Origin of the sequence: Rhodosalinus sp. K401, from assembly GCF_041365735.1 — a bacterium.
Classification (GTDB): Bacteria; Pseudomonadota; Alphaproteobacteria; order Rhodobacterales; family Rhodobacteraceae; genus Rhodosalinus.
In genome coordinates, this window is the sequence record NZ_JBGFSI010000007.1 from 1 (window position 1) to 108,661 (window position 108,661).

Annotated in this window: 114 protein-coding genes and 2 tRNA genes (1 of these 116 cut by a window edge); 55 read left to right on the forward strand and 61 right to left on the reverse strand. The window is 68.9% G+C overall.

Annotated features, from left to right (window positions below; translation table 11 throughout):
* Positions 1-97 precede the first annotated feature (97 nt).
* Entirely contained in the window at positions 98-946 is an 849-nt protein-coding gene (locus AB6A66_RS09415) for a sigma-70 family RNA polymerase sigma factor (protein ID WP_371039133.1), read from the reverse strand.
* A 108-nt stretch (positions 947-1,054) separates the two neighbouring features.
* Between AB6A66_RS09415 and AB6A66_RS09420 the strand changes: the two genes are divergently transcribed.
* From AB6A66_RS09420 to AB6A66_RS09430, 3 genes are read left to right on the forward strand one after another with little or no spacing between them, the layout of a single operon-like run.
* Positions 1,055-1,660, forward strand: a complete 606-nt coding sequence (locus tag AB6A66_RS09420) for a MarR family winged helix-turn-helix transcriptional regulator (RefSeq protein WP_371055674.1) — start codon at positions 1,055-1,057, stop codon at positions 1,658-1,660.
* Complete coding sequence (locus tag AB6A66_RS09425) at positions 1,657-2,877, forward strand: P-loop NTPase (protein ID WP_371055675.1); 1,221 nt, start codon at positions 1,657-1,659, stop codon at positions 2,875-2,877. Before AB6A66_RS09420 ends, AB6A66_RS09425 begins: the two co-directional genes overlap by 4 nt.
* Complete coding sequence (locus tag AB6A66_RS09430) at positions 2,870-4,126, forward strand: DUF6522 family protein (protein ID WP_371055676.1); 1,257 nt, start codon at positions 2,870-2,872, stop codon at positions 4,124-4,126. Before AB6A66_RS09425 ends, AB6A66_RS09430 begins: the two co-directional genes overlap by 8 nt.
* Before the next feature lie 22 nt (positions 4,127-4,148).
* Here AB6A66_RS09430 and AB6A66_RS09435 read toward each other — a convergent pair whose 3' ends face one another.
* The 5 genes from AB6A66_RS09435 to AB6A66_RS09455 form a co-directional block, all read right to left on the reverse strand.
* Positions 4,149-5,114 carry an ABC transporter ATP-binding protein gene (locus tag AB6A66_RS09435; protein ID WP_371055677.1) on the reverse strand — a complete coding sequence of 322 codons (966 nt, stop codon included), beginning with the start codon at positions 5,112-5,114 and terminating at the stop codon, positions 4,149-4,151.
* A complete protein-coding gene (locus AB6A66_RS09440; RefSeq protein WP_371055678.1) occupies positions 5,111-6,139 on the reverse strand; it encodes an ABC transporter ATP-binding protein in 1,029 nt (342 codons plus the stop codon). Before AB6A66_RS09440 ends, AB6A66_RS09435 begins: the two co-directional genes overlap by 4 nt.
* Positions 6,136-7,092 (reverse strand): ABC transporter permease, encoded by a 957-nt coding sequence (locus tag AB6A66_RS09445; protein ID WP_371055679.1) that lies wholly within the window; start codon positions 7,090-7,092, stop codon positions 6,136-6,138. The genes AB6A66_RS09440 and AB6A66_RS09445 overlap by 4 nt, the downstream gene beginning before the upstream one ends.
* Positions 7,089-8,078 (reverse strand): ABC transporter permease, encoded by a 990-nt coding sequence (locus AB6A66_RS09450; protein WP_371039140.1) that lies wholly within the window; start codon positions 8,076-8,078, stop codon positions 7,089-7,091. Before AB6A66_RS09450 ends, AB6A66_RS09445 begins: the two co-directional genes overlap by 4 nt.
* Before the next feature lie 226 nt (positions 8,079-8,304).
* Complete coding sequence (locus AB6A66_RS09455) at positions 8,305-9,882, reverse strand: ABC transporter substrate-binding protein (protein ID WP_371055680.1); 1,578 nt, start codon at positions 9,880-9,882, stop codon at positions 8,305-8,307.
* A gap of 257 nt (positions 9,883-10,139) precedes the next feature.
* Between AB6A66_RS09455 and AB6A66_RS09460 the strand changes: the two genes are divergently transcribed.
* Positions 10,140-10,787, forward strand: coding sequence for a cupin domain-containing protein (locus AB6A66_RS09460; protein ID WP_371039142.1), 648 nt, complete (start codon positions 10,140-10,142; stop codon positions 10,785-10,787).
* A 96-nt stretch (positions 10,788-10,883) separates the two neighbouring features.
* Here AB6A66_RS09460 and AB6A66_RS09465 read toward each other — a convergent pair.
* Positions 10,884-10,959: transfer RNA gene (locus AB6A66_RS09465), tRNA-Thr, on the reverse strand.
* Positions 10,960-11,064: 105 nt separating this feature from the next.
* On the opposite strand from AB6A66_RS09465, the gene AB6A66_RS09470 reads away from it, so the two are divergent.
* Positions 11,065-11,946, forward strand: coding sequence for a hypothetical protein (locus tag AB6A66_RS09470; protein WP_371055681.1), 882 nt, complete (start codon positions 11,065-11,067; stop codon positions 11,944-11,946).
* Here the strand turns inward: AB6A66_RS09470 and nagA are convergent.
* Complete coding sequence (gene nagA, locus AB6A66_RS09475; RefSeq protein ID WP_371055825.1) at positions 11,933-13,090, reverse strand: N-acetylglucosamine-6-phosphate deacetylase; 1,158 nt, start codon at positions 13,088-13,090, stop codon at positions 11,933-11,935. The two genes, AB6A66_RS09470 and nagA, sit on opposite strands and share 14 nt — an antisense overlap.
* Positions 13,069-13,350 (reverse strand): DUF2312 domain-containing protein, encoded by a 282-nt coding sequence (locus tag AB6A66_RS09480; RefSeq protein WP_371039144.1) that lies wholly within the window; start codon positions 13,348-13,350, stop codon positions 13,069-13,071. The genes nagA and AB6A66_RS09480 overlap by 22 nt, the downstream gene beginning before the upstream one ends.
* 126 nt (positions 13,351-13,476) lie before the next feature.
* On the opposite strand from AB6A66_RS09480, the gene AB6A66_RS09485 reads away from it, so the two are divergent.
* A complete protein-coding gene (locus AB6A66_RS09485; RefSeq protein ID WP_371039145.1) occupies positions 13,477-13,692 on the forward strand; it encodes a hypothetical protein in 216 nt (71 codons plus the stop codon).
* Positions 13,693-13,702: 10 nt separating this feature from the next.
* Here the strand turns inward: AB6A66_RS09485 and AB6A66_RS09490 are convergent, their stop codons facing one another.
* Both AB6A66_RS09490 and AB6A66_RS09495 read right to left on the reverse strand, forming a co-directional pair.
* On the reverse strand, positions 13,703-13,915 hold the full coding sequence (locus tag AB6A66_RS09490; protein WP_371039146.1) for a hypothetical protein: 213 nt from the start codon (positions 13,913-13,915) through the stop codon (positions 13,703-13,705).
* Between the two features lie 17 nt (positions 13,916-13,932).
* On the reverse strand, positions 13,933-14,262 hold the full coding sequence (locus AB6A66_RS09495; protein ID WP_371055682.1) for a TraR/DksA family transcriptional regulator: 330 nt from the start codon (positions 14,260-14,262) through the stop codon (positions 13,933-13,935).
* 151 nt (positions 14,263-14,413) lie between these two features.
* On the opposite strand from AB6A66_RS09495, the gene AB6A66_RS09500 reads away from it, so the two are divergent.
* The 4 genes from AB6A66_RS09500 to AB6A66_RS09515 all read left to right on the forward strand — a co-directional run bounded on the left by AB6A66_RS09500 (position 14,414) and on the right by AB6A66_RS09515 (position 16,664).
* Positions 14,414-15,277, forward strand: a complete 864-nt coding sequence (locus tag AB6A66_RS09500) for an MBL fold metallo-hydrolase (RefSeq protein WP_371055683.1) — start codon at positions 14,414-14,416, stop codon at positions 15,275-15,277.
* 87 nt (positions 15,278-15,364) lie between these two features.
* Positions 15,365-15,790, forward strand: coding sequence for a YeeE/YedE family protein (locus AB6A66_RS09505; RefSeq protein ID WP_371039149.1), 426 nt, complete (start codon positions 15,365-15,367; stop codon positions 15,788-15,790).
* The gene (locus AB6A66_RS09510) at positions 15,790-16,224 is read left to right on the forward strand and encodes a DUF6691 family protein (protein ID WP_371055684.1); all 435 of its coding nucleotides are present in this window, start codon (positions 15,790-15,792) and stop codon (positions 16,222-16,224) included. Before AB6A66_RS09505 ends, AB6A66_RS09510 begins: the two co-directional genes overlap by 1 nt.
* 11 nt (positions 16,225-16,235) lie before the next feature.
* Positions 16,236-16,664: a TIGR01244 family sulfur transferase gene (locus AB6A66_RS09515; protein WP_371055685.1), complete on the forward strand. Its 429-nt coding sequence runs from the start codon at positions 16,236-16,238 to the stop codon at positions 16,662-16,664.
* Between the two features lie 18 nt (positions 16,665-16,682).
* On the opposite strand, the gene AB6A66_RS09520 is transcribed toward AB6A66_RS09515, so the two are convergent.
* From AB6A66_RS09520 to AB6A66_RS09540, 5 genes are all read right to left on the reverse strand, one after another.
* A complete protein-coding gene (locus AB6A66_RS09520) occupies positions 16,683-17,846 on the reverse strand; it encodes a hypothetical protein (protein ID WP_371055686.1) in 1,164 nt (387 codons plus the stop codon).
* A 76-nt stretch (positions 17,847-17,922) separates the two neighbouring features.
* Positions 17,923-20,619 (reverse strand): ATP-binding protein, encoded by a 2,697-nt coding sequence (locus tag AB6A66_RS09525; RefSeq protein WP_371055687.1) that lies wholly within the window; start codon positions 20,617-20,619, stop codon positions 17,923-17,925.
* On the reverse strand, positions 20,619-20,888 hold the full coding sequence (locus AB6A66_RS09530) for a hypothetical protein (protein ID WP_371039154.1): 270 nt from the start codon (positions 20,886-20,888) through the stop codon (positions 20,619-20,621). Before AB6A66_RS09530 ends, AB6A66_RS09525 begins: the two co-directional genes overlap by 1 nt.
* A complete protein-coding gene (locus AB6A66_RS09535) occupies positions 20,885-21,253 on the reverse strand; it encodes a response regulator transcription factor (protein WP_371055688.1) in 369 nt (122 codons plus the stop codon). Before AB6A66_RS09535 ends, AB6A66_RS09530 begins: the two co-directional genes overlap by 4 nt.
* A 77-nt stretch (positions 21,254-21,330) precedes the next feature.
* Positions 21,331-22,638 carry a helix-turn-helix domain-containing protein gene (locus AB6A66_RS09540; RefSeq protein ID WP_371039156.1) on the reverse strand — a complete coding sequence of 436 codons (1,308 nt, stop codon included), beginning with the start codon at positions 22,636-22,638 and terminating at the stop codon, positions 21,331-21,333.
* 215 nt (positions 22,639-22,853) lie between these two features.
* Here AB6A66_RS09540 and AB6A66_RS09545 point away from each other — a divergent pair, with 215 nt between their 5' ends.
* The 11 genes from AB6A66_RS09545 to aat all read left to right on the forward strand — a co-directional run bounded on the left by AB6A66_RS09545 (position 22,854) and on the right by aat (position 33,650).
* Positions 22,854-24,200, forward strand: coding sequence for a substrate-binding protein (locus tag AB6A66_RS09545; RefSeq protein WP_371039157.1), 1,347 nt, complete (start codon positions 22,854-22,856; stop codon positions 24,198-24,200).
* A 91-nt stretch (positions 24,201-24,291) separates the two neighbouring features.
* Entirely contained in the window at positions 24,292-25,323 is a 1,032-nt protein-coding gene (locus AB6A66_RS09550) for a branched-chain amino acid ABC transporter permease (RefSeq protein ID WP_371039158.1), read from the forward strand.
* A 4-nt stretch (positions 25,324-25,327) separates the two neighbouring features.
* Positions 25,328-26,551: a branched-chain amino acid ABC transporter permease gene (locus AB6A66_RS09555; protein WP_371055689.1), complete on the forward strand. Its 1,224-nt coding sequence runs from the start codon at positions 25,328-25,330 to the stop codon at positions 26,549-26,551.
* A gap of 12 nt (positions 26,552-26,563) precedes the next feature.
* The gene (locus AB6A66_RS09560; protein WP_371039160.1) at positions 26,564-27,319 is read left to right on the forward strand and encodes an ABC transporter ATP-binding protein; all 756 of its coding nucleotides are present in this window, start codon (positions 26,564-26,566) and stop codon (positions 27,317-27,319) included.
* A 12-nt stretch (positions 27,320-27,331) separates the two neighbouring features.
* Complete coding sequence (locus AB6A66_RS09565) at positions 27,332-28,090, forward strand: ABC transporter ATP-binding protein (protein WP_371055690.1); 759 nt, start codon at positions 27,332-27,334, stop codon at positions 28,088-28,090.
* 67 nt (positions 28,091-28,157) lie between these two features.
* Positions 28,158-30,107: an acetate--CoA ligase gene (gene acs, locus AB6A66_RS09570; RefSeq protein ID WP_371055691.1), complete on the forward strand. Its 1,950-nt coding sequence runs from the start codon at positions 28,158-28,160 to the stop codon at positions 30,105-30,107.
* A gap of 101 nt (positions 30,108-30,208) precedes the next feature.
* Positions 30,209-30,481: a glycine zipper 2TM domain-containing protein gene (locus AB6A66_RS09575; protein ID WP_371055692.1), complete on the forward strand. Its 273-nt coding sequence runs from the start codon at positions 30,209-30,211 to the stop codon at positions 30,479-30,481.
* Positions 30,482-30,563: 82 nt separating this feature from the next.
* Positions 30,564-31,019: a hypothetical protein gene (locus AB6A66_RS09580; RefSeq protein ID WP_371055693.1), complete on the forward strand. Its 456-nt coding sequence runs from the start codon at positions 30,564-30,566 to the stop codon at positions 31,017-31,019.
* 108 nt (positions 31,020-31,127) lie between these two features.
* Positions 31,128-31,613 (forward strand): acetyl-CoA carboxylase biotin carboxyl carrier protein, encoded by a 486-nt coding sequence (accB, locus tag AB6A66_RS09585; RefSeq protein ID WP_371055694.1) that lies wholly within the window; start codon positions 31,128-31,130, stop codon positions 31,611-31,613.
* 8 nt (positions 31,614-31,621) lie between these two features.
* On the forward strand, positions 31,622-32,971 hold the full coding sequence (gene accC, locus AB6A66_RS09590) for an acetyl-CoA carboxylase biotin carboxylase subunit (RefSeq protein ID WP_371055695.1): 1,350 nt from the start codon (positions 31,622-31,624) through the stop codon (positions 32,969-32,971).
* A gap of 13 nt (positions 32,972-32,984) precedes the next feature.
* Positions 32,985-33,650: a leucyl/phenylalanyl-tRNA--protein transferase gene (gene aat / locus AB6A66_RS09595; protein WP_371055696.1), complete on the forward strand. Its 666-nt coding sequence runs from the start codon at positions 32,985-32,987 to the stop codon at positions 33,648-33,650.
* On the opposite strand, the gene AB6A66_RS09600 is transcribed toward aat, so the two are convergent.
* From AB6A66_RS09600 to AB6A66_RS09620, 5 genes are all read right to left on the reverse strand, one after another.
* A complete protein-coding gene (locus AB6A66_RS09600; protein WP_371055697.1) occupies positions 33,614-33,958 on the reverse strand; it encodes a DUF2155 domain-containing protein in 345 nt (114 codons plus the stop codon). The genes aat and AB6A66_RS09600 overlap by 37 nt on opposite strands.
* 17 nt (positions 33,959-33,975) lie before the next feature.
* On the reverse strand, positions 33,976-34,422 hold the full coding sequence (gene mlaD / locus AB6A66_RS09605) for an outer membrane lipid asymmetry maintenance protein MlaD (protein ID WP_371055698.1): 447 nt from the start codon (positions 34,420-34,422) through the stop codon (positions 33,976-33,978).
* Between the two features lie 5 nt (positions 34,423-34,427).
* Entirely contained in the window at positions 34,428-34,811 is a 384-nt protein-coding gene (locus AB6A66_RS09610; protein WP_371039170.1) for an NADH:ubiquinone oxidoreductase subunit NDUFA12, read from the reverse strand.
* A 259-nt stretch (positions 34,812-35,070) separates the two neighbouring features.
* The gene (gene clpX / locus AB6A66_RS09615) at positions 35,071-36,336 is read right to left on the reverse strand and encodes an ATP-dependent Clp protease ATP-binding subunit ClpX (protein WP_371055699.1); all 1,266 of its coding nucleotides are present in this window, start codon (positions 36,334-36,336) and stop codon (positions 35,071-35,073) included.
* Between the two features lie 149 nt (positions 36,337-36,485).
* A complete protein-coding gene (locus AB6A66_RS09620; RefSeq protein ID WP_371039172.1) occupies positions 36,486-37,115 on the reverse strand; it encodes an ATP-dependent Clp protease proteolytic subunit in 630 nt (209 codons plus the stop codon).
* 163 nt (positions 37,116-37,278) lie between these two features.
* Between AB6A66_RS09620 and AB6A66_RS09625 the strand changes: the two genes are divergently transcribed.
* Positions 37,279-38,472, forward strand: coding sequence for an FAD-binding domain-containing protein (locus AB6A66_RS09625; RefSeq protein ID WP_371055700.1), 1,194 nt, complete (start codon positions 37,279-37,281; stop codon positions 38,470-38,472).
* Between the two features lie 52 nt (positions 38,473-38,524).
* On the opposite strand, the gene AB6A66_RS09630 is transcribed toward AB6A66_RS09625, so the two are convergent.
* The 11 genes from AB6A66_RS09630 to AB6A66_RS09680 all read right to left on the reverse strand — a co-directional run bounded on the left by AB6A66_RS09630 (position 38,525) and on the right by AB6A66_RS09680 (position 48,603).
* A complete protein-coding gene (locus tag AB6A66_RS09630; RefSeq protein WP_371055701.1) occupies positions 38,525-39,787 on the reverse strand; it encodes an FCSD flavin-binding domain-containing protein in 1,263 nt (420 codons plus the stop codon).
* Between the two features lie 33 nt (positions 39,788-39,820).
* Positions 39,821-40,543, reverse strand: coding sequence for a c-type cytochrome (locus tag AB6A66_RS09635; protein WP_371039175.1), 723 nt, complete (start codon positions 40,541-40,543; stop codon positions 39,821-39,823).
* A complete protein-coding gene (locus tag AB6A66_RS09640; RefSeq protein WP_371055702.1) occupies positions 40,543-41,760 on the reverse strand; it encodes a c-type cytochrome in 1,218 nt (405 codons plus the stop codon). Before AB6A66_RS09640 ends, AB6A66_RS09635 begins: the two co-directional genes overlap by 1 nt.
* Complete coding sequence (gene soxC, locus AB6A66_RS09645) at positions 41,744-43,027, reverse strand: sulfite dehydrogenase (protein ID WP_371055703.1); 1,284 nt, start codon at positions 43,025-43,027, stop codon at positions 41,744-41,746. The genes AB6A66_RS09640 and soxC overlap by 17 nt, the downstream gene beginning before the upstream one ends.
* 84 nt (positions 43,028-43,111) lie before the next feature.
* Entirely contained in the window at positions 43,112-44,809 is a 1,698-nt protein-coding gene (gene soxB / locus AB6A66_RS09650; protein WP_371055704.1) for a thiosulfohydrolase SoxB, read from the reverse strand.
* A 99-nt stretch (positions 44,810-44,908) separates the two neighbouring features.
* On the reverse strand, positions 44,909-45,757 hold the full coding sequence (gene soxA, locus AB6A66_RS09655) for a sulfur oxidation c-type cytochrome SoxA (RefSeq protein WP_371039179.1): 849 nt from the start codon (positions 45,755-45,757) through the stop codon (positions 44,909-44,911).
* 62 nt (positions 45,758-45,819) lie between these two features.
* On the reverse strand, positions 45,820-46,149 hold the full coding sequence (soxZ, locus tag AB6A66_RS09660) for a thiosulfate oxidation carrier complex protein SoxZ (protein WP_371039180.1): 330 nt from the start codon (positions 46,147-46,149) through the stop codon (positions 45,820-45,822).
* 20 nt (positions 46,150-46,169) lie between these two features.
* Positions 46,170-46,589 (reverse strand): thiosulfate oxidation carrier protein SoxY, encoded by a 420-nt coding sequence (gene soxY / locus AB6A66_RS09665; protein WP_371039181.1) that lies wholly within the window; start codon positions 46,587-46,589, stop codon positions 46,170-46,172.
* A gap of 35 nt (positions 46,590-46,624) precedes the next feature.
* Positions 46,625-47,092 (reverse strand): sulfur oxidation c-type cytochrome SoxX, encoded by a 468-nt coding sequence (soxX, locus tag AB6A66_RS09670; RefSeq protein ID WP_371039182.1) that lies wholly within the window; start codon positions 47,090-47,092, stop codon positions 46,625-46,627.
* Between the two features lie 142 nt (positions 47,093-47,234).
* Positions 47,235-47,801, reverse strand: a complete 567-nt coding sequence (locus tag AB6A66_RS09675) for a thioredoxin family protein (RefSeq protein WP_371039222.1) — start codon at positions 47,799-47,801, stop codon at positions 47,235-47,237.
* A gap of 64 nt (positions 47,802-47,865) precedes the next feature.
* The gene (locus AB6A66_RS09680) at positions 47,866-48,603 is read right to left on the reverse strand and encodes a cytochrome c biogenesis CcdA family protein (RefSeq protein WP_371055705.1); all 738 of its coding nucleotides are present in this window, start codon (positions 48,601-48,603) and stop codon (positions 47,866-47,868) included.
* 70 nt (positions 48,604-48,673) lie between these two features.
* On the opposite strand from AB6A66_RS09680, the gene AB6A66_RS09685 reads away from it, so the two are divergent.
* The 5 genes from AB6A66_RS09685 (at position 48,674) to AB6A66_RS09705 (ending at position 51,611) form a co-directional block, all read left to right on the forward strand.
* Entirely contained in the window at positions 48,674-49,054 is a 381-nt protein-coding gene (locus AB6A66_RS09685; RefSeq protein WP_371055706.1) for a thioredoxin family protein, read from the forward strand.
* Positions 49,051-49,548 carry a heme-binding protein gene (locus AB6A66_RS09690; RefSeq protein WP_371039185.1) on the forward strand — a complete coding sequence of 166 codons (498 nt, stop codon included), beginning with the start codon at positions 49,051-49,053 and terminating at the stop codon, positions 49,546-49,548. Before AB6A66_RS09685 ends, AB6A66_RS09690 begins: the two co-directional genes overlap by 4 nt.
* Before the next feature lie 70 nt (positions 49,549-49,618).
* Positions 49,619-49,930 carry an ArsR/SmtB family transcription factor gene (locus AB6A66_RS09695; protein WP_371039223.1) on the forward strand — a complete coding sequence of 104 codons (312 nt, stop codon included), beginning with the start codon at positions 49,619-49,621 and terminating at the stop codon, positions 49,928-49,930.
* 78 nt (positions 49,931-50,008) lie between these two features.
* Positions 50,009-51,064 (forward strand): YeeE/YedE family protein, encoded by a 1,056-nt coding sequence (locus AB6A66_RS09700; protein ID WP_371055707.1) that lies wholly within the window; start codon positions 50,009-50,011, stop codon positions 51,062-51,064.
* Positions 51,065-51,176: 112 nt separating this feature from the next.
* Positions 51,177-51,611, forward strand: a complete 435-nt coding sequence (locus AB6A66_RS09705) for a hypothetical protein (RefSeq protein WP_371055708.1) — start codon at positions 51,177-51,179, stop codon at positions 51,609-51,611.
* 4 nt (positions 51,612-51,615) lie between these two features.
* Here the strand turns inward: AB6A66_RS09705 and AB6A66_RS09710 are convergent, their stop codons facing one another.
* Both AB6A66_RS09710 and AB6A66_RS09715 read right to left on the reverse strand, forming a co-directional pair.
* Positions 51,616-52,296 carry a DUF4386 domain-containing protein gene (locus AB6A66_RS09710; protein WP_371055709.1) on the reverse strand — a complete coding sequence of 227 codons (681 nt, stop codon included), beginning with the start codon at positions 52,294-52,296 and terminating at the stop codon, positions 51,616-51,618.
* A gap of 73 nt (positions 52,297-52,369) precedes the next feature.
* Positions 52,370-52,957 carry a riboflavin synthase gene (locus AB6A66_RS09715; RefSeq protein ID WP_371055710.1) on the reverse strand — a complete coding sequence of 196 codons (588 nt, stop codon included), beginning with the start codon at positions 52,955-52,957 and terminating at the stop codon, positions 52,370-52,372.
* An 85-nt stretch (positions 52,958-53,042) separates the two neighbouring features.
* On the opposite strand from AB6A66_RS09715, the gene AB6A66_RS09720 reads away from it, so the two are divergent.
* From AB6A66_RS09720 to AB6A66_RS09730, 3 genes are all read left to right on the forward strand, one after another.
* Entirely contained in the window at positions 53,043-54,341 is a 1,299-nt protein-coding gene (locus AB6A66_RS09720; protein ID WP_371055711.1) for a capsule biosynthesis protein, read from the forward strand.
* A gap of 87 nt (positions 54,342-54,428) precedes the next feature.
* Positions 54,429-55,574: a polysaccharide biosynthesis/export family protein gene (locus tag AB6A66_RS09725; RefSeq protein ID WP_371055712.1), complete on the forward strand. Its 1,146-nt coding sequence runs from the start codon at positions 54,429-54,431 to the stop codon at positions 55,572-55,574.
* A gap of 8 nt (positions 55,575-55,582) precedes the next feature.
* Positions 55,583-57,622, forward strand: coding sequence for a capsular polysaccharide biosynthesis protein (locus tag AB6A66_RS09730; RefSeq protein WP_371055713.1), 2,040 nt, complete (start codon positions 55,583-55,585; stop codon positions 57,620-57,622).
* 33 nt (positions 57,623-57,655) lie between these two features.
* Here AB6A66_RS09730 and ribD read toward each other — a convergent pair whose 3' ends face one another.
* The 10 genes from ribD to AB6A66_RS09780 form a co-directional block, all read right to left on the reverse strand.
* Complete coding sequence (gene ribD, locus AB6A66_RS09735; protein ID WP_371055714.1) at positions 57,656-58,750, reverse strand: bifunctional diaminohydroxyphosphoribosylaminopyrimidine deaminase/5-amino-6-(5-phosphoribosylamino)uracil reductase RibD; 1,095 nt, start codon at positions 58,748-58,750, stop codon at positions 57,656-57,658.
* Complete coding sequence (gene nrdR / locus AB6A66_RS09740) at positions 58,747-59,226, reverse strand: transcriptional regulator NrdR (RefSeq protein WP_371039194.1); 480 nt, start codon at positions 59,224-59,226, stop codon at positions 58,747-58,749. Before nrdR ends, ribD begins: the two co-directional genes overlap by 4 nt.
* Positions 59,227-59,717: 491 nt before the next feature.
* A complete protein-coding gene (locus tag AB6A66_RS09745; RefSeq protein WP_371055715.1) occupies positions 59,718-60,008 on the reverse strand; it encodes an HlyU family transcriptional regulator in 291 nt (96 codons plus the stop codon).
* Between the two features lies 1 nt (position 60,009).
* Complete coding sequence (rpoD, locus tag AB6A66_RS09750) at positions 60,010-62,016, reverse strand: RNA polymerase sigma factor RpoD (protein ID WP_371055716.1); 2,007 nt, start codon at positions 62,014-62,016, stop codon at positions 60,010-60,012.
* 111 nt (positions 62,017-62,127) lie between these two features.
* A complete protein-coding gene (gene dnaG / locus AB6A66_RS09755; protein ID WP_371055717.1) occupies positions 62,128-64,074 on the reverse strand; it encodes a DNA primase in 1,947 nt (648 codons plus the stop codon).
* Between the two features lie 79 nt (positions 64,075-64,153).
* The gene (locus AB6A66_RS09760) at positions 64,154-64,453 is read right to left on the reverse strand and encodes a hypothetical protein (RefSeq protein ID WP_371055718.1); all 300 of its coding nucleotides are present in this window, start codon (positions 64,451-64,453) and stop codon (positions 64,154-64,156) included.
* A gap of 53 nt (positions 64,454-64,506) precedes the next feature.
* Positions 64,507-65,058 carry a sarcosine oxidase subunit gamma gene (locus AB6A66_RS09765; RefSeq protein ID WP_371055719.1) on the reverse strand — a complete coding sequence of 184 codons (552 nt, stop codon included), beginning with the start codon at positions 65,056-65,058 and terminating at the stop codon, positions 64,507-64,509.
* On the reverse strand, positions 65,051-67,990 hold the full coding sequence (locus AB6A66_RS09770) for a sarcosine oxidase subunit alpha family protein (protein WP_371055720.1): 2,940 nt from the start codon (positions 67,988-67,990) through the stop codon (positions 65,051-65,053). Before AB6A66_RS09770 ends, AB6A66_RS09765 begins: the two co-directional genes overlap by 8 nt.
* Positions 67,987-68,265, reverse strand: a complete 279-nt coding sequence (locus tag AB6A66_RS09775) for a sarcosine oxidase subunit delta (protein ID WP_371039201.1) — start codon at positions 68,263-68,265, stop codon at positions 67,987-67,989. Before AB6A66_RS09775 ends, AB6A66_RS09770 begins: the two co-directional genes overlap by 4 nt.
* 96 nt (positions 68,266-68,361) lie before the next feature.
* Positions 68,362-69,615 carry a sarcosine oxidase subunit beta family protein gene (locus AB6A66_RS09780; RefSeq protein WP_371055721.1) on the reverse strand — a complete coding sequence of 418 codons (1,254 nt, stop codon included), beginning with the start codon at positions 69,613-69,615 and terminating at the stop codon, positions 68,362-68,364.
* A 199-nt stretch (positions 69,616-69,814) separates the two neighbouring features.
* Between AB6A66_RS09780 and AB6A66_RS09785 the strand changes: the two genes are divergently transcribed.
* Positions 69,815-70,291, forward strand: coding sequence for a hypothetical protein (locus tag AB6A66_RS09785; RefSeq protein ID WP_371055722.1), 477 nt, complete (start codon positions 69,815-69,817; stop codon positions 70,289-70,291).
* Between the two features lie 12 nt (positions 70,292-70,303).
* Here the strand turns inward: AB6A66_RS09785 and AB6A66_RS09790 are convergent, their stop codons facing one another.
* Positions 70,304-71,737, reverse strand: a complete 1,434-nt coding sequence (locus AB6A66_RS09790; protein WP_371039204.1) for a Glu/Leu/Phe/Val dehydrogenase — start codon at positions 71,735-71,737, stop codon at positions 70,304-70,306.
* A 456-nt stretch (positions 71,738-72,193) separates the two neighbouring features.
* Between AB6A66_RS09790 and AB6A66_RS09795 the strand changes: the two genes are divergently transcribed.
* From AB6A66_RS09795 to AB6A66_RS09805, 3 genes are read left to right on the forward strand one after another with little or no spacing between them, the layout of a single operon-like run.
* Positions 72,194-73,855: a pilus assembly protein TadG-related protein gene (locus AB6A66_RS09795; RefSeq protein WP_371039205.1), complete on the forward strand. Its 1,662-nt coding sequence runs from the start codon at positions 72,194-72,196 to the stop codon at positions 73,853-73,855.
* Between the two features lie 50 nt (positions 73,856-73,905).
* Positions 73,906-74,382, forward strand: coding sequence for a TadE/TadG family type IV pilus assembly protein (locus tag AB6A66_RS09800; protein ID WP_371039206.1), 477 nt, complete (start codon positions 73,906-73,908; stop codon positions 74,380-74,382).
* A 13-nt stretch (positions 74,383-74,395) separates the two neighbouring features.
* The gene (locus AB6A66_RS09805; protein ID WP_371055723.1) at positions 74,396-74,950 is read left to right on the forward strand and encodes a TadE/TadG family type IV pilus assembly protein; all 555 of its coding nucleotides are present in this window, start codon (positions 74,396-74,398) and stop codon (positions 74,948-74,950) included.
* Between the two features lie 6 nt (positions 74,951-74,956).
* Here AB6A66_RS09805 and AB6A66_RS09810 read toward each other — a convergent pair whose 3' ends face one another.
* Positions 74,957-75,451 (reverse strand): hypothetical protein, encoded by a 495-nt coding sequence (locus AB6A66_RS09810; protein ID WP_371055724.1) that lies wholly within the window; start codon positions 75,449-75,451, stop codon positions 74,957-74,959.
* Positions 75,452-75,618: 167 nt separating this feature from the next.
* On the opposite strand from AB6A66_RS09810, the gene AB6A66_RS09815 reads away from it, so the two are divergent.
* Positions 75,619-76,527, forward strand: coding sequence for a pirin family protein (locus AB6A66_RS09815; protein ID WP_371055725.1), 909 nt, complete (start codon positions 75,619-75,621; stop codon positions 76,525-76,527).
* A gap of 45 nt (positions 76,528-76,572) precedes the next feature.
* Here AB6A66_RS09815 and AB6A66_RS09820 read toward each other — a convergent pair whose 3' ends face one another.
* Entirely contained in the window at positions 76,573-77,163 is a 591-nt protein-coding gene (locus AB6A66_RS09820; protein ID WP_371055726.1) for a TetR/AcrR family transcriptional regulator, read from the reverse strand.
* A 104-nt stretch (positions 77,164-77,267) separates the two neighbouring features.
* Here AB6A66_RS09820 and AB6A66_RS09825 point away from each other — a divergent pair, with 104 nt between their 5' ends.
* Together AB6A66_RS09825 and AB6A66_RS09830 are read left to right on the forward strand one after the other, a co-directional pair.
* The gene (locus tag AB6A66_RS09825; protein WP_371055727.1) at positions 77,268-77,570 is read left to right on the forward strand and encodes a hypothetical protein; all 303 of its coding nucleotides are present in this window, start codon (positions 77,268-77,270) and stop codon (positions 77,568-77,570) included.
* A gap of 103 nt (positions 77,571-77,673) precedes the next feature.
* Positions 77,674-78,960, forward strand: a complete 1,287-nt coding sequence (locus AB6A66_RS09830; RefSeq protein WP_371055728.1) for a homoserine dehydrogenase — start codon at positions 77,674-77,676, stop codon at positions 78,958-78,960.
* Between the two features lie 11 nt (positions 78,961-78,971).
* On the opposite strand, the gene modC is transcribed toward AB6A66_RS09830, so the two are convergent.
* The 4 genes from modC to AB6A66_RS09850 all read right to left on the reverse strand — a co-directional run bounded on the left by modC (position 78,972) and on the right by AB6A66_RS09850 (position 82,168).
* Positions 78,972-80,057 carry a molybdenum ABC transporter ATP-binding protein gene (gene modC / locus AB6A66_RS09835; RefSeq protein ID WP_371055729.1) on the reverse strand — a complete coding sequence of 362 codons (1,086 nt, stop codon included), beginning with the start codon at positions 80,055-80,057 and terminating at the stop codon, positions 78,972-78,974.
* Positions 80,057-80,749, reverse strand: a complete 693-nt coding sequence (modB, locus tag AB6A66_RS09840; RefSeq protein WP_371055826.1) for a molybdate ABC transporter permease subunit — start codon at positions 80,747-80,749, stop codon at positions 80,057-80,059. Before modB ends, modC begins: the two co-directional genes overlap by 1 nt.
* Before the next feature lie 6 nt (positions 80,750-80,755).
* The gene (gene modA, locus AB6A66_RS09845) at positions 80,756-81,481 is read right to left on the reverse strand and encodes a molybdate ABC transporter substrate-binding protein (RefSeq protein ID WP_371055730.1); all 726 of its coding nucleotides are present in this window, start codon (positions 81,479-81,481) and stop codon (positions 80,756-80,758) included.
* A gap of 132 nt (positions 81,482-81,613) precedes the next feature.
* A complete protein-coding gene (locus tag AB6A66_RS09850) occupies positions 81,614-82,168 on the reverse strand; it encodes a winged helix-turn-helix domain-containing protein (RefSeq protein ID WP_371055731.1) in 555 nt (184 codons plus the stop codon).
* A gap of 20 nt (positions 82,169-82,188) precedes the next feature.
* On the opposite strand from AB6A66_RS09850, the gene AB6A66_RS09855 reads away from it, so the two are divergent.
* From AB6A66_RS09855 to AB6A66_RS09865, 3 genes are all read left to right on the forward strand, one after another.
* Entirely contained in the window at positions 82,189-82,884 is a 696-nt protein-coding gene (locus tag AB6A66_RS09855) for a helix-turn-helix domain-containing protein (protein ID WP_371055732.1), read from the forward strand.
* Between the two features lie 165 nt (positions 82,885-83,049).
* On the forward strand, positions 83,050-83,574 hold the full coding sequence (locus AB6A66_RS09860) for a DNA packaging protein (RefSeq protein WP_371055733.1): 525 nt from the start codon (positions 83,050-83,052) through the stop codon (positions 83,572-83,574).
* Positions 83,564-85,342 (forward strand): phage terminase large subunit family protein, encoded by a 1,779-nt coding sequence (locus AB6A66_RS09865; RefSeq protein WP_371055734.1) that lies wholly within the window; start codon positions 83,564-83,566, stop codon positions 85,340-85,342. Before AB6A66_RS09860 ends, AB6A66_RS09865 begins: the two co-directional genes overlap by 11 nt.
* A 377-nt stretch (positions 85,343-85,719) precedes the next feature.
* Here AB6A66_RS09865 and AB6A66_RS09870 read toward each other — a convergent pair whose 3' ends face one another.
* Entirely contained in the window at positions 85,720-85,953 is a 234-nt protein-coding gene (locus AB6A66_RS09870; protein ID WP_371055735.1) for a multiprotein-bridging factor 1 family protein, read from the reverse strand.
* 72 nt (positions 85,954-86,025) lie between these two features.
* Between AB6A66_RS09870 and AB6A66_RS09875 the strand changes: the two genes are divergently transcribed.
* The 9 genes from AB6A66_RS09875 to xerC are packed head-to-tail and all read left to right on the forward strand — an operon-like array spanning position 86,026 to position 92,153.
* Positions 86,026-86,451 (forward strand): hypothetical protein, encoded by a 426-nt coding sequence (locus tag AB6A66_RS09875; protein WP_371055736.1) that lies wholly within the window; start codon positions 86,026-86,028, stop codon positions 86,449-86,451.
* Positions 86,452-86,483: 32 nt separating this feature from the next.
* A complete protein-coding gene (locus AB6A66_RS09880; RefSeq protein ID WP_371055737.1) occupies positions 86,484-86,984 on the forward strand; it encodes a hypothetical protein in 501 nt (166 codons plus the stop codon).
* Positions 86,981-88,315, forward strand: coding sequence for a phage portal protein (locus tag AB6A66_RS09885; protein ID WP_371055738.1), 1,335 nt, complete (start codon positions 86,981-86,983; stop codon positions 88,313-88,315). Before AB6A66_RS09880 ends, AB6A66_RS09885 begins: the two co-directional genes overlap by 4 nt.
* Entirely contained in the window at positions 88,312-90,078 is a 1,767-nt protein-coding gene (locus tag AB6A66_RS09890; RefSeq protein ID WP_371055739.1) for a prohead protease/major capsid protein fusion protein, read from the forward strand. Before AB6A66_RS09885 ends, AB6A66_RS09890 begins: the two co-directional genes overlap by 4 nt.
* Positions 90,078-90,284 carry a phage head-tail joining protein gene (locus tag AB6A66_RS09895; protein ID WP_371055740.1) on the forward strand — a complete coding sequence of 69 codons (207 nt, stop codon included), beginning with the start codon at positions 90,078-90,080 and terminating at the stop codon, positions 90,282-90,284. The genes AB6A66_RS09890 and AB6A66_RS09895 overlap by 1 nt, the downstream gene beginning before the upstream one ends.
* A gap of 3 nt (positions 90,285-90,287) precedes the next feature.
* Positions 90,288-90,608, forward strand: coding sequence for a DUF2190 family protein (locus AB6A66_RS09900; RefSeq protein ID WP_371055741.1), 321 nt, complete (start codon positions 90,288-90,290; stop codon positions 90,606-90,608).
* 21 nt (positions 90,609-90,629) lie between these two features.
* Complete coding sequence (locus tag AB6A66_RS09905) at positions 90,630-90,872, forward strand: hypothetical protein (RefSeq protein ID WP_371055742.1); 243 nt, start codon at positions 90,630-90,632, stop codon at positions 90,870-90,872.
* A 1-nt stretch (position 90,873) separates the two neighbouring features.
* Positions 90,874-91,050, forward strand: coding sequence for a hypothetical protein (locus AB6A66_RS09910; RefSeq protein ID WP_371055743.1), 177 nt, complete (start codon positions 90,874-90,876; stop codon positions 91,048-91,050).
* The gene (gene xerC, locus AB6A66_RS09915) at positions 91,047-92,153 is read left to right on the forward strand and encodes a tyrosine recombinase XerC (RefSeq protein ID WP_371055744.1); all 1,107 of its coding nucleotides are present in this window, start codon (positions 91,047-91,049) and stop codon (positions 92,151-92,153) included. Before AB6A66_RS09910 ends, xerC begins: the two co-directional genes overlap by 4 nt.
* A 7-nt stretch (positions 92,154-92,160) precedes the next feature.
* On the opposite strand, the gene AB6A66_RS09920 is transcribed toward xerC, so the two are convergent.
* Together AB6A66_RS09920 and AB6A66_RS09925 are read right to left on the reverse strand one after the other, a co-directional pair.
* Positions 92,161-92,237 (reverse strand) — tRNA-Arg (locus AB6A66_RS09920).
* Between the two features lie 43 nt (positions 92,238-92,280).
* Positions 92,281-92,592: an ETC complex I subunit gene (locus AB6A66_RS09925; RefSeq protein ID WP_371039218.1), complete on the reverse strand. Its 312-nt coding sequence runs from the start codon at positions 92,590-92,592 to the stop codon at positions 92,281-92,283.
* A 276-nt stretch (positions 92,593-92,868) separates the two neighbouring features.
* Here AB6A66_RS09925 and uvrB point away from each other — a divergent pair, with 276 nt between their 5' ends.
* The 4 genes from uvrB to AB6A66_RS09945 all read left to right on the forward strand — a co-directional run bounded on the left by uvrB (position 92,869) and on the right by AB6A66_RS09945 (position 97,605).
* A complete protein-coding gene (uvrB, locus tag AB6A66_RS09930) occupies positions 92,869-95,082 on the forward strand; it encodes an excinuclease ABC subunit UvrB (protein WP_371055745.1) in 2,214 nt (737 codons plus the stop codon).
* 46 nt (positions 95,083-95,128) lie between these two features.
* The gene (locus tag AB6A66_RS09935) at positions 95,129-95,977 is read left to right on the forward strand and encodes a serine protease (RefSeq protein WP_371055746.1); all 849 of its coding nucleotides are present in this window, start codon (positions 95,129-95,131) and stop codon (positions 95,975-95,977) included.
* A gap of 346 nt (positions 95,978-96,323) precedes the next feature.
* Complete coding sequence (locus AB6A66_RS09940) at positions 96,324-96,752, forward strand: hypothetical protein (RefSeq protein ID WP_371055747.1); 429 nt, start codon at positions 96,324-96,326, stop codon at positions 96,750-96,752.
* A gap of 67 nt (positions 96,753-96,819) precedes the next feature.
* Positions 96,820-97,605, forward strand: a complete 786-nt coding sequence (locus AB6A66_RS09945; protein ID WP_371055748.1) for a DUF6782 family putative metallopeptidase — start codon at positions 96,820-96,822, stop codon at positions 97,603-97,605.
* Positions 97,606-98,276: 671 nt separating this feature from the next.
* Here the strand turns inward: AB6A66_RS09945 and AB6A66_RS09950 are convergent.
* From AB6A66_RS09950 to AB6A66_RS09960, 3 genes are all read right to left on the reverse strand, one after another.
* Positions 98,277-99,902: a hypothetical protein gene (locus AB6A66_RS09950; RefSeq protein WP_371055749.1), complete on the reverse strand. Its 1,626-nt coding sequence runs from the start codon at positions 99,900-99,902 to the stop codon at positions 98,277-98,279.
* An 85-nt stretch (positions 99,903-99,987) separates the two neighbouring features.
* On the reverse strand, positions 99,988-100,665 hold the full coding sequence (locus AB6A66_RS09955) for a hypothetical protein (protein ID WP_371055750.1): 678 nt from the start codon (positions 100,663-100,665) through the stop codon (positions 99,988-99,990).
* A gap of 128 nt (positions 100,666-100,793) precedes the next feature.
* Positions 100,794-101,375, reverse strand: coding sequence for a hypothetical protein (locus AB6A66_RS09960; RefSeq protein WP_371036823.1), 582 nt, complete (start codon positions 101,373-101,375; stop codon positions 100,794-100,796).
* A gap of 614 nt (positions 101,376-101,989) precedes the next feature.
* Between AB6A66_RS09960 and AB6A66_RS09965 the strand changes: the two genes are divergently transcribed.
* A complete protein-coding gene (locus AB6A66_RS09965; protein WP_371036824.1) occupies positions 101,990-103,678 on the forward strand; it encodes a secretin and TonB N-terminal domain-containing protein in 1,689 nt (562 codons plus the stop codon).
* Positions 103,679-103,692: 14 nt separating this feature from the next.
* Positions 103,693-104,025, forward strand: coding sequence for a hypothetical protein (locus AB6A66_RS09970; RefSeq protein WP_371036825.1), 333 nt, complete (start codon positions 103,693-103,695; stop codon positions 104,023-104,025).
* A 33-nt stretch (positions 104,026-104,058) separates the two neighbouring features.
* Here the strand turns inward: AB6A66_RS09970 and AB6A66_RS09975 are convergent, their stop codons facing one another.
* The 4 genes from AB6A66_RS09975 to AB6A66_RS09990 form a co-directional block, all read right to left on the reverse strand.
* Positions 104,059-104,352, reverse strand: a complete 294-nt coding sequence (locus AB6A66_RS09975) for a cytochrome c (protein ID WP_371036826.1) — start codon at positions 104,350-104,352, stop codon at positions 104,059-104,061.
* A 99-nt stretch (positions 104,353-104,451) separates the two neighbouring features.
* Positions 104,452-106,512: a PhoX family phosphatase gene (locus AB6A66_RS09980; RefSeq protein WP_371055751.1), complete on the reverse strand. Its 2,061-nt coding sequence runs from the start codon at positions 106,510-106,512 to the stop codon at positions 104,452-104,454.
* A gap of 648 nt (positions 106,513-107,160) precedes the next feature.
* Positions 107,161-108,237: a chemotaxis response regulator protein-glutamate methylesterase gene (locus AB6A66_RS09985; RefSeq protein ID WP_371055752.1), complete on the reverse strand. Its 1,077-nt coding sequence runs from the start codon at positions 108,235-108,237 to the stop codon at positions 107,161-107,163.
* A protein-coding gene (locus AB6A66_RS09990; RefSeq protein ID WP_371055827.1) for a protein-glutamate O-methyltransferase CheR crosses the window boundary here: on the reverse strand, positions 108,237-108,661 show its 3' portion. The gene runs 463 nt beyond the window's last position; 425 of the gene's 888 nt are visible here — the last part of the coding sequence; its start codon lies off the right edge, out of view; it ends in the stop codon at positions 108,237-108,239. The genes AB6A66_RS09985 and AB6A66_RS09990 overlap by 1 nt, the downstream gene beginning before the upstream one ends.

Here is a 108,661-nt window from a genome sequence, read left to right on the forward strand (position 1 = left end):
ATCACAACACACCTCCGCAAGCCCTTTTTTCGTGAAACCGACACATTCCTGTGGAAAACTTCGATGCTCTTGGCCGCGGGTCTGCTCCTCAGGAGTGCTAGGCCGCCGCGGCCGCCCGCGCGAAGGCCTCGCGCAACCGCTCCAGCCCGCGCTCGCGCAATTGGCGCACGCGCTCCCGGGAGATGCCGTAGGTCTCGCCGAGGTCCGCCAGGGTCTGGGGCGGGTCCTGCACGTAGCTCGCGATGACGATCTCGCGCTCGCGGTCGGGCAGCGCCGACATGTGTCCCGCCATCTGCCGCCAGAAGGCGCGCCGATCGAGGCGCGCGCCCACCAGCGCCTCCGAATCGCCCGACGGATCCTCGATCAGATCCTGGATGTCGCTGCCGTCCTCGCCTGCCGCAGGCCGGTTGAGCGAGCCGTCCCGCGCCGCCAGCCGCTGGCGCATCGCCGCGACGGTCGTCTCGTCGACCTCGAGCTCGCGGGCGATCGCGGCGTCCAGCTCCTCGGGGCGCACCTCCCCGGAGAAGGCGAGCCGCGCCTCGACCCGGCGCAGGTTGAAGAAGAGGCGCCGTAGAGCGGGCGAATTGCCCAGACGCACCAGAGACCAGCTGCGCAGGCGGTAATCCTGGATCTCGGCGCGGATCCACCAGGCCGCGTAGGTCGAAAACCGGAAACCACGGTCCGGGTCGAACCGCTCCGCGGCCTTGAGAAGGCCGATATTGGCTTGCTGGACGATATCCTCGTCGGGCGCGCGCCCTGCCCCGCCGGCGCGCCGCGCCACCGAAACCGCCAGCGCGCGATGGGCCGTCACCAGGCGGTTGCGCGCGTCGGTGTCGCCCTCGTCGCGCCAGGCCCGCGCGAGCGCCAGCTCCGTCTCGGCGTCGAGGAATTCCGCCGGACGGTCGAGCTTGCTTCGGGAGCGGGACGGGGTGAATGGCTTGTTCATCGGGATCCGAGCAGCAGGGACGCCTTCAAGGGCGCAATCGTTTCGAAACGAAACTATGTTCCTGCGCGGCGGCTTGTCAATATGGTATCGGAACGCTACTTTCAGTCCATGACATCGCGCAGCGCCGACCCAAGCCACACGCCTGACGAGATCGCCGAGATGCTGGTCCATCTCGGACGCGCGGCGCGCGGCGAGGATGCCGCCGCGCGGCTGACGCCCGCGCAGTGGACCGGCCTTCGGTTTTTCGCCCGCGCCAACCGCGCCTCGCGCACACCATCCGCCTTCGCCAGCTTTCACGCCACGACGCGGGGGACCGCGTCGCAAACCGTGAAATCGCTCGAACAGAAGGGGCTGCTGACCCGCAGCCGCTCGGACGAGGATCGCCGCTCCGTGAGGTTCGAGTTGACGAGCCATGGCCGCACGATGCTTCGCGCCGATCCGCTGCGTCATCTGGCCCACGCGATCGAGCGCCTGCCGGACCGGCAGCGCGCGGCGCTGTCCGCGGCGCTTCCGGCCGTCGCGACGGACCTCGCGACGATGCGCGGCGCGAGCGCCTTCGGCACCTGCGGCGACTGCCGGCATTTCGCCGGGCGCGACGGCGGCGGATACTGCGCCTGCGTCGCGGCCGAACTCACGCCCGCCGAAATCGGACAGCTCTGCGCGAATTTCGCCGCCGATACCACGCACACCACGGATCCAGAGGAGACGACGTGACCTCCACACCCCCCGATCTCGGCCGACGAGAGGCCCCCGAGCCCTCGAACGGCCTGTCCCACCTTGGCCGCATCATCGCCGTGGCGAGCGGCAAGGGGGGCGTCGGCAAGTCCACCGTGACCACCAATCTCGCGCTGGCGCTGGCCGGGCGCGGGTTGCGCGTGGGTGTGGTGGACGCCGATCTTTACGGCCCCTCGATCCCGGGGATGCTCGGCGTGCCCACAGATGAGCCGCCCCTGCTCGACGCGGCGCGAAAGGTCATCCCGGCCGACGCGCACGGGGTGAAGGTGATCTCGATGGGGATGCTCACCGGCGACGACAAGCCCGCGATCCTGCGCGGCCCCATGGTGGCCAAGTATCTGCGCATGTTCGTCACAGAGGTTGCGTGGGGAGAGCTCGACGTGCTGCTGCTCGACCTGCCGCCCGGCACGGGCGACGTGCAGCTTACGCTGGCGCAGGCCTTCCCGCTCTCGGGCGCGGTCATCGTGACGACGCCGCAGGACGTGAGCCTGAAGATCGCGCGGCGCGGCCTGCGCATGATGGAGCAGGTGAAGGTGCCGATCCTCGGCATCGTCGAGAACATGAGCGGGTTCACCTGTCCCGACTGCGGCTCGGTCACCCACATCTTCCACCGCGGCGGCGGCGAGCGGATCGCCGCGGATCTGGGCGTGCCCTTCCTCGGCGCCGTGCCGCTCGACCCGGCCGTGGTCGATTGCGGCGACGCGGGCAAGCCGCTCGTGGTGGCCTACCCGGACACGCCCGCCGCCGAAGCCTACCGCCGGATCGCCCACGAGGTGGCCGGAGAGGTCGAGGGCGGCGGCGGTCTTGCCCTGCCCTTCGACTGGGACTGGCAGAGCGGCGAGGGCAAGCCGCGCGGCGCGCCCGAGGCCGCGCGGCCCGGCGGCATGCCCGAACGGCCCGTCGCGGTGGAAAGCCCGGATGCGCGGACGCTGGGGATCGTCTGGGCCGACGGCCATCGCAGCCGCCACGACGTGCGCGACCTGCGTCTGGCCTGCCGCTGCGCGCAATGCGTCGACGAGATGAGCGGCCGGGCGCTTCTCGATCCGGCGAGCGTGCCGCTCGACATCGAACCGCGCCGCATCTGGTCGCTGGGCAACTACGCCATCGGCATCGCCTTCAGCGACGGCCACCAGAGCGGGATCTACCCCTTCTCGACCCTGCGCGCCATGCAGCCTGCGGAGGTGGAAGATGTCTGAGAGACTGCGTATCCGCGCCGAACGCGCCGCGAGCGACCCAGACACCATGCGCTTCGTGTTGGAGCGCGCGGTGCAGGAGGGCGCGAGCTGTTCGGCGGACGGGGAGGACGCGGGCGACGCCCCCCTGCCCCGCGCGATCCTCGGCCTCGACGGCGTGCGGACGCTTCATGTCTCGGGGCCGGCAGTCACCGTGACGAAGGCGCCCGGGGCCGATTGGGAGGCGCTGAAGCCCTCGGTCGCCACCGCGATCCGTGAGGTGCTGGCGACGACCGACGCCCCCCTCGGCGCCGGCGCGAAAGCCCCCGGCGCGGCGCGGTCCGACGCAGAGGTGCTGCGCGCCGTGCAGCATGTTCTCGACGCGCAGGCCAACCCGGCCATCGCCGCCCATGGCGGGCATGTCGCCGTCACCGACGTGAAGGACGGGACCGTGAGCCTGCGGATGTCGGGCGGCTGCCAGGGCTGCGCCGCCTCCGCCGCGACGCTGCGCCACGGTGTCGAGCAGATGATCCGCACCGCCGTGCCGGAGGTGCGCGAGATCGTGGACGTGACCGACCACTCGGCGGGCACCAATCCCTATTATTCCGACGCCCCCGCCGCACCCTCCGGCGCGACGCCGCTTCTGAACCGGCCCGTGCCCGAGGGCGCGATCAGCCACGAGAACGGGCAGTTCATGGTAGCGCCGGAATATCTCGGCCCGAAGCTCGGCCTCACGGCCGAGGACCTGCGGCAGGCGCTCCGCGCGGGCGAGGCCACCGCGCGCGTCGAGGAAGGCACGGGCCCCGACCGGGGCATGACCCGTGTCACGGTGCGCCACAAGACGCGCGCCTGGTCGGCCGAGATCGCGCCTGACGGCTCCGCGCGCGAGGTCCCGCCGCCGCGCGGCGCAAGCGACGACGACGCGGCCCTGCGCCAGAAGATTCGCAGTCAGGTCGCGGGCGCACCGCCGGGCGACCTGCCGATGACATACGGCGCGCTCGCCCGCGCGCTCGGCATGTACATGCCCGGCGCCGTGCGCCGTGTCACCCGCGCGCTCGAAGCCACCATGGCGGAGGATGCCGCCGCCGGCCGGCCCTTCCTGGCCGCGCTCGTCGTGAGCCGGATGCGCGGCCAGAAGCCCGGGCGCGGGTTCTTCGACGAGGCCGCGCGCCTCGGCCGGGGTCCGAAATCCGGCGAGGACGAGGAGGCGTGGTGGGCCCGCGAACTCGCCAAGGCACGCGCGACCTATCTGGAGCCGACCCCGGCGGGCTGACGCGCCGCCGCCCGGACCGCCGCTACTCCGCCAGGTGGCAGGCGACGCGCGTCCGGCCGATCTGCCGCATTTCGGGCCGTTCCTTCGCGCAACGCTCCACCGCGATCGGGCATCGCGGATGGAAGGCACAGCCCGGCGGCGGGTTGATCGCGTCGGGGATCTCGCCCTTCGGAGGCGCGACCTCGCGCCCGAAATCGTCCATGCGCGGCGCGGCATCGAAGAGCATCTGCGTGTAGGGGTGCTTCGGCTCCTCGAAGAGCCGGTCGCGCGGCGCCTCTTCCACGAGCCGTCCGAGGTAAAGCACGCCGATCACGTCGGCCATGTGCTGCACCACGGTGAGGTCGTGGCTGATGAAGAGATAGGTGAGCCCCAGCTCCTCCCGCAGATCGCTCATCAGGTTCAGCACCTGCGCCTGCACGGAGACGTCGAGCGCCGAGGTCGGCTCGTCGCAGACGATCACCCGCGGGTTGGACGCCAGCGCGCGGGCGATGCAGATGCGCTGGCGCTGCCCGCCCGAGAACTCGTGCGGGAACTTGGAGACGTCCTGCGCCGACAGCCCCACCTGTTCCAGAAGCCGCTCCGCCAGCCCCGCCGTCTCGCCGCCCCGTGCCTTCACCGGCTCGGCGATGATGTCGCGCACCCGCCAACGCGGGTTGAGCGAGGCGAAGGGATCCTGAAAGATCATCTGCACGTCGGAGCGGATGCGATCGACCTCGGCCGCATCCGCCTCGCGCGAGAGGTCCACGCCCTCGATCTCGACCGCGCCCTCGGTAGGCGGCACCAGGCCCACCACGATCTTGCCGATGGTGGACTTGCCGGAGCCCGACTCGCCCACCAGCGCGTAGACCGACTTTTCCTCGACCTCGAAGGAGACGTCGGAGACGGCGGTGAGAAAGGCCCTGGGCCGCCGCTCGAGCACGCGGTTGAGCCAAGGCTTGGACACGTCGAAGACGCGCGTCAGACGACGCACCGAAATCAGCGAACTCATGCGGCGCTTTCCTCCGCGTCCGGGGTCAGCGGGAACCAGCAGGCCGCGCGCCCCTCGCAGGCGGCCAGCGTGGGCGGCGGATCCTGCCGGCACTTGTCCTCGGCCCGATCGCAGCGCGGGTTGAACGGGCAGCCCGCCGGCAGGGCGTTGAGCCGCGGCATCGCGCCGGGGATCTGGCGCAGCCGCTGCCGCCCGAGAGAGGCGAGCGGCGTCGAGGCCATGAGGCCCGCGGTATAGGGGTGGCGCGCGCGCGTCAGCACCTCGCGCACCGGGCCGAGTTCCACGAGCCGGCCGGCATACATGACCGCCACGCGGTCTGCCGCCTCGGCGATCACGCCCATGTCGTGGGTGACGAGCATCACGGCCACGCCCTTCTCGCGGCAGAGCCGCTTCAGCAGCGCGATGATCTGCGCCTGCACCGACACGTCGAGCGCCGTGGTGGGCTCGTCGGCGATCACGAGGTCGGGCTCGGCGCAGAGGGCAAGCGCGATCACCACGCGCTGGCGCATGCCGCCCGAGAACTCGTGCGGGTAGCTGCCGATCCGGGCCGCGGCGGCGGGGATGCCCACCTCTTCCAGCGCCGCCACCGCGCGCCGGCGCGCCTCCGCCTGGCTTACCGGCAGATGCTCGAGGATCGTCTCGGTCAGCTGATCGCCGATGGTCAGCAGCGGGTTGAGCGAGGTCAGCGGATCCTGGAATATCATGCCGATCTTGTTGCCGCGGAGCTTGCGCAGCCGGTCGCGGGGCAGGTTGTCGATCCGCTCGCCGTTGAGCAGGATCTCGCCCCCCGTGATGCGCGCCGGGGGATCGAGGAGGCCGATCACCGCGTTGCCGGTCATCGACTTGCCGGCGCCGGATTCGCCCACCACGCCGAGGATCTCGCCCGCGCGGATGTCGTAGCTGACCCCGTCGGTCGGGCGCAGCGTGCCCGCGCGGGTGGGGATCTCCACGACCAGGTCGCGGACGGAAAGCACGGGCGGGGCGTTCGCGCCGTCCCGCCCCTGGGTCGGGGTCGTGTCCGTCATCTGAGCCTCGGGTTGAGCGCGTCGCGCAGCCAGTCGCCCAGAAGGTTGATCGACAGCGCGAGCGCGAGCAGGGCAAGCGCCGGGAAGAAGAGGATCCACCACTCGCCCGAGAACATGAATTCCTGTCCGATCCGGATCAGCGTGCCGAGCGACGGCTGTGTCGGCGGTGCGCCGACGCCGAGGAAGGAAAGCGTGGCCTCGGCGATGATCGCGAGCGCGAGGCTGATCGTGGCGATCACCAGCACCGGATTCAGCACGTTGGGCAGGATGTGGCGCAGCATGATCGCGGGGCCCGTGCGGCCAATGAGCCGCGCGGCCTGCACGTACTCCTTGTTCTTCTCCACCATGGTCGCGCCGCGCACGACGCGGGCGAACTGCACCCAGTCGCTGAGCCCGATGGCCAGGATCAGCACCCAGATGGCCATTTCGTTGCGGTATTCGGGCGGCGTGATGCCCTTGGCGATCCCGAAGATCAGCATGGCGACGAGGATCGCGGGGAAGGTCAGCTGCACGTCCGCCACGCGCATGATGATCGTCTCGGTCCAGCCGCCCACATAGGCCGCGATCAGTCCCAGCGTCACGCCCAGCACCATGGCCAGCAGCACGGCGCAGAACCCGACGAAGAGGGAGATCCGCATGCCGAAGAGGATGGTGGAGAAGACGTCGCGGCCCTGATCGTCGGTGCCGAGGATGAAGTAGTCGCCGGTGAACTGGTTCGCCGTGCCGGGCGGGGTGAAGCCGTTCATCAGGTTGAGCGTCGCCGGGTCGAACGGATCGTGCGGCGCGATCAGGGGTGCCAGGACCGCGCCGAGGATCAGGACAAGAACCACGGCGAAGCTGGCCATCGCGATCGGGGAGCGGCGGAAGGAATAGGCGAAATCGCTGTCCCAGGCGCGCTTGAGGCGGCGCATGGCGCGGGCCTCGCGGACGGGGCTGAGCGGTGCATCTGTCATGCCGGCTTTCCTCCGGTGCGATCGACGCGCAGGCGCGGGTCGATCGCGAAATAAAGCAGGTCGACGATCAGGTTGATGCCGACGAACATGACCGAGATCATCATCAGGTAGGCGGCCATCACGGGGATGTCGACGAACTGGATCGCGTTGATGAAGAGAAGCCCCACCCCCGGCCACTGGAACACCGTCTCGGTGATGATCGCGAAGGCGATGATGGAGCCGAGTTGAAGCCCGGTGATCGTGATGACGGGCACCATCGTGTTCTTGAGCGCATGGCGGAAGTTGATCGCCCGCTCGCGCAGGCCGCGGGCACGGGCGAAGCGGATGTAGTCCTGCCGCAGCACCTCGAGCATTTCCGTGCGCACCAGCCGCATGATGAGCGTCATCTGGTAAAGCCCGAGCGTGATCGCCGGCAGGATAAGCGCCTTGAGCCCGCTTTCGGTCAGGAACCCGGTCGTCCACCAGCTGCCGACCCGCGTGACCTCGCCCCGCCCGAAGGACGGCAGCCAGCCGAGTTCGACCGAGAAGAGATAGATCAGCAGGATCCCGATCAGGAAGGTCGGCAGCGACACCCCGACGAGCGAGAGGGTCATGATCGTGTTGGCCGCGATGCCCCGCCTTCGGATCGCCGTGAAGACGCCGAGGCCGATCCCCGCCACCAGCGCGAAAAGGCCCGACATGAAGGCAAGTTCCAGCGTGGCCGGAAGCCGTTCGACCAGGATCTCCGACACCTCGCGGCCCTGGCGGTAGGATATTCCGAAATTGCCCTGCGCCGCCTGTTCGAGGAAACGCCAGTACTGCACGGGGAAAGGCTGGTCGAGCCCAAGCTCCATGCGCAGCCGTTCGACATCCGCCTGGGTGCGCTCCTGGCCGAGCATGTTGTCCACCGGGTCGCCGACGAAGCGGAACATGGAGAAGGCGACAAGCCCCACGACAAGCAGGACCAGCAGGGACTGGAACACGCGGCGGATGACATACGCGAGCATCCCGGCAAACTGTCCGCAAACGGCTGGGGCGTCAAGAACGCGGGCGCATGGCTGACGTGACGACTGCCGCCGCGTGGCCGCGTGCACGCCCCGTCGCGGCGTTCTGCCGGCCGCCCGCTCTATGCCCCGGCGGTCGAACGCACGACCACAAGATGGCCGGGAAGGCGGTTCGAAAAGGAAAGGGCGGCCCTCAGACCGCCCTTTCGCCGTTCCTTGCCGGATCGGCTCAGTTCATTTCGAAGAACTTCATCTTGGGATCGTCCTCGGGGCTCACCTCGATACCCACGCGGTCCGTCATGCCCCAGTTGAGCACCTGGTGGTGGACCGGCAGGTAGAGCGTCTCTTCCTGCACGACTTCCCAGATCGTGGCGATCATCTCGTTGCGCGCCTCGAGATCGGTTTCGGAGGCGAGCATCTCGATCATCTCGTCGATCTCGGAGTTCGAGAAGCCGGTGTTGTTCCAGCTGCCGCGCTCGGATCCGCGGGTGTGGACGAGGAAGTTGAAGATGTATTCCGAATCGTAGGTCGGCACGCCCCAGCCCAGCATGTAGAAATCGGTCTCGCCGTTGGTGATCAGCGGGAAGTGCTGCGCCTTGGGCTTGGCGTCGAGGTTCACCGTGATGCCGATCTGGGCCATCATCCCCACGACCGCCTGGCAGATCGCCTCGTCGTTGACGTAGCGGTCGTTCGGGCAGTCGAGCTGGATCGAGAAGCCGTCGGCATAGCCCGCTTCCTCCATCAGCGCCTTCGCGGCGTCGACATCGGTCGAGATCTGGTCCATCTCGGCAGTCCAGCCGTTGACGAAGGGCGGCGCGATCATGCCTGCGGGTGCGGACTGGCCGCGCATCACGACCTGCTGGATCGCCTCGCGATTGATCGCCAGATTCATCGCCTTGCGCACGTTCACGTCCGCCAGCGGGTTCGCGCCGACCACGTCGTCATTGGCGATGTCGTCCGCCCCGAGGTTCAGCCCGAAGAAGATCGTGCGGTTCTGCGGGGCGGTCTTGACGACAAGGCCCTCGGTCTCGCCCACGCGGCCCAGGTCCTGCACCGGCACGTCCTGGATGAAGTCCACCTCGCCCGACAGGAGCGCGGCGACGCGGGTGGCGGCGTTCTGGATCGGGGTGTAGACGATCTCGGTCACCTCGAGCGGGAACATGTCCTTGCCCCAGTAGTTCTCGTTCTGGGTCAGGACCGTCCGCACGTCGGGCTCGCGGCTGACGAGCGTGTAGGCACCGGTGCCCATCGCGTTGGTGGCGGCGAAGGTCGTCTCGCCGCTCTCGACGTCCTGCACCTCGACCGCGCCGTTGGCCTCGGCCCAGCCCTTGTCCATCATGAAGAGGTTGGTGAGGTTCGCCGGCAGGATCGGGTTCGGACCGTCGGTCACGAATTCGACGGTGTGATCGTCGACCGCGCGCACCTCGACCACGGAGGAGAGCAACTCCTTCATGTTGGACTTTTCCGACTTCGCCCGGTTGATCGAGAACACCACGTCCTCGGCGGTGAAATCCGAGCCGTCGTGATATTTCACGCCCTGGCGCAGGTTGAACACCCAGACGTTCGGGTCGTCCGCGGACGGCGCCCAGTCGGTGGCGAGCGCCGCCTGGAACTGGCCGTCCATGTCCCGGATGATGAGCGGCTCGTAGATCTGGTGGGCGAGGGTATGGGTCGGTCCCTCGTTCTGGGCGTGCGGGTCGAGCGTGAGCGAGTCGCCCGCCCGCGCCCAGCGCAGCGTCTCGGCGGACGCGCCCGCGGCGGTCGTCACGAGAAGGGTGGTCGCCAGAAGGGCTGTCGTGCGTTTCATGTCTGTCTCCCTGTCGGTCATGGCCGCCCCGTTGCGCCGGGGCGGATGGTGGCGCGAGGATAACGCAACGGGCGGGACGGGCAACAGGCAGCTTCGGGCGACCCGGGGGCAGCCCCCCGGCGGGGGTCCGCGCGCCGCGGGCGGCCTTCGGGCGCGAAGCGGGTGTTGCGCCGGGCCGGTTCGCCCTATGTCTGGCACGACAGCAAGCACCCGCGTGCAGCCCCGTGGGGCCGCGCCAGCCCGAAAGGACCGTTTCGATGAGGATCAACGCCGATTTCTCAAGGCGCGTCGTGGTCAGCTTCGACGCCAGCGACTGGGTGCCCTCGCCGATGCCGGGCGTGGAGCGCAAGATGCTGGATCGCATCGGCGCCGAGGTCGCGCGCGCCACCAGCATCGTGCGCTACGCGCCGGGCAGCGCCTTCTCGGCGCATACCCATGACGGCGGCGAGGAGTATCTCGTGCTCGACGGCACGTTCTGCGACGAGCACGGCGCCTTTCCGGTGGGCAGCTACGTCCGCAACCCGCCGACCTCCCGCCATACGCCCTCGGCGCCCGACGGCGCGACCATCCTCGTGAAGCTGCACCAGTTCGACCCGGCCGACCGCACTGAGGTTCACGTGGACACCGCGGCGCGGGACGCCCCGCGCCTGCCGCTCTTTTCGGACAGCCGCGAGGATGTGGCGATCGAACGCTGGGCGCCGGGCGCCGAGGTATCGATCGACGCCCCGGGCGGGATGGAGGTCTTCGTGCTCGAGGGCGACTTCGCCGAGGCCGGCGACACGCTGCGCCGGTGGGACTGGCTGCGCCTGCCGCCCGGAACGGCGACCAAGGCCAAGGCCGGCGCCGATGGCGCGCGCGTCTGGGTGAAGTCCGGCCATCTCGTTCACGTCCCCGCCGATGCCTGAGGCACCGAACGCCCCCCCGCGAAGCGCAGACCGGACGATGACGTGACGGTCGTTCCCGGGCAGAAGAATCGAGGCCGCTTCGGCTGACTTGCGGGATGGTGCCGGCACCAGGGATCGAACCCGGGACCCCCTGATTACAAGTCAGGTGCTCTACCAGCTGAGCTATACCGGCCCGAGGGCTGCGTTAGACGATCGCGCGTCGTCTGTCCAGCAAAGGACGCCCGGTTTGACGCGACTGCGGGCGCGGGTATAGCTGCGGCGCTGACGGAGGAGCGGCATGAAGGTCATCATCCACACCGGCGCACACTGCACCGACGAAGACCGGCTGCTCAAAAGCCTTCTGCGCAACGCCGACACGCTGCGCGGGGCCGGTGTGGCGGTGCCCGGACCGGGGCGCTACCGGAAGCTTCTGCGCGACACACTGACCTCGATGCGCAAGACCGCGCCCGCCGAAGACGCCCGCGAGGTGATCCTCGACGCGATCCTCGACGAGGACCCGGACGCTGTGCGCCGGCTGGTGCTCTCGAACGACAGCTTCTTCGCGGCCCCGCGGCTGGCGCTCGCGGGCGGGACGCTCTACCCGCTGGCGGAGGAACGGCTGGCCTACCTCGCCGAACTGCTGCACGAGGACGAACTCGTGATGGCCATGGGGCTGCGCGACCCGGCAAGCTTCCTGCCCGCGCTCTTCGAAAGCTCCAAGCATACCGATTTCGACGAGATGCTCGACGGCGCCGATCCGGAAACGCTGCGCTGGTCGGACCTCGTCATCCGCATCCGCGACGCGCTGCCGGGACTGCAGATGATTCTCTGGTGCAACGAGGACACGGCCTTCGTCTGGGCCGACGTTCTGCGCGCTGTGGCCGGGCTGCCCTCCGAGACCGACCTGGCCGGGGATTTCGACGTGGCCTCGGCGATCCTGACCGACCTGGGCGCCGCGCGGCTCAGGGGATACCTCAAGGAGGCCCCCCCGATGAAGCCGGCGCAGCGCCGGCGGGTGATGGCCGCCTTCCTCGACCGCTACGCGGACCCCGGCAAGGTGGAGGAAGAGATCGACCTGCCGGGATGGGACGCGGCGAAGCTGGAGCGGCTCAGCGCCGCCTACGACGCGGACGTCGCGCGCATCGCGGCGATGCCCCAGGTCCGCTTCATCCGGCCCTGATCTCGGCCCCTCCCTGCCAGACGCGGGCGAGCGAGAGAGCCTCGTCCAGAAGCACCATGTCCGCCCTGAGCCCGGGCGCAAGGCGCCCCGCGCGCAGCCCGGCGACCCGCGCCGGGATGGAGGTAGCCATGGCGAGCGCGCTGTCGCGGTCGAGGCCCACCGGCCCGGTCATCACCGAAAGCGCGCCAGCCATGTCGAGATCGGCGCCCGCAAGCGTGCCGTCCTCCAGCGTCAGACGCCCGCCCGCGCGACGGATCTCTCGTCCGCCAAGATGAAAGCGCGCCGCGTCCGTTCCCGCCGCGGCCATCGCGTCGGTCACAAGGAAAAGCCGTCCGGGCCCGGCCTTGGCGCGCAACGCCACGCGGATCGCCGCGGGATCGACGTGGACCCCGTCCGCGATCAGCCCCGCATCGACCGTACCCGCCTCGAGCGCCGCCCCGACGAGACCCGGCGCCCGCGCCGTGAGCTGCGACATCGCGTTGAAGAGATGCGTGACGGCGCGCGCGCCCGCCGCGAAGAGCGCGGCGCACGCCTCGGCCGGCGCATCCGTATGCCCCAGCGAGACCAGCACCCCGGCCCGGGCGAGCGCGGCGACCTGGGCGGGCGTGACCGCCTCAGGCGCCACCGTCAGCATCAGCAGGGAAAGCCGGCGCGCCGCGTCCAGATAGAGATCGAGATCGTCCTGCGTCATCGGGCGCAACCGCGCCGGGTCGTGCGCACCCGGCCGGGCGAGATGCGGCCCCTCGAGATGAAGCCCCGCGACGCCCGGCCACCCCGCGCCCGCCACGGCCGAGATGGCGGCCCGCGTCGCCTCGGGCGTGTCGCTGACGAGCGTGGGCAGGATGGTCGTCGCGCCGAGCCGCGCATGGGCGCGGGCGATGCCGGCGACCCCGTCGGCCGAGAGCGCCTCGCCCAGCATGGCGCCGCCGCCGCCGTTCACCTGCAGATCGACGAAACCCGGGGCCAGCAGGCCGCCCGCCAGACGCTCCACCGCGACCTGCCGGGGCAGATCGCTTTCGGGCAGCACGGCGGCGATGTCCCCGTCCTCAAGAAGGACGGCGTGCCCGCGACGCGTCCGCGTGCCGTCGAAAACCTCCGCCCCGGTCAGCGCGCGGGTGCCGTTCAGGCCATGCCCAGCGCGGATTTGTACATCTCCAGCACCGCCTCCTCCTCGGCGATGTCGTCGGGCTCGCGCTTGCGCAGCGCGATCACCTTGCGCATCACCTTGGTGTCGTAGCCGCGCGCCTTCGCCTCGGCCATGACCTCCTTCTGCTGATCGGCGATTTCCTTCTTCTCGGTCTCGAGCCGCTCGAACCGCTCGATGAACTGGCGCAACTCGTTCGCGGCGACGCCATAGGCGTCAGCCGTGCCGCCCGCGCCGTCCCGCTCGGCGAAATCCTGCATGGCACCCTGCCTCCGTGCTTTGTGGGGAAGCTACTTGCTAGCGCCCTGCCGGCCCCCTCGCAAGGGGTTGCCGGGGGCGCCCCGATCCACTAGCTCGCCCGGCGTGGCGCGGCGAGGAGAAGGCGCATGGACATCTTGATCTGGAGCGGTGCGGCCCTCGCGCTTCTGGGATTGGCGGGCCTCGTCTGGAGCATCGCGACGGTGGCCGGCGCCAAGCGCGCGAAGCTCGACGACGACGAGATGCGCGCGGTTCTGCAAAAGGCGCTGCCGCGCAACCTCGCCTCGCTCGGCCTCTCGGTGATCGGGCTCATGGCCGTGATCGTGGGCGTTGCGCTCGCCTGACGTTGCGCGCTCAGACCGGCAGGTTGTCGAACCTGTCCTCGATCAGGTCGTCGGGCTCCTCCTCGTCCGCCGCGCGGAATTCGCGCGCCTTGAGCCGCGCGACCAAGTCCTCCAGACGCAGGAGCAAGTCCTCGCGCAGCGTCTCGTCGGCCTCGGGCAGGCGCTTCTCGATATCCGCGATCTCCGCTTCGAGCCCGGTCGTCTCAGACGTTTCGTCCGCCATGGCGCTTCCCCCTCGGGTCATGTGTTCAAAGATGCCGCGCAATCCGCGCAGAACGGCGTGGCCGGCAGCACATCGAGGCGTGCGGGGTTGATCTCTTTCCCGCACTTGACGCAGTGGCCGTATTCTCCCTCGCGGATGCGCTGAAGCGCGGCACGAATGCGGCGGACCTCTTCCTGTCCGGCCTCGCCCAGCGCCTCGAGCACCTCGTCCCCCTCGCGTTCGACCGCGTCTTCCTCCCAGTCGCGGGAATGCGGCTCGTCGAGCTCGGCCTCGATGGAATGCAGCCTGGCATCCAGTTCGCCGAGGCGCGCCAGCAAGGTCGCGCGGCGGTCTTCAAGGGTGGCCATTCAGTCTCTCTCCTCGGATGAACTTCGGTCAGCATGTCGGTCAAGGTGCCCGCTTGCCTTGACGCAGGTCAAGACGATTGCCGAGCCGCGTCGCCCTTGATACACATTCCCGAAATTGTATATGTTGTGGCGCAACGAAGGGAGACGCCCCATGAAACCAGAAGTCAAAGCCTTCTTCGACGAAGCGACCAACACGATTTCCTACGTCGTGCGCGAGCCCCACGGCAAGGCCGCCGCGATCATCGACAGCGTGCTGGACTTCGATTACGCTTCCGGGCGCACCGACACGCGCTCGGCCGACGCGATCATCGAGCATGTCAGGGCCGAGGATCTCGATCCCGTCTGGATCCTCGAGACGCACGTGCACGCGGACCACCTCTCCGCCGCGCCCTACCTGCAGGAGAAGCTGGGCGGCCGGATCGGGATCGGAGAGAACATCCGCATCGTGCAGGACACCTTCGGCAAGGTGTTCAACGAGGGCACCGAGTTCCAGCGCGACGGCAGCCAGTTCGACCGGCTTTTCAAGGAGGGCGACAGCTTCCACATCGGCCAGCTTCGGGGCGACGTGCTGCACACGCCCGGCCACACGCCAGCCTGCCTGACCTACGTCATCGGCGACGCGGCCTTCGTGGGCGACACGCTCTTCATGCCCGATTTCGGTACCGCGCGCTGCGACTTCCCGGGCGGCTCGTCCGAGACGATGTACGACTCGGTGCAGAAGATCCTCGCCCTTCCCGACGAGACGCGCATCTTCGTCGGCCACGACTACAAGGCGCCGGGCCGCGAGGATTACGCCTGGGAGACGACCGTGGGCGAGCAGAAGGCGAAGAACGTCCACGTGGGCGGCGGCAAGTCGAAGGACGACTTCGTGCGCATGCGCGACGAGCGTGACGCGACGCTGAACATGCCCAAGCTCATCATCCCGTCGCTCCAGGTGAACATGCGCGCGGGCCAGATGCCGCCGGCGGACGATCAGGGCGACGTCTTCCTCAAGGTGCCGGTCAACAAGATCTGACCGGCGCATGATTTGGCCCCGGCGCGGGACGCGCGATCCCGCGCCGGGGCTGCGATTGCCTGACAGGGACATAAGGGAAACGCGACGATGGAACAGGACTGGATTTGGGGTCTGATCGGCGGGCTGCTGATCGGCTCGGGGGGTGCGGTCTATCTTCTGGCCAACGGCCGGATCATGGGCGCAAGCGGCATCCTAGGGGGGCTCGTGGATGGCTCGGGACGCAGCGACGCGTGGGAGCGCCTTGCCTTCCTCGCGGGCGTGGTGCTGCTGCCGGTGCTGCTCTACCCGCTCTACGGCGCGGTCGAGACGAACGTGACGTCGAACTGGGCGGTGCTGATCGCCGCCGGCCTGCTGGTGGGCCTCGGCACCCGCATCGCCAACGGCTGCACCTCGGGCCACGGCGTCTGCGGGATCTCCCGGTTCAGCCTGCGCGGGATCGCCTCGACTGTGGGCTACATCCTTGCCGGCGGCGTCACGGTGCTGCTTTTCCGCCATGTCTGGGGGATCATCTGATGCGACACGTCTTCGCCTTTCTCGCAGGCGGGCTCTTCGGGGCCGGGCTTTTCATTTCGGGCATGACCGACACGGCCAAGGTGCAGGGTTGGCTCGACATCTTCGGCGACTGGGATCCGACGCTCGCCTTCGTGATGGGCGGCGCGATCATCCCCATGGCGATCGCCTGGCGGCTGGCCGGACGCCGCCGGACACCGGTCCTGGGCGGGACGTTCCCGCCCCCGCCCCCCGTGCGTCTCGACCGGCGCCTCGCCGCGGGCTCCGTCATGTTCGGCATGGGCTGGGGGCTTGCCGGCCTCTGCCCCGGACCGGCCGTGGCATCGCTGAGCTATGGTGGCGTCGGCCACTGGGTCTTTTTCGCGGCGATGATCGCGGGCATGATGGTGTGGCCGGTCCTGCGGGGCGCGCTGGAGCGCCCCGTGGCGGCGGAATGAGGAGAACGAGCATGGACATTCGCCAGATCGACGCGCGCTATCACGTCTCGCCCCAGATCGCGGCCGAGGACGCCGAGGCGCTCGCCGAGGCGGGCTTCACCCGGGTGATCTGCAACCGGCCCGACGCCGAGGTGCCGCCGAGCCACCAGGCGGAGGCGATCGGCGAGGCGGTGCGGGCCGCGGGCCTCGAATTCGAGGTCCTGCCGCTCACCCATGAGACGATGACGCCCGAGAACGTGGCCCGGCAGGCCGCGCTCGTGGACACGGCGCCCGGAAAGGTGCTGGCCTACTGCGCGTCCGGCACACGCGGCACGGTGGTCTGGGCCCTCGGGCAGGCGAGGCGACAGTCTCCCGAAGAGATCCTTTCCGCCGCGGCGCAGGCGGGATACCGCATCGACGGGCTTCGGCCCACGCTCGACGCGCTTGCCGGGCGCGGCTGAGGCGCCGCCGCACGCGGGCTAGGCGTTCCCGGTCCCTGTGTCCGTGTCGCCAGATGCGAGGGCGTCCATGTCGAAGGGCGCCCTGTCGCCGTCCGTGAAGGCGCCTGCCTGCACGGGCTCGAAGTCGAGCGGGGGCAGGTCCGGCAAGTCGAGCGGGGCGCTTTCGGGCGCGGGCGGCTGCGTCCCGGACGGCGGATCGGCCTCCTCGATGGGTGGCAGCGCCACCTCCGGCGGGGAGGGGTCCTGCGGGCGGTCCGGCCCGCTCTCGTCCGTGGGGGTCTCGTCCGGCGTGTCAGCGGCGTCCTGGGCATCCGGCAGCCCCTTGGGCCGCCCCGGGAGGCGCACCGCGCGCATCCCCTCCACCCGGCCGAGCCGCACCTTGCAAAGCACGCGGCCGTCCGGGGCCTCCAGCTCTGCCGAGGCCAGCGCGCCGTCGGGAATGGCGAAGCGCTCGCCCGGCGCCAGCCGCCCCACCCGCGCGATCGGAATTTGCAGGCGATGCAGCACCACGCGCAAGTCCGCCGTCGCGCGAAGCGCCGCCTCCGCGAGGCGCGGCGGCTCCGCGTCGCGCCGCGCCGGGGCGGGCGGATCTTCGGGCTGCGGCAGCGCCAGCGTCAACGTGCCCGTCCGCGCGCCGCCGCCCAGTTCCAGCGAGAAACGGAACTGCCGGTAATCCGGCGCCTGGAGCGCGCGCGTCAGCGTTCGCAGATCGGGAAGCCAGGCCCCGAACCGCATGCCCTTGACCCAGGCGGCCTCCGCGCTGCCGGAAAGATCCGTCGCCGCGCGTTCGAAGAGGCCGTCGATCAGGGGTTGCGCGAGCGCCGCGTCGGTGGCGGTGAAAGCGCGTTCTTCCGCGGCCCGGTCGGTCACCCGGCCGGTCGTCTGCTGTTCGATCAGGGCGGCGAGCGCCGAACGGTCGAGCGTCAGGACGCCGGCCGCGCCCTCCGGCCCCTCGACCAGCACCAGGAGCGCGTCGTCGTCGAGCCCGTCGACGAGAGCCTCCTGGTCGAGACCTTCCTGCGCGACATCGGTGACCACGAGATCGAGGCCCAGGCGGCGTTCTGCCACGCGCGCCATGGCGAGGCGAAGCGCCCGCGCGGGCGACATCGCGCGCGCCTCCGCCTGGCGGCGGCCGGCCCGCGCCTTCCGGCGTAATGCTGCGTTCTCTACTGTCTCGGCCATGATCCGTTCACCCGCCCACGCGAGTCCTTCCCAAAGCGAGCCTAGAAGCGCTTCGTTACCGACCGGTTGACCGGGCTCATTGCGCGGCCATCGCCGCGCGGGCGGGCAGGCCGAGCCGGAAGGCCGCGCCGCCCTGGCCGGGCAGGTAGGTGATCGTCCCGCCGAGACGACCCATGATCTCGCGGCAGATCGCGAGGCCCAGCCCGGCGCCCCCCGCCTTCTGATCGCCGACCCGGGCGAACTTCTCGAAGATCACGTCCTGTGCGTCCACAGGTATACCGGAGCCATTGTCGATGAAATCGACGATCAGAAGCCCGTCGCGTTCCGCGACGCGGATCGAAAGCTTCGGCGCGTCGGCGTCGCAGTACTTGCGCGCGTTCGCCACGAGGTTGATGAACACCTGGCTCAGCCGGTCGAGGTCGGTGACGAGGCGCAGATCCTCCGCATCGCGGTCGCGGCGGACCTCCAGACGCGCGCCGGCGGCCTCTCCGGCAAGGGCGGTGGCCACCGCATGATCCAGAAGGTCGGCCAGCCCGCCCTCGCGGATGTTGAGGCTGACCTGCCCGTTCTCGAGCACGCTGAGATCCAGCAGATCGTCCAGAAGCCGGGTCAGCCGCAACGCCTCGTCGTGGATGATCGAGGCGTATTTCGCCTGGTCCCGCTGCTCGAGCCCGCCCGCGTCGCGCAGGATTTCCGAGAAGGCGCGGATGGAGGTCATCGGCGTTCGGAGCTCATGGCTGATCTGGCTGAGGAAGGCGTCCTTCTGGACGGAAAGCCGCGTGAGCTTCTCGTTGGCCTCGCGAAGCTGGCGGGCGGTGCGCGCGAGTTCGCGGCGCTGGGACTCGAGCTTGGCGGAATACTCCATCATCTGCGCGGTCTCGTCGGCCACCGCCATCAGCTCCTCGACCGAGACGGTCAGCCCGCCGACGATCTGCCCCACCATGGCGTGGGCGGTCGCCGCGCCCACCGAGCCCGCCAGTTCGCGTTCCAGAACCTCGAGGAACTCGGGCGTGGGCTCGGGCAGGTAGCCGCGCAGCCCCTGCCGCCCCGCCTCGCGCCGGAAAAGGGCCTGGGCCTCCGCGGCCCCGAGGATGCGCTGGGCCATCACCATGAGGTCCTCGGTCTGTGCCGCGCCGCCGCGCCAGCCGCGCGGGCTGCCCGCCGCGTTGAGCGCGCTGACGAACTGCGCGCCCTGCAGCCGCTCGAGCGGTTGCGGGAAGCTCAGAAGCGAGACCGCGAGGAACACCGCGGTGTTGAGCGTGAGGCTCCACAGCACGGAATGGATGAGCGGGTCCATCCCGCCGATGCCGAAAAGCGCATGCGGCACGAGCCACCCCTGCCCCAGGATCCCGTCGGCCATGACGCCCGCGCTCAGCACCACGCCGGGCCCGAAACTCGGCAGGAAGCTCGTGTAGAGCCAGACCGCGAAGCCCGTCAGAAGCCCCGCCAGCGCGCCCGCGCGGGTGGCGCCGCGCCAGAAAAGGCCGCCCACCATGGCCGGCAGGACCTGCGCGAGCCCCGCGAACGCGACGAGGCCTATCGCCGCGAGCGCGGTGCCCCCGCCCGAGAGCCGGTAATAGAGGTAGCCCAGGAACACGACCCCCACGATCGAGACCCGCCTGGCCAGGAGCACCACGTGGCGCACATCGCCCGACCGCGTCGCCCCGCCCCCTGCCGCGCGCAGCCAGATCGGCATCACGATGTGGTTGGACACCATGGTGGAGAGCGCGATCGCCGCGACGATCACCATGGAGGTCGCCGAGGAAAAGCCCCCCAGGAAGGACAGCATGGCGAGCGTCTCCTGCCCGGAGGCCAGCGGAACGGTCAGGACGAAGAGATCCGGGTTCGCGCCCGCCGGCATGAGGTCGAGCCCGACGACGGCGATCGGCACCACGAAAAGGCTCATCAGCAGCACATAGGCCGGAAAGGCCCATGCGGCGGTGCGCAGATGGCCCTCGTCCTCGTTCTCCACCACCATGACGTGGAACATGCGCGGCAGGCACAGGAAGGCCGCCGCGGAGAGGAAGGTCAGCCCCGCCCAGCGCGCACCGTCGATCTGCCAGCGGGCGAGCTCGGGGCTCGCGTCGATCCGGTCGAGCATGGACGACGGCCCCCCGCCGAGGCCCCAGACGACGAAGACGCCCACGGCGAGCAGCGCGCAGAGCTTGACCACCGCCTCCACCGCAATGGCCATGACCACGCCGTGGTGGCGTTCGTTCACGTCGAGGTTGCGGGTGCCGAAGATCACCGTGAAGAGCGCGAGGCCCGCCGCGACCCAGAGCGCCGTCGCGTCGGCATCCGCTGACGGCGGGCCGGCCGGATCGGGATGGGCGAAGGCCGCGAAGGACAGCGTCACGGATTGCAGCTGGAGCGCGATGTAGGGCGTGGTGCCCACCACCGCGAGAAGCGTCACCGCCACGGCGAGCACGGTCGACTTGCCGTAGCGCGAGCTGATCAGGTCTGCGACCGAGGTGATGCGCTGCGCCCGCCCGATGCGCACCAGCTTGCGCAACCCCCACCACCAGCCGAGCATGATCAGCGTGGGACCGAGGTAGATGGTGAGGTATTCCAGCCCCGACCGAGCGGCGTAGCCGACCGCGCCGTAGAAGGTCCACGCCGTGCAATAGATCGACAGCGAGAGCGTGTAGACCCAGGGCCCGCGCAGCCAGCCGACGCGGCCGCGCCACGCGGCGCGCTCCGCCGCGGCGGCGACGAGAAAGAGGAACGCGACGTAGCCGAGGCAGACCGCGACCAGCAGGTTCAGCGACGGCATCAGTCCGGCTCCGCGCCGTCCCCGTGGCGCTCGCGGATGTCGCCCAGCCGCCGCGACAGCAGGGCAGCGGCGAGGATCAGCAGCGCCCAGACCGCGAAGAGATAAAGCATCGCCCGCGAGGTCGAGACCTCGCCGCCCTCCCCGCGCCAGAGCAGCGGCAGCGCGAAGAGGCACGCACCCAGGATCGGCAGCAGCCGTGCCGCGTCGGCAAGCCGCCGCGCGCGGTAAAGCTCGCGCTGAAGGAACACCGGTGGCGACCGATCCGTCACGACGGCACCATCGCGCGCACCGCGTCGAGAACCTCGGTGTTCGAGAAGGGTTTCGTCATGAACCGCGACGCGCCGGCCCGCTCGGCCATCTCGCGGTCCTTCGCCTGGCCTCGCGCGGTCAGCATGAGCACGGGCAGGTCGTCGAGCCCCTCGGCCTCGCGCAGGTCGCGCAGGATGTCGTAGCCGGAGCGGCCGGGCAGCATCACGTCCAGGATCAGCAGGTCGGGCCGCTGCGCGCGGATCACGTCGAGCGCGTCATGCCCGTTGGCGTGCGTGTGCACGCGCCACCCGTCGCGCGACAGGATGTAGCTGATCGCCTCGATGATGTTCGGCTCATCCTCGATGACGAGGACACGCTTTCCCATCCTATCCTCTCCTCCCACGCCGCGATTGCCGCGGTCTCGCGTTTTCGGTCGAGTAAACACCACTCCTTCGGCGCAAGTCAAAAGCCCTCTGCCAGGATCGAGGGCTCGCGCCGGCCGGGACAGGCGGGCTGCGGGCAGATCCGGCAGCTCACTCCCACCGGCAGGGCCGGAGCGTCTTCCGCGGCGGAGGGCGCGACGGGCACGATCAGCATGGTCGCCTCGAAAAGGCCGGGACGGTCGAAACCGGCCGGGGACGCGGGCTGGGCCACGGCAAGCCCGCGGAACAGGCGCGGGCCGGCGCCCGCCGGCGCCATCAGGCGCGCCACCGGCTGCGCCGGCCGCGACAGCGCCTCGAAAAGCGGCCAGTAGGGGCAGCCCGCCCCGAACCGCGGCAGCGCGAAATCGTCGAGCGGCTTGCGGAAGGTGAGCGTGCCTGCCCCGTCGCAGATCACCAGGCCAAGCGGCGCGGGCACGAGATCCGCGGGCAGCTGGGCGAGGCGTCGCATGGCGGCGGCAAGATCGGTGCCGCTTGCCCGTGCGAGCGCCGCCGGATCCGGGCCGTCGCGCGCTACCACCCGCGCCACCCTGGAAAGCGGCATCGCGACCGCGTCGGCCCGATACCGCTCCAGAAGCCGCCGCGCCGTGGCGCGCGCGGCGGTCGAAACCGGCGCCGCATCACCGTCCAGCAGCGCGTCGATATCGGCCGACGGCCCCTCCAGCTCGCCGAAGTGGTAGGCACGCCCGCCGAAAAACGCCTCGAGCTCTTCCTGCGGCGATGTGAGGTTGGCGCCGTCCTCGCCCGCCGCGTCGAGGAAATTCACCAGCCCCTGCACCGCCCCCGCCAGGCGGCGGCTGTCCTCGTTGAGGTTGCGGTGGAAGCGGTCCTGCCACTCGGGCTCCAGCTCTCCGGTCTCGGCCAGGATCGCCGCGGTGGACCGGATCGCCGTCACGGTCGACAGAACCTCGTGCATGGACGCCGCGAGGTGCGGATCATGGGTCAGGCGGTCCGACAACGACTCGACCGTGCGCTCGAGCGCGTCGATGCGCCGTCGCGCATCCACGAGCAGTTCCGCCCAGCCGGGGAAGCGTCCGGCGAATTCCTCCGCGCGGTCGAGCTCGGCGCTGTGACCTCCGCGCCGTGCGGCGGCTTCGCGCAGCCCGGCCACGAGCGCGGCCTCCGCGCCCTCGCTCAGAAGGGAGGATTGCACGCCCAGCGCCTCGGCGATGGACAGCAGCAGCTTGCCGCCGATTCTCCGGCGGTTGTGCTCGATCAGGTTCAGGTAGCTGGGCGAGATCCCGGCAAGGCGGGCCAGTTCGGCCTGCTTCAGCCCGGCCATCACGCGCCGCTCCCGGATCCGGGTGCCGGTGAGGGCCTCGGGCGTCATCGCCAAATCCTCCGCAATTCAAAGGCTTTCTGCACTGCCGAATAATATCTTTACAGTCCGCAACGTCAGCCTGTGTAGATATTTACAAAAAAGTTCATTCTTTCAAGACAGTTGTTGCGACGTTTTCTTTTATTGCGTGATACTGGCTTTGCACAGAAGTGCTCGCGCCGGGGAAGAGAGGAGTCCCGGGCGCACTCATGTACTGGGAGGATGACATGTCCAAGACCAACCTCACGCGCCGCGGCGTGCTGAAGACGGGTGCCGGCGCGGGCGCGGGCCTCGCGCTGCCGACGATCTTCACGGCGAGCTCGGCTCACGCCTTCACGAACGAGCCCACGGGCAGCACGGTCACGCTCGGCTTCAACGTGCCCCAGAGCGGGCCCTACGCCGACGAGGGCGCCGACGAGCTGCGCGCCTACGAACTGGCCGTCGAACACCTCAACGGCGAGGGGGATGGCGGGATGCTCCGCACCTTCAGCTCCAAGGCGCTGGAAGGCAACGGCATCCTCGGCAAGAAGGTGGAATTCGTCACCGGCGACACCCAGACCAAGTCGGACGCCGCGCGCGCATCGGCCCGCTCGATGATCGAGAAGGACGGCGCCATCATGATCACCGGCGGCTCGTCCTCGGGCGTGGCCGTGGCCGTGCAGGCGCTCTGCCAGGAGGCGGGCGTGATCTTCATGGCCGGCCTCACGCACGCCAACGACACCACCGGCAAGGACAAGCGCGCGAACGGCTTCCGCCACTTCTTCAACTCCTACATGTCGGGTGCGGCCCTCGCGCCGGTGCTGGCGAACGCCTACGGCACCGACCGCAAGGCCTATCACCTGACCGCCGACTACAACTGGGGCTACACCACCGAGCAGGCCATCAAGGAAAGCACCGAGGCGATGGGCTGGGAGACGGTGAACGCGGTGAAGACGCCGCTGGGAGCCGGCGATTTCTCGTCCTACATCACGCCGGTGCTGCAATCGGGTGCCGACGTCCTCGTGCTGAACCACTACGGCGGCGACATGGTGAACTCGCTCACCAACGCCGTGCAGTTCGGCCTTCGCGAGGCGCAGGCCAACGGCAAGGACTTCCAGATCGTCGTGCCGCTCTTCTCGCGCCTCATGGCGCGGGGCGCGGGCGAGAACATCAAGGGCATCTTCGGCTCGACCAACTGGCACTGGTCTCTGCCCGACGAGGGCAGCCAGGCCTTCGTGCGCTCCTTCGGCGAGAAATACGGCTTCCCGCCGAGCCAGGCCGCGCACACCTGCTATGTCCAGACGCTGCTTTACGCGGACGCGGTCGCACGGGCCGGCAGCTTCCAGCCCTGTGCCGTGGTCGAGGCGCTCGAGGGCTTCGAGTTCGACGGGCTCGGCAACGGTCCGACCCTCTACCGGGCCGAGGATCACCAGTGCTTCAAGGACGTGCTCGTGGTGAAGGGCAAGGAGAACCCGCAATCCGAGTTCGACCTGCTGGAGATCGTCGAGATCACGCCTGTGGACCAGGTCACCTACGCCCCGGATCACCCGCAGTTCGCGGGCGGCTCGCTCGGCAGCTGCAACAACGGCGCCTGATCCAACCGCGGGGCGCGGGCGCCACGGCGCCCGCCCCTTCCCGCGCCGCCGCCGCGCGCGGCGCGTCCCGACAACATGAGAGGCGGGGGCCATGGACGCGATAATCCTGCAAATCCTCAACGGGCTCGACAAGGGCTCGGCTTACGCGCTGATCGCGCTCGGTCTGACGCTGATCTTCGGCACGCTCGGCGTGGTCAATTTCGCGCACGGCGCGCTGTTCATGATCGGCGCCTTCGTCGCCGTGACCGTGTCCTACGTGCTCGGTCTCTCCTTCGAGACGGTCGATCCCGAGCGGGTCGACTTCCTCGGCAATCCGCTCAAGGTCCAGAACACCTACGTCGAAGAGTGGTTCGGGCCCCAGCTCGGCGGCGCCATCATCGACTGGTCGGTGCCCATCTCCATCCTCGTCGCGATCCCGATCATGGCCTTCGTGGGCTACGCGATGGAGCGCGGCCTCATCCGCTACTTCTACAAGCGCCCGCACGCGGACCAGATCCTCGTGACCTTCGGACTTGCGATCGTGCTGCAGGAGATCATCAAGTTCTATTACGGCGCGAACCCCATTCCGACGCCCGCGCCCGACGCGTTCAAGGGATCGTTCGATTTCGGCGTGCTGCTTGGCTTCGATCCGAACACGATCCTCTACCCGTACTGGCGGCTGGTCTATTTCGGCTTCGCCATGATCGTGATCGCGGCCGTCTTCGCCTTCCTGCAATTCACCACCTTCGGCATGGTCGTGCGGGCAGGCATGGCCGACCGCGAGACGGTGGGCCTGCTGGGCATCGACATCGACAAGCGCTTCACCGTCATGTTCGCGATCGCCGCGATCGTGGCCGGCCTTGCCGGGGTGATGTACACGCCAATCCTTTCGCCCAACTACCACATGGGCATGGATTTCCTGGTGCTGAGCTTCGTGGTCGTGGTCGTGGGCGGCATGGGAAGCCTGCCGGGCGCGGTGCTCGCGGGCTTCCTTCTGGGCATCCTGCAAAGCTTCGCGTCGATGTCGGAGGTGATCTCGGTGCTGCCGGGCATCAACCAGATCATCATCTACCTCGTCGCCATCATCGTTCTGCTGAGCCGTCCGCGTGGCCTCATGGGCCGCAAGGGCGTGATGGAGGAATAAGCCAATGCTCGGACTCAACCGCAAGGATGCGACGCTTTTCCTCGTCGTCTTCGCCCTGGTGCTTTTCGCGCCCTTCCTGCTGAACCCCTTCCCGACGGAATCCGGCCTGGCGCAATTCAACGCCGGCTACCCGGACCTGATGCAGCGCTTCGTGATCTTCGGGATCTTCGCGATCGGCTTCAACATCCTGTTCGGGCTCACCGGATATCTTTCCTTCGGTCACGCGGCCTTCCTCGGCGTGGGCTCCTACGCCGGGGTCTGGATGATGAAGCTGCTGACCATGAACGTGATCCCGGCGATCCTCATCTCCGTCGTGTTCGCGGGCCTGCTCTCGCTGATCATCGGCTGGATCTCGCTGCGCCGGTCGGGGATCTACTTCGCCATCCTGACGCTGGCCTTCGCGCAGATGTGCTACGCGCTGGCCTACTCGGTGCTCACGCCCGTCACGGGCGGCGAGACGGGGCTGCAACTCAGCCTCGACGATCCGCGCGTCATCGGGGCGAGCGCGACGCCGGATGGCAACATCCCCGTCCCGCACCTCTTCGGGCTGGAAATGAACGACAACACGCAGCTCGCCATGGGCGAGTGGGTGTTCACCTTCTCCGTCGGCTACTACTTCGCGGCGCTCCTCATGCTGGTCGCGTTCTACCTCGCGATCCGGCTGTTCCGCTCGCCCTTCGGGATGATGCTGCGCGCGGTGAAGTCGAACCAGCAGCGGATGAACTATACCGGTCTCAACTCCAAGCCCTATACCCTGGCCGCCTTCGTGATCTCCGGCATGTATGCCGGCCTCGCGGGCGGGCTGATGGTGGCGATGGACCCGCTTGCGGGGGCCGAGCGCATGATCTGGACCGCCTCGGGCGAGGTGGTGCTGATGACCATCCTCGGCGGCGCGGGCACGCTGATCGGGCCGGTGCTCGGCGCCGGGCTGATCAAGTATCTCGAGAACATCCTGTCGAAGATCAACAAGGGCGTGCTGGAGCAGTGGTTCGCCTTCATGCCCGACGGGCTCTCCGACATCATGGTGACCATCATCTACCCCTTCGTGGGCAAGGGCTGGCACCTCACCCTCGGCATCATGTTCATGCTCGTCGTGATCTTCCTGCCGGGCGGCCTCGTGGAGGGCGGGCAGCGCATCGCGCGGCTCTTCCGCCGCAAGAAGAAGACCGCGGGCTCCGGCGACGACCCGGAGCATCACCCCAAGCCCCAGCCGCACGTGGCCGAGTGAGGAATACGCATCATGGGAATCCTCGAAGTCAAGGACGTCAACAAGCGCTTCGGCGGCCTGAAGGCGCTTTCCGAAGTCAATCTCTCGGTCCGGGAGAACACCGTTCACGCCATCATCGGACCGAACGGCGCGGGCAAGTCCACGCTGCTGAACTGCCTCGTGGGCAAGCTGATCCCCGACACCGGCTCGGTGATGTTCGACGGCCAGTCGGTGCTGGGGCGCAAGCCCTACGAGATCAACCAGATGGGCATCTCGCGGGTGTTCCAGACGCCCGAGATCTTCGGCGATCTCACCGTGCTCGAGAATGTCATGATCCCGTGTTTCGCCAAGCGTGACGGGATGTTCCGGATGCACGCCTACGAACACATGCTGGACGAGCACGACCTTGTCGCCAAGGCAGAGGAAATGCTGCACGACGTCAACATGCTGGACAAGCGCAACATGCACTCCGCATCGCTGTCGCGGGGGGACAAGCGCCGGCTGGAGATGGCGATGTGCCTGGTGCAGGAGCCACGCCTCCTGCTTCTGGACGAGCCCACCGCGGGCATGAGCCGCGCCGACACCAACAACACGATCGACCTCCTGAAGGAGATCAAGGAGAAGCGCGACATCACCATGGCGATCATCGAGCACGACATGCACGTCGTCTTCAGCCTCGCCGAGCGTATCACCGTGCTCGCGCAGGGCACGCCGCTGGTCGAGGACACGCCCGAGAACATCAAGGGCCATCCGAAGGTGCAGGAAGCCTATCTCGGCGAAGCCGCGTAAGGAGACTCTGTCATGAACGTCAAACCCGACTTCTCCAAGAACGCCAACATGGCCGAGACGGCGCCCGCCTTCCTCTCGGTCTGGGACATGCACGCCTATTACGGCGAAAGCTACATCGTCCAGGGCATCAGCTTCAACGTCCACGAGGGCGAGATCCTCGCGCTTCTCGGCCGCAACGGCGCGGGCAAGACCACCACCCTGCGTTCGCTGGCGCGGCTCGACAACCCGCAGGTGACCCACGGGGAGCTCTGGCTCGACCACCAGCCTCTGCACAGGATGAAGGCCCACGAGGCCTCGACCATCGGCGGGCTGGGCCTGGTACCGGAGGATCGGCGAGTCATCGCTGGCCTGACGGTCGAGGAAAACCTGCAGCTGGCGCAGATCGCGCCGCCTGTCGGCTGGTCGCTCGAGCGGATCTACGATCTTTTTCCGCGTCTCGGGGAGCGCCGCAAGCAGGAAGGCGTGACGCTGTCGGGGGGCGAGCAGCAGATGCTGGCGATCGCCCGCGCGCTCGCCCGCGACATCAAGCTGCTGCTTCTGGACGAGCCCTACGAGGGTCTCGCCCCAGTGATCGTGGACGAGATCGAGCGCACGCTTCACACCGTGAAGGAGCAGGGGATGACGACGATCCTGGTGGAGCAGAACGCGGTGCGCGCGCTGCAACTGGCCGACCGGGCCGTCATTCTTGACACGGGGTCCATCGTGTTTGACGGTTCCGCGACGGAGGTCCTCGAGAACGAGGAACTCCGCGCCGAATATCTGGCGATCTGAGCCGGATCGACCGCCCCTGGCCGGCTGGACGCGGGAACGGGCGGGAAAAAGGACGAGGGGAGGAGCAATGACCGATACCTATCCGCCTTCCGCGGAAACCATTTCGCGCGCGCATGTCACCGCGGAAACCTACGAGAAGATGTATGCCGAAAGCGTTTCGGACCCCGAGGGGTTCTGGAAGCGTGAGGCGATGGAGCGGGTCGACTGGATGACGCCCTTCACCAAGGTGAAGGACGTCAGCTTCGATTTCGGCAACGTTCACATCAAGTGGTTCGAGGACGGCACGCTGAACGTGGCGGCCAACTGCATCGACCGGCACCTCGAGACGCGCGGCGACCAGACCGCGATCATATGGGAGCCCGACGAGCCCGGCGATGACGCGCAGCACATCACCTACCGGGAACTGCACGGGCAGGTCTGCAGGATGGCGAACGTGCTCAGGTCGCTCGGCATCGGCAAGGGCGACCGCGTCGTGATCTACCTGCCGATGATCCCCGAGGCGGCTTACGCCATGCTCGCCTGCGCGCGCATCGGCGCGATCCATTCGGTGGTCTTCGCGGGCTTCTCGCCCGACGCGCTGTCGGCCCGCGTCAACGGATGCGACGCGAAGCTGGTCATCACCGCGGACAGCGCACCGCGCGGCGGGCGCAAGACCAAGCTCAAGGACAACGTGAACCAGGCGCTGCTGCGCGACTTCGACGAGGTCAAATGCCTCGTCGTGCGGCGCACCGGCGACCAGGTGGCCTGGCGCTCCACGGGCGATTACTGGTGGCACGAGGAGGCCGAGAAGGTCGACGACGACTGCCCGCCCGCGGAAATGAACGCGGAGGATCCGCTCTTCATCCTCTACACCAGCGGGTCGACCGGCCAGCCCAAGGGGGTCGTGCACAGTTCGGGCGGCTATCTCCTCCATGCCGCGATCACGCAGCAGATCACCTTCGACTACCACGACGGCGACATCTTCTGGTGCACCGCGGACGTGGGCTGGGTGACGGGGCACAGCTACATCGTTTACGGGCCACTGGCGAACGGCGCCACCACGCTGATGTTCGAGGGCGTGCCCACCTACCCCGACGCGAGCCGCTTCTGGCAAGTCTGCGAAAAGCACAAGGTCAATCAGTTCTACACCGCGCCCACCGCGATCCGCGCGCTGATGGGCCAGGGCGACGAGTTCGTCACGAAATGCGATCTGTCGTCGCTGCGCATTCTCGGGACCGTGGGCGAGCCCATCAACCCCGAGGCCTGGAACTGGTACAACACCGTCGTCGGCAAGGGGAATTGCCCGATCGTGGACACCTGGTGGCAGACCGAGACCGGCGGCCATCTCATCACGCCGCTGCCCGGCGCCCATGCCACGAAGCCCGGCTCGGCCATGCGGCCCTTCTTCGGCGTCCAGCCCGTGGTTCTGGATCCGCAGTCGGGTGAGGAAATCGATGATTTGCCCGCCGAGGGCGTGCTGGCGCTGAAGGACAGCTGGCCCGGCCAGATGCGCACCGTCTGGGGCGATCACAGCCGGTTCGAGGCGACCTACTTCCAGCAATACAAGGGCCACTATTTCACCGGTGACGGCTGCCGGCGCGATGCGGATGGCGACTACTGGATCACTGGGCGCGTGGACGACGTCATCAACGTCTCGGGCCACCGCATGGGCACCGCGGAGGTCGAATCGGCGCTGGTTGCGCACGCCAAGGTGGCCGAGGCCGCCGTCGTCGGATACCCGCACGCGATCAAGGGTCAGGGGATCTATTGCTATGTGACGCTCATGAACGATGTCGAGCCCTCGGACGAGCTGCGCAAGGAACTGCGCGACTGGGTCCGCCAGGAGATCGGGCCGATCGCGTCTCCCGACCTCATCCAGTGGTCGCCGGGCCTGCCCAAGACGCGCTCGGGCAAGATCATGCGCCGCATCCTGCGCAAGATCGCCGAGAACGATTACGGCAGCCTTGGCGACACCTCGACCCTCGCGGACCCCGGCGTGGTGGACGATCTGATCGACAACCGGATGAACCGGGAGTGATCCCGCGCGGCGCGCGCCCAGAGTGTGCGCCGCTTGATCGCGGTCATTGCGCGAGGGTGGCTTGAGGCGTTCCCTTGCGACCGATCGAAAGGAGATCCCCGATGCGACGACTGTCCCTCGTCTTCACCTGCACTGCGATGCTGGCCGTTTCGGCATGCGAGAACCTCACCCGAGAGGAAAGGGTCGTCGTGGGCGGACTGACCGGCGCGGCGGTCGGGCTCATCACCGCGCGGGAACTGACCGACGACGATGACTGGGTCATCATCGGCACGCTGACCGGCGCGGCCGCCGGCGCGCTCATCGCCCGCAACCGCGACACCGGTCGGTGCGCCTACGCCACGCGCGGCGGCGGCTACCGCGTGGCCCCCTGCTGAAATCCGGGACGCGTTAAGGTTTCGTCAAGGCGCGCCTGCGACAAGGGGTGCGGGGGTTCGAACGGAACGAAAGCGTGTCCCGATGTCCTTCCTGGGGTCTTCCATCCTTCAAGCCGCGCCGCACGCCGCCACCTACCCGCTCTCGCTTCCCGCGGCCCTTGCGCCGCAGGCCACCGACACCCGCGTGGCTCCCACACGAGGTGGCGACGGCGCCGGTCTCGATCACGACCTGCGCCGTTACGGCGCGCCCCAACGCGCCCGCCGCGACGGCCACAGCGCGCCGCCCTCGATCCTGCAGATGAAAATCGACAGCCTGCTTCGCGAACAGGCCGAACGGCGTGCGGACGAAGCAGCTGAGGCTGCCGCGCGAAATCCGTCGCAGCGGACCGACGCGGCGGCCCTGCGCCCCGACTTGGCCGTCGGGGCAGGCACCGAAACGCCGGCCGAGGACCGCGAAGGCGCAGGGGCCGCTCGCGCCGGCACGCCGCCAGCCGTGACCCCGACCGACGCCCCCGGCGCCCCGCGGAAGGGGGTCTGAGCCGGCGATCACGCCGCTTTCCTCGCCCCGGGCCATGCCCTATACACGGCCAAATCAGGAGGGGGCGGCGCCGGGCGGGCACGCCCCGGGGCAATGGCCGAGGACGACATGACGACACACACGCACGACGACGACGTGGCCTTCATCCGCGCGCTGGCCGAACTGCTGCGGGAAACCGATCTCACCGAGATCCAGGTGGACCGGGCCTACGGCGAGGCGGACACGCTGAGCGTCGTGGTCAGCCGCGCAACGCAGGCGCAGCCCCAGCTCGTGCAGGCCCCTGCTCCGGCCCCCGCGCCGTCGCCGGCCCCCGCACGGGATGCCGCCGAGGCCGCCACGCCCGACGACCTTGCAAGCCACCCGGGCGCCGTGACCTCGCCCATGGTGGGCACGGTCTACATGCAGCCCGAGCCCGGCGCCCCGCCTTTCGTGAGCGTCGGCACCGGCGTCTCCGAAGGTGATACCCTGCTCATCGTCGAGGCGATGAAGACCATGAACCACATCCCCGCGCCGCGCGCGGGCACGGTCAAGCGTATCCTCGTCGAGGACGGCTCGGCGGTGGAATACGGCGCACCCCTCGTGATCATCGAGTGAGCCGCGCCATGTTCGACAAGGTCCTCATCGCAAACCGGGGCGAAATCGCGCTTCGCGTGATCCGTGCCTGCCGCGAGATGGGTATCGCCAGCGTCGCGGTCCATTCCACGGCCGACGCCGACGCGATGCATGTGCGCATGGCGGACGAAAGCGTCTGCATCGGTCCGCCCTCCGCGACGCTGAGCTACCTGTCGGTGCCGGCGATCATCTCCGCCTGCGAGGTCACGGGCGCGCAGGCGATCCATCCGGGCTACGGTTTCTTGTCCGAGAATGCGCAGTTCGTCCAGATCGTCGAGGATCACGGCCTCACCTTCATCGGCCCGTCGGCCGAACACATCCGCGTCATGGGCGACAAGATCACCGCCAAGGACACGATGAAGGCGCTCGGCGTGCCTTGCGTGCCCGGCTCGGAGGGGGGTGTCACCTCGCTCGAGGAGGCGCGCGCGCTCGGCGCGGAGATCGGCTATCCGGTGATCGTGAAGGCGACCGCGGGCGGCGGAGGACGCGGCATGAAGGTCGCCCGCTCGTCCGAGGAGATGGAGCGCGCGTTTCGCACCGCCCGCGCCGAGGGCAAGGCCGCGTTCGGCAACGACGAGGTCTATATCGAGAAATACCTGACCACCCCGCGCCACATCGAGGTTCAGGTCTTCGGCGACGGCAAGGGCCACGCCGTGCATCTGGGCGAGCGCGACTGTTCGCTCCAGCGGCGCCACCAGAAGGTCTTCGAGGAGGCGCCGGGCCCCTGCATCAGCCCCAAGGAGCGCGCGCATATCGGCAAGGTCTGCGCGGACGCCGTGGCCCGGATCGGCTATTCCGGCGCGGGCACCATCGAGTTTCTCTACGAGGCGGGCGAATTCTATTTCATCGAGATGAACACGCGCCTTCAGGTCGAACACCCCGTGACCGAAGCGATCTACGGCGTCGATCTCGTGCGAGAGCAGATCCGCGTGGCCGAGGGCTACCCGCTGTCCTTCACGCAGGACGACCTCACCATCAACGGCCACGCCATCGAGGTGCGCATCAACGCGGAGCGCCTGCCCGATTTCGCCCCGTCCCCGGGGCGCATCACCCAGTATCACGCGCCGGGCGGGCTGGGCGTCCGGATGGATTCCGCGCTTTACGACGGCTACATGATCCCCCCCTTCTACGACAGCCTGATCGGCAAGCTCATCGTGCACGGGCGTGACCGGGCAGAGGCGATGGCGCGGCTGAACCGCGCCCTCGGAGAGCTTATCGTGGACGGCGTGGACACCACGATCCCGCTTTTCCGACGCCTGCTCGACGCGCCGGCCGTGCAATCGGGCGATTACACAATCCACTGGCTGGAGACATGGCTGGAGACGACCCTCGACGCCTAGCGCAGGGCGTGCCATGACCGGCCCGCCACCCGCCCGGCAGGACGTCGCGCTGACGCCCGAACTCGTCCTGCACGCCTACGCGATGGGGCTTTTCCCCATGGCCGAGCACCGGGAGGACGACACCGTCTTCTGGGTGGACCCGAGACGCCGGGGCGTCTTCGAACTTGATCGCTTCCACATCTCCCGAAGCCTGGCCCGGCGGATGCGGCGCGGCGGCTTCTCGGTGACCGTCGATACCGCTTTCGAGGCGGTCATGGACCGCTGTGCCGACCGCTCCGAGACATGGATCAACGACGAGATCCGGCGCCTTTACGTCGCCCTGCACCGCATGGGCCACGCTCATTCGCTGGAAATCTGGATGGATGGCGAGCTTGCTGGCGGGGTTTACGGGGTGACCCTGGGGGCGGCCTTTTTCGGCGAAAGCATGTTCTCGCGTCGGACCGACGCCTCCAAGATCGCGCTCGCCTACCTTGTGGACCGGCTGCGGCTTGCGGGATTCCTGCTGTTCGACACCCAGTTCCTGACGCCACATCTCGCCTCGCTCGGCGCGGTGGAGATCTCTCGCGCAGAGTATCATCGCCGCTTGCGCGCGGCCCTCGAGGAAACGGCCGATTTCACAGCGCCGGCGCTGCCGGCCACGCCTCAGGACGTGGTGCAGCGCAATACCCAGACGTCGTAGCGCGCGTGATCGAGCGCGTTGAGCGCGGGCGAGGCCGCGGTCATCCAGCCGGCGAAGACGGGCTCCGCCTTGCCGTCCTCCCGGATGACGACATACGCCCAGGCATCGCCGGAAGGATCGCCCTCCGGGTAGCGGCACTCGCGAAGAGAGATCTCGAGCCGCCCGAGCGTGACCCGCGCCCCGTTCACGAGCGTCACATCCTCGACCGTGCCGCTGATCTTGTCGAGCCCGCGCAGCACGGCGCCGGTGCCGCGTTCGGCCGCTTCCTGCGCCGAGGAGGCGGCGGGAAGCCCGGCGAGCGCCAGCATGAAAGCCGTCCTGCGGATCACTCGTCGCCCTCTGTGAAGAACTTCAGGAGAAGCGTCACGAGGCTCACGGAGCTCTGGGTGTCGATGATCTCTTCCCCCGGTTCCAGGTAGAACAGCGACCCGCCCGGCGAAATCTCGACGTAGTTGCCGCCGAGGAGGCCCTCCGAGGCGACGAGGATCGCGCTGTCGTCGGGGATCTGTACGCCCTCGCGCACGGTGAAGACCGTGTCGGCCCGGTAGGTTTCGGGATTGAGGCTGATATCCGTCACGGTCCCGATCTTCACGCCGGCAAGGCGCACGTCGGTACCCACGCCCACGCCTTCGAGCGAGCGGAAACTCGCGGTCAGCGGATAGGACCCGCCGTCGCGGGAAAAGCCGGTGATCTGGGCCGCGTAGACGACGAAACCGATGGCCGCCGCAAGGACCACGCCGCCCACGAGACTTTCCGCCCGGTGGTCAGACATCGCGTCTACTCCGGGGTCCAGGGCTCGTAGTCGCGCTGCTCGTCCGGCGCGACGCGGCGGATCGAGCCTGGCGGCGCATAGGCAAGCGGCGTGCCGGTGAGATTCTCCTGATGGGGTTTTTCCCACGGCTTGTGAGGCAGCGGCCGGTCGGTCGGCGGCTCGTCCCATGTGCGGTGCAACCATCCATGCCAGTCCGGGTCCACGCGGCTTGCCTCGGCTTCGCCGTTGAACACCACCCAGCGGCGGCTGTCGTCGCGGTTGCGGTAGAACGCGTTGCCCTGCGTATCCTCGCCCACCCGCTCGCCATGACGCCAGGTGAAGAACTGCGTGCCAAGCGTCTGGCCATTCCACCAGGTGACCGATCGGTTCAGGAAACTAAGGATGCCCATCGACGCCTCCAGATATCACCCGTTCCATATGGACCAGCGCGCAGGCAAGGTCCAGTGGTGCGCCGCGCGGCATTCACGATGCCGGCAAAAGCCACGTGCCGCGGCGCCACAGGATCGCCGCGCCGAACCGCTTCGGCCGCCGCGAAGAGGGGCCGGAGCATCCGACACAGGCACCGCATATCGCTGAAAGCGCCATGCGCACGCCACCGCGGTCGATGGCCGTTCCGATCTTGGATCCGGTCTGCGCGTTCTCCCGGCCTCAGCCGGCGCTCGCGCCTTCCTTCTTCTGGTCGGCGTAGATCATCAGCGGTTTGGCGTCGGAGGTCGCCGCCTCTTCGTTGACCACGACCTCGGTGACGGAGTCCATGCCCGGGAGCTCGAACATGGTGTCGAGCAGGATGTCCTCGAGGATGGACCGCAGACCCCGCGCCCCCGTCTTGCGGCGGATCGCGCGCTTGGCGATCGCCTGGAGCGCCTCGTCTGTGAATGTGAGTTGCACGTCCTCGAGCTCGAAGAGCCGCTGATACTGCTTGACGAGCGCGTTCTTCGGCTGGGTCAAGATCGTCACCAGCGCATCCTCGTCCAGATCCTCGAGCGTGGCGATGACCGGCAGACGGCCGACGAATTCGGGGATCAGGCCGAATTTCAGCAGATCCTCGGGCTCGAGCGCCGTGAAGATCTCTCCCACGCCGCGCTCGTCCGGGGCGCGCACATCGGCCCCGAAGCCCATCGCCGAGCCCTTGCCGCGCTGTGCGATGATCTTGTCGAGCCCCGCGAAGGCCCCGCCGCAGATGAAGAGGATGTTCGTCGTGTCCACCTGCAGAAATTCCTGCTGCGGATGCTTGCGCCCGCCCTGCGGCGGCACGGACGCCACCGTGCCTTCCATGAGCTTCAGCAAGGCCTGTTGCACGCCCTCGCCCGACACGTCGCGCGTGATCGAGGGGTTTTCCGACTTGCGCGTGATCTTGTCCACCTCGTCGATGTAGACGATGCCGCGCTGCGCCCGCTCGACGTTGTACTCGCTGGCCTGAAGGAGTTTCAGAATGATGTTCTCGACGTCCTCGCCGACATAGCCCGCCTCGGTGAGCGTGGTGGCGTCGGCCATGGTGAACGGCACGTCGAGGATGCGGGCGAGCGTCTGGGCAAGCAGCGTCTTGCCGCAGCCGGTGGGGCCGATCAGCAGGATGTTGGACTTGCTGAGTTCAATGTCGCCGGATTTGGCCGCGTGGTCGAGGCGCTTGTAGTGGTTGTGCACCGCCACGGCGAGCACGCGCTTGGCCATGGCCTGGCCGATCACGTAATCATCGAGCACGTCGGAAATCTCGCGCGGGGTCGGAACGCCGTCGGTGCTTTTCAGCCCGCCGCCCTTCGTCTCCTCGCGGATGATGTCCATGCAGAGTTCGACGCATTCATCGCAGATGAACACCGTCGGCCCCGCGATCAGTTTGCGCACCTCGTGCTGGCTCTTGCCGCAGAACGAGCAGTATAGCGTGTTCTTGCTGTCGCCGCCGGAGTTCGTCGCCATATCACACCTTTCGGGCCGCTGTGTCTTTATCGGGCGCCGCGGCGGGCCGCGGCTTCGGCCTTCCTGTCGGAGCAGCTTAGGTCAGCCACCCACCGGCCACAACGCCAAATTTCCGGCCGGTTCGCCTTCGGAACAGAGACGGTTAACGATCAGGCGTCCGTCTCGGTCTCGGCGCGCTTCTGAACGATCTCGTCGATGATGCCCCATTCCTTCGCGTCCTCGGGCGACATGAAATAGTCGCGCTCGAGGGCGGTTTCGATCTTCTTGAGCGTCTGCCCGGTGTGGTGGACGTAGATGTCGTTCAGCCGGCGCTTGAGCTTCAGCGTTTCCTCGGCGTGGATCATGATGTCCGTCGCCTGGCCCTGGTAGCCGCCCGAGGGCTGATGCACCATGATCCGGCTGTTTGGCAGCGAGAAGCGCATGCCGGGCGCGCCCGCGGCAAGCAGGAGCGAGCCCATCGAGGCCGCCTGCCCGATCACCAGCGTGGACACCTTGGGCTTGATGTACTGCATGGTGTCGTAGATCGAGAGCCCCGAGGTCACCACGCCGCCCGGGCTGTTGATGTACATCGAGATTTCCTTGGACGGGTTTTCCGCCTCGAGGTGGAGCAGCTGCGCCACGATGAGGCTGGACATCCCGTCATGCACGGGCCCGGAAACGAAGATGATGCGCTCCTTCAGGAGCCGCGAGAAGATATCGTATGCGCGCTCGCCCCGGCTGGTCTGCTCGACCACCATCGGAACCAGGGTATTCATGTATGTCTCGAAGGGATCGGTCATCTGGGCCTGCCTGCCTTGTGTGCTGGGACGTCGTGGCGTCGTCGGTCTGTGGGAGTCTTAGTGTTGCACCGGGGGGGCTGCAAGGGGCGGCACGGCTCCGGCACGGGCGTTTGATCCGCGCGGCCCGGGCATTAGCTCTCTGCCGGTCGTGGAGGGTCCGATCATGCAGGCACTCACCCAGTTTCCACCGGCCCGGGCGGCCGGCCTCGCGCGGCTCGCGCGCTTCGTCCCGCGCGCTGGCACGGACTATGCGCGGCGGCGCAATCTGGATCTGGGCCCCGGCGGGCACGACCATGTCTCGGGGTTGTCGCCGTGGCTGCGCCGCAGGCTCGTGACCGAGGAGGAACTGCTTGCCTCCGTGCTCGGGCGGCATTCGCCGGTCGCGGCCCGCAAATTCGTGGAGGAGGTGTTCTGGCGCGCGTACTGGAAAGGCTGGCTGGAAAGGCGCCCGGCGGTCTGGACGAGCTACCGCGCGGGCCTCTTGCGTGCACTCGACCGCGTGCAGACCGAGGCGGGCCTTCGCCAGGACTGGGCGGCCGCCTGCCGCGGCGAAACCGGCATCGACTGCTTCGACGCCTGGGCGCGGGAGCTCGCCACGACGGGCTATCTGCACAATCACGCGCGGATGTGGTTTGCCTCGATCTGGATCTTCACGCTGCGCCTTCCGTGGGAGCTTGGCGCCGATGTCTTCCTGCGCCACCTGCTCGACGGCGACCCGGCCTCCAACACGCTTGGATGGCGGTGGGTCGCAGGGCTCCAGACGCCGGGCAGGACGTATCTCGCGCGTCCCGGGAACATCGAGAAATGCACCGGCGGCCGCTTCCGGCCCGAAGGGCTCGCCGCCGCGGCGCCTGCGCTCGAGGGTCCGCCGGCCCCGCCGCCGCGCCCCGTGCCCGAAAGCGGCCGCTGGGATCCGGGCCGGGCCACGGGGCTTCTGCTTACCGAGGAAGACCTTGCCCCCGGCTCCCTTTTCGAGGCGGGGCTCGCGCCGCGGGCGACGGCGGTGCTCAGTTCGGTCGACGGGCTTTCGCCGCTCGCCGTCGCGCCCCATCTGCTTGCCTTCGTGGAGGGCGCGATCGACGACGCCACCGCGCGGTGGGCGGCAAGGCTCGGCCCGGTGACGCGTCTTTCCTGCGCCGACGACATCGCGGAATGGGCGGCCGCGAACGGGATAGAGCAGGTCGTCACGCCCTACCCGCCCGTGGGACCCGCCGCCGATGCGCTGGCAGGGCGGGACGTGATCCGCATCCTGCGCCCCTACGACGCCGCGGCTTGGCCCCATGCCACGCAGAGCTTCTCCAGCTTCAGGGCGCGCATCCCTTCGCTGCTGGACGGGATCGGCCGACCCGCGGCCTGAAACGACGAGGGGCCGCCCCGAAGGACGGCCCCCGCATGCCGCACAAGGCGGTTCAGCCGAACATGTCGGTCGTGATGCCGGAATACCAGCCGAGGCTTTCCTCGTAGGTCTGGCGGCGCAGATCGGCGGGTTCGCCCGTGTCGCTGATGAAGCCGTCGACCTTGGCGATCTTCTCGTCCGTCGCCTCGTAGGTCGCGCCCACCTTCACGCCGTCGTCGGTGTCGATGAGCGACCAGCAGGTGTTGGAGAACTTGGCAGGGAACACGGTCGCCCCGGTGAGCGCGCCGCGGATCGCCATCGCCGCCACCTTGGCCTGGCTGTTGGCCGAGTAGCCCGATTTCGGCATGTCGCCCTGGTCGGTCGCATCGCCGAGGATATGCACGTCCTCGTCGAGGCGCGAGACCATCGTGTGGCCCGAGACCGGCGCCCAGTTCCCTTCGGTCAGGCCCGCCTCGTGGCAGATCCGGCCGGCCTGCTGCGCGGGGATGACGTTGCACGCGTCGACCTGCTCCACCATGCCGTCGATGTTGACCGTCATCTCGGCGGGGTTCACCTCGACGTTGTCGCCGCCGAAATCGGGCCCGATCCGCGAGATCATGCCGGGATAGTGCTTCTGCCAGCCCTCCTCGAAGAGCGCCTGCTTGGAGAAGTTCGCCTTCGGGTCCACGATCAGGATCTTGGCCGTCGGGTTCTGTGCCTTCAGCAGATGCGCCACCATCGAGACCCGCTCATAGGGGCCGGGCGGGCAGCGGTAGGGGTTGGGCGGCGCCACCATGGCGTAGAGCCCGCCCTCGGGCATGGCCTCCACCTGGGATTTCAGCAGCGCGGCCTGGGTGCCGCCCTTGTAGGCATGGGGCATCGTGTCCTGGTCGTCGATGCTCCAGCCCGGGACGGAGCCATCGACGAAATCGATGCCGGGGCTCAGGATCAGCTTGTCGTAAGGCAGCGACGCGCCGCTCGCGAGCGCGACGGTCTTGGCGTCGCGGTCCACGCCCACGGCCCAGTCGTGCACGACGTTGATGCCATAGTCGCTGGCGAGCTTGTCGTAGGAGTGCGCGAGGCTGTCATACTCGCGGAACCCGCCGATGTAGAGGTTCGAGAAGAAGCAGGTGTAGTAGCTGCGCGCAGGCTCGATCAGCGTCACATCGATCGCGCCGTCGCTGTCCTTGGCGATGTAGCGCGCGGCCGTGGCGCCGCCCGCGCCGCCGCCCACCACGAGCACACGGGGCTTGCCCTGTCCCAGCACGGCCGGCGCGTAGAGCGACGCCGCGGCCGCGGCGCCGGTGCCGATGAAGGCACGTCTGTTGAGTGTCATGAGGTCTCCTCCCTTGGCGTGTCGCCGGGCGGTTCACTCCGCCTCGGCGAAATACGCGGCAAGTGCCGCGATCTCCTCGTCGGACAAGCGCCCGGCCATCATCTGCATCACCGGATGCGGCCGGATCTTGCGCTTGTAGGCGTGCATCGCCACGACGAAATCCTCTTCCGGCCAGCCGGTGATCGCGGGGATGCCTTCGTCGGCCCCGTCGCGCCGGTGACAGGTCGTGCACTCGGATGACAGATATTCTCCGTAGGCCGGATCGCCGACAATCTCGAGGGTTTCCGGCGGCAGGTCCACTTCGCGCGGCAGCGCGGTGGGTTCGGCCTCGGGGATGTTGGCCGGATCCGCGGAATAGACCCGCAGATAGGCGAGCACATCCGCGCGGTCCTCCGGCGCATCCAGCCCGGCGAAGTTCATGCGCGTCCGGGACACGAGCGCGCGGGGATTTTCCAGATACGGATCGAGGGTGTCGAACGTCCACACTAGCCCGTCGGCCCCCATGCGCGCCAGCCCCTCGGAATAGCGGTAATCCGCGATCTCTCCGGCCTTGCGGCCGAAGATGTTGTTGAGATGGGGGCCGATGCGGTTCTCCGCACCGGCCCCGACCTGATGACAACTTGCGCAGTGACGCGCGAAAAGCGTGGCGCCACTGTCTGCATCGCCGATCGGGCGCGTTTCTTCCTCCGCATGGACACCGGTCGCAAGAAGCGTCGCGGCGAAAAGCGTTATCGAAAGAAGCGGCCCTTGCGTCATCAATTCTCCGAATAGGTCTTGAGATACTCGGTGACGGCAGCGATGTCCTCGTCGTTCCTGAGGCCCGCGAAGGCCATCTTGGTGCGCTGGACGTACTCTCGCGGATTGGCCAGGAACTTCGCCAGCGTCTCCTCGTTCCAGACGCCGCCCTCTTCGCCCATCTCGAGCAGGGTGTTGGAGTAGCGGAAGCCATCGATGCCGCCCATCTCGCGCCCGAAGAGGTCGTTGAGATGCGGACCTGTGCGGTTCTGCGCGTTCTCGCCCACCTGGTGGCAGGCCTGGCATTGGCGAAACACGCTTTCCCCGTCCTGGGCGAGGGCCATGTCGATCTCCATCGCGGCGGTCTCTGCCTCCGGTGCGGTCTCGGTCATGTCCCCAGTGTCCTCGGCGACGGCCGCCGTGTCCACTGTTTCTTCACCCGAAGATCCCGTCCCGGTCTGGGCCGCGGCTTCCTCCTGCTCGGGATCCACGGGCGTCACGCCAAGATCCGTGGCCCGCAACGTGATTTCGACCTCGTCCTTGCAGTTTTCCATGCAAGGCTCGGTCCGCCAGATCGTGTACTCGGTCTCCGGCCTGTCATCGATGATGAACCCGTCTGCGTTCGGCATCTCGATCTCGGCGAAGTTCTCGTTCGTGAGCACGAAGTCGTCTTCCACGAGGAAGTTCGAGTAGAGCAGGTAGGCCGTGATCGCGTAGACCTCGTCGGTGCTGAGCGACTGGGCGTTGCCGTAGGGCATGGACCGATGGACGTAGTCCCACACGGTCGAGAGATACGGCCAGTAGCTGCCGATGGTCTTGACCGGATCCTCGTTCGCCAGCGTGCCCTCGCCACCCGAAAGCGGCGGCCAGTTGCCCAGCCCCTCGGCGAAATCGCCGTGGCAGGCCGCGCAATAGGTCAGGTAAGCCTCCTCGCCCTCCATGACCGAGCCGGAGCCCGGCGGAAGGCCCTGGCCGTCGGGACGCACGTCGACGTCCCATGCCGCCAGTTCCTCGGGCGCGGCGGGGCGCCCGATCCCGTACCTGCCGTCATGGGTCGCCTCGTCCGCCTGCGCGGCGGCAACCATGAAGCCAAGATCCGGATTCGACGGCCCGGCCGAAAGACGCGGCGCGTCGGTGGGCATCGGGCTCACGAACCGGTCCGCGAAGTTGTGGGCCGCGATGAGCACGACCGCGGTGCCCGCGAGCGCCGTTCCGGTAAGCTTAAGAGACTTCGACATTTTCGGCCTCCCCGTTCGGCTTCACGTGCCAGGTCTGGATACAGTTGTTGTGGTAGATCGAGTTCAGCCCACGCACCTCGCGCAGCTGCGCCTTGGTGGGCTGGACGTAGCCCGTCTCGTCCATTGCGCGGGACTGGAGCAGCATCTCCTCGCCGTCCCAGTTGGTGTCGAGGTAGAAGCGGGTCAGCGCCTTCGGATCGCCCTGCTTGGCGAGCCGCGCGGTCTCCCACGTCTTGCCGCCATCCTTCGAGACGTCGACGCGGGTGATGCGGCCGTGACCCGACCACGCCATCCCGGTGATGACGAGCGGCCCGGCGCCGTGCGTGATCGGCATCTGCGGGCTCGGCGAGGTGATGACCGATTTCGCGTCCATCACCCAGGTCCACTTGCGCGCGGTCCCGTCCTCGAGAACGTCGGTGTATTTCGACGTCTCCTCGCGGCTTTCCACGGGGCCGTCCATGACCTCCACGCGGCGCAGCCACTTCACCCACATGTTGCCTTCCCAGCCCGGCACCACGAGGCGCACGGGGTAGCCGTGCTCCTTCCTGAGCGCCTCGCCGTTGGCCTTGAAGGCCACGAGAACGTCGTCCAGCGCCTTGTCCATCGGGATGGAGCGGCCGTTCGAGGAGGCGTCGGCGCCCTCGACGAAGACCCACTTGTCGGACAGATCGCCCGCGGCGTCGAGACCCGCCTCCTGCAGCAGCGTGCGCAGCGGCACGCCGGTGTATTCCATGTTGTGGATCATGCCGTGGGTGTACTGCGCGCCGTTAAGCTGCGCGCCGGCCCACTCCATGCCCGTGTTGGCCGCGCATTCGCAGAAATAGACATGATTCTCGCGCGGGAAGCGCTCGAGATCCTCGTAGGAGAAGACAAGCGGCGTATCCACGAGGCCGTTGATCATCAGCCGGTAATCCGGCTTGGCCAGCTCGATCGCGCCCGAATGGTGCCGCTCGAACGCACAGCCCTGCGGCGTGATCGTCCCCTCGAGCGCGTGGATCGGCGTGAAGTTGATCGAGCTGATCGTGTCGGCGGTCAGCCACTCCACGTTGCGGCGGATCACGTGATCCTCGAACTTGATCGGCATCCCGTAGGGCGTGGCGTCCACCGGATCGCCCCAGCCCGAGGCCCAGGGCTGCACGTCGGTGATGAGCGGGTTGGGGCTGGCGGCATGTCCGGCCTTCGCCGCCACGGCCCCTGCCCCGGCCGCCGCGGCGCCGGTCAGGAACTGCCGGCGCGATGGCTTCGGTCCCTTGAAGCTGGTCGTCATCTCTCCATTGCTCCTCTCAGATCATCGAATTCGCTTTTGTGAATTCGACAGGCAAACTCTTGTACCGTCGACGGGCCGGCACCGTCAGGTGCCGGTCACCGTGACGGAGGTGTTGGGCTCTACCTTCACGGTCCCCTTCTGGCGAACGTGATCTTCCACGACATCCCAGATCGGCGGGCCCTCTGTCCCCTCGTTGACGCTCGCCCAGCCCGCGACGACATAGGACCGCGCCGGATCGATCGGCTCGCCGGTCTTGAGCAGCGTCATCCCGGAGATGCGCTCGCCCTGCGGCTTGGAGACGTCGATGCGGTAGCCGAGGCCGCCGAGGCGCACCATGTCCCCGCCCTGCTGGTAGTAGGGGTCGGGGTTGAACAGGTTGTCGCCCACGTCCTCCAGCACGACCTTGAGGAATTCGCCGGTCATCTCGGTGCGGTAGGCGTTCGGGTAGGTCATCGAGGTCACGTTCCAGATATCCTCGCGGGTGATATCCTGGCCCGGGATCAGCGACGGCCCCCAGCGCACGCCGGGCGACATGGCGATCTCCGCGTCGCGCTGTTCGAGCAGCGCCTCGCAGATCAGGTCGTCCCAGGTGCCGTTGAAGTTGCCGCGCCGGTAGAGCAGGCTTTCGGTCTGGCCGATCACCTCGGAGAGCTGCGTCTCGAAGGGCGCGCGCTGTTCGTCCACCAGGGCGGTCATCTCCGCGTCGGGCTGGATCACGTCGGAGAAGATGGGAATGAGCTTGTGGCGGAAACCCATCATCTGCCCGTCGCGCACGTCGAGATCGACCCGGCTGACGAACTTCCCGTTGGAGCCGGAGGCGATCAGGATCGTGTCGCCCACGAGCACGGGCTCGGGCAGCGCATCATGCGTGTGGCCGGTCAGGATCACGTCGATGCCGGACACCTGGCCGGCCATCTTCTTGTCCACGTCGAAGCCATTGTGGCTGAGAACCACGACGAGCTCCGCCCCCTGGGCGCGGACCTCGTCCACCATCTCCTGCATGTGCTGGTCGCGGATGCCGAAACTGTAGTCGGGGAACATCCAGCCCGGGTTGGCGATCGGCATGTAGGGGAACGCCTGCCCGATCACCGCGATGTTCACGCCGCCGCGCTCGAACATCTGGTAGGGCGCGAATTCCGCCGCCGGCTCGTCCCACATCGCGTCGAAGATGTTCTGGCCGAGCGCCGCGAAGGGCAGCCCCTCGACCAGGTCGCGCACGCGCTCCTGGCCGAGCGTGAACTCCCAGTGGAAGGTCATCGCGTCGGGCCGCAGCGCGTTCATCACGTTGACCATGTCCTGGCCTTCGGTGTGATAGCAGGTGTAGCTGCCATGCCAGGTGTCGCCGCCGTCGAGCAGAAGCGCCTCCGGCCGGTCGCCCCGGATCGCGTTCACCACCGTGGACACGCGGTCCATGCCGCCCATCCGGCCATAGCTGCGCGCGAGCGAAACGAAATCGTCGTAGGTCAGCGCGTAGTGCGACGGGCTGCCATCCTCGATGCCGTAAAGCCTGCGGAACTCGGCGCCGGTGATGTGCGGCACCTCTCCCTTGTTGGGGCCAACGCCGATGTTGACCTCCGGTTCGCGGAAATAGATCGGCTTGAGCTGGGCGTGGATGTCGGTGACGTGGATCAGCGTCACGTTTCCGAACGTGTCGAAGTCCAGCAACTGGTCCTGCGTCAGCGCCTGCTGCGCGGCGAGCCTGGACCAGTTGCCGAAACCGGAGGCGCCGACAAGGGCCGAGGCGGCCATGCTGGCCTGCAGGAAGTCGCGGCGGGAAATCATCTGGGTGACGCTCCGTTGGTGTTCTCGGGGATAAAGGGTGACATGCCCCCTCCCGCGCACGGGAGGGGATATGCGTTTTTCAAGCCTTGCCGCTTACGCTTAGTTGCGGACCGACGGTCCCTCGACCGAAAGGCCGTTGCCGCGCGAGGCGACGTAGAGCTGCAGTGCGACGAAATCGTCGCTGCCAACGTCGTAGGGCACGCCGCGCGTGTCGCGGATGCAGCCGTTGAAACGGTTGTGCTGCGACACGAGGTTGGCCTGCTTCAGCCGGTAGACCGGGAAGCCGTTGGTCTGCCCCTGGCTCAGGTGGTCGGCGCGAATGTAGTTGTCGTAGTTGTCCTCGTGGCAGTTCGCGCAGGCAAGTTCGAGCTGGCCGTAGCGGGTGTAGTAGATCTCCTTGCCACGCTCCCACGTGTCCTCGACGGGCCCGTCGATGGCGACGTCGACCGTCATGCCGCGGGACACCGACGCGATCAGCGCCGTCATGTTCTTCATCGGCTGACTGTCCCAACCCCAGGCCTCAGCGCCCATACGCTCGGTCCGGCAGTCGTTGATGTACATCTCGGCCGTGTAGACCTTGCCCTTTTCCTCGTTCCATTTCGGCAACGATGCGCGAAGCCCGCGGAGCGATTCCGGCTCTTCGTGGCAGCTGGCGCAGGACTGGCCCGCGTCGCCTTCGACGGCGTTCCACGAGTCGCGTCCCTGGTCGACGAAGATCATCCCCGGGTTGTCGAAATCGTCCATCTGGAGCGCCTGGGTCTCTTCCGTCCGGAATGTCCAGCCCGAGCGTATCGAGCGCAGATGACCCTTCAGATGGTCCGGCGCGGCCGTCTCGGTGACCATTTCAATCTCGCCGTTGATGATCAGGTTCGCGTCGGGATCGGCCGCCCCCAGCGTGGGAAACGCGATCGCGAGTGCCGCCGCAGCCGTCAGTGCCTTGTATCTCATCCCTGTTCCTCCCTTGGGTTCCGCCCCGCGCCGCGCGCGGGGCAGCCTTTCGCACTTCGGCTTCAGCTGACCTCGACGGACTGCACGTCCTCGTAGACGGAGCCGTCGTCGTCGTACCATGTGAAGGTGAACTCGCCCGTCTCCGGGATCGTCGCCTCGAACTCGAAATAGGGGTTGGTCGAGATCGCGGGCTCCATGGTGACGTCGATCACGTTCTGGCCGTTGAAGTCGCACGTGAAGCGATTGATGATCGAGCGCGGGATCGTGTTGCCCTCGCTGTCCTTGCGCTGGCCCGACTCCATCTTGTGGCTGATGAGAGTCTTGATGGTGGCCACCTCGCCGGCCGAAGCCGAGCGCGGGACGCGGACACGCGGTTTGACGTTTTCTGCCATCTGTCTTGTCTCCTGATCTCTCAGCCGCCGCAGCCGCCGATGGTGACTTTCACTTCCTTCGAGGTGCGGGCGAAGGAACCGTCAGCCATCTTGGCCACCGCAACGACGTCCTGGGTGCCCGCAAGGCGGATCCGCGTGCTCGCGCGGCTCGCGCCGGCCAGCGGGCCGAAATGGAAGGTGGCGACGGGCGGGGTCGGGTTGCCTGCGGCCAGCACCATGATCGATGCCGCACCGTCGGCCGCGACCTCGATCGGAACCGTGTTGCCATTCTCGGCGATCTCTGGGGCGTTCAGCGTCACGCCGCCGTCGGCGACATCCGCGCCGCCGGTGAACTCCGCGATGAGCTCGTCCACGGTCGCCGCGAAGGCGCTGGCCGGCAGCACGGTGAGGGCCGCGGCCCCCGCCCCTAGCGCCAGGGTTTCACGTCTGGTGAAGTCCATCCTAATTCTCCTCTGATGGTTCCCGGTCGCCCCGATCACTCGTACTTGAGCGTCGACAGGAATGCGACCACGTCCTCGACTTCCTGCGCGCTCAGGAGCGGCGGAAGCGGTTCCTCGGCGGGCTTCTTGGTGAAGCCCTGGCCCGGACGGGTGAAGCCGGTCGTCTTGTAGTAGCCCGGCATGATTGTGCCCTCGTAGGTCTTCTTCGCATCCACGAGCAGGCCGCGAAGCTCCGCCGGCCCCCAGCGGTCGCCGACGCCGTCGAGCGGCGGGCCCACCTCGCCATGGAAGGGCGCTTCATTCAGCGCCGTGACCATGTGGCAGGAGATGCAGTTGCCCTGCGACTTGGTGACCATGATCTCGGCACCGCGCGCGGGATCGCCCTTCGTGCCCGTCAGCGAAGTTTCCACCGCGCCGTATTCGCCGAAAGTCACTTCCCCGGGCGCAACGACGTCTGCCGCCGAGGCGGCCCCGGCAAGCGCGGCGAAAGCGACCCCAGCCATCAAGTTCTGCGTAAGTTTCATATTCCCTCCCATGGCTATCCCGTCAGCGTCACGCCGATAGCACTGTATACCGTAGGCCACCGCGACCCAGTGACGCAATATCAAATTCACAGAAGTGAATTATTCGGGACAATGTTCGCGGTCAGTCGGCGCTCCCGTCGTTGCGTTCCTGGATGCGGCGCGCGTGATAGCGTTGAAAATCTTCATCCCCGTCAAGCTCGTAGCGCTTCTCGTTGACCCATGTGAGCATGTCGAGCGTGGTTCCCGCCGCGAAGGCCCCCGGCATGGTGACGACCGCCGCCTCGGGGGCGGTGGCGTCCTCGGGAACCTCCTCGGGCAGGAACATCAGCGTGGGCGTGAAGAGAATCCCCCACTTGCGCGCCATCTCGCGCTCCGTCCGCGTCTCGCCGTCGAAGTCGGTCACCTCGACCGCGCCATGCAGGTTGAGCTGCACGACGAAGAAGTTCTCGTCGATGTACTCGGCGATCTCGGGACGCGGAAAGACGTCCTCGTGCATCTTGGTGCAGTAGATGCAGCCACGCTGCTCGAAGATGATCGCGAAGCGCTTGCCCTCGGCGTTGGCCTCCTCCAGATCCTCGCGCAGGTCCTTGAAGGTGTCGCGCATCCACGCCGTCTTGTGCAGCCCGTCGTCGCCGACATTGGCCGCCGCCGCCGGCAGCGCCAGCAGCACCCCCGCCAGCGCACCCATCGCCCGTGTCGCAAGTCCCGTCATCCGCATCTCCTCCCTGTCATCGTTGACGTCGCTGCGGACCTCACCCGAGGCTCGTGAAGCCGGGAAAGGCCTCGATCATCCAGTTCGCGATCCAGTTTACCGTGTTCGTGGCGATGAGTACCGCGAAAACGATCAGCATGCCGCCCATCGCCTTCTCGACATATTGCATCTTGTTCCTGTGCCGCTGAACCCAGGCGAGAAAGGGCCGCGCGAAAAGCGCCGCGACGATGAAGGGCGCGGTCATGGCAAGGCCGTAGACCAGAAGCAGCAGCCCGCCGCGGAAGATGTCGCCCATGCCGCTCGCGATCATCAGGATCGACGCGAGCGCCGGGCCCACGCAGGGCGTCCAGCCGAAGCCGAAGGCCAGACCCATCAGATAGGCGCCCAGCATGGTCGAGGGCTCCGCGCCACTTTCCAGGCGCGCCTCGCGATAGAGAAACCCGATTCGAATGACGCCGAGGAAATGCAGGCCGAACACCGCCAGGATCGCCGCCGCCACGTAGGAAAGCGGCTGGCGCCACTGCGCGAACGCCTCCCCCACCGCGGTGGCGCCCATGCCCAGCAGCACGAAGATGGTCGTGACGCCCAGCGCGAACATCACGGAGCTGAGGACGAGCCGCCGCTGCGCGCCCGGCGGGATCTCGTCGTTCCCGCGCAGTTCGGTCATGGAGATGCCCGCCATGTAACTCAGGTAGAACGGCACCATGGGCAGGATGCAGGGCGTGAAGAACGAAAGCAGACCGGCGAGCGCAGCGCCTGCAAAGGAAATCTCGAGCATCGCCGCTCCTTGATCCATTCACATATTCAGAATACGTTGACTGACAGCTTGGCGTCAATCTACGGTATACATGCGCGTACAGCGATTTCTCATTGCGGCGGCCCTCGCCGGCCTTCCCGGCTTCGACGGCGGCCGCGCGGCAGAGCTTGTCATGGTCGAACAGCCGGGATGCAGCTATTGCGAGGCGTGGCATGACCAAGTCGCGCCGGAATATCCCAAGACCGCCGAGGGCCGTTTTGCGCCCCTGGTGCGCGTGCAACTGCGCGAGGGCGCGCCGGAGGGCGTGACGTTCGACCGGCCCGCCGTCTTCACCCCGACCTTCATCCTGGTGGAAGACGGCGAGGAGCTCGCCCGGATCGAGGGCTATCCGGGAGAGGATTTCTTCTGGGGGCTTCTCGGCCGGATGCTGGAAGATCACACGGATTTCAACGAGGGAGGAGACGGACAATGAAAAGAACGGTATGCGCGCTCGCGCTCGCCGCGGGGACGGGGCTGCCCGCCGCCGCGCAGGATGCATTCGTCGAATTCCGCGCGATCACGCCCGAACTCGCCATGCGCATGGCGACGGCCGCGCTGGAACACTGCCGCGCGGAAGGGTTCCAGGTCGGCGTCACCGTGACCGACCGCTTCGGCGTGCCCCAGGTCTTCGTGCGCGACCGGTTCGCCGGCGCCCACGTGCACGAGACCTCCTACCGCAAGGCGTGGACGGCGGCGAGTTTCGGGACGCCCACGACAGAGCTGTCCGAAGTGACCCAGCCCGGCGAGGCCACCTTCGGCATCCGCCAGCTGAGCGAGGCGCTCGCCCTCGGGGGCGGGCTGACGGTGGTCGCGGGCGAAGGTGACATGGTGGCCGCCATCGGCGTGTCCGGCGCTCCGACGCCCGCGCTCGACGACGAATGCGCCGAAGCCGGGATTGCGGCCATCGAGATGGACATCGCTTTCTGACAAAGCGCCACGCGCCGACCGCGCCAGGGTCGAGGAGGTCCCGTTGTCTCTTCCGGTTCTCAAGTCCGACATGTCCGAGGCCGAGCTCGACCGCATCGTCGAGAAGGCGGAGACGGCCTCGACGTTCCTCAAGGCGATCAGCCATGAGGGCCGCCTGATGATCCTGTGCCATCTGGTCACCGGCGAGAAGTCGGTGACCGAGCTGGAGGCATTGCTGTCGGCGCGGCAGGCGGCCGTGTCGCAGCAGCTGTCGCGCCTGCGCCTCGAAGGCCTGGTCGTTCCGCGGCGGGAGGGAAAGGCGATCTACTACCGTCTCGCCGACGACCGTCCCCGCAAGATGCTGGAGACGGTCTACGATCTCTTCTGCGCCGACGGCGACTGACCCGGCGCGCCGGGCCGGCCGCCGGACCGTTGCGCGCCGGTCTTCACGCCTGCATACTGCCCCGACGGGAGGATGCGGATGCTTGAGATGATCCCCGAAAGCTGGGCGGTCGCGCTGATCGGCGCGGGCGGCGGGATACTTCTGGGCCTCGCGGCGCGACTTGGACGCTTTTGCACGCTGGGCGCGATCGAGGATCTGCTCTACGGCGGCAGCGCGCGACGCATGCACATGTGGCTTCTCGCCATCGGCGTGGCCGTGACCGGCACTTTCGCGCTGACGGCGGCGGGCATCGTGCGCCCCGAGCTCAGCTTCTACTACGCGATCGAATGGATGCCGCTCGCCTCCATCCTGGGCGGCCTGGCCTTCGGCTATGGCATGGCACTCGCCGGGAATTGCGGCTACGGCGCCATCGCGCGGCTGGGCGGCGGCGACCTTCGCAGCTTCGTCATCGTGCTGGTGATGGGCGTCTCAGCCTATGGGGTGCTGATGGGCCCTCTCGCACCGTTGCGTGACCTGCTCTTCCCGCAACGCGACGTGACAGACGTCGCGCCCGCGCTCCCCGCGCTCGCCGAGGCGTGGACGGGGGTTCCGGCCGTGGCGATCGGACTTGGCGCGGGGCTGGCGCTTTGCGCCCTGGCGCTCGCATCGCGGGAGTTGCGCGGCGACGCCTCTTCGGTCTTCTGGGCTGGCATGGTGGGCGTGGCGGTGGTCGCGGGCTGGGCGGGCACGACCTGGGTGGCCACCACGGGCTTCGAGGCGCTGCCGGTCCAGTCGCATTCCTTCTCCGCGCCGGTCGGCGAATCGATCCTCTTCGCCATGACCGGCAGCGCGCGGCCGGTCAGCTTCGCGGTTGGTTCCATCGCCGGGGTGTGGGCCGGCGCTTTCATCGGCTCCCTCGTCAAGGGACATTTCCGCTGGGAAGCCTGCGAGGATCCGCGTGAGCTTCGCCGCCAGATCTTCGGGGCGATGCTGATGGGCGGAGGCGCCGTGGTCGCCATGGGCTGCTCTGTCGGTCAGGGCCTCTCGGCGTTTTCGGTTCTCGCGGTCAGCGCGCCCGTGACGCTGCTTTCGATCCTGGCCGGCGCGGCGCTCGGGCTGCGCCAACTCATCGAGGGCTTCCAGCCGGCCGAGTGAGCCCCCGGCTGCGTCCACAACGCCCCCTGCGACAGAATATCGTATTCCGTTTTTATTATATATCTTTAACGTAGGAACTGGAAACGCGCTTCAACGTCCCGAAAGGACCCTCATGCTCAAGACAGTCTTGAAGGCCGCCACCGCGGCCGCTTTCATCGCCGGCCCCGCAGTGGCCGAGATGGAAGAGAAACTCGTCACCGTCGTCACCTCGGAGAACCCGCAGACCCAGCTGATGAGCATGGTGCTGACCATGCAGGCGCTGCAAAAGGGTGCGGAGGTGCGCATCCTGCTTTGCGGGCCGGGCGGCGACATCGCGCTCGACGAGGCGCCCGACACCGCGACCGCCGGCCAGCCGCCGAAAGACATGAGCCCGCAGGGCCTGCTGAAGGCCGCGATCTCGAACGGCGCCACCGCAGAGGTGTGCGCGATCTACCTGCCGGGTCGCGGCGAAGGCCCCGAGGTGCTGATGGACGGCGTCGGCGTGGCGCAGCCCCCGGCGATGGCCGATGCGCTTCTGGACGACGGCGCCGCCGTCTGGTCCTTCTGAAGCATCAAGCGGCGGCCGGGCGCGCACGCGCGACCCGGCCCCGCGCCCCGAAGACAAGCCAGAGCGCGAGCGCAAGTTCGGCAACCAGCGGCACCATGTAGGCCGGGGCGAAACCCGCCGAGAGGCCCGGCGCGAGGAAGCGCAGCGCGCTCCCCGACAGATAGACGATCCCCGCCGCGCCGATCCCCCAGCCGAGCGCCGCCGGAAAGGCGGGATGCCGCAGGAGCAGCACGCCCGTCGCAAGGCAACTCCCCCCGAAGAAGACAAGCCCCATGTCGTAGGCATGGGCATGGAGCGAAAGAAGGAAGGGCGCGAGGCCGGCCGCCGCGCCCCCGTCGAGCGCAAGCGCCGCACCATGATGCAGCACGAGCCCCGCGCCCAGAACTGCCGCCTGCACGAGGCGCAGGCTGAACGCCATGAGCGCGAGCGCCTCGCCCGCCGGGCGCAGGATCACGAGAAGAAGCGCGCCCAGCACCACGTCCGAAAGCGCCATCAGCGTGTCGAGGAGAAGCGCGGCGCGCAACGCGGCCGCCGCCCCATCCGCGCCGCCCGGCAGCGCCGAGAGGTCGGCGAGCCCGGAGAGCGGTGCACGGAACACGGCCTCGGAGGAGAGGCCCGCCGCGATCAGGACGAGGTAGACGACGCCCGCGATACGGTAGGGCGCGGCGGAAGCTCTGGGCGTCATGGACGGTCTCCGGCATAGACGCGACGCCGCTAGGCTACACCGCCGCGACCCGCGGCGCTACGGCAAGGGCGCCCTACCCCGCCTCGGCCAGTCGCGCGACATAGCGCGCCAGCATGTCGACCTCGAGGTTCACTAGATCGCCCACCCGCACATCGCCCCAGGTGGTGACCTCCTTGGTGTGGGGAATGAAGTTGATGCCGAACTCGGCCCCCTCCACCTCGTTCACGGTCAGCGATGTCCCGTTGAGGGCGACCGATCCCTTCGGCGCGATGAAACGGGCCAGCGTCTCGGGCGCGCGCAGGCGCACCCGGGTGCTGTCGCCCTCGTCGGACACCGCGACCACCTCGGCCACGCCGTCCACATGGCCCGACACGATGTGCCCGCCAAGCTCGTCGCCCACGCAGAGCGCGCGCTCCAGGTTGACGCGGCGTCCCGGCGCCCAGTTCCCCAGACCGGTCTTCGACACGGTTTCGGCGCTCACATCGACCTCGAACCAGTCCTCGCCCAGCGACACGACGGTCAGGCAGACCCCGTCGCAGGCGATCGAGGCGCCGATCTCGATGCCGGAGGTGTCGTATCCCGTGGCGATCCGCGCGCGCAGATCGCCGCGCCGCTCCAGCGCGCGCAGCGTGCCCACATCCGTGACGATCCCCGTAAACATCGCGCATCTCCTTCTGCCGCGACGGACCTTATTTCCGTCCCAAAGCTGGTGTAGCCTGCCGTCGATCTAGCGGGCTCGAGGCCGGATGACCACCATCGCGACACCGCCATCCTCGCGCGTGTTCCTCTTCTTGCAGGGACCGCACGGGCCGTTCTTCGACGCGCTCGGCGCGATGCTGCGCCAGGCCGGGGGCATCGTCTGGCGCGTCGGCTTCAACGCGGGCGACCGGGCGTTCTGGCGCGACCGCGCCTCCTACATCCCGTTCCGGTCTCCCGTCGAGGCATGGCCCGCGGCGCTCGAACGTCTCGTGGCCGAAAAGGGGATCACCGACATCGTGCTCTACGGCGACACGCGACCCGTCCACGCCGTCGCGGTGGCGCAGGCGCGGGAGCGGGGGCTGCGCGTCCATGTCTTCGAGGAGGGCTATCTTCGCCCCTACTGGGTGACCTACGAGCGCGGAGGCTCGAACGGCAACTCGCGGCTGATGGACATGACGGTCGCCCGGATGCGGGCGGCGCTCGCGCATGGCGAGCTGGAGCAACCGCAGGCACCCGCGCGCTGGGGCGACATGCGCCAGCACATCTTCTACGGCGCGCTCTACCATGCCCACGTCATGCTTCGGAACGGCGGCTACCGCCATTTCCGGCCCCACCGCGATCTTCCGGTGACGCGGGAATTCCGTCTCTATCTCCGGCGGCTTCTCTGGATGCCGGCCCACGCGCTGGAACGTGCGCTGGCGACATGGCGGATTCGCCGCGGCGGGTTCCCCTATCACCTCGTGCTGCTTCAGCTCGAGCATGACAGCTCCTTCCGGGCGCATTCGCCCTTCGCCAGCCTGACCGAGTTCGTGGAGCTCTGCGTGCGCGATTTCGCGCGGGGCGCCCCGCACCACCATCACCTGGTGGTCAAGGCGCACCCGCTCGAAGACGGCCGCGCGGCCGTTCGCGCCGCGCTCGCGCGCGCGGCCGCGGCGCATGGCGTGGCCGACCGGGTGCACTATGTCCGCGGCGGCAAGCTTGCCCGGCTCCTGGCCGAGGCGCGCAGCGCCGTCACCGTCAATTCCACCGCCGGACAGCAGGCGCTCTGGCGCGGGGTGCCGGTGAAAGCCTTCGGGCGGGCGGTCTACGCAAAGCCCGAATTCGTGTCGGATCAGCCACTCGCCGCCTTCTTCGCGGCGGCCCGCCGGCCCGACACGCGCGCCTACCGGGAGTATCGCCGCTACCTTCTGGAAACGAGCCAGGTGCCGGGCGGCTTCTATGCCTCGGCGAGCCGACGGCAGCTCCTGCGGCATGTCGTGGACATGATGCTCGCGGCAGAGGATCCCTACGACGCGCTGGAACATGGCACCGCGGCCCCGAGGCAACAGTTGCGCGCGGTGATCTGATCCCGCCCGAGGGCAGGCTGGCCGTTTCGCCCGGTTGCCGGTAGCTTCGCGGGACAAGCAGAAGGCAGAAGAACCGGAGACGAGGCAGTGACATCGACATCGTTCCGCTGGGCGCGCGCCATCGCCCTGCTTCTCGTCGTGTCGCTGGCGGCGGGCTGCGGATTGCCGCGCTCCGGCCCCAGCAAGAACGAGATATTCGCCGGCTCCGAACAGCGGCAGGGCGACGCCTTCGTGATCGAAGTGAACGATCGCGTGACGCGCGCGACCTCTGTAATGCCCGCGCTGGCATTCCAGCAAGGGTTCGTGAACGCGGGCATCATCGGCTCGGACGTGATCCGGCCGGGCGACACGCTCGGCCTGACCATCTGGGAGAACGTGGAGGACGGGCTGCTGGCCGGCGAGACGGGCAATTCCACCGTTCTCGAGGAAGTGCAGGTGGATGCCGAAGGGTTCGTCTTCGTGCCCTATGCCGGGCGGATCCGGGCCGCCGGAAACACGCCCGAGGCCGTGCGCCGGATCATCACCCGCCAGCTGGCCGACCAGACCCCCGACCCCCAGGTCCAGGTGCGCCGCCTCGCCGGAAACGGGGCGGCGGTCTCGCTGGCGGGGGCCGTGGGCGCGCAGGGCATCTACCCGATCGAGCGGCCAACGCGCACCCTCTCGGCGATGATCTCGGCGGCGGGCGGGATCGCGATCCCGCCCGAGGTCGCGCTGATCAGCGTGATCCGCGGCGGGCACCGCGGAACCGTCTGGTTCGAGGATCTCTACGATACCCCCGAGTTCGACATCGCCCTGCGCGACGGCGACCGCATCCTCGTGGAACGGGACACGCGGTCCTTCAGCGTGCTCGGAGCCTCCGGCTCGCAGGCGCGCGTGACGTTCGAGAGCGAAACGCTCTCGGCGCTCGAGGCGCTCGCCCGGGTCGGCGGGCTGGCCACCAACTCGGCCGATCCCACGGGCGTCTTCGTGTTCCGAAACGAGCCTGCCGAGATCGCGAACGCCGTGCTGGGCCGCGACGACCTCGTCGGCGCGCAGCGCTTCGTCTACGTCCTCGACCTGGCGGAACCCAACGGCATCTTCGAGGCGCGCGACTTCCTGATCCGCGACGGCGATACGCTCTACGTCACGGAAGCTCCTTTCACCCAGTGGAGCAAGGTGATCTCCGCGATCACCGGATCGCTGGGCGTGGTGAACACGGTGGACACCGCCGCGTCGACCTTCTCCGGAAATTGACGGGCGACATGCCGCAGGCGCACACGCCCGGCGCCGGGGAGACTGCTCCCCGGCGCCTTTTCGTTTATAACGGCGGCTTCCTGCGCCGGCCCGCGCTCCGGCGCATCCTGGCGGCGGCCGGGTACCGCGTCACCACGGGCCTTCCCGGGCCGGACGATCTGGTGGCCGTCTGGGGGCAAAGCCCCACGGCACGGCGCGGCGAGGCCGTGGCGCGGCGGCGGGGCGCGGGGCTTCTTCGGATCGAGGACGCGTTCCTGCGCTCGCTCCATCCGGGGCGCTCGGGCGGCGAGGCGCCGCTGGGGCTGCTGCTCGACCGTTCGGGCGTGCATTTCGACCCGTCCGTGCCGTCCGACCTCGAGACGCTGCTCGCCACGCATCCGCTGGACGATGCGGCGCTTCTGTCACGGGCGCGGGACATCGTGGCCCGCCTACGCGGCGCGCATCTCACGAAATATGCCGCCGTCGATCCCGGCATCGCGCCACCCCCGCCCGGCTACGTGCTCGTCGTGGACCAGGTTGCCGGCGACGCGTCCGTGCGGGCAAGCGGGGCCGATCGCGGGCGGTTCCTCGAGATGCTCGCCTTCGCGCAGGAAGAGCACCCGGGCGCGCAGGTGATCGTCAAGACCCATCCCGAAACGCGGGAGGGACTACGGCCGGGCCACTTCTACGACGAGGATGCGCGCGGGCGCGTGACGCTTCACGACGAACCGATCTCGCCCTGGGTCCTTCTGGAGGGCGCGGTCGGGGTCTACACGGTCTCCTCGCAGCTGGGGTTCGAGGCGATCTTCGCCGGCCACCGCCCGCGCGTCTTCGGACAGCCCTTCTACGCGGGCTGGGGCCTGACCGAGGACGACCGTCCGGTACCCCGCCGGGAGCGCAGGCTCACCCGCGCCCAACTCGCCGCGGCGGCGCTCGTTCTCTACCCGGTCTGGTTCGATCCCTTCCGCGACCGCCGCGCGACGCCCGAAGAGGCGCTCGACGCGTTCGAGGCGGCGGCGCGCGCGTGGCGCGAGGACCGCAGGGGCTGGGTCGCCTCGGGCATCCGCCTTTGGAAACGTCCCGCGGTGAGCGCCTTCTTCCGCGGGCCGCGCGGCGTCGTCTTCGAGGACGACCCGGGCCGCGCCGCGCCGCGGGCCCGACAGGACGGCCGCCGCCTCATGGTGTGGGCGAGCCGGGCGGACGTGCTTCCCGAAGATGCGGTACAGGTGGAAGACGGGTTCCTGCGCTCGCGCGGGCTCGGGGCCGAGCTGGTGCCGCCGCTGTCGCTCGTCACCGACGATCTGGGGATCTACTACGATCCCGGCCGTGAAAGCCGGCTCGAACGGCTGATCGCGGCCTCGGCCGATCTTCGCCCCGACGAGCTTGCCCGGGCCGAGCGCTTGCGCAGGCGGCTGGTGGCCGCGGGCCTTACGAAATACAATCTCGGCGGGGCGCGCCCCGCGCTGCCGGACGGCCGGCGCATCCTCGTGCCCGGGCAGGTCGAGGACGACGCCTCCGTCAGGGCCGGGGCCGGAGCGCTGTGCACCAACCTCAAGCTGCTTCGCGCCACGCGGGAGGCGAACCCGGACGCGGTCCTGCTCTACAAGCCGCACCCGGACGTGGAGGCGGGCCTTCGGCCGGGCGCGCTGGCGCCGGAGGCGGTGCACGAGATCGCCGACGCGGTGCTGGAGCACGCCGACCCCGCCGCGCTTCTGGCCGGGGTGGACGAGGTCTGGACGCTCACCTCCGGCCTGGGATTCGAGGCGCTGCTGCGGCGCGTGCCTGTCGTGACGCTGGGCGCGCCGTTCTACGCGGGCTGGGGGCTGACCCGGGATCTCGGGCCCGTGCCGCCGCGGCGGCGTGCGCGCGTGTCCCTCGACGGGCTGGTGCACGCCGCGCTCATCGCCTACCCGCGATACCACGATCCCGTCACCGGACGGCCCTGCCCGCCGGAGGTGGCGCTCGACCGCCTGTCCGGGGGGCCCGGTCCGCGTCCCGGCCCCGCCCTGCGGACCCTCTCGAAGCTGCAGGGGCTCTTCGCGGGGCAGGCCCGCCTCTGGCGCGGTTAGCCAGGCGGGCCGACGGCGGCGGCGGCGTCGGGCTCAGGGTTTCTGCCAGACATGCAGGACATCGGCGCCGAGGGCGCGCGTCTCCATGAGGCGAAAGCGCGGCGCGTCCTCCAGCCGCTCCACGCCCAGCGCGCCGAAGACCGGCTGACCCTCCGCGCCGAGCGCGACGCCCGCTGTCACCCCGGCCAGCATGTCCACCAGATCGGCCGCGAGCAGCGAGGCCGCGAGCGCGCCGCCGCCTTCGCAGAAGACGCGCGTGATCCCCTCGCGCCCCAGGGCCTGCAGCACGGCATGGGGGTCGAGCTGCCCGCCCGACACCGCGCAAGGCAGCAGCCGCGCGCCCAACCCGCCCCAGGCGCGCACGAGCTGGGCGTCCGCATCCGCGCCATGACAGACCCAGACCGGCACGTCCCGCGCGGTCTGCGCAAGCTGGCCCATGAGCGGCAGATCGAGCCGGCGCGACACCACGACCCGCACCGGCTGATGGGCGACGCCAAGCCCCCGGACCGTCAGCGCGGGATCGTCGGCCCGCGCCGTGCCCGCCCCCACCATCACCGCGTCGTGGCGGGCGCGCATCCCGTGCACCCAGCGCCGCGCAGCGGCACCGGTGATCCAGCGGCTCTCGCCCGTCGCGGTGGCGATGCGCCCGTCGAAGGACGCGGCGAGTTTCAGCGTGACGAGGGGGCGCCCCTGCTCCACCCGGCGGAAGAAACCCGCATGATCGGCGCCCGCGGCCTCGGCCAGGACACCCGTCGTGACCTCCACGCCGCGGCGGCGCAACGCCTCGAACCCCTGCCCCGCGACGCGCGGATCGGGATCCGTCAGGGGCGCGACCACGCGCGCCACCCCCGCGTCGGCAAGGGCAAGCGCGCAAGGCGGCGTGCGGCCCCCATGGGCGCAAGGCTCCAGCGTGACGTAGGCCGTGGCACCCTGCGCCGCGGCCCCGGCCTCTGCCAGCGCCTCGGTCTCGGCATGGGGGCGGCCGCCGGGCCGGGTCCAGCCGCGCCCCACCACGCGGCCGTTTCGGAGGATGACGCATCCCACCGCCGGGTTCGGCCAGACGCGCCCCTGACCGCGCCGCCCGAGCGTGAGCGCCACGCGCATCCAGCGGGCGTCGCCCCCGGTCATGACTTGTCTTCGACCTCCGCGCCCATCTTCGGACGCAGCTCGGACATGAAGTCCTCGAAGTCCTCGACCGCCTGGAAGTTCTTGTAGACGGAAGCGAAGCGCACATAGGCCACGGTGTCGATCCGCGCCAGCGTTTCCATCACGATCTCGCCGATCACCTTGGAGGGGATGTCCGTCTCGCCCATGCTCTCCAGGCGGCGGACGATCCCGCTGATCATCTGGTCCACGCGCTCGGGATCGATCGGGCGTTTCTGCAGGGCGATGCGGATCGAGCGTTCGAGCTTGTCGCGGTCGAAATCCTCGCGCCGCCCGTTCGACTTGATGACCACCAGGTCGCGAAGCTGCACCCGCTCATAGGTAGTGAACCGACCCCCGCAGGCCGGGCAGAACCGTCGCCGCCGGATCGAGACGTGATCCTCTGCGGGCCGCGAGTCCTTCACCTGCGTGTCGATGTTTCCACAAAACGGGCAGCGCATGGGCCATCCCCCTCGGTTGTCTCTGCCTCTGCCTCTGGGGTGTTTCCCCCAGTTCGACACTATCACTATAGGCAGGCCGCCAGATCGCGGGTAGCCCAAAACAGGACGCGCCATATCTCCTTTCCGGGCCGTTGCAATCGCGCCCCTCCGGCGCGGGGCCGACGTCGCGCGCGGCCTTTCCCGGCGGCGTCCCGCCATTAGCCCGCAAGCGCGCGATCGCGCGCCGGACGCCCCTCGGCATCGAGGCGTCGCCGCCTGGCAGACCTTCGACGATTTGGCGGAACTCGGCCGCGCGAGGCCCCGCCCGCGGCCCCGTCGTCGATCTGGCGCGCGCAAGAAAACAAGGCCCGGCCCGAAATTGGCGGGCCCGCCTGCCCGGGGAACTCCTTGTCGAAGACAACAAAGGACGGTGCGCCACCCGCAGCAAGGAGGCGCGCCGTGCGCGGATCACCGCCACGCGACTCGCTCAGACGAGGCGGCGCGGGCCGGTCTCAGCTGTCGAAGATGCGCATGCCCTGCTGGTCGATCAACATCCGGGCCTTGCGAAGCGAGGCGTCGCGCGCGGTGTCCTCGTTCTCGATGGTGTCGGCCCGGATCATCCGGTGCACCTTCACCTCGCCGTCCACCTCTGTCTCGATGCGCGCGCCGACGCGCCACCCGGCGCCGTCGCGCACGGGCTCCGCGAAGATGCGGAAGCCGTCATGCTCCACCGGCTCGGGCCCGGCTTCTGGCCGGGGCTCGGGCGCGCCGCCGCCGCCGAAGAGACGCGACAGGATGGACATGCTACTGATCCAGGAACGAGCGCAGCTTGCGCGAGCGGCTCGGATGCTTGAGCTTGCGCAGCGCCTTGGCCTCGATCTGGCGGATGCGCTCTCGGGTGACCGAGAACTGCTGGCCGACCTCCTCGAGCGTGTGGTCGGTGTTCATCCCGATGCCGAAGCGCATGCGCAGCACCCGTTCCTCGCGCGGGGTGAGCGAGGACAGCACCCGCGTCGTCGTCTCGCGCAGGTTGTCTTGGATCGCGGCGTCGAGGGGCAGGACCGCGTTCTTGTCCTCGATGAAATCGCCGAGCTGGCTGTCCTCCTCGTCGCCGATGGGCGTTTCGAGGGAGATCGGCTCCTTGGCGATCTTCATCACCTTGCGGACCTTCTCGAGCGGCATCTGGAGCTTTTCCGCCAGCTCCTCCGGCGTGGGCTCGCGGCCGATCTCGTGCAGCATCTGGCGCGAGGTGCGCACCAGCTTGTTGATCGTCTCGATCATGTGCACGGGGATGCGGATGGTGCGTGCCTGGTCCGCGATCGAGCGGGTGATCGCCTGGCGGATCCACCAGGTCGCATAGGTCGAGAACTTGTAGCCGCGGCGATACTCGAACTTGTCCACGGCCTTCATCAGGCCGATGTTGCCTTCCTGGATCAGGTCGAGGAACTGCAGGCCGCGGTTGGTGTATTTCTTGGCGATGGAGATCACGAGACGCAGGTTCGCCTCCACCATCTCCTTCTTGGCCTGCCGGGCCTCCTTCTCGCCTTTCTGGACCTGCGCCACGATGCGGCGGAATTCCGAGATGTCGAGGCCGACATACTGGCCCACCTGCGCCATGTCGGCGCGCAACTCGGCCGCCTTGTCGGCGGAGCGCTCGAGGAAGGACTGCCAGCCACGGCCGGGTTTCTGAGAGATACGCTCGAGCCAGGTGGGATCGAGTTCGTAGCCGCGATAGGCGTCGATGAAGTCGCGCCGGTTGATCCGCGCCTGGTCGGCGAGTTTCACCATCGCGCTGTCGATGGACATGATCCGGCGGTTGATGCCGTAAAGCTGGTCGACCAGCGCCTCGATGCGGTTGTTGTGCAGGTGCAGCGAGTTGACCAGCTGCACGATCTCGGCGCGAAGGGTCTGATAGGCGGTCTCTTCGGTGTCGCTGAAGGCGCCGTCCTCGTTCAGCGTCGCCGAGATGCGCGCGTCCTGCATGTGACGCAGCTTCTCGAAATCCTCGGCGATGCGGTCGAGCGTCTCGAGCACGCGCGGCTTCAGCGCCGCCTCCATCGCGGCCAGCGACATGTTGGCCTGCTCTTCCTCGTCGTCCTCGTCCTCGCGCGCGATCGGGTTGCCGTCGGCGTCGAGTTCGGGCTGCTCCTCGGATTGCGCGCGCTGCGCCTGGGGTTGAGGCTGGGCCGCCACGGTCCCGCTGTCGACCACGGGGGCGTCCGCCTCCTCGTCACCGAGCTGGTTTCCGAAGGTCGTCTCGAGGTCGATGACGTCGCGAAGCAGAATGTCCTCGGACAGAAGCTCGTCCCGCCAGATCGTGATGGCCTGGAAGGTCAGCGGGCTCTCGCACAGCCCCGCGATCATCGTGTTGCGGCCGGCCTCGATCCGCTTGGCGATGGCGATCTCGCCTTCGCGCGACAGAAGCTCGACCGAGCCCATCTCGCGCAGATACATGCGCACCGGGTCGTCGGTGCGGTCGAGCTTCTCGCTTTCGGACCCGGCCACGGCCACGTCCTTGGAGGTCGACGCCTGGACCAGATCGGTCGAACCCTTGTCGTCGTCCTCCTCGACCTCTTCCTCCTCGATGATGTTGATGCCCATCTCAGAGAGCATCGACATCACGTCCTCGATCTGCTCGGACGAGACCTGGTCGGGCGGCAGAACCTGGTTGAGCTGGTCGTAGGTGATGTAGCCGCGCTCGCGCGCCTCGCCGATCATCTTCTTGACCGCTGCCTGGCTCATGTCGAGCGTCAGGGCGGCCTCCTGATCCTGGTCCTCGGGCTTGCGGTCGTCGGTATCCTTGGCGGCCATTCAGATCTCCCGGCTGACAGGGTCGATTCGGTTAACGCGAATCAATAGCGCGGCGCGGCGATTCGGACACCCCGCGCAGGTCGGTTTTTCGCGGGCTGTCGTGGCCCGACCTCACTTGCGGCCCTTGCTGTCCGCAATACTGTCGAGCAGCGCCCGAAGCCTGTCTCGTTCGGCTCGGCTGACGCGGGCGCCGTTTGGGCCAGTTTCATACTCGACCTTGTCCTCATGTCCAATGCGCGTGGCGCGGTGGTTGGCCTCTGCTGCCTGGCCAAGACGCCATGTCAGCGTCTCGTCGGCCACCTGCGCCAGATCCTCTTCCGCTTCCCGGATCTCCATCTGCAGCCCGCGAATCGCGTCGAGCTTTGCGAACTCCTCCGACAGTGTCTGGCGCGCCAGCTCCACATCCCCCGGCCGGCGCAGACACGGCGTTACCGCCACATGGTCCGTGGCGGCCAGCCTTTCAAGGGGCTCTGTCCCGAGCGTCGCCTCGATCGCCGCGCGCAACTCCGCCGCGTCGGCATCAGGGCGGGCAAGCAGCGCCGTGCGCAGCGCGTCGTGATCGGGGTCTCGGCACTCCAGCGCCTCGAGCGGTGCGGCCACCTCCTCGATCAGCGCGGGATGGGCCAGCAGCGTGGCCAGAATCACCGCCTCGCGCAGATGCCCCGTCACCTCGTCCCCGGCCGAGACCAGCAGCGACTGCCGCGTGCTGGACATCGGCGACAGGGATCGCTGGCCGCTGCCAGGGCGTACGCGCCCGCCGAATCCTTGCCGCGCCGGGCGGAAAAGCTCCCAACGCAGGGACCGGAAGGCCTCGCCGTAATGCGTGCGGATCGACGGATCCCGGATGCGGCCCACCGCGGCGCGCAGCGCCTTGTCGAGCGCGGCCCTGCGCTCGGGGCTGTCGAGCGAGCGGCCCTCGGTCTCGCGCCGCCAGAGCAGGCGCACCATCGGCAGCGCCTCGTCGAGGAGCTTGCGCAGCGCGGTCGGCCCCTGCGCGCGCAGCAGATCGTCCGGATCCTGCCCCGGCGGCATCAACGCGAAGCGCAGCCCCTTGCCCGCCTCCAGAAGCGGCAGCGCGAGATCGATCAGGCGATAGGCGGCCTGAAGCCCGGCGCGGTCGCCGTCGAGCGCGACCACCGGTTCGTCCGCGATCCGCCACAAAAGCCCCAGCTGGGTTTCCGTGATCGCTGTTCCGAGCGGCGCCACCGCCGCCTCGAACCCGTGGGTGACAAGTGCGATCACGTCCATGTAGCCCTCGGCCACGACGAGCGGCTGCCCCTTGCCCGCCGCCTCGCGCGCGGGGGCGTGGTTGTAGAGGTTGCGCGACTTGTCGAAGAGGGGCGTCGCGGGAGAGTTGAGGTATTTCGCGCGGGCTTGCGGGGACATCGCCCGCCCGCCCAGGGCGATGGCACGTCCCCGCGGATCGCGGATCGGAAAGACGATGCGGTCGCGGAAGCGATCGTAGGGCGCGCCGCCATCGTCGGGCCTGGCGCAAAGCCCGGCCTCCACGATCAGGTCGTCCGCCACCCCCTTGTCCCGGAGATGACGGTAAAGCCCTTGGCGCGCGTCCGGCGCGAAGCCGATCTCGAAACGCGACAGCGCAGCGTCGTCGAGGCCGCGGCGGGCGAGATAGGCCCGCGCCTCGGCCGCCGCGCCGGTGGAGAGCTGGAGCCGGAAATGCCGCACCGCCTGCTCCATCACGTCGGCGAGCTCGGCGTTGCGGTCGGCCTTCTCCTTCGCCTTCGGGTCACGGGCGGGCATCGGCAAGCCCGCCTCGCGGGCGAGGATCTCGACGGCCTCCATGAAATCGACGTTTTCCGTCTCGCGGACGAAGGAGATGGCATCGCCCTTCGCGTGACAGCCGAAGCAATAGTAGAAGCCCTTGCGGTCGTCGACGTGGAAACTGGCCGTCTTTTCCTGGTGGAACGGGCACGGCGCCCACATGTCGCCCTTGGCCTGGTTCGATTTCCGGTTGTCCCACAGAACCTTGCGGCCCACGACCTGCGCGAGGCTGGTGCGGGTGCGCAATTCGTCGAGGAATCCGGGGGGCAGGCTCATGGCCCGAATATCGGCCGCACGGGCGCCTCTGTCCAGCGTCGCCCGTGAAAGGATCAGGCAGCGCCGCGGCCGTTCGGGGTCACTGGTTCCGGCAGGCGGCCTCGTACGTGTCGGCCACGTCGGCGCCGAGCTGCCCCTCGGGAAGCGACCAGACCCATTCCACGATGAGCGGCACCGCCTCTGCATAGGCCTCGGCCCGGCCTTCGAGCGCGCCGGCCACGGCCTGCGTGGCGGCCTCGGGCGCCTCTCCCGCGCTTCGCTGCTCCACCGCCGCGGCGACGATGCTCGCCTGTGCGGCACAGTCCTCCGGACCGGTTTGCGCGGCGGCGGCCAGGGGGGTGAAAAGCGCGGCGGCGACAGTCAGGGTCAGGCGGGTCATGGAACCTCCTCGGGATGCATCCCGTCAGGACATAACGCGCGGGCCCCCGCCTGTCACCCGGCGCGGCGGGCCGCGATGCCTTCCATCGCCTGGCGAAGCTCGTGAACGAGCGTCTGCGCCATGGAGCGGAACGCCATGATCCGGATCGCCTCGGGCCCGGTCCGCACGAGGCTCACGTTCATGTGGCCGAGAAGCGTGCGCGCGGCAAAGCCCTCCGGGAAGGCGGATGGCCGCAGGTCGACTGGCACGAGCCGCGCGAGCGCGTCAGGCCCGGCCGCCCCGGAAAGCGTCACCACCGCCCATGCGTCGGACTGGTCGGTGAGCGCCGCGTGAACGGCAAGCGACGCGTCGGGCACAGGGCCCATGAGCATCGCCTGGTCGTGGCCCGTCCAGACCACGGCGGCGTCCGCCCCCAGAACGGCGCGGCCCGGATCGGGCCAGCCGAGACCATGCGCCGTCTTGAGCGCTTTGCCCAGCGCCGCCGCGCCGTCCGGCCCGGGCATGAGCGAGGTGATATGCCCCGGCGTCTCCTCGGAGAGCCGCAGGCCGCCCGTTTCCACCGGCAGAAGCCCGTCGCAGGGCGTGAGGGGAGGCAATTCAGCCACGGATCCGCTCTCCTTCCGGGTCGAACTGGACGGGGTCCTGCACCCGGCAGGCCACGCGCCGCCCGCGCAGGTGGTCCACCATCATCACCGTCTCGCCATGCCGCGCGCGACCGTTGCGCAGGAAGCCGAGCCCCAGCCAGCAGCCGAAGGTGGGGGACGGCCCCACGGAGGTGACATAGCCCTGGGAATTCTCGCGCACGGGCGCCGCGCCCTCCTCGAAAAGATGCGCACCGGCCCCGAGCGGACGCGCCGCATCGAGCGGGCGCAGCCCGACGAGTTGTTCGCGGTGATCGCCGACGAGGCCCGGCCGCTCGGAAGCGGCCTTGCCCACGCAGTCCTTCTTCGCGCTCACCATCCGCGCCATGCCGATGTCGAAGGCGGTGGTGCGCCCGTGGATCTCGGCATGGGTGATGAAGCCCTTCTCGATCCGGAGCACGTTGAGCGCCTCCATCCCGTAGGGCCCGCCGCCCAGCGCCTCTGCACGGGCCACCAGCGTGCGGAAGAGCGCGTCGCCGTATCGCGCGGGCACCGCGACCTCGTAGCCCTGCTCGCCCGAGAAGGAGATGCGAAAGAGCCGCCCCGCCACCCCCAGCACGGAGACCGGCCCGCATCCCATGAAGGGGAAGGCGTCGCTGTCGAGGCCGCCATCGACGATCCCGTCGAGGAGTTCCGCCGCCCGCGGGCCGGCCACGGCGAACTGCGCCCACTGCTCCGTCACCGAGACGAAGCGCACGTCGAGCTCGGGCCGCAGACCCTGGTGCACGAATTCGAGGTGGCGCATCACCTCCCCCGCCGCCGCGGTGGTGGTGGTCATCAGGTAGTGCGTTTCTCCGAGCCGCGCGGTGGTACCGTCGTCCATGACGTGGCCGTCCTCGCGCAGCATGAGCCCGTAGCGGACCCGCCCCTCCTTCAGCGTCGAGAAGGTGTTGGCGTAGACGAAGTCGAGGAAGGCCGCGGCGTCGGACCCCTGGATGTCGATCTTGCCGAGGGTGGAGACGTCGGCCACGCCCACCGCCTCGCGCACCATCGTCACCTCGCGCGCGCAGGCAGGCTGCCAGCCGGTCTCGCCCGGCTGCGGGAAATAGCTCGGCCGGTACCAGAGACCCGCCTCGATCATCGGGGCGCCACGCTCGAGGCTCGCGCGGTGGCTCGTGGTGAAACGCTCGGGCGCGAAGCCCTTGCCCTGCGCGCCCGCGCCCATCGCGGCGATGGAGACGGGCACATAGGGCGGGCGGAAGGTCGTGGTGCCGGTCTCGGGGATGCCGCGCCCGGTCGCGTCGGCAAGGACGGCCAGCGCGGCGACGTTGGAGTTCTTGCCCTGGTCGGGCGCCATGCCCTGGGTGGTGTAGCGCTTCATGTGCTCGACGGAGCGGTAGTTCTCCTGCGCCGCGAGCTTCACGTCCTTCACCGTCACGTCGTTCTGGAAATCGAGCCAGGCGCGCCCCTTGCCCGGCACCGCCCAGAGCGGCCGCAGCCGGTACGGCGCGTCCTCGGCCTCGGGCAGCGGGATGTCGGGAAGCTGCCGTCCGAGATCGGCAAGCGCGCCGGCCGCAGTCCGCAGCCCGCCTGCAAGACAGCCGTGGGTGGAGAAATCGCCCGCGCAGGCGCCCGCGGGAATCAGCCCCGGCACCGCGCCCTCGGCCGGCACGAAGGCGGCGATGTCCTCGCGCCAGGCCGGGCGGCCGTTCATGTGGCAGGTCAGGTGAACCGACGGGTTCCACCCCCCCGACATGGCCAGGCACTGCGTCCGGATGCGCTCGATGCGGCCGTTCTCCAGCCGGATCGTGACGGACTCGAGCCCGTCCCGGTCGCCTTCGGTGCCGCAGACCACCGCGCCGCGAAAGACGCGCACGCCCTCGGGGCCGCGCGCGTCGGTGCGGCTGTCCACCAGCGCGGCCACGTGCACACCCGCGGCCTGCAGGTCGCGCACGGTTCGGTGGGCGTCGTCGTTGTTGCCGAAGACGACGACGGAGCGGCCCGCCGCGACGCCCCAGCGGTTGAGGTAGGCGCGCACCGCCGAGGCGGTCATGATGCCGGGGCGGTCGTTGTTCGCGAAGGCGACCGGACGTTCGAGCGCGCCCGCCGCGAGGATCGCGCGCTTTGCCACGATCCGCCAGAAACACTCCTGCGGCAGCGTTGCGGGCGGGTCGGCGCGGTGGCTCGCCAGCCGTTCGAGCGCGCCGTAGGTGCCCTGGTCGTAGGCGCCCGTCACGGTGGTGCGCGGCATCAGCCGCACATTATCCATCCCGGCAAGCTCGGCCAGGACCTCGCGCGCCCAGCCGTGGGCAGGCTGGCCGCCGACCTCTTCGGTCTCGGCGAGAAGGCGGCCGCCCATCTCTGCGTTCTCGTCGGCGAGGATCACGTCCGCGCCCGCGCGCCCCGCGGCAAGCGCCGCCATCAGCCCTGCCGGCCCCGCCCCGATCACCAGCAGATCGCAGAACGCGAAGGCCTTCTCGTAGCGGTCGGGATTGTGCGCGCGCGAGAGCGCGCCGAGTCCGGCCGCGCGGCGGATCGCGGGCTCGTAGAGCTTCTCCCAGAAGCTGCGGGGCCACATGAAGGTCTTGTAGTAGAACCCCGCGCCCAGGAAGGGCGCGAAGAGGTCGTTGACGCTCAGCAGATCCCACGAAAGCGACGGCCAGCGGTTCTGGCTGCGCGCCTCGAGCCCCTCGTAGAGTTCTTGCATGGTGGCGCGGATGTTGGGCTCCTCCGCGGCGCCCCGGCCGATCGTCACCAGCGCGTTGGGCTCCTCCGAGCCGGCGGTCAGCACGCCGCGCGGGCGGTGATACTTGAAGCTGCGCCCGATCAGACGGATCCCGTTCCCGAGCAGCGCGGCCGACAGCGGCTCGCCCGCGCGGCCGCGGTAGTCCACCCCGTCGAAGCGGAAGGAGACCGCGGGCGCCTCCGCGTTGCGTCCTGCCCCGGCGACTCTCATGCCGCGCCCTCCCCGGCGGTCACGTCGCGGGCGAGCGCGGCGGAGAAAACCTCGTGCGTGCGCGTGTCCCGCTCGACCACGAGCCACGCGGCGCAGCCCGCCTCGTGATACCAGAGGTCGCGGGTGCGCCCGGCCGGGTTCTCGCGGTTGTGCAGGTAGTCGTCCCACGCCTCCGCGCCCGCGTCCGGCGCGGGCCGGTCAAGCGCCACCGCCGCGCCCTTGTAGGTGAACTCGCGCAGGTCGCGCGCGCCGCAGAGGGGGCAGTCTATGCGCATCGGCCCGTCATCCCTTCGCCGTTCGCGGGCCGCACCGCCGTCCGCCCGCCCGTCACCGCAACTCTCGCGCCCGCAGCATGCCGCATCGTCCGCCCCTCAGTGCAGATTGTGCTGAGAGCCCGTGCCCTCTTCGTCCATCAGCCCCTGCCCGGTCCGGAACCGGTCGAGGCGGTAGCCCGCCGCCGGCGCGTGGTGCCGGTCGGTGGCCATCAGGTGCGCGAAGGAGAAGCCCGAGCCCGGCACCGCCTTGAAGCCGCCGTAGCACCAGCCGCAATTGAGGTAGAGCCCCTCCACCGGCGCCTTGTCGATGATCGGCGATCCGTCGGGCGTCATGTCCATGATGCCGCCCCAGCTGCGCAGAACCCGCGCCTTGCCGATCATCGGCATCAGCGTCATGCCCGCCTCCATCACGTGCTCCACCATGGGCAGGTTCCCCCGCGCCGCGTAGGAGGCGTAGAAGTCGAGGTCGCCGCCGAACACCAGCCCGCCCTTGTCGGACTGGCTGATGTAGAAGTGCCCCATGCCGAAGCTCACGACGTGGTCGATCACGGGCTTCAGCCCCTCGGTGACGAAGGCCTGCAGGATGTGGCTTTCGATCGGCAGGCGCAGCCCGGCCATCGCGGCGACCTGGCTCGAGCGTCCGGCGACGACGATGCCCAGCTTCTTGGCGCGGATCGCCCCGCGGGTGGTCTGAACGCCGGTCACGCGGCCGCCCTCTATGTCGATGCCGGTCACCTCGCAGTTCTGGATCAGGTCCACACCGCGCCGGTCCGCGCCGCGGGCGTAGCCCCACGCCACGGCGTCGTGACGTGCGGTGCCGCCGCGCGGGTGCAGCAGGCCGCCGTAGATCGGAAAGCGGGTGTTGTCGAAATCAAGGTAGGGCAGGTGTTTGCGCACGCCTTCGCGGTCGAGCAGGATCGCGTCGTCGCCCTGGTTGATCATCGCGTTGCCGCGGCGGGCGAAGGCGTCGCGCTGGCCGTCCGAGTGGAAGAGATTGATGAGCCCGCGCTGCGAGTGCATCACGTTGTAGTTCAACTCGTCCTCCAGCCCTTCCCAGAGCTTGAGGGAATGCGAGTAGAATTCCGAGTTTCCCGGCAGGAAGTAGTTGGCGCGCACGATGGTCGTGTTCCGGCCCACGTTCCCGCCGCCGATGTAGCCCTTCTCGAGCACCGCCACGTTGGTCAGGCCATGCTCCTTGGCCAGGTAGTACGCGGTGGCCAGGCCATGGCCGCCCCCGCCGACGATGACGATATCGTATTCCGGCTTCGGTTCGGGATCGCGCCAGTGCGGCGCCCAGCCCCGATTGCCTGCAAGGCCCTCCCGGAAAACCCGGAACCCCGAAAACCGCATCATCCTCTCCTTCGCGCGCCGCACCGCCGGCCGGCCCGACTGAACCAACTCGGCCCCTTGATAGCAATGGGGCAACAGATCTGCCCAATCGCTTTTCGACAAATCGGGGCCGATCCGCGACTGCGCGTTGCGCGACATCAATGCACACGCCGTCTCGTGCCTGCATTCTGGGCAGGATCGCAACCGGGATGGGGGGATCATGGGCGGTATCGTCGTGTGCTACTCGCTGGGCGGGACGACGCGGAAGGTCTGCGAGCGGATCGCGGAGCTCACCGGCGCGCCGCTGCACCAGCTTGCGGCGCCGGGACCGGGGCCCGGCCCGCTGGCCTTCGTGGTCTGGAGCATGCGCACCGTCTTCGGAACGGCCACGCCCGTGGAAGCGCCCGACGCGCTCGACCCCGGCAGCGCGGACTGGGCCGTGCTGGCGGCCCCGCTCTGGGTCGGAAAGCCCGCGCTGCCGATGTCGCGCTGGCTCGACACCCGGCCCGCCCTGCCCGACCGGATCGGCCTCGTGATCACCAGCGGTGCTGCGAAGCGCCCCGATGGCGCCTTCAGTCAGATGGCGGCCGAGGCCCGGCGGCGGCCGGCCGCGACGCTTCACCTTCCCGAGGGCCGCGTCGGAAAGAGTTCCGCAGCCACCGAGATCGCCACGTTCTGCGACACCATGACCGGCTGACGCGCCGCCGGCCTAGAGCCCCTTGGCGCGATAGCTCGCGGCCACGCGGTCGATCGACACCAGGTAGGCGGCGGTCCGCAGGTCCTGCACGTCCTCGCGTGCGTGCCAGACCTCGCGCATCTTCTGGTAGGCGGTGCGCATCGTGTCGTCGAGCCCCGAGCGGACGAGTTCCTGCTCGTCGGCACCGCGCAGATACCGTTTCTTGAAATCGGGCGACAGGTTCCAGGCGTCGCCCAGCATGTGGTCGAGCCGCTCGAGCTCGCGCACGATGAGTTCGTGACGCGCCTCTTCCTGCCTGCGCTGCATCCGGCCGAAGCGGATGTGGCTGAGGTTCTTGACCCACTCGAAATAGCTGACCGTGACGCCGCCGGCATTGGCGTACATGTCGGGGATGATGACGCAGCCCTTCTGGCGCAGGATGTCGTCCGCGCCCGCCGTCACGGGACCGTTCGCCGCCTCGATGATGAGCGGTGCCTTGATCCGCTCGGCGTTGCCCATGTTGATCACGCCCTCGAGCGCCGCGGGGATCAGGATGTCGCACTCCGTCTCGAGCAGCGTCGCGCCCTCGGCGGTGTGCGTGGCGTCCGGGAACCCCGTGACGCCGCCATGCTTGAGGATCCACGCCCGCACCGCGTCCACGTCGAGCCCGGCGGGATTGTAGAGCGCGCCGTCCCGCTCGACGATCCCGGTGATGCGGCAGCCGTCCTCGCCGGACAGGAAGCTGGCGGCGTGGTAGCCAACGTTGCCGAGGCCCTGCACGATCACGCGCTTGCCGTCCAGCCCGCCCTCGAGCCCGGCCTCGGCGACGTCCTCGGGATGGCGGAAGAACTCGCGCAGCGCGTATTGCACGCCGCGTCCGGTGGCCTCCACCCGGCCGGCGATTCCCCCGCCGTCGAGCGGCTTGCCGGTGACGCAGGCGCGCGCGTTGATGTCGGTGGTGTTCATCCGGTTGTACTGGTCCGCGATCCACGACATCTCGCGCTCGCTGGTGCCCATGTCGGGTGCCGGCACGTTCTGCGCGGGATTGATCAGGTCGCGCTTGATGAGTTCGTAGGCGAAGCGGCGGGTGATCCGCTCCAGCTCGTCCTCCTCGTATTCGCGCGGATCGATGCAGAGCCCGCCCTTGGAGCCGCCGAACGGCGCCTCCACCAGCGCGCATTTGTAGGTCATCAGCGCGGCCAGCGCCTCGACCTCGTCCTGGTTCACCGCCAGGGAATAGCGGATGCCGCCCTTCACGGGCTCCATGTGCTCCGAATGCACCGACCGGTACCCGGTGAAGGTCTGGATCTGCCCGCGCAGGCGCACGCCGAAGCGCACGGTATAGGTGGCGTTGCAGACGCGGATCTTCTCCTCGAGACCGGGCGGCAGGTCCATGAGCGCCACCGCCCGGTTGAACATCAGGTCCACGCTCTCGCGGAAGCTCGGTTCGCGAATCGGCGCCGTCATTTTCACTGTCCTCCCCTGGCGGTTCCTGGCAGTCCCCGCGCAACGCGCCCGAGTCGTGCCGCTCTTTTCCGCCGACCGTAGGATGCCCGCGCGTCCGGATGCGAGGGATTTTTTGCCGGCCTTCGCCCCGCGGACCGGCAGAAACGATTCGGGTGTCGCCCGGCGGGATCGTTTCCGCACCCCGGAGTTTCCAGCGGGAACGCCGGATTTGTTAACCTTTGCAGCGCAATTGCAGCGCAATGACGCGCGAAGTGGCGCGGTGTCGTCCAATTTCCGCCACTTTTCAGAGTAATAAAAAGGTCTGCGCGCTGGGCTGGGGGCTTGGCAAGGGTAGCGATCATGGTGGCATTGGCACGAGGGCAGCGTTTCCTGGACGCGTGCCGCAAGGCGTCGTCCAGGAGTGAAACAGCGATCGCGCGGTGCTTCGGCCGCTTCGGCCGGGACGAACGCGGCGGGATGGCGATCTGGTCGATCTACATGTTCCTCATGATGCTCATGGTCGCGGGGATCGGCGTCGACTTCATGCTCAACGAGATGAAGCGCACGCGCCTTCAGGCCACGCTCGACCGGGCCGTGCTGGCCGCGGCCGACCTCGATCAGACGCTGTCGCCCAAGGGCGTCGTGCAAAGCTATTTCGACAAGTCCGGAATGGGCGACTTCCTCGCCGAGACTGCGGTGACGGATGGCCTGAATTTCCGCTCCGTATCGGCAGACGCGTCGAGCCAGACCAGGACGCTCTTCATCGACATGCTCGGCATCGACTACCTCAGCGCCCCGGCCGTGGGCACCGCGGAGGAGGAGATCCCCAACATCGAGATCTCGCTCATTCTCGATATCTCGGGCTCCATGCGCTACAACAATCGCATGAACAACCTCAAGCCGGCGGCGGAGGAGTTCATCAGCACGGTGCTGCGCGGTAACGCGGCGGACACGACCTCGGTCAACGTCGTTCCCTATGCCGGGCAGACGAACCCCGGCCCGGTGATGTTCGATTACCTGAACGGCGTCCGTTACCACGAAACCGGGGCGGACCACTTCCCGGAATGGGCGCAGGACATCTCGAACGTCGTGTTCTACTACGACACGGAAGAGCCGTTCGGAACGGTCGACGAGGACGACTTCGCGGTGAAGATCGACGGTTTCCCGGACAGCGGCACCGGAACGCATATCAGCAACGACCTCGACGATTTCTTCCACCTCGCGCGGTCCTACATCGCCTCGCAGGCGCCGGACCTGGATCAAAGCCGCATGACCGTCGGCGTTTCTATCAAGGGCGGACGTCAGGCCACCGAGTACTACGCCTACGAGGAGGGCGGCACGGCCGCGCCCGACAGCGGCCCGACCGATTTCCGCGACGTGGACCTCGAACTCAGCTACTCGGACTTCTTCGCCAACCAGTTCCCGAACGTCTCCTCCTGCCTGGAACTTGAATCGGCGGACTTCACGCATTCGGGCCTGCCGCAGACCGGCCTGGGCCAGGTGCCGCACTTCATGTACTGGGACATCGCCGCGAACGTGATGGACTGGGGCTGGTGCCCCGAGGACGATACCCGCATCCAGTATGCGCAGAACGACGAGAGCTCTCTGCGTGGCTTCATCCGGGACATCCGGATGCATGACGGCACGGGGACCCACTATGCGTTGAAGTGGGGTCTCTCGCTGCTCGACCCGGCCACGCGCCCGGCCTTCACGCATCTCGCGGGCCACGGGCAGGTGCCGGCCGACTTCACGGATCGTCCGTCCGACTGGAACGCGGAAGGCTGGCGCAAGGTGATCGTCCTCATGACCGACGGTCAGATCACCGACCAGTACCGCCCGACCGAGCCGATGAACCCCGACAACGCCACCGTCGAACTTCAGAACCAGTCCAGTTCCAAGCGCGAACAACTGTCCTCGCGCTCGACGAACCTCTCGCGGTTCTACGCGCTCTGCAACTTCGCCAAGGACAACGGCGTGACGGTCTACACGATCTCGTTCGAGGCGCCGAGCAACGCCCGAACGGAGATGCGGAACTGCGCCTCCTCGCCCAGCCACTACTTCGACGTCGACGGCCTTGAGATCTCCGACGCCTTCGTCGCGATCGCGAGCCAGATCAACCAGCTGAGGCTTACCCAATGAGACGCGGCAAGTCCCGGCTGGCGCGATGGCTCGGGCGCGAGGATGGGTTCATGACCATCGAGTTCGCGATCTGGATGCCGCTGTTCATGATGATCCTCTATGCGACGATCGAGCTGGGGATCATCACGATGCGCCACGCCATGCTCGAGCGCGGTCTCGACATGGCGGTGCGCGATCTGCGGCTGAGCACCGGTGCGCCGCCGCAATACTCGGATCTTCGGCAGAGCATCTGCGACAACGCGGCGATCATTCCGGACTGCACCAACGCGCTGAAGCTCGAGATGGTGCCCAACGACATGCGCGCCTGGCAATCCCTGCCCGACAAGCCGGACTGCGTGGACCGGTCGGAAGAGGTGAACCCACTGCGCGAGTGGACGCCGGGCAAGTCGAACGAGCTGATGCTGCTGCGCGCCTGCCTGAAATTCGCGCCGCTCACGCCCGCAAGCTGGCTCGGCCAGAACATGGCGTCCGACGCATCGGGCGATGTCGCGCTCGTCGTGAGCTCTGCCTTCGTGCAGGAACCCTGAGGAGTATGGCGGGATGATGACACTTTGGCGCGATCGCCTTCGCTGCTTCCTCGACGAGACGCGGGGCAGCCTGACCGTGGAAGCGGTGATCCTGATGCCCGTCATTCTCTGGGCATTCTCGGCCACCTACGTCTTCTTCGACATGTTCCGTCAGAACAGCGTCACCCACAAGGCCGCCTTCACGATCGGCGACATGCTCTCGCGCGAGACGCTGGAGATCACGCCGACCTACCTCGACAACACGCTGACGCTTTTCGACATGCTGACCGACGGGGAGCTCGAAAACCCGGGCGTCCGCGTCTCGGTCGTGCGCTGGGACGAGGACACCCAAAGCTACGACCTGCGCTGGTCCCAATCGCGCGGCGGGGCCGGCGAACTGACGCCGGATCAGGTCGCGGATTGGGACGGCGTCCTGCCGTCGATGGTCGATGAAGAGCAGATCATCCTGGTGCAGACCTGGGCCGACTACAATCCGCTCTTCAGGGTCGGTATCGGCCAGCAGCAGTTCGAGACCTTCGTCTTCACGCGCCCGCGTTTCGCGCCGCAACTCGTTTGGTCGGACAGCTGAGCAGGCTCAGCGATCCCGCTTTGCCAGCCTGAGCGAAATGAGGTCCGCCATCGCGCGGGCCTCTGCGCGTGAGGTCATGCCGCCCACGCCGACCCGGCGGCCGGTGCGCCACCACAGGCCCGGGCGCCAGACCCGGGGGCTTCGCGGCGCGGCAAGGCGCAGAAGAAAGCCGCCGGACGGCTTGAAGGCGAACATCCCGCGATCCAGTCCCTCGATCTCGTCCAGGCGGGCGATCAGCGTGCCGTCCGTATCACGCAACCCCTGGGCGGTCAGTTCCACCGCGCCCGACGTCGCGCGGCGCATCTTCTCGCCGGTCCAGAGCGCGGCTCCCGCCGCGAGGACGAGAAAGACCTGCCAGGCCGGCGCGGGCGGCGCCGCGAGCGCGAGGTAAAGCAGAAGCGCGCCGAGAGCGTAGGTCACGCCCAGCCCGAACCACCGCCGCCCCGGCGAGGGCGCAAGCCGCACCTCCACACTGTCGTGCCGCTCATCCCGCTCGCTCATGCCTGCCCCGTCCGCTGGTTCGACGCCTGCTCTAGCGCGGGCACGCGGCGATGGCGAGGGGCCGGCGACTGTGCGGTGCCGCACACCGGCCCTCTCGCCCCCCGCGTTGCTCGCGGACGCGACGCCCCTTATCTGCCGTGATGTCACATCAATCCGGAGAGAGCGCCATGTCACTCAGACCGACCGTCGAGACCCGCCGCGCGCAGCCGACGCTTGAAGGCGCGGGCGTGCACCTGCACCGCGCCTTCGGTTTCCAGGATCCCTCGGAGCTCGACCCGTTCCTGCTTTTCGACGACTTCCGCAACGACGTGCCCGAGCACTATCAGCGCGGCTTTCCCTGGCACCCGCACCGCGGCATCGAGACGATCACCTATGTGCTCGAGGGCACGGTCGATCACGGCGACAGCCTCGGCAATGTCGGCTCGCTCGGCGCGGGCGACGTGCAGTGGATGACCGCCGGGTCGGGCATCCTGCACCAGGAGATGCCGAAGGGAAACGCGGCGGGTCAGATGCACGGCTTCCAGCTCTGGGCGAACCTGCCGTCGTCACTGAAGATGACCGCGCCCCACTATCAGGACGTGAAAGGCACCGACATTCCCGAGGTGATCGACGATGACGGCACGCGCGTGAAGGTGATCGTGGGCGAGTTCTGGGGCAGGACCGGCCCGGTGGACGGCATCGCGGCGGAGCCGCAATATCTCGACATCTTCGTGCCCGCGGGCGTGAAGAAGACGTTCCGCATCGACACCTACCGCCGCGCCTTCGCCTACGTGTTCCACGGCGCGGGCGTCTTCGCCGACGCGAGCCAGCCCGCGGGCGTGCTGCTCGAGAAGGAGATCGCCGGCCAGGAAGTGAACATCCGCGACCTGTCGGGCGACCGCACTCTCGTGCGCTTCGGCACCGGCGACGAGGTGACGGTGCAGGCCGGGCCGGAGGGCATCCGCTTCCTGCTGATCTCGGGCGCGCCGATCCGCGAACCCGTCGCCTGGCATGGGCCGATCGTAATGAACACCCGCGAGGAGATCCTGCAGGCCGTGACCGAGTTGCGGAACGGCACCTTCATCCGGGCCGACTGACCGCGCGCCGGGATCGGGCCGGGGCGCGGCCCGGCCCCGGATCGGTCAGGCCGGCGCGACCGCCTTGCGCACCATGTCCCAGTGGATCGCCTCCACCTCGGCGAGCGAGAGCCGGCCGCCCGCGCGATACCAGGTGTTCACGCCGTTCAGCATGGCGATGAGGGCGAGCGCGGCGATCTTGGTGTCGGGCACCGCGAAAACGCCCTCGGCATCGCCATCGCGCAGAATGGTTTCCAGAAAGGTCTCGTAATCCCGCCGTAGCCTCTCGATCACGGCGAAATTCTCCGGCTCGAGATTGCGAAGCTCCATGTAGGAGATAAAGACCGCCTCTGGGCGCTCGAGGTGGAACCGGATGTGAAACCGGGTGAACGCCTCAAGCCGCGCGAGCGCCGGGCCCGAGGCGGGCAGCGCCATGCGCGCCGCCAGCAACTCTTCCATGTGATTTTCGAGAAGCGAGAAGAGCAGCGTCTGCTTGTCGGGCGTGTAGCTGTAGAGCGCCCCGGCCTGAACACCCACCTCGGCGGCGATCCGGCGCATCGAGACCGCCGCGTAGCCGTGGCGCGCGAAAAGCTTCAACGCGGCCGCGCGCATCCTCGGGCCGGTCACCCCCGCATGCGATCCTGCCGTGCGTGCCATGGGTGGCAGGATTTACTGAACGCCCGTTCAGATCAACCGCCGCGCTTGCCAGCCCCGCGCGCCCTGAGGCAAGAGGGTGACAGACCCAGCCGGAAAGCCGCCCGATGCGCCCTCGCCTCTTCATGCTCGCCCTGACCGCGCTCGCCGCCTGCACGCAGTTCCCGGACCTTGACGCGGCGGTCGCGCCGGACGTGGCGAACGCGCCCTACCCCAGGCTTCTGCCCATCGAGGAGGTGCTCGGCCCGGACCGCCCGCCCCGCGCCACGCCGGAGGCGGCGGAGCGTCTGTCGCTGCAGGCGGCGGCGTTGCAGGCCCGGGCGCGCACCGACACGGGCAGCGAGGCCGCGGCGCTCTCGGCGCGGGCGGACACGCTGCGCCTGCGGGCCGACGCGCTTCGCGCGGAGTAGGCGTAAGCGCCGCGCGGCGGCTTGGCGTTGCACGCCCGCGGCGATCGGGATAGATCGCGCCGGAAGCGTACCAGGAACGTCCCCACCCGAAAGGAGCCAGCCCATGTCCGATCCCCTGCGTCTCGGCATCGCCGGTCTCGGCACGGTGGGCGCCGGCGTCGTCAAGATCGTGCGCCGCAAGGCCGAACTGCTGGAGGCGCGCACCGGGCGGCCGGTGACGATCTCCGCCGTCTCCGCGCGCACCCGCGACAAGGACCGCGGCGTGAGCCTTGCCGACTACAGCTGGGAGGACGATCCCGTCGCGCTGGCCACGCGCGACGACGTGGACGTGTTCGTGGAGCTGATGGGCGGCTCGGACGGCCCCGCCAAGGCCGCGACCGAGGCCGCGCTCGCCGCGGGCAAGGACGTGGTCACCGCCAACAAGGCGATGCTCGCCATCCACGGCCAGGCGCTTGCCGAGGCGGCCGAGGCCGCGGGGCGCGTGCTGCGCTTCGAGGCGGCGGTGGCCGGCGGCATCCCCGTCATCAAGTCGCTGACCGAGGGGCTGGCCGGCAACGACCTGACCCGCGTGATGGGCGTGATGAACGGCACCTGCAACTACATCCTGACCCGGATGGAAAGCGCCGGTCTGTCCTACGACACGGTCTTCGACGAGGCGAACCAGCTTGGCTACCTGGAGGCCGACCCGACCCTCGACGTGGGCGGCATCGACGCGGCCCACAAGCTCGCGCTGCTGGCCGCGATCGCCTTCGGCACGCGGGTGGATTTCGACGGGGTCGAGATCGAGGGGATCGAGCGCATCTCCATCGACGACATCCGCCGGGCGCGCGACCTCGGCTTCCGCATCAAGCTTCTGGGCGTGGCGCAGATGACGGGGCGGGGGCTGGAAACCCGCATGTCGCCCTGCCTCGTGCCGGCAAGCTCGCCCATAGGCCAGCTCGAGGGCCCCACGAACATGTGCGTCCTGGAAGGCGACGCGGTGGGCCAGATCGTGCTGCGGGGCGCGGGGGCCGGCGAGGGCCCGACGGCCAGCGCGGTGATGTCCGACGTGCTCGACATCGCGCGGGGCACGCGCGTCTCCACCTTCGGGGTGCCCGCCGCAAGGCTGGCCCACGCCACGCCCGCGCGCACGGCGACGCCCGCGCCCTACTACCTGCGCATGGAACTGAAGGATCGCCCCGGGGCGCTCGCGCAGATCGCCACCGTTCTGGGCGAGGCCGGTATCTCCATCGACCGGATGCGCCAGTACAAGCACGCCGCCGACACCGCCCCGGTGCTGATCGTGACCCACAAGACGGCGCGCGACGCGCTCGATGCGGCGCTGGAGGCCATGCCGGGCACCGGCGTTCTGGCCGGCGAGGTGGTGGCGCTTCGCATCGAAAGCGTCTGACGCCGCGGGGCTCAGCCGCCGCCGACGTCGCCCGGCGCCACCGACACCGCCTTGACCACCGCGACCACCTGCTGCCCCTCGGCAAGCGCCAACGCCTTGGCCGAACGGCGGGTGATTCGTGCCAGGATCTCCCCTGCCCCGAGATCGATCCGCACCAGCAGGCCCGGCCCCTCGCCCGGACGGAGCGCGGCGATCCGGCCCTCCAGAAGGTTCAGTGCCGAAAGGCCGTCGGGACGCGTCGTGGAAATCATCACGTCCTGAGCCGACACGCGCACGCGCAGCGGTGCGCCCTCCGACGCGGCGACGCGCGGCAGGAAAAGCCGCCCGCCCGGCGCGGCGAGTTCGGTCAGGCCGTCGGGGTGATGCGCGACCACGCGGGCGGTGATCACGCTGCCCGCCGCGCGCGGCCCGAAGGCGGGCACAGCCGCCGGGTCCGACATGACCTCCGCCGCAGGCCCCGCGCGCAGCACGCGGCCCTCCTTCAGCGCGACCACCGTAGTGGCGAGCCGCGCCACCTCCGCGACCGAGTGGCTGACGTAGAGGACGGGCGTTTCCGTATCGTCCCGCAGGCGTTCGAGATAGGGCAGGATCTCGGCCTTGCGCGCCTCGTCGAGCGCGGCGAGCGGCTCGTCCATCAGGATGAGGCGCGGCGCGGCGAGAAGCGCGCGCCCGACCGCGACGCGCTGCTTTTCGCCGCCCGACAGGCCCCCCGGGCGGCGCAGCAGGAGCGGCTCCAATCCAAGCATCCCAACGATCCGGTCGAAGGCCGCCGCATCCCGAGCGGCACGCGCCATCCATCGGCCGTAAAGCAGGTTCTGCCGCACCGTGAGATGGGGAAAGAGCCGCCCCTCCTGGAACACGTAGCCGACCCGTCGGCGGTGGGGCGGCGTCCAGAGCCCGGCCTCGATATCGAAAAGCGCCTCCCCGTTGACCGCGACCCGGCCCTTGTCCGGGCGCAGAAGCCCCGCCACCGCGTTCACCACGGTGGTCTTTCCCGACCCGGAGCGCCCGAAAAGAGCGGTGACACCCGGCGGCGCCTCGAAGCGTGCATCGAGTTCGAAGCCCGGGAACGCGTGGCTGACCGCGACCTCGAGCATCAGGCGCCGCCGACGCGCGCGGCGACGCGGCGGCCCACGACTTCCGACAATAAGAGCGCCCCCATCGCCACCACCACCGAGACGATCACCAGCTTCATCGCCGGGCCTTCGCCGCCGGGGATCTGCAGGAACGCGTAGATCGCGGACGGGATCGTGCGAGTCTCACCGGGGATGTTCGACACAAACGTGATCGTCGCGCCGAACTCGCCCATCGCCTTGGCGAAGGCGAGGATGGCGCCCGCCACGATGCCCGGCAGTGCCATCGGCAACGTCACCGTCAGGAAGACCCAGAGCGGCGGCGCGCCGAGCGTCGCGCTCGCCTGCTCGAGCTTCGGGTCCACCGCCTCGATCGACAGGCGGATCGCGCGCACCATCAGCGGAAAGGCCATGACGCCCGCCGCGAGCGCCGCGCCTGTCCAGCGAAAGGCGAGGACGATGCCCCAATCGGCCAGGACGCTGCCGACAGGCCCGCGCGTGCCGAACGTCAGCAGCAACAGGTAGCCCGTCACCACCGGCGGCAGGATGAGCGGCAGGTGCACGATGCCGTTCAGAAGCTGCTTGCCGGGAAAGGACCAGCGGGCCAGCGCATAAGCCGTGAGGATACCCAGCGGCAAGCTGACCAGCGTCGCCCAGAGGGAGACGCGCAGCGACAGCGCCACCGCCCGCCATTCATCAGGGCCGAGCCAGGCCATCATGCGCTATTCGGCGAGGACCACGAAGCCCTGACGCTCGAACGCCTTGCGCGAGTCCGGGCTGCGGAGGAAGTCGAGGAAGGACCGGCTCAGGGCGCTCTGGCTCTCGGCGAGGGCGGCGGCCGGATAGACGATGGGCGGATGGGTCGCGGCGGGAAAGGTGCCGGCGACCGTCACATCATCCTCGGCCACCGCGTCGGTGGCGTAGACGATGCCGTAAGGCGCCTCGCCCGTCGCCACGAAGGCGAGCGCGGCACGGACGTTGTCGGCCTGCGCCACTTGCGCCGCGACCTTGTCCCACTGCCCGAGGCTTTCCAGCGCCGCCTTGCCGTAAATGCCCGCGGGCACTGCGTCGACGAGCGCCATGGCCAGCCGCCCGTCGCCCAGGAGGCCCGCGAGGTCCATTCCGGGACCGATCTCGACCGGCGCGGCGGCGCCACCCGCCGCGACCAGCACGAGGGAATTCGCAAGGAGATCGAAGCGCGTGGCCGCTTCGACAAGGCCGTCGGCCTCGAGCATGTCCATCCAGCCCGGGTTGGCGGAGATGAAGACATCCGCCGGCGCGCCCTGCTGGATCTGGCGGGCGAGCGCGGAGGATCCGGCGAGGGAGACAACGACGTCGTGGCCGGTGGCGGCCTCGAAACCCTGCTCGATCTCCGCCATCGCGTCGCTCATGCTGGCCGCGGCGAACACCGTGATCCGGTCCGCGCTGGCCTGCACGGGGACGCACATGGCGATGACCAGCGCAGCCGCTGTCGTGCGGGCGGCCGCTCGAATGCAAGCTGGCTTGAACACCGGGGCGTCTCTCTCCTGTTGATATGTTTCACGAAACATATCGCCCGGCACCCCCGCCAATGGCAAGCGTTATTTCCCGCCGGACATGTCGGACGCGCCCGCCTCCGCGAGCAGGGCGCGCAGCGCAGCGATCTCCGCCTCTCCGGCGTCGGTCGCCCGTCGTTCGAGCGCGCGGTAATGCGCCAGCACCGTCGCTCCCGTCTCGGTCAGATGCGCGCCACCGCCATGGGCGCCGCCTCGGCTGCGCGCCACGAGCGGTGCCCGGAACGCGGCGTTCATTTCCTCCACGAGGCTCCAGGCGCGCTTGTAGCTCATCCGCATGGCGCGGCCCGCCGCCGCGATGGACCCGGTCTGCTCGATCAGTTCGAGCAGGTCCGCCTTGCCTGGGCCCAGCATGGCGTCGGCGCCGAACACGACGCGCAGGCGAAGGCGTGGAGGGTGCTCGGTCAGGGCCGCGGCCTCCTCGGTCGGTCTGGCGGTCCCGGAAGAACGGTAAGCAGCGGGGAAAATCATTGCCTTGCGCTGACGAACCGCAAAAATCCGGCCTCTGAAATAATACAGAAAAATCCGCGTCTGGCGAACCCTCTTTTGCCTGCCGCGCCGCGCCTGGGCCGCCGCCTTCACCTCGAGCTGCGAGGCCCGACATGACGGCGGCGTGGAGGCACCAGTGGGCGCAAGCCGTCCGGACGGACAAGAGCCTATCCGCCACGGCACGGCTTGTCGCGCAGTCCCTCGCGCTCGATTTCGCCAACGGCGAGACGGGCCAATGCAACCCTAGCCGCGCGGTCCTCGCCGATCACCTCGGCATGTCCGAGGCCACGATCAAGCGAGCTCTGGGCGAGCTGACCAAAGCCGGATGGCTCGGCCGTCACGGCGCGACGGCGCGCAACCGCACGGCGAATTACACCTTCACGAGCCCCGGCAAGGTGGTGGCATTCGCGCCGCCGAAGACCGAGAACGCGGGTCATCGCCGACCCGCGTCAGAGGCCCGAACGCGGGTCAAATCTGAACCGAACGCGGGTCACGAGATAGCCGCCCTATATAAGAACCACGTAAAGAACCATAGGGCGCGCGAGGCCGGCGACTGTCCCGTCGCTCAAATCGAGGTGGCGCACGACACCAGCCACCGCGCCGCGCGGTGGAATGCGTGGCTTGCAGAGAAGGGCTGGCCGAGCCTTGCCGAACTCGGCGTCAGGGCCAGTGACGGCCACGGCCACGGCTGGCGCGTTCCTTTCGCTCTCCCGCCTGAGCCCGATGAGCAGATCCGCATCTCGATTGCTGAGAAGTACGTGGCGTGGGCCGCAGCGCGTGCGGCCCAAGGTCGAGCGGGGGTTGCATGATCGGCAAGGCCGCATCCCCGAGCCTCGAGCTCCTGGCCGAGGACCGCGCCCGCTTCGAGGCCGTGCGCCGGGCGCCTTCCGGGTCCTTCCCGGCGGAAACGTATACGGTGGGGCTGAGCGCGGGAGTTCAGCCGGTGCAAAAAATCGCAACGGGGTGAAGGACTTATGAGGCTCGTGCAGGAACTGCCCGGACTGGACGGCGAACGCTCGATCACGCGGATCGGCGGCGCGGACCTGTGCGAGCTCCTGCGCCTGAGCCCCGCTGCCCTGAGCGGCCTGGTCAAGCGCGGTATCGCCGTGAAGATGGGCCGCGATGCCTACGATCTGCGGGAGACGGTGGGCAACTACGCCGAGCACCTGCGCGGCATCGCCAGCGGCCGGGGCGGAGAGGCGGAGACGCTGACCCTGACCGGCGAGCGGGCGCGGCTGGCGCGTGCCCAGGCCGAGGCGGTCGAGATGAAGAACGCCGTCGCCCGCGGCGAGCTGGTCCCGGCCGAGGAGGTTGCGCGGGGGTGGTCGGACACGCTGCGCCGGGTCCGGTCCCGCATCCTCGCCGTTCCGTCGCGGGTCCGCCAGGCGGTGGAGCTCGAGCCCGAGGCCGTCACGCTGATCGACCGGGAGCTCCGCGAGGCGCTGACCGAGCTGGGCCAGGCGGCGGACCAGGAGGAGGCGACCGCCGATGCAGATTGAGGCCGTCACCTGCACCGCGCTCCGCGCGCTCATCCCGCCGCCCCGGCTGCGCTTGTCGGAGTGGATCGAGGGCCACGTCGAGCTTCCCGAGGGCGTCAGTGCCCAGCCCGGCCCGGTGCGCCTCTGGCCGTTCCAACGGGAGATCGCCGACGCCATCGGGGATCCGCTCGTCGAGCGGGTGACGCTGGTCAAGCCGGTGCGCGTCGGCTTCACGACGCTCCTCACCTCCGCCCTCGCCTCCTACGTGGCCAACGAGCCCGCGCCGATCCTCTGCCTCCTGCCCGCGGAGGCCGACTGCCGGGACTACATGGTCTCGGACGTCGAGCCGATCTTCGCGGCCTCGAGGGTGGTGGCGGACGCCCTGGGCGAGGATCGGGAGGAAGGCGAGCGCAACACGCTCCTATCGCGCCGGTTCCCAGGCGGATCGCTCAAGATCGTCGCGGCCAGGGCCCCGCGCAACCTCCGGCGCCACACCTCGCGCATTCTCTTTATCGACGAGGCAGACGGCATGGAGGCCACGCCCGAGGGCTCGCCGATCCTCCTGGCCGAGCGCCGGACGCTGAGCTTCCCGGACCGCAAGATCGTCATGGGCTCGACCCCGGTCCATGAGGAGACGAGCCACGTCCTCCGCGCCTGGGCGCAGTCGGACGCCCGCGTCTTCGAGGTACCCTGCCCCGAGTGCGGCGCCTTCTCCGAGCTCGCCTGGGCGGACATCGTGTGGGACGAAGGCCGCCCGGAAACGGCCCGCTGGCGGTGCCCGCATTGCACTTCCGAGATCGACGAGCGCCAGAAACCCGCGATGGTCGAGGCGGGCGCATGGCGGCCGACGCAGCCCGAGGTGACCGGCCACGCCGGCTTCCGGATGAACGCGCTTGTTTCGCTCCACGCCAACGCGAGCTGGGGAAAGCTGGCGGCGGAGTTCGTCGCGGCCAAGGATGACCCGACCAGCCTTCAAACCTTCGTCAACACGATCCTCGGCCAGGGCTGGCGCGGCGAAGGCGACGAGCTGGCCGAAGACGAGCTCGAGGCGCGCGGCGAGCCCTGGGGGCTCGGCCAGGTTCCGGCCGACGCGCTGGCGCTCACCGCAGGGATAGACGTGCAGCACGACCGCCTCGAGGTGACGATCGTCGGATGGGCCGAGGAGGGCGAAGCCTTCGCCCTCGGCCATCGCGTGATCTGGGGCTCATGGGATGACGAGGCCACCTGGGCGGAGCTCGACGAGCTTCTGCGAAGCACCTTCCCGCACGAGCTCGGCGGGCGCATCGGAATCGACGCCGCGGCGGTGGACGCGGGCGACGGGACCACGATGGGCGCCGTGCTCGCCTTCTGCGCGCCCCGGCTCCGGCGCAAGGTGCTGGCGATCAAGGGCGCGCCCGGCAACCGGCCGCTCCTCGAGCGCGCGGCGCGCACCAAGCGCGGCGCACAGCGGCTCTGGATCGTGGGCGTGGACACGGCGAAGACGCATATCTTCGCGCGGCTGGCGCGCGGACGAACGATCCGCCTCTCGGCGGACCTGCCCCGCGTCTGGCATGAGCAGGTCGCCTCCGAGCGGGCGGTCGTGCGCTACCGGCGCGGCCAGCCGGTCCGGAGCTTCGAGCGCATCCCCGGCCGGGCGGCCGAGGCGCTCGATTGCCTGGTCTACGCCCTCGCGGCGCGCCAGGCGATCCACCCCGACTGGCCCGCGCGCCGCGCGGAGCTCTCGCGCGCAGGGCCGCCGGCCCCGAGGCCGCGCGCGGTCCTCAGCTCCGACTGGATGGGCCGCCGATGATGACCGGCGGCGCAGAAACCCTTCTTCCGATTGCTCGGCTGTCATGTCGTCAGGCCGCCGAGAGCCCGCGGGCACCGCTCTCCTCGGCCGCGGCGGGCACCTTGGCTGATCGCGCCAGGCTGTCCCAAGTCCAGGCCGAAGCGATCCGGTTCACTCGGCGAGTCCCGTCAGAAACCCCGAGAGCCCGCGGTCCGTATCTCCTCACGGGCGCGGCGGGCGTTTTCGGGCTGATCTACGGCGCGGCGCTGAACGAGGGGCGGGCGCTGTTTCCGAAGGGCGACAACGCGCGGTTTTCAGAATGGCTTTCCTCTTCGCAACTTGCGAATTGCAGTAAGGACGAACGCGCCGCCGCGATGTGGGCCGCCGAGGACCGCGCCTCAGCGCGCGGCCAGCCGCACGCCCGGCCCGCCGCCGTTCGGATCGAGGAAGACCACGCCCGCCGCCTCAAGGGCCGCGCGGATCGCGGCGTGCGCCTCCGCCGAGGCGCGCAGCCGCGCCGCGCCCTCGGCCCGCTGCACCGTAGGCACAGAGAGTTCCGCCGCCTCGGCGAGCTGGCGTTGCGACCAGCCGAGGAGCGCCCGCGCGGCCTGAATCTGTCTTCCGTCGATCATGGGCTATTGATGTATTCCCATCAAAGGGCTTATGATGCTAAACCATCATTACCACAACGAAGGGAAAGCACAATGACCGAGACCGAAAAGCATATCGACGGCGCGGAGAGCGGGGCAGGTGTATCTACGCAAGGTCAGGGATGCCGAAAGCGCCAGCCTGGCGCGCAGCCGGTAACACCGCGCATGACCGCACGAATACCGGACAACGTGCGCGCGAACTACGAGCACACGCACTACCTTATACACCAGGCGCGCTGCTTCATCACCGCTTCGCTCTGGATGCAATTCGTCGATGAACATAGGGAGAAGGGCACCCTTGAGCACGCCACCGCCGAGTTGCTTCTCGACATGGCGAGCGAGAAGCTCGCCGAGGTGGAGAAGGCGCACGACGCCGAATGGGTGGGGCTCGGCGGCGACTCTGGCGGGCTGACGCCCGAGGAGATCGCCGCGGCGCGCGGCCAGAGTGGCAATCTTGACTCGCGGCTCTCTTTTCCGTAAAGCTTTGGCATAGAGTTCGTATCGAGGCAGCAATGTTCGATTTGCACACTCCAAGCCTGAATCGCGGGCGGCTGGTCGAGATTTCCGGCCTGCCGGCCACGACGATCAACAACTGGAACGCGGCAGGCCGGTTGCCTCTCTACGCGCACGCACCGGGCGGCTCAGGTCGCCCCAGGCTCTACACACGCGGGGAGGCGATCGCCTGCTCTGTCGTGGCGGCTCTGGATCGTGTCGGCGCCAGTCGGGACTGGACTCCGGTCCTCGCGCACACCGTCATTTCCAAGGTCGAGGAGCTCGAGGGCGACGAGCCGATGCGGCGTCTCGATGGCACGACGTCGCTCGTGATCGAGAACCCTTTTCCCCTCATGGATAAGCCTTGCCTGGAAAAGTTCGGCTACCTGCTGTCCGAGGAGGACGCCGCGGAGTATGTGGCTCATCGGTTGCCGAGCGTGCCGGTTCTCGCCATGCCCTTCGGATCCATCGTGAACCGCGCGAATGCCGACTTTCAGCGCATCGTGGGGCGCATCGAATGAGCCCGCTTCGCATCCCTCGCCAGATTCTTCGCGCCTCTCGCCGCGGTCTCGGCAAGCTCCGCCGTCGCGCCTTCGAGGCGGGCGGCGGCGGGCGCCGCTGGCAGGGCGCGCAGACGATGCCGGCGCCCGAGAGCGCCACGCTGGCCGCCCGCGGCCCCGCCAAGGCGCGGGCGGCCGCGGCATCCGTCAACACGCCGGCGGGCGCGCGGTCGGTGGAAGCCTGGGCGGCGGCCCTGGCGGGCGGCGGCGGCTGGCAGGCGCGCTCGCAGCATCCCGACGAAGCGGCGCGCCGCCAGATGAACGCCGAGTTCGAGGCGATCGCCGCGGCCCTCCTGCTCCCGCTTTGCCGCGCGCTCGTGCGCGACGGCGAAGCCTTCGTGCAGCTCGGCATCGCGGATGACGGGCTCCGGCCCAAGCTCCTGCCGGCCGACCAGGTTGACCCGGCGCTCACCCGCGACCTGGGCGACGGCGCGCGGATCGTGGCGGGCGTCGAGTTCGACGCCGAAGACCAGGTGGTCGCCTACCACGTTCTCCGCGAAGCGCCGGGCGCGCCCTTCGCGTCCTACTCGGGCGCGGTCCGCGTTCCGGCGGGCGACATGCTGCACGTCTTCGACCGGCATTTCCCCGGCCAGGTGCGCGGCGTCTCGTGGCTCGCTCCCGTGCTCCTGAAAATCCGCGACCGGGACGAAGCATCAGACGCCCTGCTCATGCAGATGAAGACCAGCGCGCTCCTCACCGGCTTCGTCCGCGACCTCGACGGCACCGCCGCGGGCTTCGAGGGCGAGACGGAGGGCAGCAAGCTCAACGTCTCGCTCGAGCCGGGCGCCATGCGCATCCTGCCGCCCGGCGCTGACGTCACCTTTTCGAGCCCCGGCTCCGGCCTCGCCCAGGCGGTGGATTTCCTCCGCGCCCAGGACCGCGAGATCGCGGCGGGCGTCGGGCTCACCTACGAGCAGCTGACCGGCGACATGAGCGAGGCCAACTACAGCTCCGCGCGCGTCGGGCTCCTCGAGTTCCGCCGCCGCGCCGAGATGCTGCAACGCCAGCTCCTCGAGCACGGCGTCCTGCGGCCGCTCTGGCGGCGCTGGATCGAGATCGAGGCGCTCGCCGGGCGCCTCTCCGGCCCGGTGGAGGACTACTACCCGGTCCGCTTCGTGCCGCCTGGCTGGCAGTGGGTGGACCCGCAGAAGGAAGTCGCGGCCGAGGTGGCCGCGCTCGAGGCGGGGCTCAAGTCCCGCGAAGAGGTGGTGGCCGCGCGCGGCCGGGACATTGACGAGCTCGATGCGGAGCGCGCGCGCGACGCCGAGCGGCAGGGAGGTATCGCCGCATGACGATCCACCTTCGCTTCGCCTCGCCGAAGCCCTCCACGCTCGACCTCGAGGCCCGCACCGTCGAGGCCATCGTCTCGACCGGCGCGGAAACGGCGCGGCCGGGCTACGTCGAGAGGCTCGACATGGCGGGCGTCGACCTGTCCCGCCTGGTCGGCGGGCCCGTGCTGGACGCGCACCGCTCCGGATCGACCCGCGACCAGCTCGGCGTTGTCGAGGCCGCAGAGGTTCGACCCGAAGGTGTGTTGGCCAAGATCCGATTCCGGAACAACGAACCCGCCCAGGCCGTCCTGGAGGGCATTAACGAGGGCACGATCCGCGGGCTCTCTATTGGCTACACGGTGCAGGAATGGGCGACGAGCCGCGACGGCGAGCGCCGCATCCGCACCGCCACGAGGTGGACGCCGCTCGAGGTGTCCATCGTTCCCGTGCCGGCAGATCCCGGCGCTCACTTCCGACACATGGAGTACGTCATGGAAGACACCGAAGAGCAGGTGGCGGAGCGGACCGCCGAGGCGCCGACGATGCAGGCGCGCGCAGAGATCAACCGCGAGATTCGCAGCATCGCCGAAACGGCGGGCCTGGCCCGCGCCTGGGCGGATGACCAGATCGACGCCGAGGCGACCGTGGAGGCGGCGCGCGCCGCGGCCTTCGATGCCATGCGCACCCGCAGCGCGGAGACGCGGACCCGGACGCAGCGGGCGCGCGTGACCTTCGATCACACGGACCCGGCGCTCGTCGCCGAGCGCGCCGGGGAGGCGCTCTACGCCCGCGCGCACCCGGACCACGAGCTCTCCGAGCCCGCCCGCGCCTGGGCGGGGATGAGCTTTCGCGAGGTTGCGCGGGAATGCCTGCACATGCGCGGCGACCGGGCGACCGGGCTCTCCGCCGACGCGATCATCACGCGGGCGATGCACTCGACCTCCGACTTCCCGCTGATCCTGGGCGAGGCGACCAACCGTGAGCTGCGCCGGGCCTACGACGCCGCGCCGGCCGGTGCGCTCGAGCTGGCGCGGCAGACCACGGCGCGCGACTTCCGCGAGAAGCGCGCCGTGCAGCTCGGCGAAGGCCCTGCCCTTGAGGAGGTGGCCGAAAACGGCGAGTTCCGCCACGGGACCATCGACGAGTCGGCGGAAAGCTACCGCGCGAAGACCTACGGCAAGATCTTCTCCATCTCGCGGCAGGCGCTCGTCAACGACGACCTGGGCGCCTTCACGCGGATCCCGGCCATGATGGGCACGGCCGCGCGATCCTTCGAGGCCGCGCAGATCGCCTCCCTCGTCGCCGATAACCCGACGATGAGCGACGGGGTGGCGGTTTTCGACAGCGCGGCCCACGGCAACCAGGCGTCGTCCGCCGGCACCATTGCCGCCGACCTCGCCGCCGGGCGCCTCGCCATGCGGAAACAGACCGGCCTCTCCGGCCAGCTCATCGACGTGACCCCGGCCTTCGTCCTGGTCCCGCCCGACCTTGAGACGGAGATGGAGCGCGCGCTCTCGGAGGTGCAGGCCACCACGACCGACGAGGCCAACCCCTTCTCCCGGCTGCGCCTGATCGTGGAGCCGCGGCTCGCCTCCGTCACGCAGTGGTACATCGTTGCCGATGCGGCGCGGGTCGACGGGATCGAGTACGCCTATCTCGAGGGTGCGCCCGGCCCGCAGATCGAGACCCGGACGGGCTTCGAGGTGGACGGCGTGCAGATGAAGGTGCGGCTCGATTTCGGGGCCGGCTGGATCGACTACCGCGGCTGGTACCGGGTCGGCTGATGACGCTCGAGGAGCTCATCGCGCAGCGTGACCGGCTGCTCTCGGCCCGCGCTCAGCCCCACCGCTCTTACGAGGTGGAGGGGCTGAGCGTGACCTTCCGGTCGGACACGGAGATCGCCGCGGCCATCGCCGATCTGGACCGACGCATCGCCGCCGCGCAGCAGCGCCGCGCGACGGTTGCCTTCAACACGAGCAAGGGACTCTGAGCCATGAAGAACTTCATTCAGACGGGCGACACGCTCACCATTCCCGCCCCGGCGGCGGTCACCTCCGGCGCGGTGGTGATCGCGGGCGGCCTCGTCGGCATCGCCGCAACCGACGCCGAGAGCGGCGCAGACGTCGCCATCGCAACCGCGGGCGTCTTCGACCTCCCCAAGGAGGCCGCTCTCGAGATCACCCTCGGCGATGCCGTCTACTGGGATGCGGATCCTGGCGTCGTCACGACGACCGCGACGGACAACACGGCGCTCGGCGTGGCTGTGGCGGGCGCTCTCGCCGCGGCGAGCAGCGTCCGCGTCAAGATCGGCTGATCGGCCGTGGAAGAACCCGTTATGGACGAGAAGACGCTCCGTGAAATGGCTTTCGTCGCCGAGGCCGCGCTGGAACGCGCCTACGACGATGCGCCGTCCGACCAGCGGACGGCGCTCGCGCACGGCTTTCTCGTCGCGGTCCTGGCCGATCACATCCACCGATTCGGCATCGGGACAACGATGGGCATGACCGGCTCCGCCCTGTTCAACTACCTGAGCGCGGAGGGCGAGCTCCACGCCGCAAAGCCCGGCGGGAGGGCGTAGCATGGCGGCCCGCCGCGCACCAATTACCCAGGCCGAGCTGACCAGATATCTCCGCGCCTACCGCGATGCGGGGATCCCGGTGGGGCGGACGGAGATCGGGCGCGACGGCAAGGTGATCATCTACACCCACGATGCCGCGACGGAGAACTCCGTCAATCCTTGGGATGACGTCGCATGAAGAAGCGGCGGCAGTTTCCATACGCAACGCCCTACACGGATCGCCATGGCCGCCGCCGCTGGCGTTTCCGCAAAGGCGGCTTCTCGGCCGAGCTTGGCACTGACTATGGCTCGGACGAGTTCATCCGACGCTACGAGGCGGCGCTCGAAGGCTACCGCACCCGCGGCCTTGTCGGCGCCGCGCGCACCGTGCCCGGCAGCTTCTCCGCACTGGTCGCAAGCTGGTATCAGACGCCCGGGTTTCGCGCGCTGGCCGCCTCCACGCAACACAACTACCGCCGGATCATCGAGCCGGTCCGGGAGGCGCACGGCGAAAAGCCCGTGCGTCTCATGGCGCGGCGGCACGTTCAGAACATCCTCGCCGCGAAGGCCGACACACCGGCCGCGGCGAACAACCTCCGCAAGCGGCTGATCCAGGTGCTCGACCATGCCGTCGAGCTCGAGTGGCGCGCAGACAACCCGGCGCGGAGAACGAAGCCTTACAGGCTGGAAAGCACCGGACACCACACCTGGCAGGAAGGCGAGATCGCCCGGTTCTTCGAGGTTCACCAGGCGGGCACGCTTGCCCATCGCGCGGTCACCCTCATGCTTTACACCGGCGCAGCGCGCGTCGATGTCGTGGCGCTCGGCTGGCAGAACTTGAAGGGCGACCGGATCGAGTATCGCCGCAGTAAGACAGGCTCGGCCGTCTCGATCCCGGTGCATCCCGACTTGGCCGAGGCGCTCGAGACCTGCCCAAGGCACGCGCTCACCTTCCTGGAAACCGCCCGCGGTGCGTCCCGATCACCGCGCGGCCTCGGCAACCTGATGCGGGAATGGTGCGATGCGGCGGACCTGCCGTTGTGCAGCGCGCACGGTCTCCGGAAGGCATGTGCCCGCCGCCTGGCCGAGGCCGGAGCGTCGGCTCACGAGATCGGCGCGGTGACGGGCCACAAGACGCTTGCCGAGGTGCAACGCTACACGGCCGAGGCGGACCGCGACGGACTCGCGGACGCCGCCTTCGAGAAGCTTATTGCAAGACCGAACGGCGAACAGAACGTGGTGAACCTTGCCCAAAGGTTCGCCAAATCGTCCCGTAAGCCAATGAAAGGTAAGGAAAAATGAGAGCGGTTGGCGATCCCGGAAGGACTCGAACCCTCAGCCTGCCGATTAGAAGTCGGCTGCTCTATCCAGTTGAGCTACGGGACCGCTCGCGCCGTTTTCGGTCATCAGGCGGAAATGCGCAAGCGCGTCAGTGCGTCCAGGAGCCGCGCCGGTCGGTCGCGAAATTCTCGCCGTAGCCGCGCGCGCGGATGTTGGTGCGGCGCTTGTGGGGCTCGAACACGATCGCCTCGATCCCGTGTTCGCGGGCGTAGGCCAGCGCGGCTTTCTTGGTGGGAAAGCGCAGACGGACTTGCGATTCCATGTCTGCCGAGGAGGTCCAGCCCATCAGCGGATCGATCTCCCGCGGGCTCGCCGGCGCGTATTCGAGCACCCATTGCCGGGTCTTCGCGGTGCCAGACGAGGTCGCGGATCGGGACGGTTTGTAGATGCGCGCGCGCATGACTTCCTCCGTGTCTTGCGACGGTTATGAAGGATGCCGCAGCCGGCGACAAGATCCCTCGCGGACCGCGGTGCAGGCAGACCTTGACCATCCGGACTTTCGCGGGGAGCGAGGGGTGGGTATGTGCGATCGGCCGAAAGGCCAAGGCGCTGCTTGCCGTTAAATGATATGTCACGAATGCCTCTTTTCGCAATCACAATCGGCGGGCGGCGCGATCGTCCGCCGGGGTTGAACCCGGGCGGGGAAGCGCGATCTTGAAGGGGAAGGAGACGCCTCATGCCCTACGCCCATTCCGACAAGTCCCCGCCCGAAAACTCCGCCACGATCCTGCACGCCGCGGCGGCCGACGTGCGCGCGCGCCCGAAGCTCGAGGGCGGCAGGCCGTTCGAGATGAAGTCAGACTTCGCGGCCGCGGGCGACCAGCCCACCGCCATCGCCGAACTCAGCGAAGGCGTGTTGTCGGGCGAGCGCGACCAGGTGCTGCTTGGCGCCACGGGCACGGGCAAGACCTTCACCATGGCCAAGGTGATCGAACGCACCCAGCGCCCGGCGATCATCCTCGCGCCCAACAAGACGCTGGCCGCCCAGCTTTACGGAGAATTCAAGGGCTTCTTCCCGGACAACGCGGTAGAGTATTTCGTCAGCTACTACGATTACTACCAGCCCGAGGCCTATGTGCCCCGCTCGGACACCTATATCGAGAAGGAAAGCCAGATCAACGAACAGATCGACCGGATGCGCCACTCGGCCACCCGGGCGCTTCTGGAACGCGACGATGTCATCATCATCGCCTCGGTGTCCTGCATCTACGGCATCGGCTCGGTCGAGACCTACGGCGCGATGACCCAGGATCTGCAAGCCGGCGAAAGCTACGATCAGCGCGCCGTGATCGCGGACCTCGTCGCGCAGCAGTACCGCCGCAACGATCAGGCCTTCCAGCGCGGCGCGTTCCGGGTGCGCGGCGACGTCCTGGAAGTCTGGCCCGCGCACCTGGAGGACCGGGCCTGGCGGCTGTCCTTCTTCGGCGAGGAGCTCGAAGGCATCACCGAGTTCGACCCCCTGACCGGCGCGCGCACGGGCAGCTTCGAGCGGGTGCGGATCTATGCCAACTCGCACTACGTCACCCCGAAGCCCACGCTTCAGCAGGCGATCCAGAGCATCCGCAAGGAGTTGCGCCAGCGGCTCGACCAGCTGGTGAACGATGGCAAGCTGCTGGAGGCGCAGCGGCTCGAGCAGCGCACCAATTTCGATCTCGAGATGCTGGAGGCCACGGGCGTGTGCAACGGGATCGAGAACTACTCACGCTACCTGACCGGGCGCGCGCCCGGCGAGCCGCCCCCCACCCTCTTCGAGTTCATCCCCGACAACGCCATCGTCTTCGCCGACGAAAGCCACGTCTCCGTGCCGCAGATCGGGGGCATGTATCGCGGCGACTATCGGCGCAAGTTCACGCTCGCCGAACACGGCTTCCGCCTGCCCTCCTGCATGGACAACCGCCCGCTCAAGTTCGAGGAATGGGACGCCATGCGCCCCCAGTCGGTCTTCGTGAGCGCCACGCCCGGGCCGTGGGAGCTGGAGCAGACCGGCGGCATCTTCACCGAACAGGTGATCCGGCCCACCGGCCTTCTGGACCCGCAGATCGAGATCCGCCCTGTCGAGATGCAGGTGGACGATCTTCTGGACGAGGTGCGCAAGGTGGCGGCGAAGGGCTACCGGACGCTCTGCACCACGCTCACCAAGCGCATGGCCGAGGACCTCACCGAATACCTGCACGAGCAGGGCATCCGCGTGCGCTACATGCATTCCGACATCGACACGATCGAGCGGATCGAGATCCTGCGCGACCTGCGGCTCGGGGCGTTTGATGTCCTTGTTGGCATCAACCTGCTGCGCGAGGGCCTCGACATCCCCGAATGCGGGCTGGTGGCGATCCTCGACGCCGACAAGGAGGGCTTTCTGCGCTCGGAGACCTCGCTCATCCAGACCGTCGGGCGCGCGGCGCGCAACGTCGACGGGCGCGTCATCATGTATGCCGACCGCGTGACCGGCAGCATGGAGCGCGCCATGGCCGAGACCGAGCGCCGCCGCGCCAAGCAGATCGCCTACAACGAGGAACACGGCATCACCCCCGCCACGGTGAAGAAGAATGTGGAGGACATCCTCGCCGGCCTCTACCAGGGCGACGTGGACATGAACCGGGTCACGGCGACCGTGGAAAAGCCGATGGCGGGCGCGAACCTCCAGGCCCATCTCGACGGGCTGCGCGAGGACATGCGCAAGGCGGCCGAGAACCTCGAGTTCGAGGAAGCCGCGCGCCTGCGCGACGAGGTCAAGCGGCTGGAAGCGGTGGACCTCGCCGTCCACGACGACCCGCTGGCCCGCCAGCAGGCCGTGGAGAAGGCGAGCGAGGATGCCGCGGGAACAAGAGGCCGCTCCACAGGGGGACGTGCGGGGCAGCGTGGGGGGAATGTGAAGCGGCGGGGGCGGTAGACAGACAACGTGTTGCAACGGACAAGGAACAAGGACACGCCAAGCAATGCCAGAAGCGGGAATTGACGAGTGGTCTCTGAAGGCTGTTTACTATGAGATTTTCTGCGAAGAAGAGCAAATTGGTCACGGAACAGGCTTCTTTATATTGCTATCTCGGGTCGATCAGAGTGACAAAACTGCTTTTGTGACGTGCAGACACTGCTTTACTGGCAGAGATGAAGTCACTGGGAATTATTTGACGGGTTCTCCCTGGAAGGCCCCCACCAAAATCAAGGTATTTCTGCGGAAGAAAGGGGTTTTCAAGCTTGGTCTCTTTGCGCCTCTTGACATTGAGTTGTACTGTGCGCGCGAGCCTCAATGGTTTGAGCACGAAGCGCTCGATCGCGGCATAGACCTTGCGGCTTTGTTTATTGAAAGGCCAGAATGGGCAGACATATATTATGCAAATAGCAGCGTTGCTGACGACACTACATACAGCACTGACATGTCTCTGGACCTCGGGATGGATCTTTTTGTTCTGGGGTTCCCATTCAGGATTGACGTTTACCAGCTCGCCATTTGGAAGCGCGCAAGCGTTGCTTCTGAGCCAAGTGTTGCTCGCAGTCGTGCGAAGGATCCATTCTTTTTTGTTGACACTTCTTCTAGGCCTGGCATGTCGGGGTCTTTGGTTATCCAGCGAGCTTTCGGTAGCTACATGAATACAACACGAGATATCGTAATGAAAAACGAGGCAAACAAAATCATTGGCGTTTATTGTGGTAGATATGTGGCGCCCGCAACTCCCCTCGAAGCGCCTGGCGCAAAAGATCTCGAGCTTGGGCGTGTTCACGATTTCAGTTTGGTTCTTGAGCTTCTCAAATCCCCTAGACGCGCAGAAAATCCGCATTGCGGTTAACCAAGCAACCGCAGCGCGCGTGCCCGCCAAGCACCCCGCCGCTCCAGCAACGCAACGGTGCGTCACGCCGCGCGCCCTACATGCCCGGCGCAGCCGGGCAGCGCCCGACCTCCCCCCGGAGGGCGCATTGGCAATGCCGCCTCCCGCACGGGCGGCGTGGGGGCTTCGGGGGGGCGTGCGTGACAGCAGCGCCGCGATGCGCCCTCCAGGTCGGGCACGGCCCGCCCGCGCCGCACCGGATCGCGGCATGTCTTCATCCGGTTACCCACCAAGGGCGCCTGCCACCGCGCACCCTGTGCGGGCATCCCCCTGTGGCCGGGGCGCGCGCCCGTCCTATCTCCGCCCCATGCGCCTCGCCCTCGCTCTCTGCCTCCTCGCCGGCCCGCTCCATGCCTGGGAGTTCTCGGCCGATCCGCTCTGCACCCTCTCCCACTCGACGGAGGAGGCGGCGGTGGTCGTGACCCATGATCCCGCCATCCCGGAATACGCCATCACCATCACCCGGGCGGGCGAACCCTGGCCCGGGGGGCCGGTCTTCGCCATCCGCTTCGAGGGGCCCCGCGGCCTCACGATCTCCACCACGCGCCACGGCCTGGGCGAGGCGGGCCGCGCGCTCACCGTCACCGATCGCGGCTTCGGCAATGTCCTCGACGGGCTTCAGTTCAACGACACCGCCACCGCGCGTCTCGGCGACACGGCGGTGGCGTTCCCGCTCGACGGCGCGGCGGAGCCGGTCGAACGGTTCCGCGCCTGCGTCGCCGCGCCCGTCGCCTGAGCGCCCTGCCCCTCGTGACATTCCCGCCGATCCCGCTAGGCTTCCCTCACGCGGCGGGAGAGTGACCATGCGGAAACGAAGCCTCGCGGTGCTGGTGGCCGCCAGCCTCTGGGCGCTCCCCGTGTTCGCCCAGCCTGACGGCTTCGGCGGGCAATGCCTCGCCGCACCCCACGACGCGCCGGTGACGGCGCGCGAGCAGGAGGTCGCGGATCTCGTGGACAGCCTCCGCCCCGCCCTCGCCCGGTTCGAGAGCCTCGAGCGCGCGCTGGCCGAGGGCGCCCCCGAGATCTGCCTTGTGGACGCGCTTCTCGACGCGCAGGGCTATCTCGGGGTGGAGGAGAACCGCATCGTCCTGCGCGCCGCCCTCGCCCCGCCCATGCGGCAGGCGGTGCTGATCCACGAGCTGCGCCACTTGCACCAGGCGCGCACCGGCGCCTGCCCGGGTCCGGCGCTGTCGATGGGCGAAACCGCGCGTGCCACACTCGCCCTCGAGGCGGACGCCACGGCCGTCACGCTCCACGTCGCCTGGGCGCTCCGCGCCGAGGGCGCGCCCGCCGTCTGGGACGCGCTTGCCGCCTGGCCGGGGCAGCAGGACATCGCCGCCGCCTTCGCCGGTGCGATGGCCGAAACGGGCGATCCGGTCCGTGCCGCCGCGCGCGCCTTCGCGCAGTGGTACGTCTCGGACTGGCGGCGGGAGACCTACCGGATCGCGGCCTGCGCCGACTATCTCGACCGTCAGGAGCGCAGCCACGCCCTGCCCAGCTACGGGGCGCTTCCGCAGGGCTTCCTGTCGGCGCTTTGCACGCTGCCCGACGGGCGCGCCTACCCCTGCACGCCGCCCGCCGGCGAATGAGCGCGCCGGCCGCGCCCCCTAGGGACCCGGCCATGTCCCGCGCCGGTGACCCGGCGCGGGGATCAGTCGTCGGTGTCGTCGACCTGCAGGATCATCCGGAACGTGCCGAGCGCCACCCCGCTTTCCGCCTCGTCGTCGAAGTTCACCACGATCCCGTTCTCGGCCGTCGGCGCGAAAAGCGTGCAGGAGCCGCGGGCAAGCACGCTTCGCTCGCCGCCCACCGCGACGACGACGCGGCCCACATTCCCGGCATCGAAGCAGATGAGGTAGTTGCCGAGCGCCCCGCGTCCGGCCAGCACATACGCGTTCTCGGGTATGTCGCGTTCAAGCGCCCAGGTGCCCGACACCGAACTGTCGATTTCTGCCGCGGCGGCGAGCGGCGCGGCGAGGAAGCCTATCGCTAGGGCGAGGAGGCGGTAGCTGCTCAACANGATTTCTGCCGCGGCGGCGAGCGGCGCGGCGAGGAAGCCTATCGCTAGGGCGAGGAGGCGGTAGCTGCTCAACATTTTATGGCCTCACCTATATGTAGTGAGAACACTAACATAACCGCGCCCGGCGGCGCCAGCGTTTGTCGAATCACTCGTCACTTTCACGCGGCCGGCGCGCAAGGCCGGTGCGCGGCGACAGTGTGCAGGGGATCCGTTAACAGGGTACGGACGGCGACATCGGCGTCAGCGCACCGTCTCCACCGCGACGCCTTCCGCGCTACGGGACAGGCGTTGGGTCACCTCGCCGACCTCCCGCCCGCTGTCGCGCAGAATGGTCAGGAGCACGTACTCCCCCTCGGGCAACTCCGAAAGGTCGAGCGTGGCGCCGAAACTCCGGGCCGCGAGCGGCATCAGCGGCCCGGCCGCCTCGCTGGCGAGATCTCCCCGGCGCAGCTCCGCGCCGTCGGCGGCAAGAAGGCTGTAGCGCGCCTCGGGGCGCAGAAGAACGTTGCCCGTGTTGACCGCCCGCAGCGCGAGCGCGTAGTGGCCCGCTTCCTCGAGGCTGGAGACGCGCAAGGGCTCGAGCTCGGCACGGGCCACGTCCTCGCCCTCGGGGCGCGTCACCTCGACGAGGGCGGTGGCCGACCCCGCGCGCTGACCGTCGCCGTAGCGCGCGTCGAGCCGGAGTTCGGCGTAGTAGTTCTGGTGCGCCGCGTCGGTGCCGGGAAACCGCGCGAGCAGCCGCAGGTTCCGCGACTGGCCCGGCCGCAGGGTGAACCGCGCGGGCGCCACGTCGATCCAGCCGGCCGCCGACAGGTCCTCTCCGCGCAGCTCGGCGCTCGCGCGCCCGCCCATCCCTTCGGGCAGCGCGACCTCCACCGTCACGTCGACGGGATCGATCGAGGGGTTCTCGACCGTGACGCTGCCGGTGCGCCGCGCGCCGGCGCGGTAGTCGTACTCGAACACCTCGGGGCTGAGCCCGAGTTCGATATCGGTCACCAGGTCCTTGATGTCGGGATGCCCCTCGAAGGCGATCTCGCGGCGCAGGGGCACCGTGCGCCGCCCGTCCACGTAAAGCTCTCCGCGCACGCGGTAGTCGCCCGCGGGCAGAAGCCGCCCGAGGTCCACCGGCACCATGAGCGTCGTTTCGGGAAGAAGGCGCCGCTCCTCGATGGGCACGCGGCGGATCTGCCGCCAGGTATCGCTGGCATCCTTGTAGTCCACCCAGATGTCGCCGCCGAAGCGGGAGTAGGTGCCGCCGCGGTTCTCCACCCGCGCGGTCACCACCGTCGTCTCGGGAAACGGCGCGGCGGCGGCGTCCTCTGCGCCCGTGACGTCCGGCAAGCGGTAGGACAGCGTCGCATCGGCAAGGCGCACGTCCTGCCGGGCGGGACGCCCCTCCGTGCCGAGAATGATCGGAACCAGAAGGCGCAGGGTCAGGCGCAGCCCCTCGGCATCCTCGGGCGGGCGCGCCGTCAGCAGAAGGCCGGCGACATGGCTGCCCTGCGCGGAAGCGGGCACGCGCATCAGAACCTCGAGGATCGTCGTCTGGCGCGCGTCCACCTGCACCTCGGAGGGCGCGGTGATCCACGGCGCGGCCGAGCGCGGCAGCACCTGGCCGCCCTCCTCGTAGGGCACGATGGTGAAGGCGCCATCGGGCGTCTGGGCCAGCTGGACCACGTCCACCTCCAGAAGCCGCCCCTCGAGCTGCGAGGTTCCGGTGATCTCGATGGGAATGTCCACGGTGGTGCCGGGCGGCACCTCGCCTTCCACGGTGAGCGGGCGCACCTGGAAGCCCTGCGCCGCGGCGCCGGGCGCCATCGCGCCGAGGGTCAGAAGGGCGAGGAGGACAAGCAAGGCTGCGCGCACGGGGACGGCCCTTTCGCTGGGATGTCGCGCCGCGGGTCGGTGCGGCCACGCATTCGCTACGACAGGCCGCGGCGGTTTTCAACGCTCAGCGCGGCTGAAGCGTGATCTCCACCTCCAGGCTGTAGATGCCGGGCGCGGGCAGCCCGGTGGGATTGTCGGTGAAGCGCGGGCCCAGATCGGCCCCGACGCCCCAGAGCGCGGCGCCGCGCGCGCCCAGGGCGGCGAGCCGGCCATCGGCGTCCTGGTAGATGCGGGCCTCCCCGCCACCATTGCCGCCGCCCCCCGGGCGGCCGGGGCGTCCCGGACGGCCGGGATCGTCCAGCCAGTCGGGCGGGCCGGTCTCGCCCAGCCAGTCCGGGCGCCCCGGCGGGCCGAGCCAGTCCGGCCGGCCCCTGCCACCCCCCGCGCGGTCGCGGTCGAGGTAGACCCGCCCGCCGATCCGGTGGGCGCCGTCCGAAAAGGCCGGCTGGCGGTAGTTCGCGGGCGCGGGCGGGGCCGGCTGCCATGTCGGAAAGCCGATCGTGACGGTGTAGGGCACGGTGGACAGCACGCGGAACCGCGCCGTGTCTTCGGTGGTCTCGAAGCCCGGCGCACCCAGCAGATCGGCCACGACGTAGTCCACCTGCCGGTCGAGCACCTGCACCAGCAGCGCATCCCGCCCGCCCGGCCGCGGCACCACCTGCCCGCCCTGCTGCGCCACGGCGGGCACGGCGAGGCCGGCGGCGAGAAGAAGCGGAATTAGGGTGCGAAAGGGTCTCGTCATGCGCGGTCAGCTAATCCGAGCGGGGCGTCGAAGGCAACACAGCCGCGCGCCCGGGTGCGGGCCGCGCGGCTGTGAAGCGATGGCGGAGAGGCAGAACGGGGCCCCTCCACACAGGTCGTCGGTGGCGGTCAGGAGGCCGAAACCGTGATGGCGACGTCGAGCGAGTAGGTGCCGGGCGCAGCGACGTCGTTCGTGCAGTCCGTGATGTCCGGAGAGGCTGAGGTGCCGATGCCGTAAACGACGTCCATGCCGGGCGCGTAGGCCGTGCCCACGGTCCACGGATTGGCCCCGCCCGAAGGGTAGCTCACACCGGTGCCGTCTTGTCCGGGCGTCTCGTCGAAATGGACGGCACCGCCGATGGAGCAGCCGGCGACCGAGTTGTAGTAGTTGGCCTGCGCGTATCCCGGCGTCGGATCGCCGACACCGGCGTCAATCCAGGTCTCCCAGGCGAGCGCGATGTCGTAGTCCACGTTGGCCGTGACGGTGAAGGTGGCCTTTTCGTCGCCTGCGCCGTTGTTGTTCACGTTGTTGTTCGCGCCATCGCCCGAGCCGGTCGCGATGTTCAGGTCGCCGATGGTCGACCCCTGGCTGTCGGTGATCGCGATGTAGTCGCCGACCGTCGCATTCAGCGTGACTGTGTCGGTGGACTGGGCGTAGGCGCCCGTGCCGAGAAGGGCGAGGGCGCTCGCCGTGGCTGCAAGTTTCTTCATGTCTGTCCTCCAGTGTTCGAGGCAATGCTCAAAAAGGGTCGCGCCGCGGGACTTCGGGTCGCGGCCCGGGCCCTCAGAGGGTTAATGAGAGAGATTGTCGAAAAATTGAGCGGCCCGGGGCCGAATTGAGGCCGAGAAGGCGACAATGCGCGCGCCCTGCCCTGCGGCACCGCCTATACCATTGATACAATTCAAATATCGCGCAATAGATGTTAATTAATTATTAAATCTCTTTAAGGTTGCGCCTCGTCCCGGCGGCCGCCCCGTTCCGATCAATGGGGCGCTTCGCCGTGAACCTCCGGCATGGGCGCGGCGGCGCAGCACCCTCCTCGCGATGGCTCCCGCCGCAAGAGGCCCGGCCCCGATACGGCGGCGCCCACCCGGCCGCGCGAACAGATGACGCCGCGCCGGCCAGGACATCCCCAGCGCGCCCCGGCAGGGTGGCAATTTGACGACACTTCCCCGGGCCCGGACAAATTTGACTGTTTTCAGGATCTTCCGCATGGTAGCTAAACTGGAAATCGAATGTGCCGCGAAAAACGATCCACAGAGCAGCGCGGCGCGGCAAGGACAGGCCGGATCTACCGGCGACCTTTCGAGGCAGGAAAATGCAGGTGAGACCGATAACCGGCAGGCTTTTTGCGTGCGTCCTGTGCGCGCTCGCGATCGCTTTCGCCACCGTCGCGCAGGCCCAGAGCCGCGCCATCGTCGACAACGTCTTCTTCCAGACCGATCTTCGCACCGCGCTCGAGGATATCGCGGCGCAGACGGGGGCCAACATCGTGGCCGACCCCGGCGTGCAGGGTATCGTGACGGTCACCATCGAGGATGCCACGATCGAGGACGCGCTCGACCTGGTGCTGGCCGGCACCGGCTATCGCGTCGTGCGCCGGCCCGACTACTTCCTCGTCTACAATCCGGATCCCCGCGCCGACCTCTTCGCGGAAGTGTCGGACACGGAGGTCATCGCCCTGCGCAATCTCGAAGCCTCCGCCGCGCGCGACCTGCTGGTGGAGCCGCTGCGCAAATACGTGCGCGCCGACAGCGCGAACCGGCGGCTCGTCATCTCGGCGCCGCCGGAGCTTCTGCAGGTCATCCTGCAGGACGTCGAGACAATCGACCGCCCGAACTCCGACCAGACCGTCTTCGCCGCGCTCACCTACATCGAGGCGGCCAGCGCGCGGGAGCTTCTGCCCGAGCGGCTGCAGGGTTACGTGCGCGCCGACCAGGTCCGCAACAGCCTGTCGATCAGCGGCCCCGCCTCCGTCCGGCAGGAGGCGCTGCAACTCGTCCAGCGCCTCGACCGTCCGCTTCCACCCAAGAACGTCGATGCGCGCGACGTCTACGATACCGGCCTGATAAAGCTGGACCACGTGACGGCGGAGGTGGTGACGAACCTGCTGCCCGAGAACCTCGCCACCCATGTGCGCGCCGACGCCGTGTCGAACACGCTGTCGGTCAACGCGCCGCCCGCCATCGCGCGCCAGATCCACGCCGACATCGCCAAGATCGACCAGCCGCGCAAGCACATCATGCTGGAGGCGCGTGTGGTCGTGCTCGACACCACCGCCTTTCTCGATCTCGGCACCCAGTTCCAGCCGCCCGGCCTGACCGCCGGCGCGAACCGGACCGACGGCACCACCGACATTTCCGAGATCGCGCTCGGCTACACCAGCGGCCGGACCTTCACGAACGCGCTCGGCCTCACGCTTAACCTGCTGTCCGAGAACAACCAGGCCGCCATCGTGGCAAGCCCGCAGGTTCTTGCGCAGGACGGGATCGAATCCGTGATCCGCGTGACCACCGCCGAGTTCTTCCAGATCCTGACCGAGAACGACAGCTTCATCCGCAGCGACCTCGAGGAGATCGAGACCGGCACGATCCTGCGCATCACACCGCAGGTGGGCCGCGACAGGACGCTCACGCTCGACATGGAGCTCGAGGTCTCCGACGTGGTGGCGCGGGGCGAGCAGAACCTGCCCGTTGTCAACCGTCGCACGGTGCAGAACACCGTGCAGCTTCAGAACGGCGGGACCGCGGCCGTGGCGGGGCTTTCCGATCTTCGCAGCCAGCAAGGCCGCAGCGGGATACCGGGGCTTCGCAACCTTCCGTTTCTGGGCCGCAACGACACCTCGCGCAGCCGGACGCAGCAGGTGGCGATCTTCGTGACGGCAACGCTGGTGGAACCCGAGGACCGCCGCTTTCGCAGCGGCAACCCGGGGGCGGTTCCGCTCGGCCAGGTGGACGAGACGGCCTTCCGCTCCGAGCTTGCCGCCGCCATGGACCGGCTTGGCTACCGGTGAGGGAGGGCGTGAGCTTGAAGAAGACGCTAATCTTCCTGGTCGTGTCGGCACTGGCGTCCTGCGCCGACGTGAACGTCTCCAACTCCCTTTCGGGGGTCGTGCCGATCTCGGGCGGTCAGACGGCGCGCGTGTCCGCCGACGATCTCGTGATCGCGATGGGGCGCAGCGGCTTCTCGCGCGAGGAGATCCTCGAACACGGACCCGCGATCCGGAACGCGCTGTCGAACCGGGGCGGCGCGGAAGTACGCCGCGGCGGGCGCGTCACCGCCATTCTTTCGGTGATGGACGGCTCGCTTTACGTGGTCAGCCAGCGCGGCGGCACCTACGTGCACGAACTTGGCGCCTGATCCCAGCGCGCGCGCCGAGAGCCGCACCTCACGTCACTCGCGCGACTGCGCCAGGTAGGCGGCGATCGCGGCCACATCCTCCCGGGCGAGCGCGATCCGCGGCATCATGCCGATGCCGGCCTGCGTGGCGTGCTGCAGAACGCGCGCGGGCAATCCGCGAATGTCGCCCACCTCGCCCTCGGCCCCGGTCGGACCATGGCATTCGCGGCAGTTGGCGATGTAGAGCGCCTCTCCGCGCGCGATCTCGGCGGTGTGATCCGCGATCGCCTGCCCCGTCAGCAGGGGCGAAAGGATACAGATGATCGCGGCACTGCGGTATCCCGTCACGGGGGCGGCCTCCCTTGCGCGCGGCGCGTTGCCTTCGGTCCCGGGCGTCGCGTGGAAAGGGCGCGAAACCGCGCCCTTTCCGTCTTTCTAAGTCCGGCGTCAGGTGCCGATGAAGCCGCCATCGTCCTTCGTGATGACGACGGTGGCCGAACGCGGCACGGTGCCGTCGTAGTCGGGAAAGCCCGACCCGAAGTCGCCCTGGGCGAACTGCTCGGCCGAGGCGTGGGCGCCCGGATGCTGGAAGTTGACAAACATGGTCTTTCCGTCCGGCGTGCTGACGACGCCGGTGCACTCCTGCCCCCAGGGTCCTGTCATGAAACGCTTGATCTCTCCGGTGGCCGGATCGGCCGCCAGCAGCATGTTCATGCCGAACTCCTTGAGCGGGCCTTCGTAATCGGGACCGGTATCGCCCATGTCGGTCTGGATCCACAGCCGCGAGTCGTTGTCGCACCACAGCCCGTCCGGGCAGGCGAAGATGCTGTCGTCGCCCAGCGCGCCACCCGTGGCCAGCGCCGAGTTGCGGGCGTTGCCCGCGATCACGAACAGATCCCACTGGAACGTCGCCTTGGTGTGGTCGACGTTCTCGTAGTTCCAGCGCACGATCTGGCCGAAGTTGTTTTCCGCGCGCGGGTTGACGGCGTCGGTCTGGGCCTGGGTGCGGCGGGAGTTGTTGGTGAGCGCGAAGTAGAGCGTGCCGTCGTTGGGATCAACGGTGCCCCATTCCGGGCGATCCATCTTCGTCGCGCCCACATGGTCCGCGGCGAGGCGGGTGTTCACGAGGATGTCGGCCAGATCGGCGAAGCCGTTGGCCGGCGTCAGCCCGTTGCGTCCCGGCGCCAGAGCCAGCCATTCGCCGGTGCCGTCGTCGTTGAACTTGGCCACGTAAAGCGTGCCGCTGTCGAGGATCGAGCCATCCGTCTCTCCCGGCACCCAGACGCCGTCGGAGACGAACTTGTAGATGTACTCGAACCGGGCGTCGTCGCCCGAGTAGCACACCACCGGAGCCCCCTCGACGACGGGGGCGAACACGACGCCCTCATGCGCGAAGCGGCCCAGATGGGTGCGCTTGACCGGCGTGCTTGCGGGATCGAACGGGTCGATCTCGACCATCCAGCCATAGGTATTGGGCTCGTTGCGGTAGTCTTCGGTGGCCGAGGCGCCCCGGGCCGTGGCGTCGAACCTGACGAACTCGTCGGCGCCCGACTTCGCCTTGTGCCAGCCGTAGCGGCCACCGTTCGGGTTGGTCGAGACGCCATAGCGGGCATGCTCGCGCGGCAGGTCGGGCTTCTGGTCGATCTGGGTCGTGTTCGAGAAGTAGCCCGCCCAGTTCTCTTCCGCGGCGAGATAGGTGTTCCACGGGGTCACGCCATGGGCGCAGTTATTGACCGTGCCGCGGGTCATCGTTCCGTCGGGGCTGTACTTGGTGCGCACATGCGCCGAGCCGCGGACCGGGCCGCCGATCTCCATCGGCGTGTTGCCGGTGATCCGGCGATTGTGCGGGTCGGCGACGATGGCCCACTGGCCATCGGCCTGCCTGGCGGTACGATAGATCGAGATGCCGTGGGCGGCGATCTCCATGCGCACCTCGTCGTCGTCGCGCATGCCGTCGGCGTCGTAGACCACGCTGCGCTTGTCATGCGCCACGCCCTTGTAGCCTTCCTTTTCGGCATGCAGGAAGCGCGGCTCGATGTACTCGTGGTTGAGGACGAGCAGGCCGTCCTCCGAGGAGACACCGTCGATCGGGAAGAAGTGGATCCCGTCGTGGCATTGGCCGATCTGGTGTTCCTGCTCGGCGCCGGTGTTGGCACCGGGCCGGTAGGCGGGCATGTCGCCCGAGACCGGCTCGCCGGTCGCGCCGAGAACCTGGAAGCTGTAGCCTTCGGGGACGACCACGACGTCCTCGAAACTCACCGGCACGGGCTTGAACCCGATCAGGCTGGAGGTGCCCTGCGCCAGCGCCGCCTTGCCCGACAGCGCGCCGCCGATCAGACCGGTGGCGATGGTGGCGAGGCCCCCCATCATGAAGCCGCGACGCGCGACGCGGGCCTCCATCACGTCGTAGAAGTTGCGATTGGCGGACGTGTTGCACTGCGGCTCGTCGCCGTGCTCGTAGCCCATCGCCTGCGTGTGGTCGGGATAGTCCCGCTCAAAGTCCTTCATGTCCAGCTCCCTGTGCTGCATCGAAAGAGCGAGTCGGCAGACCGCTCGACGCGGAACTAGCCGCCAAGTGTCACAGGTGCGTGACGAACGCGGCGGGGCGCGACCCGCCGCCGGCAGCAGCCCTCCGAGTGTGCCCGCCCCGGGTGATGTTCCATTGATCCACCGCAAACCAGCGCGGAACTCGGGAGATGGCTGACGCCGGGTCGCTTCGTGCTGGAGAACGCTCGGCGCATTGAACAGTGATTATTCGCGACTCGGGAACGAAGCGGCCCCGCCCCGCCCCGGCAAACGGGCGCTTCCCGGCGGGGCCGGCCCGGAAAGGCCCGCCGGACGCCGGAGGTGGAAGATCCCGACGAGACAAGGTGGATCGGGACGACAAGACCCCGTCTCCCGCGCCCCGGCCCGCGCGGTGTCGATGCGCCGGGTGTCTGCCGCGACCCCATGTCCGGCCTGCCCGTTGCCCGTGACAGCGTGCAAGGTGCGGCGCGCGCCAGCCGCCGTCACGCCTTTTCTGCCGGGGCCGGACGCATGCAGCGTGGCGCATCGCTCCTCTTGCCACCTCGGCTGGCGCGTGCGGGGCGACGACCGCACGCTCGCACCGGCTGGGTCGCCTCTCTTCGAAAGCGCCGCCGTGCGGCAAAAAGGGCCTCACTCCTGGCAGAGCCTCATGGCGGCCGCGGCGAGCCGCGGAAGCGGCAGTTCCTCCTCGACGCCACCCATGCGCCTTGCCTCCTTCGGCATCCCGTAGATCACGCAGCTGTCCTCGTCCTGGCCCAAGGTGCGGGCGCCGGCCTCGCGCATCTCCTTCAGACCGCGCGCGCCGTCATCGCCCATGCCCGTCATGATGATCCCGACCGCGTTGGAGCCCGCGTTCTGCGCCACCGAGCGAAACAGGACGTCCACCGACGGGCGGTGCCGCGACACCAGGGGCCCGTCGCGCACGTCGATCCCGTAATGCGCGCCCGAGCGGGTGACCATCGTGTGGCGGTTGCCGGGGGCGATCAGGGCATGACCGCGCAGCATGCGGTCCCCCGGCCGGGCCTCCTGCACGGAGATGTCGCACTCCCCGTCGAGGCGCCGCGCGAAGGCGGCGGTGAACGTCTCGGGCATGTGCTGCACGATCACGATCGGCGGGCATCCGGCCGGCATCTGGCGCAGGAAGAGGCGCAGCGCCTCGGTCCCGCCGGTGGAAGCGCCGACGGCGATGATCCTGTCGGTGGTGCGCGCCATCGCCCTGCTTCCCGGCGGCGGAAGCATGGCGTCGGCGGTCAGCTTCGCCTCCACCTCGGACGGGCGCAACCGCGACAGCCGCGCCTGCGCGGCCGCGCGCACCGCGTCGCAGATGCGAACCCGGCTTTCCTCCAGAAAGCCGCGAATGCCGACCTGCGGCTTGCAGATCGCGTCCACGGCTCCGGCCGCCATGGCCGCGGTCAGGGTCGCGGTATTGGCGCCCACGAGCGAAGAGCACATGACCACGGGAATCGGGTGTTGGGCCATGAGCTTCTTGAGAAAGGTCACCCCGTCCATGCGCGGCATCTCGACGTCGAGAATGATCACGTCCGGCTTTTCAACGCGAAGCCGCTGCGCCGCGGCGAAGGGATCGCTTGCCGCACCCATGACTTCCAGCCCCGGGTCGGACGCGATCAGTTCGCACAGTGTCTGACGCACCACCGCGCTGTCATCCACGATGAGCACCTTGAGCGGGCGCCGCGGCTGCGCGGACATCACGGGCCCTCCTTGCGGTAGAGCGTGGGCGCGACCTGCCGCAGCCCCTGGGGCACGCGGCTCAGCCCCTCGGCGTGACCGGTGACGAGATACCCGCCAGGCCGCAGGCGGCCCACGACCCCTGCCGCGATCATCGGCTGCTCGGATGGCGGGAAATAGAGCAGGACATTGCGCAGAAAGGCGATGTCGGCGGTCAGGGCCGGGCCACGGGCCGGCTCTGACAGGTTCGCCCAGGCCAGTCGCGCCTGCGCACGCAACTCCGGCACGATGCGGTAAAGCGGCCTGCGTCCCGCGCGGGACCGCATGAGATAGCGCCGGCGAAAGGTCTCCGGCAGACCTTCGATCTCGTCTTCGGTGAAGATCGCGGTGGCGGCCCGTTGCAGGATGCGGCGCGAGATGTCGGTGCCCACTACCGCCCAGCGCA

What these genes read in the sequence shown, in the direction of transcription:
- AB6A66_RS09415 (WP_371039133.1), bottom strand. Translation starts at nt 946, where the DNA reads ATGAACAAGCCATTCACCCCGTCCCGCTCCCGAAGCAAGCTCGACCGT.
- AB6A66_RS09420 (WP_371055674.1), top strand. Translation starts at nt 1,055, where the DNA reads ATGACATCGCGCAGCGCCGACCCAAGCCACACGCCTGACGAGATCGCC.
- AB6A66_RS09430 (WP_371055676.1), top strand. Translation starts at nt 2,870, where the DNA reads ATGTCTGAGAGACTGCGTATCCGCGCCGAACGCGCCGCGAGCGACCCA.
- AB6A66_RS09435 (WP_371055677.1), bottom strand. Translation starts at nt 5,114, where the DNA reads ATGAGTTCGCTGATTTCGGTGCGTCGTCTGACGCGCGTCTTCGACGTG.
- AB6A66_RS09440 (WP_371055678.1), bottom strand. Translation starts at nt 6,139, where the DNA reads ATGACGGACACGACCCCGACCCAGGGGCGGGACGGCGCGAACGCCCCG.
- AB6A66_RS09445 (WP_371055679.1), bottom strand. Translation starts at nt 7,092, where the DNA reads ATGACAGATGCACCGCTCAGCCCCGTCCGCGAGGCCCGCGCCATGCGC.
- AB6A66_RS09450 (WP_371039140.1), bottom strand. Translation starts at nt 8,078, where the DNA reads ATGCTCGCGTATGTCATCCGCCGCGTGTTCCAGTCCCTGCTGGTCCTG.
- AB6A66_RS09455 (WP_371055680.1), bottom strand. Translation starts at nt 9,882, where the DNA reads ATGAAACGCACGACAGCCCTTCTGGCGACCACCCTTCTCGTGACGACC.
- AB6A66_RS09460 (WP_371039142.1), top strand. Translation starts at nt 10,140, where the DNA reads ATGAGGATCAACGCCGATTTCTCAAGGCGCGTCGTGGTCAGCTTCGAC.
- AB6A66_RS09470 (WP_371055681.1), top strand. Translation starts at nt 11,065, where the DNA reads ATGAAGGTCATCATCCACACCGGCGCACACTGCACCGACGAAGACCGG.
- AB6A66_RS09480 (WP_371039144.1), bottom strand. Translation starts at nt 13,350, where the DNA reads ATGCAGGATTTCGCCGAGCGGGACGGCGCGGGCGGCACGGCTGACGCC.
- AB6A66_RS09485 (WP_371039145.1), top strand. Translation starts at nt 13,477, where the DNA reads ATGGACATCTTGATCTGGAGCGGTGCGGCCCTCGCGCTTCTGGGATTG.
- AB6A66_RS09490 (WP_371039146.1), bottom strand. Translation starts at nt 13,915, where the DNA reads ATGGCGGACGAAACGTCTGAGACGACCGGGCTCGAAGCGGAGATCGCG.
- AB6A66_RS09495 (WP_371055682.1), bottom strand. Translation starts at nt 14,262, where the DNA reads ATGGCCACCCTTGAAGACCGCCGCGCGACCTTGCTGGCGCGCCTCGGC.
- AB6A66_RS09500 (WP_371055683.1), top strand. Translation starts at nt 14,414, where the DNA reads ATGAAACCAGAAGTCAAAGCCTTCTTCGACGAAGCGACCAACACGATT.
- AB6A66_RS09505 (WP_371039149.1), top strand. Translation starts at nt 15,365, where the DNA reads ATGGAACAGGACTGGATTTGGGGTCTGATCGGCGGGCTGCTGATCGGC.
- AB6A66_RS09510 (WP_371055684.1), top strand. Translation starts at nt 15,790, where the DNA reads ATGCGACACGTCTTCGCCTTTCTCGCAGGCGGGCTCTTCGGGGCCGGG.
- AB6A66_RS09515 (WP_371055685.1), top strand. Translation starts at nt 16,236, where the DNA reads ATGGACATTCGCCAGATCGACGCGCGCTATCACGTCTCGCCCCAGATC.
- AB6A66_RS09520 (WP_371055686.1), bottom strand. Translation starts at nt 17,846, where the DNA reads ATGGCCGAGACAGTAGAGAACGCAGCATTACGCCGGAAGGCGCGGGCC.
- AB6A66_RS09525 (WP_371055687.1), bottom strand. Translation starts at nt 20,619, where the DNA reads ATGCCGTCGCTGAACCTGCTGGTCGCGGTCTGCCTCGGCTACGTCGCG.
- AB6A66_RS09535 (WP_371055688.1), bottom strand. Translation starts at nt 21,253, where the DNA reads ATGGGAAAGCGTGTCCTCGTCATCGAGGATGAGCCGAACATCATCGAG.
- AB6A66_RS09540 (WP_371039156.1), bottom strand. Translation starts at nt 22,638, where the DNA reads ATGACGCCCGAGGCCCTCACCGGCACCCGGATCCGGGAGCGGCGCGTG.
- AB6A66_RS09545 (WP_371039157.1), top strand. Translation starts at nt 22,854, where the DNA reads ATGTCCAAGACCAACCTCACGCGCCGCGGCGTGCTGAAGACGGGTGCC.
- AB6A66_RS09550 (WP_371039158.1), top strand. Translation starts at nt 24,292, where the DNA reads ATGGACGCGATAATCCTGCAAATCCTCAACGGGCTCGACAAGGGCTCG.
- AB6A66_RS09555 (WP_371055689.1), top strand. Translation starts at nt 25,328, where the DNA reads ATGCTCGGACTCAACCGCAAGGATGCGACGCTTTTCCTCGTCGTCTTC.
- AB6A66_RS09560 (WP_371039160.1), top strand. Translation starts at nt 26,564, where the DNA reads ATGGGAATCCTCGAAGTCAAGGACGTCAACAAGCGCTTCGGCGGCCTG.
- AB6A66_RS09565 (WP_371055690.1), top strand. Translation starts at nt 27,332, where the DNA reads ATGAACGTCAAACCCGACTTCTCCAAGAACGCCAACATGGCCGAGACG.
- acs (WP_371055691.1), top strand. Translation starts at nt 28,158, where the DNA reads ATGACCGATACCTATCCGCCTTCCGCGGAAACCATTTCGCGCGCGCAT.
- AB6A66_RS09575 (WP_371055692.1), top strand. Translation starts at nt 30,209, where the DNA reads ATGCGACGACTGTCCCTCGTCTTCACCTGCACTGCGATGCTGGCCGTT.
- AB6A66_RS09580 (WP_371055693.1), top strand. Translation starts at nt 30,564, where the DNA reads ATGTCCTTCCTGGGGTCTTCCATCCTTCAAGCCGCGCCGCACGCCGCC.
- accB (WP_371055694.1), top strand. Translation starts at nt 31,128, where the DNA reads ATGACGACACACACGCACGACGACGACGTGGCCTTCATCCGCGCGCTG.
- accC (WP_371055695.1), top strand. Translation starts at nt 31,622, where the DNA reads ATGTTCGACAAGGTCCTCATCGCAAACCGGGGCGAAATCGCGCTTCGC.
- aat (WP_371055696.1), top strand. Translation starts at nt 32,985, where the DNA reads ATGACCGGCCCGCCACCCGCCCGGCAGGACGTCGCGCTGACGCCCGAA.
- AB6A66_RS09600 (WP_371055697.1), bottom strand. Translation starts at nt 33,958, where the DNA reads ATGCTGGCGCTCGCCGGGCTTCCCGCCGCCTCCTCGGCGCAGGAAGCG.
- mlaD (WP_371055698.1), bottom strand. Translation starts at nt 34,422, where the DNA reads ATGTCTGACCACCGGGCGGAAAGTCTCGTGGGCGGCGTGGTCCTTGCG.
- AB6A66_RS09610 (WP_371039170.1), bottom strand. Translation starts at nt 34,811, where the DNA reads ATGGGCATCCTTAGTTTCCTGAACCGATCGGTCACCTGGTGGAATGGC.
- clpX (WP_371055699.1), bottom strand. Translation starts at nt 36,336, where the DNA reads ATGGCGACGAACTCCGGCGGCGACAGCAAGAACACGCTATACTGCTCG.
- AB6A66_RS09620 (WP_371039172.1), bottom strand. Translation starts at nt 37,115, where the DNA reads ATGACCGATCCCTTCGAGACATACATGAATACCCTGGTTCCGATGGTG.
- AB6A66_RS09625 (WP_371055700.1), top strand. Translation starts at nt 37,279, where the DNA reads ATGCAGGCACTCACCCAGTTTCCACCGGCCCGGGCGGCCGGCCTCGCG.
- AB6A66_RS09630 (WP_371055701.1), bottom strand. Translation starts at nt 39,787, where the DNA reads ATGACACTCAACAGACGTGCCTTCATCGGCACCGGCGCCGCGGCCGCG.
- AB6A66_RS09635 (WP_371039175.1), bottom strand. Translation starts at nt 40,543, where the DNA reads ATGACGCAAGGGCCGCTTCTTTCGATAACGCTTTTCGCCGCGACGCTT.
- AB6A66_RS09640 (WP_371055702.1), bottom strand. Translation starts at nt 41,760, where the DNA reads ATGTCGAAGTCTCTTAAGCTTACCGGAACGGCGCTCGCGGGCACCGCG.
- soxC (WP_371055703.1), bottom strand. Translation starts at nt 43,027, where the DNA reads ATGACGACCAGCTTCAAGGGACCGAAGCCATCGCGCCGGCAGTTCCTG.
- soxB (WP_371055704.1), bottom strand. Translation starts at nt 44,809, where the DNA reads ATGATTTCCCGCCGCGACTTCCTGCAGGCCAGCATGGCCGCCTCGGCC.
- soxA (WP_371039179.1), bottom strand. Translation starts at nt 45,757, where the DNA reads ATGAGATACAAGGCACTGACGGCTGCGGCGGCACTCGCGATCGCGTTT.
- soxZ (WP_371039180.1), bottom strand. Translation starts at nt 46,149, where the DNA reads ATGGCAGAAAACGTCAAACCGCGTGTCCGCGTCCCGCGCTCGGCTTCG.
- soxY (WP_371039181.1), bottom strand. Translation starts at nt 46,589, where the DNA reads ATGGACTTCACCAGACGTGAAACCCTGGCGCTAGGGGCGGGGGCCGCG.
- soxX (WP_371039182.1), bottom strand. Translation starts at nt 47,092, where the DNA reads ATGGCTGGGGTCGCTTTCGCCGCGCTTGCCGGGGCCGCCTCGGCGGCA.
- AB6A66_RS09675 (WP_371039222.1), bottom strand. Translation starts at nt 47,801, where the DNA reads ATGGGTGCGCTGGCGGGGGTGCTGCTGGCGCTGCCGGCGGCGGCGGCC.
- AB6A66_RS09680 (WP_371055705.1), bottom strand. Translation starts at nt 48,603, where the DNA reads ATGCTCGAGATTTCCTTTGCAGGCGCTGCGCTCGCCGGTCTGCTTTCG.
- AB6A66_RS09685 (WP_371055706.1), top strand. Translation starts at nt 48,674, where the DNA reads ATGCGCGTACAGCGATTTCTCATTGCGGCGGCCCTCGCCGGCCTTCCC.
- AB6A66_RS09690 (WP_371039185.1), top strand. Translation starts at nt 49,051, where the DNA reads ATGAAAAGAACGGTATGCGCGCTCGCGCTCGCCGCGGGGACGGGGCTG.
- AB6A66_RS09695 (WP_371039223.1), top strand. Translation starts at nt 49,619, where the DNA reads ATGTCCGAGGCCGAGCTCGACCGCATCGTCGAGAAGGCGGAGACGGCC.
- AB6A66_RS09700 (WP_371055707.1), top strand. Translation starts at nt 50,009, where the DNA reads ATGCTTGAGATGATCCCCGAAAGCTGGGCGGTCGCGCTGATCGGCGCG.
- AB6A66_RS09705 (WP_371055708.1), top strand. Translation starts at nt 51,177, where the DNA reads ATGCTCAAGACAGTCTTGAAGGCCGCCACCGCGGCCGCTTTCATCGCC.
- AB6A66_RS09710 (WP_371055709.1), bottom strand. Translation starts at nt 52,296, where the DNA reads ATGACGCCCAGAGCTTCCGCCGCGCCCTACCGTATCGCGGGCGTCGTC.
- AB6A66_RS09715 (WP_371055710.1), bottom strand. Translation starts at nt 52,957, where the DNA reads ATGTTTACGGGGATCGTCACGGATGTGGGCACGCTGCGCGCGCTGGAG.
- AB6A66_RS09720 (WP_371055711.1), top strand. Translation starts at nt 53,043, where the DNA reads ATGACCACCATCGCGACACCGCCATCCTCGCGCGTGTTCCTCTTCTTG.
- AB6A66_RS09730 (WP_371055713.1), top strand. Translation starts at nt 55,583, where the DNA reads ATGCCGCAGGCGCACACGCCCGGCGCCGGGGAGACTGCTCCCCGGCGC.
- ribD (WP_371055714.1), bottom strand. Translation starts at nt 58,750, where the DNA reads ATGACCGGGGGCGACGCCCGCTGGATGCGCGTGGCGCTCACGCTCGGG.
- nrdR (WP_371039194.1), bottom strand. Translation starts at nt 59,226, where the DNA reads ATGCGCTGCCCGTTTTGTGGAAACATCGACACGCAGGTGAAGGACTCG.
- AB6A66_RS09745 (WP_371055715.1), bottom strand. Translation starts at nt 60,008, where the DNA reads ATGTCCATCCTGTCGCGTCTCTTCGGCGGCGGCGGCGCGCCCGAGCCC.
- rpoD (WP_371055716.1), bottom strand. Translation starts at nt 62,016, where the DNA reads ATGGCCGCCAAGGATACCGACGACCGCAAGCCCGAGGACCAGGATCAG.
- dnaG (WP_371055717.1), bottom strand. Translation starts at nt 64,074, where the DNA reads ATGAGCCTGCCCCCCGGATTCCTCGACGAATTGCGCACCCGCACCAGC.
- AB6A66_RS09760 (WP_371055718.1), bottom strand. Translation starts at nt 64,453, where the DNA reads ATGACCCGCCTGACCCTGACTGTCGCCGCCGCGCTTTTCACCCCCCTG.
- AB6A66_RS09770 (WP_371055720.1), bottom strand. Translation starts at nt 67,990, where the DNA reads ATGAGAGTCGCCGGGGCAGGACGCAACGCGGAGGCGCCCGCGGTCTCC.
- AB6A66_RS09775 (WP_371039201.1), bottom strand. Translation starts at nt 68,265, where the DNA reads ATGCGCATAGACTGCCCCCTCTGCGGCGCGCGCGACCTGCGCGAGTTC.
- AB6A66_RS09780 (WP_371055721.1), bottom strand. Translation starts at nt 69,615, where the DNA reads ATGCGGTTTTCGGGGTTCCGGGTTTTCCGGGAGGGCCTTGCAGGCAAT.
- AB6A66_RS09785 (WP_371055722.1), top strand. Translation starts at nt 69,815, where the DNA reads ATGGGCGGTATCGTCGTGTGCTACTCGCTGGGCGGGACGACGCGGAAG.
- AB6A66_RS09790 (WP_371039204.1), bottom strand. Translation starts at nt 71,737, where the DNA reads ATGACGGCGCCGATTCGCGAACCGAGCTTCCGCGAGAGCGTGGACCTG.
- AB6A66_RS09795 (WP_371039205.1), top strand. Translation starts at nt 72,194, where the DNA reads ATGGCGATCTGGTCGATCTACATGTTCCTCATGATGCTCATGGTCGCG.
- AB6A66_RS09800 (WP_371039206.1), top strand. Translation starts at nt 73,906, where the DNA reads ATGACCATCGAGTTCGCGATCTGGATGCCGCTGTTCATGATGATCCTC.
- AB6A66_RS09805 (WP_371055723.1), top strand. Translation starts at nt 74,396, where the DNA reads ATGATGACACTTTGGCGCGATCGCCTTCGCTGCTTCCTCGACGAGACG.
- AB6A66_RS09810 (WP_371055724.1), bottom strand. Translation starts at nt 75,451, where the DNA reads ATGAGCGAGCGGGATGAGCGGCACGACAGTGTGGAGGTGCGGCTTGCG.
- AB6A66_RS09815 (WP_371055725.1), top strand. Translation starts at nt 75,619, where the DNA reads ATGTCACTCAGACCGACCGTCGAGACCCGCCGCGCGCAGCCGACGCTT.
- AB6A66_RS09820 (WP_371055726.1), bottom strand. Translation starts at nt 77,163, where the DNA reads ATGGCACGCACGGCAGGATCGCATGCGGGGGTGACCGGCCCGAGGATG.
- AB6A66_RS09825 (WP_371055727.1), top strand. Translation starts at nt 77,268, where the DNA reads ATGCGCCCTCGCCTCTTCATGCTCGCCCTGACCGCGCTCGCCGCCTGC.
- AB6A66_RS09830 (WP_371055728.1), top strand. Translation starts at nt 77,674, where the DNA reads ATGTCCGATCCCCTGCGTCTCGGCATCGCCGGTCTCGGCACGGTGGGC.
- modC (WP_371055729.1), bottom strand. Translation starts at nt 80,057, where the DNA reads ATGCTCGAGGTCGCGGTCAGCCACGCGTTCCCGGGCTTCGAACTCGAT.
- modB (WP_371055826.1), bottom strand. Translation starts at nt 80,749, where the DNA reads ATGGCCTGGCTCGGCCCTGATGAATGGCGGGCGGTGGCGCTGTCGCTG.
- modA (WP_371055730.1), bottom strand. Translation starts at nt 81,481, where the DNA reads ATGTGCGTCCCCGTGCAGGCCAGCGCGGACCGGATCACGGTGTTCGCC.
- AB6A66_RS09855 (WP_371055732.1), top strand. Translation starts at nt 82,189, where the DNA reads ATGACGGCGGCGTGGAGGCACCAGTGGGCGCAAGCCGTCCGGACGGAC.
- AB6A66_RS09860 (WP_371055733.1), top strand. Translation starts at nt 83,050, where the DNA reads ATGAGGCTCGTGCAGGAACTGCCCGGACTGGACGGCGAACGCTCGATC.
- AB6A66_RS09865 (WP_371055734.1), top strand. Translation starts at nt 83,564, where the DNA reads ATGCAGATTGAGGCCGTCACCTGCACCGCGCTCCGCGCGCTCATCCCG.
- AB6A66_RS09870 (WP_371055735.1), bottom strand. Translation starts at nt 85,953, where the DNA reads ATGATCGACGGAAGACAGATTCAGGCCGCGCGGGCGCTCCTCGGCTGG.
- AB6A66_RS09875 (WP_371055736.1), top strand. Translation starts at nt 86,026, where the DNA reads ATGACCGAGACCGAAAAGCATATCGACGGCGCGGAGAGCGGGGCAGGT.
- AB6A66_RS09880 (WP_371055737.1), top strand. Translation starts at nt 86,484, where the DNA reads ATGTTCGATTTGCACACTCCAAGCCTGAATCGCGGGCGGCTGGTCGAG.
- AB6A66_RS09885 (WP_371055738.1), top strand. Translation starts at nt 86,981, where the DNA reads ATGAGCCCGCTTCGCATCCCTCGCCAGATTCTTCGCGCCTCTCGCCGC.
- AB6A66_RS09890 (WP_371055739.1), top strand. Translation starts at nt 88,312, where the DNA reads ATGACGATCCACCTTCGCTTCGCCTCGCCGAAGCCCTCCACGCTCGAC.
- AB6A66_RS09895 (WP_371055740.1), top strand. Translation starts at nt 90,078, where the DNA reads ATGACGCTCGAGGAGCTCATCGCGCAGCGTGACCGGCTGCTCTCGGCC.
- AB6A66_RS09900 (WP_371055741.1), top strand. Translation starts at nt 90,288, where the DNA reads ATGAAGAACTTCATTCAGACGGGCGACACGCTCACCATTCCCGCCCCG.
- AB6A66_RS09905 (WP_371055742.1), top strand. Translation starts at nt 90,630, where the DNA reads ATGGACGAGAAGACGCTCCGTGAAATGGCTTTCGTCGCCGAGGCCGCG.
- AB6A66_RS09910 (WP_371055743.1), top strand. Translation starts at nt 90,874, where the DNA reads ATGGCGGCCCGCCGCGCACCAATTACCCAGGCCGAGCTGACCAGATAT.
- xerC (WP_371055744.1), top strand. Translation starts at nt 91,047, where the DNA reads ATGAAGAAGCGGCGGCAGTTTCCATACGCAACGCCCTACACGGATCGC.
- AB6A66_RS09925 (WP_371039218.1), bottom strand. Translation starts at nt 92,592, where the DNA reads ATGCGCGCGCGCATCTACAAACCGTCCCGATCCGCGACCTCGTCTGGC.
- uvrB (WP_371055745.1), top strand. Translation starts at nt 92,869, where the DNA reads ATGCCCTACGCCCATTCCGACAAGTCCCCGCCCGAAAACTCCGCCACG.
- AB6A66_RS09935 (WP_371055746.1), top strand. Translation starts at nt 95,129, where the DNA reads ATGCCAGAAGCGGGAATTGACGAGTGGTCTCTGAAGGCTGTTTACTAT.
- AB6A66_RS09940 (WP_371055747.1), top strand. Translation starts at nt 96,324, where the DNA reads ATGCGCCTCGCCCTCGCTCTCTGCCTCCTCGCCGGCCCGCTCCATGCC.
- AB6A66_RS09945 (WP_371055748.1), top strand. Translation starts at nt 96,820, where the DNA reads ATGCGGAAACGAAGCCTCGCGGTGCTGGTGGCCGCCAGCCTCTGGGCG.
- AB6A66_RS09955 (WP_371055750.1), bottom strand. Translation starts at nt 100,665, where the DNA reads ATGACGAGACCCTTTCGCACCCTAATTCCGCTTCTTCTCGCCGCCGGC.
- AB6A66_RS09960 (WP_371036823.1), bottom strand. Translation starts at nt 101,375, where the DNA reads ATGAAGAAACTTGCAGCCACGGCGAGCGCCCTCGCCCTTCTCGGCACG.
- AB6A66_RS09980 (WP_371055751.1), bottom strand. Translation starts at nt 106,512, where the DNA reads ATGAAGGACTTTGAGCGGGACTATCCCGACCACACGCAGGCGATGGGC.
- AB6A66_RS09985 (WP_371055752.1), bottom strand. Translation starts at nt 108,237, where the DNA reads ATGTCCGCGCAGCCGCGGCGCCCGCTCAAGGTGCTCATCGTGGATGAC.